Source organism: Paenibacillus anseongensis (assembly GCF_009757995.1).
Lineage (GTDB): Bacteria > Bacillota > Bacilli > Paenibacillales > NBRC-103111 > Paenibacillus_E > Paenibacillus_E chondroitinus.
The window spans coordinates 115,343-223,948 of sequence record NZ_WSEM01000033.1 but is presented as its reverse complement, the minus strand read 5'-3'; the positions used below and the strand labels follow the sequence as shown (position 1 = coordinate 223,948).

General features: G+C 45.5%; 106 protein-coding genes and 1 pseudogene (1 of these 107 running past the window's edge). 13 read left to right on the top strand and 94 right to left on the bottom strand.

Annotated features, from left to right (window positions below; genetic code table 11):
- Positions 1-289 precede the first annotated feature (289 nt).
- Positions 290-706, top strand: coding sequence for an ester cyclase (locus tag GON05_RS31215; RefSeq protein WP_157324883.1), 417 nt, complete (start codon positions 290-292; stop codon positions 704-706).
- Between the two features lie 103 nt (positions 707-809).
- Here GON05_RS31215 and GON05_RS31210 read toward each other — a convergent pair whose 3' ends face one another.
- From GON05_RS31210 to GON05_RS31155, 12 genes are all read right to left on the bottom strand, one after another.
- Entirely contained in the window at positions 810-1,862 is a 1,053-nt protein-coding gene (locus GON05_RS31210; protein ID WP_157324820.1) for an alpha/beta fold hydrolase, read from the bottom strand.
- A 157-nt stretch (positions 1,863-2,019) separates the two neighbouring features.
- Complete coding sequence (locus GON05_RS31205; protein ID WP_157324818.1) at positions 2,020-3,186, bottom strand: iron-containing alcohol dehydrogenase; 1,167 nt, start codon at positions 3,184-3,186, stop codon at positions 2,020-2,022.
- A gap of 225 nt (positions 3,187-3,411) precedes the next feature.
- Entirely contained in the window at positions 3,412-3,711 is a 300-nt protein-coding gene (locus GON05_RS31200; RefSeq protein WP_157324881.1) for an ArsR/SmtB family transcription factor, read from the bottom strand.
- 58 nt (positions 3,712-3,769) lie between these two features.
- A complete protein-coding gene (locus GON05_RS31195; RefSeq protein WP_157324816.1) occupies positions 3,770-4,732 on the bottom strand; it encodes an alpha/beta hydrolase in 963 nt (320 codons plus the stop codon).
- Positions 4,733-4,851: 119 nt separating this feature from the next.
- Positions 4,852-5,061: a YezD family protein gene (locus tag GON05_RS31190; protein WP_157324814.1), complete on the bottom strand. Its 210-nt coding sequence runs from the start codon at positions 5,059-5,061 to the stop codon at positions 4,852-4,854.
- 22 nt (positions 5,062-5,083) lie between these two features.
- On the bottom strand, positions 5,084-5,914 hold the full coding sequence (locus tag GON05_RS31185) for an alpha/beta hydrolase family protein (RefSeq protein ID WP_157324812.1): 831 nt from the start codon (positions 5,912-5,914) through the stop codon (positions 5,084-5,086).
- Between the two features lie 185 nt (positions 5,915-6,099).
- A complete protein-coding gene (locus GON05_RS31180) occupies positions 6,100-6,519 on the bottom strand; it encodes a DUF4395 domain-containing protein (protein WP_157324810.1) in 420 nt (139 codons plus the stop codon).
- Positions 6,520-6,530: 11 nt separating this feature from the next.
- Positions 6,531-7,550 (bottom strand): ABC transporter substrate-binding protein, encoded by a 1,020-nt coding sequence (locus GON05_RS31175; protein ID WP_157324808.1) that lies wholly within the window; start codon positions 7,548-7,550, stop codon positions 6,531-6,533.
- 45 nt (positions 7,551-7,595) lie between these two features.
- Positions 7,596-7,934, bottom strand: coding sequence for a 4Fe-4S dicluster domain-containing protein (locus tag GON05_RS31170; RefSeq protein WP_157324807.1), 339 nt, complete (start codon positions 7,932-7,934; stop codon positions 7,596-7,598).
- Positions 7,934-9,544 (bottom strand): FAD-dependent oxidoreductase, encoded by a 1,611-nt coding sequence (locus tag GON05_RS31165; protein ID WP_157324805.1) that lies wholly within the window; start codon positions 9,542-9,544, stop codon positions 7,934-7,936. Before GON05_RS31165 ends, GON05_RS31170 begins: the two co-directional genes overlap by 1 nt.
- A gap of 38 nt (positions 9,545-9,582) precedes the next feature.
- Positions 9,583-10,350, bottom strand: a complete 768-nt coding sequence (locus GON05_RS31160; protein ID WP_157324803.1) for an ATP-binding cassette domain-containing protein — start codon at positions 10,348-10,350, stop codon at positions 9,583-9,585.
- A gap of 16 nt (positions 10,351-10,366) precedes the next feature.
- A complete protein-coding gene (locus tag GON05_RS31155; RefSeq protein ID WP_157324801.1) occupies positions 10,367-11,158 on the bottom strand; it encodes an ABC transporter permease subunit in 792 nt (263 codons plus the stop codon).
- Positions 11,159-11,574: 416 nt separating this feature from the next.
- Between GON05_RS31155 and cysT the strand changes: the two genes are divergently transcribed.
- From cysT to GON05_RS31135, 4 genes are read left to right on the top strand one after another with little or no spacing between them, the layout of a single operon-like run.
- Positions 11,575-12,381, top strand: coding sequence for a sulfate ABC transporter permease subunit CysT (gene cysT / locus GON05_RS31150; RefSeq protein ID WP_246069225.1), 807 nt, complete (start codon positions 11,575-11,577; stop codon positions 12,379-12,381).
- Complete coding sequence (locus GON05_RS31145; RefSeq protein WP_157324799.1) at positions 12,378-13,184, top strand: sulfate ABC transporter permease subunit; 807 nt, start codon at positions 12,378-12,380, stop codon at positions 13,182-13,184. Before cysT ends, GON05_RS31145 begins: the two co-directional genes overlap by 4 nt.
- A 13-nt stretch (positions 13,185-13,197) precedes the next feature.
- Entirely contained in the window at positions 13,198-14,283 is a 1,086-nt protein-coding gene (locus GON05_RS31140) for an ABC transporter ATP-binding protein (protein ID WP_157324797.1), read from the top strand.
- 36 nt (positions 14,284-14,319) lie between these two features.
- The gene (locus GON05_RS31135; RefSeq protein ID WP_157324795.1) at positions 14,320-15,426 is read left to right on the top strand and encodes a sulfate ABC transporter substrate-binding protein; all 1,107 of its coding nucleotides are present in this window, start codon (positions 14,320-14,322) and stop codon (positions 15,424-15,426) included.
- Between the two features lie 69 nt (positions 15,427-15,495).
- On the opposite strand, the gene GON05_RS31130 is transcribed toward GON05_RS31135, so the two are convergent.
- From GON05_RS31130 to GON05_RS31075, 12 genes are all read right to left on the bottom strand, one after another.
- A complete protein-coding gene (locus tag GON05_RS31130; RefSeq protein ID WP_127456533.1) occupies positions 15,496-16,290 on the bottom strand; it encodes a TIGR00266 family protein in 795 nt (264 codons plus the stop codon).
- A 77-nt stretch (positions 16,291-16,367) separates the two neighbouring features.
- The gene (locus GON05_RS31125) at positions 16,368-16,646 is read right to left on the bottom strand and encodes a hypothetical protein (protein ID WP_157324793.1); all 279 of its coding nucleotides are present in this window, start codon (positions 16,644-16,646) and stop codon (positions 16,368-16,370) included.
- 64 nt (positions 16,647-16,710) lie between these two features.
- Positions 16,711-17,193: an acyl-CoA thioesterase gene (locus GON05_RS31120; protein ID WP_157324791.1), complete on the bottom strand. Its 483-nt coding sequence runs from the start codon at positions 17,191-17,193 to the stop codon at positions 16,711-16,713.
- A gap of 36 nt (positions 17,194-17,229) precedes the next feature.
- Positions 17,230-18,408, bottom strand: coding sequence for a formate-dependent phosphoribosylglycinamide formyltransferase (gene purT, locus GON05_RS31115; RefSeq protein WP_157324789.1), 1,179 nt, complete (start codon positions 18,406-18,408; stop codon positions 17,230-17,232).
- Positions 18,409-18,562: 154 nt separating this feature from the next.
- A complete protein-coding gene (locus GON05_RS31110) occupies positions 18,563-20,458 on the bottom strand; it encodes a nitric oxide reductase activation protein NorD (RefSeq protein ID WP_246239599.1) in 1,896 nt (631 codons plus the stop codon).
- A gap of 24 nt (positions 20,459-20,482) precedes the next feature.
- Positions 20,483-21,364 (bottom strand): ATP-binding protein, encoded by an 882-nt coding sequence (locus GON05_RS31105; protein WP_157324785.1) that lies wholly within the window; start codon positions 21,362-21,364, stop codon positions 20,483-20,485.
- Positions 21,365-21,437: 73 nt separating this feature from the next.
- A complete protein-coding gene (locus tag GON05_RS31100) occupies positions 21,438-21,671 on the bottom strand; it encodes a hypothetical protein (protein WP_157324783.1) in 234 nt (77 codons plus the stop codon).
- Between the two features lie 136 nt (positions 21,672-21,807).
- The gene (locus GON05_RS31095) at positions 21,808-22,515 is read right to left on the bottom strand and encodes a hypothetical protein (RefSeq protein WP_157324782.1); all 708 of its coding nucleotides are present in this window, start codon (positions 22,513-22,515) and stop codon (positions 21,808-21,810) included.
- A gap of 22 nt (positions 22,516-22,537) precedes the next feature.
- Positions 22,538-22,693, bottom strand: coding sequence for a hypothetical protein (locus GON05_RS31090; RefSeq protein WP_157324780.1), 156 nt, complete (start codon positions 22,691-22,693; stop codon positions 22,538-22,540).
- A gap of 125 nt (positions 22,694-22,818) precedes the next feature.
- Positions 22,819-23,304 carry a hypothetical protein gene (locus tag GON05_RS31085; protein ID WP_157324778.1) on the bottom strand — a complete coding sequence of 162 codons (486 nt, stop codon included), beginning with the start codon at positions 23,302-23,304 and terminating at the stop codon, positions 22,819-22,821.
- A gap of 62 nt (positions 23,305-23,366) precedes the next feature.
- Positions 23,367-24,002 carry a trimeric intracellular cation channel family protein gene (locus tag GON05_RS31080; protein WP_181646366.1) on the bottom strand — a complete coding sequence of 212 codons (636 nt, stop codon included), beginning with the start codon at positions 24,000-24,002 and terminating at the stop codon, positions 23,367-23,369.
- A 16-nt stretch (positions 24,003-24,018) separates the two neighbouring features.
- Positions 24,019-25,095: a Gfo/Idh/MocA family protein gene (locus tag GON05_RS31075; RefSeq protein WP_157324776.1), complete on the bottom strand. Its 1,077-nt coding sequence runs from the start codon at positions 25,093-25,095 to the stop codon at positions 24,019-24,021.
- 291 nt (positions 25,096-25,386) lie between these two features.
- On the opposite strand from GON05_RS31075, the gene GON05_RS31070 reads away from it, so the two are divergent.
- Positions 25,387-25,608: a hypothetical protein gene (locus GON05_RS31070; protein WP_127451768.1), complete on the top strand. Its 222-nt coding sequence runs from the start codon at positions 25,387-25,389 to the stop codon at positions 25,606-25,608.
- On the opposite strand, the gene kapB is transcribed toward GON05_RS31070, so the two are convergent.
- Genes kapB through GON05_RS31055 form a run of 3 tightly spaced genes read right to left on the bottom strand, consistent with a single transcriptional unit; the run spans position 25,605 to position 26,850 of the window.
- The gene (gene kapB / locus GON05_RS31065; RefSeq protein WP_246239597.1) at positions 25,605-25,994 is read right to left on the bottom strand and encodes a kinase-associated lipoprotein KapB; all 390 of its coding nucleotides are present in this window, start codon (positions 25,992-25,994) and stop codon (positions 25,605-25,607) included. The two genes, GON05_RS31070 and kapB, sit on opposite strands and share 4 nt — an antisense overlap.
- Before the next feature lie 18 nt (positions 25,995-26,012).
- Positions 26,013-26,330, bottom strand: coding sequence for a thioredoxin family protein (locus GON05_RS31060; protein WP_157324772.1), 318 nt, complete (start codon positions 26,328-26,330; stop codon positions 26,013-26,015).
- A 1-nt stretch (position 26,331) separates the two neighbouring features.
- Entirely contained in the window at positions 26,332-26,850 is a 519-nt protein-coding gene (locus GON05_RS31055) for a hypothetical protein (RefSeq protein ID WP_127451762.1), read from the bottom strand.
- Between the two features lie 73 nt (positions 26,851-26,923).
- Here GON05_RS31055 and GON05_RS31050 point away from each other — a divergent pair, with 73 nt between their 5' ends.
- Complete coding sequence (locus GON05_RS31050) at positions 26,924-27,136, top strand: hypothetical protein (protein WP_145655009.1); 213 nt, start codon at positions 26,924-26,926, stop codon at positions 27,134-27,136.
- A 57-nt stretch (positions 27,137-27,193) separates the two neighbouring features.
- Here GON05_RS31050 and GON05_RS31045 read toward each other — a convergent pair whose 3' ends face one another.
- The 25 genes from GON05_RS31045 to GON05_RS30925 form a co-directional block, all read right to left on the bottom strand.
- Positions 27,194-28,807, bottom strand: coding sequence for an ABC-F family ATP-binding cassette domain-containing protein (locus GON05_RS31045; protein ID WP_157324770.1), 1,614 nt, complete (start codon positions 28,805-28,807; stop codon positions 27,194-27,196).
- A gap of 37 nt (positions 28,808-28,844) precedes the next feature.
- The gene (locus GON05_RS31040) at positions 28,845-30,803 is read right to left on the bottom strand and encodes an ABC-F family ATP-binding cassette domain-containing protein (RefSeq protein WP_157324768.1); all 1,959 of its coding nucleotides are present in this window, start codon (positions 30,801-30,803) and stop codon (positions 28,845-28,847) included.
- Positions 30,800-31,822 (bottom strand): M42 family metallopeptidase, encoded by a 1,023-nt coding sequence (locus GON05_RS31035; protein WP_157324879.1) that lies wholly within the window; start codon positions 31,820-31,822, stop codon positions 30,800-30,802. The genes GON05_RS31040 and GON05_RS31035 overlap by 4 nt, the downstream gene beginning before the upstream one ends.
- Before the next feature lie 181 nt (positions 31,823-32,003).
- Complete coding sequence (locus tag GON05_RS31030; protein WP_127451752.1) at positions 32,004-32,294, bottom strand: Dabb family protein; 291 nt, start codon at positions 32,292-32,294, stop codon at positions 32,004-32,006.
- 20 nt (positions 32,295-32,314) lie between these two features.
- A complete protein-coding gene (locus GON05_RS31025; RefSeq protein WP_127451750.1) occupies positions 32,315-33,877 on the bottom strand; it encodes an ABC-F family ATP-binding cassette domain-containing protein in 1,563 nt (520 codons plus the stop codon).
- 95 nt (positions 33,878-33,972) lie between these two features.
- Positions 33,973-35,394 (bottom strand): DUF6382 domain-containing protein, encoded by a 1,422-nt coding sequence (locus tag GON05_RS31020; protein ID WP_157324767.1) that lies wholly within the window; start codon positions 35,392-35,394, stop codon positions 33,973-33,975.
- A 14-nt stretch (positions 35,395-35,408) separates the two neighbouring features.
- Positions 35,409-35,897, bottom strand: a complete 489-nt coding sequence (locus GON05_RS31015) for an A24 family peptidase (RefSeq protein WP_157324765.1) — start codon at positions 35,895-35,897, stop codon at positions 35,409-35,411.
- Between the two features lie 52 nt (positions 35,898-35,949).
- Complete coding sequence (locus tag GON05_RS31010) at positions 35,950-36,606, bottom strand: TadE/TadG family type IV pilus assembly protein (RefSeq protein WP_157324763.1); 657 nt, start codon at positions 36,604-36,606, stop codon at positions 35,950-35,952.
- Positions 36,607-36,623: 17 nt separating this feature from the next.
- Positions 36,624-38,906 (bottom strand): TadE/TadG family type IV pilus assembly protein, encoded by a 2,283-nt coding sequence (locus tag GON05_RS31005; protein ID WP_157324762.1) that lies wholly within the window; start codon positions 38,904-38,906, stop codon positions 36,624-36,626.
- Positions 38,907-38,920: 14 nt separating this feature from the next.
- Positions 38,921-39,958 (bottom strand): TadE/TadG family type IV pilus assembly protein, encoded by a 1,038-nt coding sequence (locus tag GON05_RS31000; protein ID WP_157324760.1) that lies wholly within the window; start codon positions 39,956-39,958, stop codon positions 38,921-38,923.
- Positions 39,924-40,151, bottom strand: a complete 228-nt coding sequence (locus tag GON05_RS30995) for a Flp1 family type IVb pilin (RefSeq protein ID WP_157324758.1) — start codon at positions 40,149-40,151, stop codon at positions 39,924-39,926. Before GON05_RS30995 ends, GON05_RS31000 begins: the two co-directional genes overlap by 35 nt.
- A gap of 15 nt (positions 40,152-40,166) precedes the next feature.
- The gene (locus GON05_RS30990; RefSeq protein ID WP_157324757.1) at positions 40,167-41,003 is read right to left on the bottom strand and encodes a type II secretion system F family protein; all 837 of its coding nucleotides are present in this window, start codon (positions 41,001-41,003) and stop codon (positions 40,167-40,169) included.
- Between the two features lie 31 nt (positions 41,004-41,034).
- Positions 41,035-41,925, bottom strand: a complete 891-nt coding sequence (locus GON05_RS30985; RefSeq protein WP_157324756.1) for a type II secretion system F family protein — start codon at positions 41,923-41,925, stop codon at positions 41,035-41,037.
- The gene (locus tag GON05_RS30980; RefSeq protein WP_181646363.1) at positions 41,922-43,184 is read right to left on the bottom strand and encodes a TadA family conjugal transfer-associated ATPase; all 1,263 of its coding nucleotides are present in this window, start codon (positions 43,182-43,184) and stop codon (positions 41,922-41,924) included. Before GON05_RS30980 ends, GON05_RS30985 begins: the two co-directional genes overlap by 4 nt.
- Positions 43,181-44,299, bottom strand: a complete 1,119-nt coding sequence (locus tag GON05_RS30975; protein WP_157324754.1) for a P-loop NTPase family protein — start codon at positions 44,297-44,299, stop codon at positions 43,181-43,183. Before GON05_RS30975 ends, GON05_RS30980 begins: the two co-directional genes overlap by 4 nt.
- 269 nt (positions 44,300-44,568) lie before the next feature.
- Positions 44,569-45,081, bottom strand: a complete 513-nt coding sequence (locus GON05_RS30970) for an acyl-CoA thioesterase (RefSeq protein WP_157324752.1) — start codon at positions 45,079-45,081, stop codon at positions 44,569-44,571.
- 87 nt (positions 45,082-45,168) lie between these two features.
- Positions 45,169-46,767, bottom strand: a complete 1,599-nt coding sequence (locus GON05_RS30965) for a serine/threonine-protein kinase (RefSeq protein ID WP_181646362.1) — start codon at positions 46,765-46,767, stop codon at positions 45,169-45,171.
- A gap of 136 nt (positions 46,768-46,903) precedes the next feature.
- Complete coding sequence (locus GON05_RS30960) at positions 46,904-47,941, bottom strand: SAM-dependent methyltransferase (protein WP_157324749.1); 1,038 nt, start codon at positions 47,939-47,941, stop codon at positions 46,904-46,906.
- Between the two features lie 20 nt (positions 47,942-47,961).
- Positions 47,962-48,729: an ABC transporter ATP-binding protein gene (locus GON05_RS30955; protein WP_157324747.1), complete on the bottom strand. Its 768-nt coding sequence runs from the start codon at positions 48,727-48,729 to the stop codon at positions 47,962-47,964.
- A gap of 22 nt (positions 48,730-48,751) precedes the next feature.
- Positions 48,752-49,105: a cyclic-phosphate processing receiver domain-containing protein gene (locus tag GON05_RS30950; RefSeq protein ID WP_127451723.1), complete on the bottom strand. Its 354-nt coding sequence runs from the start codon at positions 49,103-49,105 to the stop codon at positions 48,752-48,754.
- Between the two features lie 36 nt (positions 49,106-49,141).
- Positions 49,142-49,978 (bottom strand): deoxyribonuclease IV, encoded by an 837-nt coding sequence (locus tag GON05_RS30945; RefSeq protein ID WP_157324746.1) that lies wholly within the window; start codon positions 49,976-49,978, stop codon positions 49,142-49,144.
- A gap of 15 nt (positions 49,979-49,993) precedes the next feature.
- Positions 49,994-50,803, bottom strand: coding sequence for an Fpg/Nei family DNA glycosylase (locus GON05_RS30940; protein ID WP_157324744.1), 810 nt, complete (start codon positions 50,801-50,803; stop codon positions 49,994-49,996).
- A 72-nt stretch (positions 50,804-50,875) separates the two neighbouring features.
- Positions 50,876-52,282: a ribonuclease H-like domain-containing protein gene (locus GON05_RS30935; RefSeq protein WP_157324742.1), complete on the bottom strand. Its 1,407-nt coding sequence runs from the start codon at positions 52,280-52,282 to the stop codon at positions 50,876-50,878.
- Between the two features lie 62 nt (positions 52,283-52,344).
- Positions 52,345-54,594 (bottom strand): DEAD/DEAH box helicase, encoded by a 2,250-nt coding sequence (locus GON05_RS30930; RefSeq protein WP_157324740.1) that lies wholly within the window; start codon positions 54,592-54,594, stop codon positions 52,345-52,347.
- Positions 54,595-54,729: 135 nt separating this feature from the next.
- The gene (locus GON05_RS30925; RefSeq protein ID WP_246068986.1) at positions 54,730-54,945 is read right to left on the bottom strand and encodes a hypothetical protein; all 216 of its coding nucleotides are present in this window, start codon (positions 54,943-54,945) and stop codon (positions 54,730-54,732) included.
- A 155-nt stretch (positions 54,946-55,100) separates the two neighbouring features.
- On the opposite strand from GON05_RS30925, the gene GON05_RS30920 reads away from it, so the two are divergent.
- Positions 55,101-55,703 carry a nitroreductase family protein gene (locus GON05_RS30920; protein WP_157324731.1) on the top strand — a complete coding sequence of 201 codons (603 nt, stop codon included), beginning with the start codon at positions 55,101-55,103 and terminating at the stop codon, positions 55,701-55,703.
- An 86-nt stretch (positions 55,704-55,789) separates the two neighbouring features.
- Here the strand turns inward: GON05_RS30920 and pilO are convergent, their stop codons facing one another.
- The 8 genes and pseudogenes from pilO to GON05_RS30885 form a co-directional block, all read right to left on the bottom strand.
- Positions 55,790-56,395, bottom strand: coding sequence for a type 4a pilus biogenesis protein PilO (pilO, locus tag GON05_RS30915; protein ID WP_157324729.1), 606 nt, complete (start codon positions 56,393-56,395; stop codon positions 55,790-55,792).
- Positions 56,379-57,992 carry a pilus assembly protein PilM gene (gene pilM / locus GON05_RS30910; protein WP_157324728.1) on the bottom strand — a complete coding sequence of 538 codons (1,614 nt, stop codon included), beginning with the start codon at positions 57,990-57,992 and terminating at the stop codon, positions 56,379-56,381. The genes pilO and pilM overlap by 17 nt, the downstream gene beginning before the upstream one ends.
- Before the next feature lie 15 nt (positions 57,993-58,007).
- Complete coding sequence (locus GON05_RS39980) at positions 58,008-58,493, bottom strand: prepilin peptidase (protein WP_338114248.1); 486 nt, start codon at positions 58,491-58,493, stop codon at positions 58,008-58,010.
- 54 nt (positions 58,494-58,547) lie between these two features.
- Positions 58,548-58,766: pseudogene (locus GON05_RS39975) on the bottom strand (prepilin peptidase); the annotation flags it as partial.
- A 76-nt stretch (positions 58,767-58,842) separates the two neighbouring features.
- On the bottom strand, positions 58,843-59,307 hold the full coding sequence (locus tag GON05_RS30900; protein ID WP_157324724.1) for a type II secretion system protein: 465 nt from the start codon (positions 59,305-59,307) through the stop codon (positions 58,843-58,845).
- A gap of 22 nt (positions 59,308-59,329) precedes the next feature.
- Positions 59,330-60,538 carry a type II secretion system F family protein gene (locus GON05_RS30895; RefSeq protein WP_157324722.1) on the bottom strand — a complete coding sequence of 403 codons (1,209 nt, stop codon included), beginning with the start codon at positions 60,536-60,538 and terminating at the stop codon, positions 59,330-59,332.
- Positions 60,538-61,590 (bottom strand): type IV pilus twitching motility protein PilT, encoded by a 1,053-nt coding sequence (locus GON05_RS30890; protein WP_157324721.1) that lies wholly within the window; start codon positions 61,588-61,590, stop codon positions 60,538-60,540. The genes GON05_RS30895 and GON05_RS30890 overlap by 1 nt, the downstream gene beginning before the upstream one ends.
- Positions 61,591-61,610: 20 nt before the next feature.
- Positions 61,611-63,275, bottom strand: coding sequence for a GspE/PulE family protein (locus tag GON05_RS30885; protein WP_157324719.1), 1,665 nt, complete (start codon positions 63,273-63,275; stop codon positions 61,611-61,613).
- 364 nt (positions 63,276-63,639) lie between these two features.
- Between GON05_RS30885 and GON05_RS30880 the strand changes: the two genes are divergently transcribed.
- Positions 63,640-69,216, top strand: coding sequence for an Ig-like domain-containing protein (locus GON05_RS30880; RefSeq protein WP_157324717.1), 5,577 nt, complete (start codon positions 63,640-63,642; stop codon positions 69,214-69,216).
- Between the two features lie 55 nt (positions 69,217-69,271).
- On the opposite strand, the gene GON05_RS30875 is transcribed toward GON05_RS30880, so the two are convergent.
- The 10 genes from GON05_RS30875 to metH all read right to left on the bottom strand — a co-directional run bounded on the left by GON05_RS30875 (position 69,272) and on the right by metH (position 81,189).
- Positions 69,272-71,155, bottom strand: coding sequence for a hypothetical protein (locus tag GON05_RS30875; protein WP_157324715.1), 1,884 nt, complete (start codon positions 71,153-71,155; stop codon positions 69,272-69,274).
- A gap of 11 nt (positions 71,156-71,166) precedes the next feature.
- Positions 71,167-71,715 (bottom strand): PulJ/GspJ family protein, encoded by a 549-nt coding sequence (locus tag GON05_RS30870; RefSeq protein ID WP_157324713.1) that lies wholly within the window; start codon positions 71,713-71,715, stop codon positions 71,167-71,169.
- Positions 71,699-72,262, bottom strand: a complete 564-nt coding sequence (locus GON05_RS30865; protein ID WP_157324712.1) for a type IV pilus modification PilV family protein — start codon at positions 72,260-72,262, stop codon at positions 71,699-71,701. The genes GON05_RS30870 and GON05_RS30865 overlap by 17 nt, the downstream gene beginning before the upstream one ends.
- Before the next feature lie 212 nt (positions 72,263-72,474).
- The gene (locus GON05_RS30860; protein ID WP_157324710.1) at positions 72,475-73,470 is read right to left on the bottom strand and encodes a metal-dependent hydrolase; all 996 of its coding nucleotides are present in this window, start codon (positions 73,468-73,470) and stop codon (positions 72,475-72,477) included.
- 32 nt (positions 73,471-73,502) lie between these two features.
- The gene (locus tag GON05_RS30855) at positions 73,503-74,450 is read right to left on the bottom strand and encodes a lysophospholipid acyltransferase family protein (protein ID WP_157324709.1); all 948 of its coding nucleotides are present in this window, start codon (positions 74,448-74,450) and stop codon (positions 73,503-73,505) included.
- Positions 74,451-74,466: 16 nt separating this feature from the next.
- The gene (locus tag GON05_RS30850) at positions 74,467-75,237 is read right to left on the bottom strand and encodes a GNAT family N-acetyltransferase (protein WP_157324707.1); all 771 of its coding nucleotides are present in this window, start codon (positions 75,235-75,237) and stop codon (positions 74,467-74,469) included.
- Between the two features lie 160 nt (positions 75,238-75,397).
- Positions 75,398-76,087, bottom strand: coding sequence for an LrgB family protein (locus tag GON05_RS30845; RefSeq protein ID WP_127451683.1), 690 nt, complete (start codon positions 76,085-76,087; stop codon positions 75,398-75,400).
- Complete coding sequence (locus GON05_RS30840) at positions 76,077-76,460, bottom strand: CidA/LrgA family protein (RefSeq protein ID WP_246239595.1); 384 nt, start codon at positions 76,458-76,460, stop codon at positions 76,077-76,079. Before GON05_RS30840 ends, GON05_RS30845 begins: the two co-directional genes overlap by 11 nt.
- A gap of 252 nt (positions 76,461-76,712) precedes the next feature.
- Positions 76,713-77,642, bottom strand: a complete 930-nt coding sequence (gene rnz / locus GON05_RS30835; protein WP_181646361.1) for a ribonuclease Z — start codon at positions 77,640-77,642, stop codon at positions 76,713-76,715.
- A gap of 109 nt (positions 77,643-77,751) precedes the next feature.
- A complete protein-coding gene (gene metH, locus GON05_RS30830; protein WP_157324705.1) occupies positions 77,752-81,189 on the bottom strand; it encodes a methionine synthase in 3,438 nt (1,145 codons plus the stop codon).
- Between the two features lie 217 nt (positions 81,190-81,406).
- Here metH and GON05_RS30825 point away from each other — a divergent pair, with 217 nt between their 5' ends.
- A complete protein-coding gene (locus GON05_RS30825; RefSeq protein ID WP_157324703.1) occupies positions 81,407-81,946 on the top strand; it encodes a 1,2-dihydroxy-3-keto-5-methylthiopentene dioxygenase in 540 nt (179 codons plus the stop codon).
- A 76-nt stretch (positions 81,947-82,022) separates the two neighbouring features.
- Here GON05_RS30825 and GON05_RS30820 read toward each other — a convergent pair whose 3' ends face one another.
- The 3 genes from GON05_RS30820 to GON05_RS39495 all read right to left on the bottom strand — a co-directional run bounded on the left by GON05_RS30820 (position 82,023) and on the right by GON05_RS39495 (position 83,567).
- Entirely contained in the window at positions 82,023-82,814 is a 792-nt protein-coding gene (locus GON05_RS30820; RefSeq protein ID WP_157324870.1) for an HAD family hydrolase, read from the bottom strand.
- A 43-nt stretch (positions 82,815-82,857) separates the two neighbouring features.
- Positions 82,858-83,040, bottom strand: coding sequence for a DUF896 domain-containing protein (locus GON05_RS30815; RefSeq protein WP_157324701.1), 183 nt, complete (start codon positions 83,038-83,040; stop codon positions 82,858-82,860).
- 140 nt (positions 83,041-83,180) lie between these two features.
- Positions 83,181-83,567, bottom strand: a complete 387-nt coding sequence (locus tag GON05_RS39495) for a LysM peptidoglycan-binding domain-containing protein (protein WP_246239593.1) — start codon at positions 83,565-83,567, stop codon at positions 83,181-83,183.
- A 153-nt stretch (positions 83,568-83,720) separates the two neighbouring features.
- On the opposite strand from GON05_RS39495, the gene lexA reads away from it, so the two are divergent.
- Entirely contained in the window at positions 83,721-84,338 is a 618-nt protein-coding gene (gene lexA, locus GON05_RS30805; protein WP_127451671.1) for a transcriptional repressor LexA, read from the top strand.
- Positions 84,339-84,655: 317 nt separating this feature from the next.
- On the opposite strand, the gene GON05_RS30800 is transcribed toward lexA, so the two are convergent.
- The 13 genes from GON05_RS30800 to GON05_RS30740 form a co-directional block, all read right to left on the bottom strand.
- Positions 84,656-85,894, bottom strand: coding sequence for an aminopeptidase (locus GON05_RS30800; RefSeq protein ID WP_157324699.1), 1,239 nt, complete (start codon positions 85,892-85,894; stop codon positions 84,656-84,658).
- Between the two features lie 97 nt (positions 85,895-85,991).
- Positions 85,992-87,332 (bottom strand): type I glutamate--ammonia ligase, encoded by a 1,341-nt coding sequence (gene glnA / locus GON05_RS30795; RefSeq protein ID WP_309491814.1) that lies wholly within the window; start codon positions 87,330-87,332, stop codon positions 85,992-85,994.
- A gap of 38 nt (positions 87,333-87,370) precedes the next feature.
- Positions 87,371-87,781: a MerR family transcriptional regulator gene (locus tag GON05_RS30790; RefSeq protein ID WP_127451665.1), complete on the bottom strand. Its 411-nt coding sequence runs from the start codon at positions 87,779-87,781 to the stop codon at positions 87,371-87,373.
- A 96-nt stretch (positions 87,782-87,877) separates the two neighbouring features.
- Positions 87,878-89,098, bottom strand: coding sequence for a methionine gamma-lyase family protein (locus tag GON05_RS30785; protein WP_397369852.1), 1,221 nt, complete (start codon positions 89,096-89,098; stop codon positions 87,878-87,880).
- 32 nt (positions 89,099-89,130) lie between these two features.
- Positions 89,131-90,459 carry a GTPase HflX gene (gene hflX, locus GON05_RS30780; RefSeq protein ID WP_157324696.1) on the bottom strand — a complete coding sequence of 443 codons (1,329 nt, stop codon included), beginning with the start codon at positions 90,457-90,459 and terminating at the stop codon, positions 89,131-89,133.
- A gap of 184 nt (positions 90,460-90,643) precedes the next feature.
- A complete protein-coding gene (gene efeB / locus GON05_RS30775; RefSeq protein WP_157324694.1) occupies positions 90,644-91,915 on the bottom strand; it encodes an iron uptake transporter deferrochelatase/peroxidase subunit in 1,272 nt (423 codons plus the stop codon).
- A 23-nt stretch (positions 91,916-91,938) separates the two neighbouring features.
- Complete coding sequence (locus GON05_RS30770; RefSeq protein WP_157324693.1) at positions 91,939-93,099, bottom strand: EfeM/EfeO family lipoprotein; 1,161 nt, start codon at positions 93,097-93,099, stop codon at positions 91,939-91,941.
- Between the two features lie 28 nt (positions 93,100-93,127).
- Entirely contained in the window at positions 93,128-94,609 is a 1,482-nt protein-coding gene (locus tag GON05_RS30765; RefSeq protein WP_157324692.1) for an FTR1 family iron permease, read from the bottom strand.
- Positions 94,610-94,780: 171 nt separating this feature from the next.
- Positions 94,781-95,749, bottom strand: a complete 969-nt coding sequence (locus GON05_RS30760; protein ID WP_127451653.1) for an AAA family ATPase — start codon at positions 95,747-95,749, stop codon at positions 94,781-94,783.
- Between the two features lie 137 nt (positions 95,750-95,886).
- On the bottom strand, positions 95,887-96,189 hold the full coding sequence (locus tag GON05_RS30755) for an antibiotic biosynthesis monooxygenase family protein (protein ID WP_157324691.1): 303 nt from the start codon (positions 96,187-96,189) through the stop codon (positions 95,887-95,889).
- A 26-nt stretch (positions 96,190-96,215) separates the two neighbouring features.
- The gene (locus GON05_RS30750; protein WP_157324688.1) at positions 96,216-96,842 is read right to left on the bottom strand and encodes a histidine phosphatase family protein; all 627 of its coding nucleotides are present in this window, start codon (positions 96,840-96,842) and stop codon (positions 96,216-96,218) included.
- A 36-nt stretch (positions 96,843-96,878) separates the two neighbouring features.
- Positions 96,879-97,880 (bottom strand): lipoate--protein ligase, encoded by a 1,002-nt coding sequence (locus GON05_RS30745; protein WP_157324686.1) that lies wholly within the window; start codon positions 97,878-97,880, stop codon positions 96,879-96,881.
- 16 nt (positions 97,881-97,896) lie between these two features.
- Positions 97,897-98,424 (bottom strand): GNAT family N-acetyltransferase, encoded by a 528-nt coding sequence (locus tag GON05_RS30740; protein ID WP_157324684.1) that lies wholly within the window; start codon positions 98,422-98,424, stop codon positions 97,897-97,899.
- 109 nt (positions 98,425-98,533) lie between these two features.
- Here GON05_RS30740 and GON05_RS30735 point away from each other — a divergent pair, with 109 nt between their 5' ends.
- A complete protein-coding gene (locus GON05_RS30735; protein ID WP_157324683.1) occupies positions 98,534-99,334 on the top strand; it encodes a GNAT family N-acetyltransferase in 801 nt (266 codons plus the stop codon).
- 38 nt (positions 99,335-99,372) lie between these two features.
- Entirely contained in the window at positions 99,373-100,242 is an 870-nt protein-coding gene (locus tag GON05_RS30730; protein WP_127451641.1) for an SDR family oxidoreductase, read from the top strand.
- Between the two features lie 88 nt (positions 100,243-100,330).
- Here the strand turns inward: GON05_RS30730 and GON05_RS30725 are convergent, their stop codons facing one another.
- The 8 genes from GON05_RS30725 to mutL all read right to left on the bottom strand — a co-directional run.
- Positions 100,331-101,038 (bottom strand): YdcF family protein, encoded by a 708-nt coding sequence (locus GON05_RS30725; protein WP_246239592.1) that lies wholly within the window; start codon positions 101,036-101,038, stop codon positions 100,331-100,333.
- Positions 101,010-101,702, bottom strand: coding sequence for an alpha/beta hydrolase (locus GON05_RS30720; protein WP_181646359.1), 693 nt, complete (start codon positions 101,700-101,702; stop codon positions 101,010-101,012). The genes GON05_RS30725 and GON05_RS30720 overlap by 29 nt, the downstream gene beginning before the upstream one ends.
- Positions 101,703-101,756: 54 nt before the next feature.
- Positions 101,757-102,473 (bottom strand): peptidylprolyl isomerase, encoded by a 717-nt coding sequence (locus GON05_RS30715; protein WP_157324681.1) that lies wholly within the window; start codon positions 102,471-102,473, stop codon positions 101,757-101,759.
- A gap of 47 nt (positions 102,474-102,520) precedes the next feature.
- On the bottom strand, positions 102,521-105,118 hold the full coding sequence (locus GON05_RS30710; RefSeq protein ID WP_157324680.1) for a PBP1A family penicillin-binding protein: 2,598 nt from the start codon (positions 105,116-105,118) through the stop codon (positions 102,521-102,523).
- Between the two features lie 143 nt (positions 105,119-105,261).
- Positions 105,262-105,501 carry an RNA chaperone Hfq gene (gene hfq, locus GON05_RS30705; RefSeq protein ID WP_127451633.1) on the bottom strand — a complete coding sequence of 80 codons (240 nt, stop codon included), beginning with the start codon at positions 105,499-105,501 and terminating at the stop codon, positions 105,262-105,264.
- Between the two features lie 66 nt (positions 105,502-105,567).
- Positions 105,568-106,536 (bottom strand): tRNA (adenosine(37)-N6)-dimethylallyltransferase MiaA, encoded by a 969-nt coding sequence (gene miaA / locus GON05_RS30700; protein WP_181646358.1) that lies wholly within the window; start codon positions 106,534-106,536, stop codon positions 105,568-105,570.
- Positions 106,530-107,306, bottom strand: coding sequence for a class I SAM-dependent methyltransferase (locus GON05_RS30695; protein ID WP_181646357.1), 777 nt, complete (start codon positions 107,304-107,306; stop codon positions 106,530-106,532). The genes miaA and GON05_RS30695 overlap by 7 nt, the downstream gene beginning before the upstream one ends.
- Before the next feature lie 4 nt (positions 107,307-107,310).
- Positions 107,311-108,606 carry the 3' portion of a DNA mismatch repair endonuclease MutL gene (mutL, locus tag GON05_RS30690; RefSeq protein WP_157324678.1) on the bottom strand. 726 nt of this gene lie beyond the right edge of the window, so 1,296 of the gene's 2,022 nt are visible here — the last part of the coding sequence; the start codon falls outside the window, past its right edge; it ends in the stop codon at positions 107,311-107,313.

Below are 108,606 nucleotides of genomic sequence, written 5' to 3'. Positions count from 1 at the left end.
TTATTTAATAGTACCTCATTTCCCTAGGTACTCTCCAATTCAATTAGGGGGCTTAACAGATCTTAGGGAACTGTGATCCGCTAATTCCCCCTTTCGGGGTGGATTAGCAGGTCCCCAGGGCAAATAGAGCCCTGCAGTCCCACTAGATCTCTCGTTTGGCTGTTTTAGCCTGAATAGCGCCCTTTAGTTCCTTTTTGTGGTTCGCCGAACAAACTCTTTTCTTGAAATTTTGATGTTATTCCAGTAAACTCATCGTACATTCCAGATGTTAGGAGTTCTCATCATGTCCATGACCCCAACCGAAGTTGTTCAACATTTTTTTGCGAAAGCTCGCTCTGGTATACAACCTGATGCCGCTCATGATTACATGGCTGAGCACGTGCTGGCTCATCAAATGACGGGAGAAAACGAAACGACCGTTCACCGCACACCGGCCAATTATGCGGATCACGTCAGGGAGATGATTGCCGCTTACGGTGATTTCCAGCTCGAAATTCAAGAAATGATCGCGCAAAATGATCGTGTCTACGTACGCTGGAAGCAAACCGGCACACATATCGGCGAGGTAGACGGATTTGCGCCCACAGGCAAAGCAATCATCGAGATTGCAAGCGCTGTTTATCGCATCGAAAACGAACGAATCGTCGAATACTGGATTCAAATCGACCGCGAAGGCATCCGTTTGCAGCTTCAGCGAAATGCTTGACCCCCTCTTATTTCAACGCTTACAAAATCAAAAAAACACATTGCCCTTTTTTTATTGGGACGCGATGTGTTTTTGCATATCAATCCACGTATTTACTAACCGCTTAGCGAAAAAACTCCTTAAACTGTTTAATGACTTCTTCAGGCTGCTCTTCTGCAATCCAATGTCCGGTTTTTTTAAGTTCCACCACTTTCGGATTCCTTGTATTTTCCTTTAGGAAAGGACCCAGATCGCTAATGCCCGTTGAACCATAGATACCCAAGACCGGCATAGATAATTTTTTATATGTGTTGAAATCGTCGATATCCTGGCGAAATGTACGAAACCAATCATTAGCTGCGCGAAGTGCATCAGGTTTTGCATAGGCATCGAGATAGATCGCTTTTTCTTGTGGGGTAAGAGCAGGTTTGTCGTAGGATAAATAATCGTAAGCCCAATTGTAGGCTATGTCTAGATTTTTACCATGCAGTAATTGTTCCGGCAAATTGGGTACAGCGTTAAACGCCCACCACCACGGAAATTTTACACGGGCTGGATTACTCTCATTGTACGAGCCAGATGGTGCCACGAGCGGTAACTTCAGCATGTTGTTGTCTGGATGTGAAATGTCAAGCATGGCTAGTTTTTTTGTGGCTTGCGGGTAATTGGCTGCGAAAGCATAAGCAACCGTGGACCCGATATCATGCCCTGCAATATAAATATTCTTATAGCCCAGCTCGTTCATCAATGCATAAATATCGGACGCCATCGTTTTCTTGTCATAGCCGGTTGTAGGCTTGTCGGAACTTCCCATTCCTCGAATATCGATGGAATAAACATGATAATGCTTAGCTAACTCAGGCATTATTTTGCGATATTCATACCACGTTTCGGGCCATCCTGGCAGCAGAAATAGCGGTTCGCCTTTGCCGCCTTCAACATAGTGAAGTTTGATTCCATTGACCGTTTTAGTTGCATTCTGAAAACCCGGGAGCGTTTTAACTAATTCTTCGTCCTGATTATCATTACTGCCCGATTCCGAAGTGACAGAAATAAATGTCGGTCCTGTTGCCGTTGCGACATTTTGCTTGTAGGTTGCCAAGCTTACGGGGAGAAGTATTAGCGCTACGGTCAGCAGCCTCGCTATCTTTCGAGCCTTAAATTTATTTCCTGACATCTCAATTCCTCCATAGACTTCATCATTTCGCCATCAGCAGTTAAGTTTCCCTAGCCCAATAACCCATATACGTCACGGAAAACTTCATTAAGCTAATCGCCATATGAATTCTTAATAAAAGGGCTGCCTCTTATTGAGACAGCCCATTTTGACTACATTATAAAGAATTTCTCAAAATCTTTCTGACATCTTCTTTTGAAAGAGAGACATAACTCCCTATTTGATCGGCGAGCATAGACCTTTCTGTCATCAGTTCAATTTCCTTGTCATCGATGCCATAGTCCGACAGCTTCGTAGGCGCTCCAATGGATTCCCAAAATTTCTTGAGAGACTGGATCGCTTCCTCTGCTAATTGGGCATCGGTTTTTCCTGTTGGATCCAGATCGAATACACGAATACCCAACTGTGCGACTTTCTCTGGACGTACGGCCGCGACATGTTCCATCCAGTGCGGGGCAATGATCGCAATCCCCCCGCCATGTGGGATGTCATGGACAGCTGATACGGCATGTTCGATTAGATGAGTCGACCAATCCGGACTGACACCCATTGCAGTTAGCCCGTTTAAAGCCAGTGTTCCGTTTAATAACATGATTTCGCGATATTCGTAATTGTTCAGATCGTTCACTAGCTTAGGCGCGGTCTCGATAACAGTGCGAAGAATCGCTTCACCAATTCTTTCTTGAAGAGGTGCATTGCTCGAACCATGAAAATATTGTTCGAAGACATGTGACATAATATCAACACTGCCGTATACCGTTTGATCCCGAGGTACAGACAATGTAAGCTCTGGATCTAAAACACTGAATCTTGGAAGCACATGATTAGAGTTAAAAAATGCTTTCGTATTCGTTTCCCAATTCGTAATGACGGAATTTCCGTTCATTTCTGATCCCGTTCCCGCTATCGTTATAACGGTGCCAATCGGTACGGAATTAGAAGGGGCACTCACCTTACTAGTTACGATATCCCATACGTCGCCATCGTATGGCACACCCGCGGCAATCGCTTTAGCGCCATCAATGACGCTGCCGCCGCCCACTGCAAGAATAAAATCAAGCTCATTTTCTCTTATGAGGTTAATCCCTCTTTGCACGGTTGTTAGTCGTGGATTCGGTTCAACCCCTCCAAGCTCAATAACAAATGAGCCTATTTCCTTCAGTTCATTGATAACTTTATCGTACAATCCAATTTTTATTATGCTTCCTCCACCATACACTAGCAAGATGCGTTTGCCGTAAGCAGGAATTTCTTTTTTCAGGCTGCTGATTTGACCTTTTCCAAACAAAAGCTTAGTCGGGTTTTGAAATTCAAAGTTTTGCATATTCGTTATTCCTCTCTCCATTGAGATTATATTTTTTGATCAAGTCATTCAAAGATTGTGCCAAATGTGTTGAAATGCACATCACCTCCTTCAATAAATATTTATATATTTCAAATTATCAATATGATAAAATAAAAAAATTTATAATTTGCAAATTATCAATATGTTTACTTTAAGAAAAATTGAATTCTAAGAATGAATTCAATTTTCTATATATCGATGAGATTATTTATGAAGAAAACGACCAATCTCATTAATCGCATCTTCATTCCTTCTATAGTAAGTCCATTTCCCTAAACGTGTCGCATGCACCAGTCCTGCTCTTTGAAGCATTGAGAGGTATTGCGAAGCTGTAGATTGATTCATCTTTAATTTTTCAGTTATTTGACTCACACATACCCCAACTGTAAGAAGATCAGCCCCTTCCTGGGGTGAAAAATGGGTTGTTGGATCTTTCAGCCATTCTAAAATTTGAATACGCGCTTCATTGGATAGTGCCTTAAAAATCTCAATTGAATTGTTCATGTCACCCATTATATATTGCAACTTTGTAATATGTCAAATCATTAATTTTAACTGCATTTTACGATCCCCCACGACCTCTACCAACCTGCTCATCCAGCCACGCTGCCAAATCCACCATTACTTCCTCACGGTTCGTTTCATTCAACATCTCATGCCGCCCGCCTGGATAAAGCTTGCTGCTGACGCTCTGGAGCCCGAGCTTCTCATACATCCTTATGAGCTTCCGCACCCCTTTCCCATGTCCACCAACTGGATCTTCTTCACCGGAAAAAATATAGATCGGTATTTCCTTCGGTATCCGCTGCACATGTGCTGGACGATGAATTTCTTTCAGTCCCCTGAAAAAATCTCTAAAAAATCCTGAAGTAAACACGACACCACAGTAAGGATCAGCCACGTATTTATCCACTTCCGCCGAATCAGTGCTTAACCAATCGAAAGACGTACGATTAGGAGTGAATTTCTTATTATATGCACCAAAAGACAACCCCGTCAGCAGCGAACTCCGATGATGATCTCCCCGAATGGCTGCTTCGCAAGAAGCTAACGCGATTCCGGCGTTAAGAGCGACGCCCTCACTACCATTAGAGCCTGATAATATGATTCCTTGTACTTGGTTGGGATGTTGCGTGAGGTAAGTACCCATGTAATATTGTGTCAAAAAGGAGCCCATGCTGTGCCCCATCACGAATACGGGGAGCTCCTCCTGATGCCGTTGCCGAATTTGCCCTGTCAGTTGGCCCATATTTCCCGCCATCCGCCGAAAGCTGTCTTTCACAAACTTGCCAACGGCATCCGGCGATCCGGCAGTTCGCCCATGTCCCAAATGATCGTTCGCATACACGGCATACCCGCTTTTCGTCAACCTCTCGGCCAGTCTCTCGTATCGTTCAGCCGTTTCGGTCATTCCGTGTGCAATCTGCACAAGCCCTTTCATTGTAACCGTTTCCTCAGGTAGCCATTCATGCACATAATGATTCACATTTTGATCATCCCGCCAAATAAAGTGCTGTTTGCGCATATCATCTGCGTCCCCCTTCCCCTGCAATTGCTTATATTCTCTTCAGTATACTGCTCTTTGCACATGAAAACAGCCCCTTTCCGAAGAAAGCGGGCTGTTCGATAAAATACATATAATAGCTAAACTTTACTCGTTTGTTTGACTGATTTCACTGCTTGCAGCTGCGATTGTGCTTGCGAAGGTGTGTCAAATCGTTTTCTCTCTGTTTTATCGATTTGCGCAATTTTACCGTCGTGTACCACAATTTGTACCGATCCGTATTCTAACCCATTCAACATTTGCTTAATTCTGTCCACCCAAACGTCATCTAACTCTAGTGGCTTCGCCATCACATTTTCCTCCGCTTCTTAATCAGATCGTCCAATCATTCCAATCGTTTTTCTGTTTCTGAATGAAGGATAGCCAATTGCTTGTTTTCTCTAATAGTTCTTTGGTCGCTCCGGAAGTCGAATACGTATGATCGGCCTGATAGACCAGATCCAGATCGCACTGCCCTTCATTGCGCAGCCAGAACATCTTTTGATATAAAGGGGCATAATCAACTGGGATAACTTCATCCGCTGTTCCGTGTATGACGAGTACATCGCCATTAAATTTGCGCAGTTGTTCAAACGGCTGGTGTTGCGCAAGTGTATCAAAGAATCGGCTGGTAAGTGAATATCCATGATGATCGATGGCGCCGCCGAGTGGTAATTTCTCATATTCATTTCTGCCAACAATTCGAACGATATCATTATGCGGATGAGCTACTGCCGACCATAGTACGAGAGTTTTAACACGGGAATCTTTCGCCGCTGTCAGAACCGCTGTAGCACCGCCCAAGCTATGTCCAACCAATATCACGCGGCTCAAATCGACGCAATCAATTGTTAATGCATAGTCAATCACTCTGCGCGTTTGATCAATGAGAACGTCCAGTCCGCCTGCACCATAATCCCCTGTGCTGTCACCGCAGCCGCCATAATCAAACCGCAAGACCAAATAGCCTTTTGAGCTAAACTCACGTGCTGCCTTCACAAATAACCGATCCACCCCGATCCGGCTGCCGATGAATCCATGACAGATGATAATCAACGGCCAGCGCTGACAATCAGCTTTTGCAGCTCCTGTTTGATTCGTTGGGTAATGCAGTGTAGCCGACAATTCAATGTCGTCGCTTTGTATAGTGATGGCATGCTCCATGATGTTTACTCCCTTTCGTATAATTCCGATAAGATTAGTATGAATTAGTTATATACCAATATTAGCATCCACGTACGAGGGTGTCAATCCTGTTTTTAACAAAATTTCGGTAAAACATGGGTTGATTTGAAAAGACCCTCACTAAAGTTATCTCCAAGTGAGAGTCTTTCCATATTTGGCATGCATTAACCACGTTTCATTCGTTGTCTGCTCACAAATTGCTTGTACTGGAAGTAAATCGTGCAGCCTACACAATAACCGAGCAATGCCGCACCGGCGGCCAAAAGCAAGCCTACCGCAAAGAGATAACCCACCAAAGACCAACCCACTGCGAATGCTAAGGAGGATGTGGAAAGAAATAGGACAGCCAAAGCATTGTTAAACTTGGTCAACTCAAGTGCTTGCGTTTCTGTTCGATTTTCCGGAAAAAGCCTCTTTAAGACTTTGATGAACAGGTTCCACTTCGCTCCTCCAGCTAATCCAAGTACCTGTATAGCCCACAGTATAGCGACTAACCAAGGCCACTGAAACACTATCGCCAGTAGAACAAAGACAACAATTCCTGTTTGATTCGCCTTCACAAGGGAAAGCGGGACTTCTCTCATTTGCGTCACTCCTAATTCGCCAACCAATCCTTAATCGCGTAATCTTTCTTCGCCAAGCCTTGATCGACCAAAAATTTCTTCGTTTCTTCAATCAGTTTCAGTCCGTCAGGTTGCGCTGCCTCTACCGGCCATTGCTCAATTTTGAAAGATGCTTTCACAACATCCAATGGATAACCTGATGCTTCCGCATAAAATTTGAAATACTCTTCGTTGTTCTCACGAATTTCTTTGACCGCTCTGGTGCGCAGATCATTCCACAGCTTAGGGAATTGCGGGTTTTTGGCCAGATAATCCTCCGTCACCACGGTCAAGCTAGAGCCTTGCAAAAGCGGATGACTGGCAGCTTCGTCGATCGCCACATAGCCTTTCTTCAGCAATAAGGGTCCAAAACCAGTCGGGTACGCATAGGCGGCAATATCCCCACGAGATAAGGCAGCTTCTGCATCAGCAGGCAATAAGTGCAGGATTTTCACATCCTTATCAAGCCCCTTCTCTTTCAAAAGGCTAGTTAAATAACGACTCATATATGAACCTTGTGAAGTTGCGACTTTTTTACCTTTGAGATCATCCAACGACTTGGAACCGTCCGCTTTCGCAACCAGCCAGGCATTCATATTCACTTGCGTGACGTTGATTAACCGCGTCTTCAGACCTGCCGCTTTCCCGTTGATCGCCGGCGTGTCGCCATAGATGCCAACATCAAGCGTCCCTGCCGAGATAGCCTCATTTAAGTTGGGCCCGTTAGGAAATGTGAAGTATTTGAACTCTTTAACCCCATATTTCTTTAACTCACTTTCTAAGTATCCTTTGGATTGCGCCCAACCTTCAGGCCCGGTAATCGTCTTGTTATTATTTGCTGAAATAAATCCGATTCGCAGTGTTTCAGGAAGCGAAATTTTTGCGTCTGATGTCGCATTGGAGGCTGCCGGAGCCACGGTTTTCTCTGTTTTAGCCCCGCAAGCCGCTAATAAAAAGGTAAATAAAGTTAAAATGAGTGCAAGGTTGATTACCTTCACAGTGCTCTGTTTCATATGTCTTGACCCCCTGATTGGTAAATGAAATAAATGATAAACCGATTAATGCGATGCATGCATACGTTGGAAAATGATGTACGAACCGTCGGAAGAGGCCGTAGAAACTCTGCCCTTGCCCCAGCCCACGTTCTGTTTGTAGCTGCCCATTAAGCCATCTTGAACTAATTCGCTCTCGTCCACCTTTGTCTTCTCTTCTGCCACCGGAGATACATATAAGGCATCAGTCGGGCAATATAATTCGCACATAAAGCAGCTTTGGCAATCCGATTGTCTGGCAATGACAGGAATCTCTCCCTGAACCGCCTCAAACACATTCGTTGGGCATACGGAAACGCACTGGTTGCAGCTTATGCAGCGATCTTTACTTAATAGTTCTATCATTAGACAACAGCCTCCTTAATCACCTTTGGCTGGGCACCATCTACCAATGGCTTCGCCCATGTTTTATCCAAACCGCCGCTCTTAATGCGGTATTTTTGATTTTCATCGATACGCGGGAAATCTTCCCGCCGATGCATGCCTCGGGTTTCTTTGCGTTCCAGTCCGCTGGTATACATCCATCTTGCTGTGGCTGTCATGGCTGCCGCTTCGCGAACCCGAACAATATTGCCTTCACTTGCTTGAATCCCTTGTTTTAATTCATGCCACAGATTATCCAATCGCCCTAAAGAGCTCTGCAAACCTTCCCCTGTGCGGAACCAGTTACGGTCATATGGGAATACCTCATCTTGAACCGCTTTGATAATTTCTTGCGTGTCAATTGCCCCGGCTCTCGTCGTTGCGACTTTGGGAACGCCGCTTGCTTCTGACAAACCTTTGGCCTTGCGATCCGCAGCACCTACGCCTACTGTAAGCGCATATTTCGCTGCAGCTTCACCTGAGAAATAGCCCGAAGACATCGCCCATGCCGCATTGTGACTGCCACCGCCGGTAAATCCGCCGCAAATCAGCTCTCTCGTCGCGGCATCTCCCGCCGCATAAAGGCCCGGCACTTCCGTCGCGCACGTTTCATCGATAATATGAATGCCGCCGGTTCCCCGCACAGTCCCTTCAAATCTCAGCGTCACGGGAAACTTCTGTGTGAACGGGTCGATACCCAAGCGATCGAAGGACAAAAAGAAATTGGGCTGAGCTTGCCGCATCGCCTTCTTGACAATATCATCGGCTTTATCGATTCGGGCAAAAACGGGTTGTGTCAACAGCGTTTTGGCAATGACCGAACGCCCTCTCTGCGAACCAGCCCCTTCGATTACGGTGCCATCTTCATAGTAAAACGTTGCCCAAGTGTAGAAAGCTGATTTGGTTACCGGAGAAAATGCCGGGGCTAACGAGTACGCCGTGGAGAACTCCATGCCGGAAAGGCTGGCTCCTGCTTCTGCGGCAAGCAAGTACCCGTCGCCGGTTAATACATTCGTGCCCAGCGCTTTACTCAGGAACGCGCAGCCTCCGGTTGCAATAACGACCGATGCAGCATCAACGCGCCATGTATCTTTGGTTTGATTGTTTACTCCTGTCGCTCCTGCCACACCATGCTCATCTGCGAGCAGCTCCAGCGCAGGACTATGGTCGAGAATGCGGACACCCGCTTTCTGCACCTGTCTGCGCATTAAACGCATATACTCTGGTCCTTGCAGACTTTTCCGATGTGAAGTACCTGCTTCGTCCAGTGGGAAGGGGTATCCCCAAGCTGCAATTTGATTCGTGTTGCTATAAGTTTGATCCAATACCCTCTTCATCCAGCCGCGATCCGCGAGATATCCGCCCAGCGCCTCTCTGCTCTTCATCGCAGCTTCCCGTTCTTCGGCTGTTGGATTGACATACCACAACCCTGTTCCCGACGGAGCTGTTGCACCGCTCGTTCCGCAATATCCTTTATCGACAAGGATGACCTTTGCTCCTTCTTTGGCAGCTGTAATCGCCGCCCATGCTCCGGAAGGCCCGCCACCGATAATGAGTACATCCGCCTGTAATTGCAAATCATATTGAGCCATCTTATAAGCCCTCCCTTATTTCCTCATTCTCAAATTCCCTATATGGAAAAAGCTTCTGCAGCTGTTTTCGCTGTCTCATACGGTTGTTTCACAAGCAATCGATCCAAAATAACCTTCTCAAAATAAGCAAAACCGCTATCGTGCTCTCTAGGTCTGGCAAGCGATATCTTCAAATCAAGCCCAATCTTCCCGTCTTCAATCACAATGACTCTGTCCGCCAATGCTACGGCTTCACTTACGTCATGTGTGACCAGCAAGACAGTAAATTGCTTCTCCAGCCATAGTTTCTCAATGAGCTGCTGCATCTCGATGCGAGTTAACGCATCCAAAGCGCCTAGCGGCTCATCTAAAAGCAGCAGCCTAGGATTACCGGCAAGCGCCCTCGCAAGCGCCACTCTTTGCCGTTGACCCCCAGACAGCACAGCCGGCCAGTCGTCCTTCTTATGTTCTAGGCCAACTTGCTGCAGCGCTTTAAAAGCAATTTCCTTGTCACCGGATTTAATGCCAATCCGAACATTATCGATATTCTTTTTCCAAGGAAGAAGCCGATGTTCTTGAAAAAGTACACGCGTATCTTGGTGTACGCCTTGAATGCCTTGAGCATCCAGCAGAATGGCTCCGCTCGTCGCTTCATCCAAGCCTGCAATAAGGCGAAGCAGCGTGCTTTTTCCGCATCCACTACGGCCCACAATCGCAACAAACTCTCCTTGTTTAATGTTTAAATCGATACCTGAGAGCACTCGTGTTGCGCCAAATGATTTGTTCACGTTACGAATATGAAGCTGAGTACCGCCAACCTTACTCATAAGAATCCCCCTCCTTCTAAGATTTCTGAATATAATTGTGATGCCATTTTAACCAACGATTTTCGAAAAACTTGGCAATCAAATCCGAAAGCTTCCCTAATACGGCGTACAAAATTACACATAACACGACGACATCCATCTGCATAAACTCTCTGGCGTGCGTTGCCATATAACCGATACCGGAATCAGCCGCTATTGTTTCAGCAACGATCAGGCTTAACCACATAATCCCCAAGGAGAAGCGGATACCGAGGAGGATGTTCGCCAGCGCTCCGGGTAAAATCACCTTCGTAAATAGTGAGAACCCCCTGAGCCCATACACTTTCCCCATTTCGATTAAACCCGGATCAACGGAGCGGATGCCATGAAATGTATTCAAGTAGATGGGAAAAGCAACACCGAGAGAAACCAGAAATAATTTGGAAGTCTCGCCAATGCCAAACCACATAATGACTAGCGGAATCATCGCAAGATGCGGGATCGTTCGAACCATTTGTACCGAAGAATCAATATATCTTTCCGCGATAGGAAATATCCCGTTAAGCAATCCAATGACAAAAGCAATGCTGCCGCCAATTATAAAGCCCAAAAACGCCCGCTTCGTGCTGACCGCTACATATTCAAAAATAGTGCCGTCCTTAATTACACTGTACAAGGCTTTCACGACTTCCCAAGGTGTCGGTAGAATACGTTCCGATAACCAACCCGTTAAGCCGAGCACCTGCCACAGCAGCAAGATGAGTATCGGTATGACCCAGGGCTGCCAAACCTTGGATTGCGCAAGTGGTGCTGTTCGATTCGCTAGCATGTGAATCCCTCTTTCTTTTCATAAAGTGAAAAGGCGTTTGAAAACAAAAAGACTCCCTGTTCCTGCTTGTAAAATACGAAGCAAGGACGGGAGTCTCCAGTCATCTGGTCGACTTTTTCCGATAACTAATAATTCATATTGTTTTACTCGGATATTGATTGATGCCTATGTTACCATCGCCTATTTGCTTCGTCAATGCTTTTTTCAGAGGCTAGTCCAACTGATGAACCCATTTCCGTATCCTTTCATCTAATGTCAAACATAGATCCTTGTACCTTTGTGTCATTTATAATTTTTTTTGAATAAATCCATAAATATCGGAAATAGGTATATTGACAAATTCGACCACACGCTGTTATAGTCAATTTAAATATTCCGAGTAAAGCACTATGATTAATATTAATGGGTGGTGTAATGTGATTAACAAGGTGTTTAAAGCTACGGTTCGATCTGTGCTTATTGGCTATCTGATTGTGCTACTGCTCATCCCGATTGGCTCCATCTATTTCAAAGGTTTTTCCTTGGGTTGGGAGCCCTTTTGGCAAGAAGTAACAGGACCACTAGCCTGGAAGTCCATTCTACTAACAGTCAAACTCAGTATTGTATCAACAGTTATTCAAGCTATAGTAGGCACCATCATCGCTTATGTTCTTGTAAGATATACATTCCGAGGCAAGAGCATTCTGAACAGTATGGTCGACCTTCCCTTCTCATTGCCAACTTCAGTGGCTGGTCTCATGTTCCTAACTTTGCTTGGACCCTCTAGTCCGCTGGGCGTCTGGCTCGATCACGCCGGCATTAAGCTACTCTACAATCAGACAGCTATTGTGATTGGCTTGGTCTTCGTTACCTTCCCATTCGTCATTCGAACCGTCCAACCTTTGCTAGAACAAATTGATCCCGCTGAAGAACAAGCCAGCTTCACACTCGGCGCCAGCAGGTTCTATACCTTCTGCCGAATTGTTTTTCCAGCTATTGTTCCGGGTATTCTTGCCGGCAGCATGCTTGCCTTTTCTCGATCACTAGCCGAGTTTGGCGCCATTTCACTGATTTCCGGAAATTTACCGGGGAAAACGATGGTGGCTTCGGTCTATATATACGGTGAGACGCAGAACTATAATCCCGAAGGCGCAGCCGCTATTTCTCTTGTGCTCCTTACATTGTCGCTCCTCATTCTATGGATCATCAATGTATTGACACGCGGAAAGGGGCGCCTGGCATGAGAAAAATTTTAATCAGCATTTCGTTTCTTGTCATTTTTCTATTAATTATGCTGCCGTTCCTGGGCATTACCTTTGGCGCCTTTGAAGAAGGTCCACAAGCCTTTATCAACGCACTTGTAAGACCTGAAGCTCTGCACGCTTTGAAAATCTCTTTTATCATCGTCCTTATCGTTACTATTCTTAATACAATTGTTGGTGTTTACGTTTCTCTTGAAATCGTTAGAGGTTCCTGGATCTCCCGCTGGTTGAAACCCGTCATTAATGCGCTGATTGATTTACCTTTTGCCGTATCACCGGTTATCGTCGGTTTAATGGTCATCTTGATTTTCGGGCCAAATACGGCACTGGGCGCATTCTTTGAAGATCATAACATGAAAATTGTGTACGCTATTCCCGGTATGATTCTTGCTACGATGTTCATTACATTTCCTCTAATGGTTCGTGAAGTCGTTCCCTTACTTGAAGAAATCGGAACCCAATCCGAAGAAGCTTCAGCTACGCTTGGCGCTGGTCCATGGCGTACCTTCTTTCAAATCACATGGCCAGGTATTCGTTGGGGCGTCGTTTACGGTCTCATTTTAACCATTGCAAGATCGCTTGGTGAATTCGGCTCTATCTTAGTTGTCTCAGGCAATATCATCAACCAAACGCAGACAGCTACCACACTCGTGTATCAGGATGCCGAGCAGTTCCAGCTTGTTGCAGCGAACAGTGTCGCATTTGTGCTAGGACTCATCTCGATTACTATTTTGTTAACACTTGAATGGTTAAAACGAAGAAGCGAAAAAGTAAGCAGTCATTAAGGAGGAACCCTGTATGCATATCGAAGTTAAAAATTTAAATAAAAATTTCGGATCCTTTCATGCCATTAAAGATGTTAATTTCAGCATAACGAAAGGGCATCTCGTTGGTTTGATCGGTCCCAGCGGCGGCGGTAAAACGTCCATTCTGCGCATGTTGTCCGGCCTCGAGAGCCCGACGACAGGTGACATTTATTTCGACGGGAAGCTTGCTACACATCTGCCTGTTCAAGAAAGAGGAATTGGCTTCGTTTTTCAAAGCTATGCCCTTTTTAAACATATGACCGTGTTTGACAATGTCGCTTACGGCCTCAAAGTTCTCAAAAAGCCGAAGGAATTCATTCATGACCGAGTGACCTATCTGCTGAATTTAATGGGGCTTGCCGGCAATGAGCGCAAATACCCTCATCAGCTTTCCGGTGGACAGCGCCAACGGGTTGCTTTCGCCAGAGCATTGGCTCCAGAACCTCAACTGCTGCTGCTGGATGAACCTTTTGCCGCTATCGACGCCAAAATTCGTAAAGAACTGCGCCTCTGGCTGCGTAACCTGATCGATGAATTTAAAGTCACGACCCTCTTCGTTACGCATGACCAAGATGAAGCCATCGAAGTTGCTGATGAAATCATTCTCGTCCAAGGCGGGAAAATCGAGCAGCAAGGCAGTCCTTGGGAAATTTATACGAAACCGGCATCCTCATTCGTGGCGTCTTTCATCGGTGAATCTAATGTGATCTCACAATATACGCCTCTAGTCGGGTTCCCTTACTTAGATGAGATCCAGCAGGACGGCAAATGGCTGCCGGGTGTGAACGTGTTGATTCGACCGGAAGCTATTGAGGTTCGCCCTCATGACGTGAGCCATCTGGCAACCGCTGGAGAGAAAGGGAAAGTGACGCATGTCCACTTCCGCGGGGATTCCTGGTATCTAGAAATCGATACTGGCGCCATTAAGCTATTCGCATATCAATCCGTAAAAGAAAAAATTTATCAACCAGGCGATGACGTGAATATTTTGATCCATCAAATTTCCGTCTTCACCAAAACCGAGAATATTGTCATTGAAAATCAGGCTAAACAAGATCCGCTGCCTGTTTTTATATAAAAAAATAAGCTTACACATGAAGGGGAGTTGTAAACCATGAAAAAATTCAAATCACTAGGTCTTGTCACTGCTGCGTTATTCACTGCAAGTATCGCGCTTACGGCATGCGGCACAGGTACAAAATCGGCCAGCACACCCGCTCCATCTGCCGCGGCAACAGCTGCAGCTACAACAGCGGCAAGCTCTGCACCTAAAGCTGAAAAAGTAACGATCACAATTGGCGCTTATTCCATTCTTAAAGATTCATTTGACGTCATTTTACCGAAATTTAAAGAAGAGTGGAAAAAGAAAACCGGCCAAACCGTAGAATTCCAAGAATCCTATGTGGCATCCGGTTCGCAAGCTACCGCGATTATCCAAGGTTTTGAAGCGGATATCGCCCCTCTTTCCCTTGAAGGTGACATCCAAAAAATCGTAGAAAAAGGCTTGATCACGCACGACTGGAAAAACAACCCTTATAAAGGCAACATTACTGCTTCGATCGCAGCAATCGGAGTTCGTGAAGGCAATCCAAAAGGCATCAAAGACTGGACTGACTTAACAAAACCAGGCGTGGAAGTGTTGATCCCGAATCCAAGCACGTCCGGCGGAGCCAAATGGGACATTAACGCCATTTATGGGGCTGGATTGAAAACTTCCGAAGCGGCTGGCAAAAAAGATCCTGCGTTCGCCAAGGATTATTTGGCCAAAGTCTACAAAAACATCAAAGTGCTTGATAAAAGCGGCGCCGATTCCCTTGCGACCTTCGACAAAGGCGTAGGCGATGCCATCGTCACTTATGAAAATGAGCTCATTTCCCGGATTCAATCCGGTAAAAAATATGTAGAAGTAATCCCGCAGTACACGACGACGATTGAAAACCCAGTTGCACTCATTGATAAAAACGTAGATAAACACGGAAACCGTGAAGCGGTTCAAGCATTCCTCGAATACCTATGGAGCCCTGATGCTCAAAAAGTATTTGCTGATAAAGGCTTCCGCTCCGTACTTCCTGAAGTTGCTAAGCAGTATGAGAAAAACTACACTACACCTGCCGGCGTATTCAATATCGAATATCTTGGCGGTTGGGATAAAGTCAACAAAGAATTGTATGGTAAAGGCGCAATCTGGGAAACAATCCTCGCAGAAGGCGGAGCCAAGTAAAACAGTTACAAAAAAGCCCGGAGCGAGTGTCAGATTCGCTGCCGGGCTTCTTTGTGCGGACGAATGAACTTATCTTCCGTCCCCATCCAATAAATTGCCTAAACCGCCTAAGATACTTCCCTCTTCTTTCCTGCCGCCTGGTCTTGATGCCGCTGCCATCCGATCTGCCAGCCTGCTGAATGGCAAAGATTGAATCCATACACGCCCAGGACCTCGAAGCGTTGCGAAGAATAAGCCTTCACCGCCAAATAGCGCTGTTTTCACGCCCTTCACCATCTCGATGTCATAATCCACATCTTGCGTCATGGCAACCAAACAGCCCGTATCTACGCGAATGACTTCACCTGGACGAAGCACACGCTCGCAAATCGAACCGCCAGCATGAACGAAGGCCAAGCCATCGCCTTCAATTTTCTGCATAATAAAGCCTTCGCCGCCGAAGAAACCAGCCCCCAGCTTACGCTGAAACGCAATACCAACAGAAACGCCTTTCGCTGCGCAAAGGAAGGAATCTTTTTGACAGATGAGTCGTCCCCCCAGCATCGACAAGTCCATCGGAATAATTTTACCGGGATATGGCGCTGCAAAACTAACTTGCTCTTTCCCGCCACGGCTTTGGTTCGTGAACACGGTCATAAATAAGCTTTCGCCGGTTAATAACCGTTTGCCCGCTCCCAGAAGCTTGCCCATGAATCCTTTATTATCGCTGCTGCCGTCACCAAAAATCGTCTCCATCTGGATGTTCTGATCCATCATCATCATGCTGCCAGCTTCCGCCACAACGCTTTCACCCGGGTCGAGCTCAATTTCTACGTACTGCATTTCATTGCCTAAAATACGATAATCAATTTCATGTGCATTCATTGTGAGATTACCTCCGAATAGTTTAAGTTGAAAATAAAACCGATTTATTTCTAATACGCTGTTGGAGATGACAGGTTTCAAGGGTTTCTTATTTTCTTCGTTACATAGCTCCCCGAGAAATAGGTAACGACACCAATCACCATGATGATGATAACTTCAGCCACCACTTCAACAGGTGCAGCTTTAACCCCAAAAGCAACTTGATGACTTCCGAAGGTATCAATCGCAGAATACGAATCAAGGATGTCCGGCACGTATTTCCAAGTGAGATAGACGCCCATCAGCATTTGAAAAGCATAGTACACAATAACTAAAATAATGGCGAAGATCAAAGATCGAAATATCTTTCTTTTCATGAATAGCTCCTATAAAAAAAGCAGACCCCGTAAGGGATCTGCTCGATGTGGAAGTCAATGTCGACTACAGTTGTAAATTTCGCTCCTCTTTCCGCAGCTTGCGTGCGGCATACCGCATCTCAGCCGTTTCGAAAAGTCGTTTCTCCTCTTCCGTCTCGGGGATAATGCCCGGAACCGCAACAGGCTGGCCATACTCATCCAGAGCGACGAAAGTTAAATAGGAATTGGCTGTGCGTTTTTTTTCGCCGGTCAACAGGTTTTCCGATTCAATTTTCACGAATACTTCCATGGAGCTCCGGTGCGTCCAGGTGACGAATGCCTCTAGTTGAATAGCCTCACCAAGTTTAACAGGCGCATAAAAGTCCAAGCTGTCGCTTGAAGCGGTGACAACCCCCCTGCGCGAATGACGCATGGAGGCGATTGTTGCAACTTTGTCGATGTACTGCATCACACGTCCGCCAAACACGGTATTGTGATAATTGGTGTCAGCAGGCAAAATAATTTCGGTCAACACGGTTCGGGAGAGTCTTGCTGGTTTAGCTTCCATGTCGTTTCCTCCTGATGGCTGATCATGTATGATTTCTTATTCGTAGTTTAGTTTAAGCTTGCCTGCGGCTTGCTTTGCCAGACTGCGCGCTTCCTCAACAGATTCCCCGCTGCTGAGCGCAACTGCCATACGGCGGCCGACTTTCGTCTCCGGCTTGCCAAAGACGCGAACTTGCGTATTCGGAACGGACAACGCTTCTTCTAGCCCGCTGATTGTATATTCCACTTGCTCGCGATCTGCCTTGAGCGTGTAGCTTGCCCCTGGCGTTAATAGACGAATGCCCGTAATCGGCAATCCAAGAATCGCTCTCGCGTGCAGAGCAAATTCGCTCAAATCCTGTGTCGCCATGGTAACCATCCCCGTGTCATGCGGACGAGGCGATACCTCACTGAAGTACACGCCATCTTTAGTCAAAAATAGCTCAACGCCATAGAGGCCGTAGCCGCCAAGTGCGTCTGTAATCGTTTTGGCCATATGCTGCGCATCAAGAATTTGCTGCTCCGTCATGGCGTGCGGCTGCCAGGATTCGATGTAGTCCCCGTCTTTTTGGATGTGGCCGATGGGCTCACAATAGGTCGTTCCGGAGACAGAGCGAACAGTTAGCAGCGTGATTTCAGACTCAAAATGAATGAATTCTTCAACAATGACGCGAGCGTTCTTAGCACGTCCGCCCTCCATGGCAATGTTCCACGATTGTTCCACATTTTCAGGCGTGCGGCACACACTTTGACCTTTACCGGAGGAACTCATGATCGGCTTAATAACGCAAGGCGTCCCGATTTCCGCAACAGCAGCATGCAGCTCTTCAAGGCTGTTGGCAAAAGCATACTTGGCTGTTCTCAGTTCCAACGTTTCGGAGGCAAGACGGCGAATGCCTTCCCGGTCCATCGTTAATCGAGAGGCAGTTGCTGTTGGGATTACCCGGTAACCTTCTTTCTCAAGTTCTACAAGCTCAGGTGTAGCAATGGCTTCAATTTCAGGTACGATTAGATCCGGCCGCTCTTGCTCGATCAAAGCCCTAAGCTGCTCCCCGTCTAACATATTGATCACATGGCTGCGATGCGCGACTTGCATAGCCGGAGCATGCGCGTAACGATCCACGGCAATGGTCTCAATCCCCAGGCGCTGTGCTTCGATGACAACTTCCTTCCCGAGCTCTCCTGATCCCAGCAACATGATTTTCTTCGCTTTGTTTGATAATGGTGCACCGTACATGAAATGATTTCCCCCTTAATGTTTTCCAAACGGAAGTAAACTTATAACAGCAAATGGATATGTATGTAAATAAACATAACAAGAATGGCATAAACAGGGTAATTAGCCAGTTATCCTGCGCAAATACCCTGATCTATTGTAAAGGATTTCGACATTAAAAGATAGATTTCAGCAAAAGTTTGCGTAAAATCGGCACGAGCTGCTCGGTTAACTCCTCCACACGTGGCACAACTATGCTGCTTCTCCCATACATATTGCGCATCGCAGCCCGTTCGGTTTCGTGAACGGTACCTCCGCTCGCCAAAAAGATGGAAATGACCTCGATCCCCAGCCTCCGTGCTCGCATTACAGCTTCGTAGGTATCCAAAATGCCTACGTCATTATAATTCGCTGCGGACGGTTCTCCATCCGAGAATACCAAGAGGATGCGCTGCCGCTCAGCACGCCGCAGCAAGCGCTCTGTCATGCAGCGGATCGCGAAGCCGTCGCGATTGTCCTGCTGCGGCTCGAGCTGCATGAGAGCCGCACCGCTGCCAGGAGCGAGGGAGGAGCTGAAGTCCACGGCAACCTGGAACAGGTTGGGCGCTTCATGCTCCGTCACGCGGTCCGCATCCTCCCAGAATCCCACGATTTCGTGGGGGATTCGCAAGGACTGGAGGGTCTCGTGGAATAATACGAGTCCCAGTTTGGTTTCGTCCATTTTGTCGTACATGGACGCGGAGCAGTCGACAAGCAGCGCGAATGCGGCGTCGAGCTGCGGGATCGGCGCGCGCTTCTTATAGAAGAGGCGCGGCATCTCTTGTGTGAAGGCTCGCGTCAGCCGCTTATCGAGCCGCCCGAACAGCCGATCGCCGCGCGGGGCTATCCGCTTCTGCTCCAGCGTGCGCCGAATCGCACGCTGCAAGGGCTTCGCGAGCGGCGCTGCGCGCTCGCTCAGGCGCCTGAAGGCGGCCTCCTGCGCAGCAGTTGGCCGCTCAGGCGCCAGCCAAGTCGCCGTCGCGAACGCGGCGACTGCGCCCTCTCCGTGCCCCGCGGCAGCGGGCACGGGAGCCTGTCCGCGCCGCTCGCCGGAGGCGGCGCCGGTGCGCTGGGCGCGCAGCGAGCGCCCCTGGGCGATGGCGAGCGCCTGATCGGCCGCGTCGCCCTCGCGCGGCGCAGAACCGAGCGCGGCGGTGCGTGAGCCGCGCTCCAGCTCAAACCGCAGCAGCCCCGGGCTGCGGTCGCTGCTTTCGCGGTGCCAGGTCGGCAGGCGCTCCTGGCCCGGCAATTGACGCTCCCCGTCCTGCTCGGGGAGCACATCATCGTTGGCGAGCCGCTTAGCGCGCTTCAGCTCGCCTTGATACCCCGCGGGCAGCGGCTCCGCCACGCCGCCCCCCGGCTGCATCCAGAAATACGCGGAACTCGCATCTCTATCCAGCCAATAAGATAGCGCGTCCATCATTTCCTCACAGCCAGCAGCTACTTGGGCCGTATGTTCGGCTTCCTCGATGCCTTCTAAAATCGGATATAACGATGTGAGCCGCGCATTCAAACCCACGCTTTCCGCAGCGCTCCACTCCGCTCCGGTAAACCAGCCGTAAATCAATAAAAGGACGGCATCGGCCAGTTCGCCTTTACTCAAATGCGCACGCAATTTATGACCAAAATAAGCTCCATAAATACGATGCCGCACAGCGAATACTCGCGTCGTCCCGGGTCTGCGCGCACGGCAAATACGCTCCAAACGCATATCCTCACACAAGGCAAAAAGCGAGTTTGCCAGCTTGGGGAGGGATGCTTGTTGACTACCCTTAAGGTAGGACTTTACAACCTCTGCGCTGGTAAACCATGCTGTTCCAATGCCTCGGAGGTACACATCGCTTTTCATCCCCGCAGCTTTATCCAATGGCGGATAATCCCACCAGAACTGGCTAACGGTCATACGAGCCGAGTTTTCTTCATAATCAGCGTGAAAGGCGGCTTCCACCTCAAGCTCCTTGCGTTTTGTGAACATGCGGGCTAAATCCACTAACTGCATTTGCAGATTAGCGTCGATTTTATCCTCAAGCATACTTATTTTTCCTACAAACATGGCTTAAAATAACGTTTCAGCCGCATTGATCACAGCCGCACGTTCCCTTTCATCCTCCAATTTGTCGGCAATTGCTCTCGCCACTGCTCGCATCGGCGGAATATAAGCCGTAAGATCACAAGCATCGAGCAATGCTCGGATCGACCCCGCTTCATCAGGCAGCTGCCCCATCTCGATTAAGGTTAACAAATCAGCCGATAGCTGCACATAAGTTCTCAATTGCTTGTCGTCACGCAAAACAGACTTGCTTTTCAAAAGCTTGTACAACGCTTCCCCTTGCAAATAAGGAATATCTACGGTCACAAACCTGTTTTTCAATGCTTCGTTCAATGGCACGGTTCCCATATAGCCTTCATTAATCGCAGCAACCACTCTGAAATCAGGGTGAGCGGTGATAACTTCCCCAGTGAATGGATTCGTAATCGATCTCCGATAATCCAGAACACCATTGATGAGTGACAAGGTCTCCGGTTTTGCCATATTAATTTCGTCTATGTATAGAAAATGTCCCTTCGTCATCGCTTTCATGATCGGTCCAGGAATGAAAACAATCTCTGAACGGCCTTGCTCGTCATGGGACAACGTTTTGAACCCGAGTAAAGCTTCGGCATCCAAATCCGTTGAACAGTTTACGGCGTGCATCGGTTGATTAAAAATCGCCGAAACATGCTCGGCAAGCTTCGTTTTTCCCGAACCTGTCGGGCCTTTGAGCAGGACATTTTTACCCAAGAAAAGCGCAATAACACTATCGATCAGAATATCTTCCCTAGGCGCCTCAAAGGCAGCTGCCCCGATTAATTTCGCATCCTCTGCGGTCGCGTTCGTCTGTGCTCTCTTTTGTTCCAGCTGCTCACGGATATCTTGCGGTATAGCTTCTGTTAACATATTCGCTAATGTTCCTCTCCTGATTCCTTTGTTCTCTTACTATTTATCAGGAAAGCTAACGTTGTCAAGCCTTTCAAGGCAGCCACGGTTGTTCGATAACCGAATATGAGTAGAATGCCATCGCTTCTCCACATTTGGGGCAGATTGGCTTGGATGGCAACTCGTTATACAGCTGCGCCAATGCATAAGAGGTTTCCCCATTAATGGCTTGGATGACATCATCGGGATGTACATAGTCACATTGGCGTGAACTGCAGTAAGCTCGAACTTTAAATTTATTGCTCATTTTTAAATGTTGACGTGTCATGCCGATCAATCACAGTCTTCTGCCCAATCATCGTCATACTCCTTTTTTTCTAATTCGTGGACCATCCGGAAACTATGACAAAACCCTCAGCAGGAAGCTGAGGGAGATGAGTGAAGCTTTCGCAAATGGTCTTATTTTAAGGCAGCGTGTTTCTTTGGCCCGTAGAGTAGCTTGGGAAAGCATACTGGATCATAGTGTTAAATTCGTTGAGATACGTATCCATATGTTTGTTGTTTTGCTGCTGAGCATCATAATACATCATGCGGTTCACGAAATGCGGGTTCGTAGAAATGAAAATATTTGCTTCCGGATAAATCCGTGTGAGCAAACTCCTGATGGCGCTAGCGCTTTCTGCTGGCAAAGGCTTGGCCGAGAGCCAATCCATCTGAGCTCCGGCTCCTGAACCGAACAACCCAGCCCCGGTTTCCGGGTCGTTTGTTTTACTAAGCATTTTCATGCCGTCATTATCGGCACCCATGGCTTGCATCCCGCCCATATCTACCGCAATATAAATGTTGTTATCCGTAAATGCAACAGCTGTGTTCCCGAGGTGAGCCGCTTGAATAATGCTATCTGCCAAATCACGGTTCATCGTCAAATGTGTATTTGTGTGCGCTTTAACGTTATCAAGCGTAGATCGCTGCATCGAAGGCAGCGGGGATTGATTAACACTTTTAGCGCCCAGTGAAGAATTCTCATTGTTCCTGAGACTCGTATCCCATGAGCCCGCATTCGGATTTGAGGAACTTGCTCCTGCATGATTGTTCGGACTTGCGGCGGTGCAGCCAGCGGCTGTGCTTACTAACACGATCGAAAGTGTAAGTTGGATCAACGTTTTTTTCATCTAAAAGCTCCCCCTTCTTTCTTTATTTCTTGCTGATGTCCTTCGTTTCCGGTGTGTAAGCAATTAAGGAGATCTCATACCCCAATTGCTCTCTCATCCGGGATTCAAGCCTGCGTAGATCTTCCAACAGATCTTCATGTGCCCCTAGATTAGCGAATTGATATGACTCTATACTCATCATTTCACCCTCCTTCCTGAAAAATAACGATTAGCTTTAATATGGTCATTTATCCCCTTTTTTACTAAATAATAAAAAAAGCCCGCCTCCAATTGATTCATTGGCAAGCAGGCTTTAACAACATCCTAATCTTCTTTTTTACGAGTTTCGTCCAATTCTTCGAGCAATTTTCGAACCGCATCCGGATCAGCCGAACCGTTTTCTTTAAAAGCTCTCAGCTTGTTTAGCAAATCCGCAGCGATAGCTTCGTCCTCTGACTGCTCAGCTTCATGCGTGGGGTCGAACCAGATGTAGAAACCTTCCGGGCCATTGCGCAGAAAAGCTTTACGCCAAAACTCCGGATACGCATAACCCTGCTCTCCAAAAATCATTCCGAGCACATCATCGCTGTCAATCGGCAGCAAATAATGAAACGACTCCGGCTCTCCGGTATTTGTGAAATCGCGGTGCATGTAAGCATAATGGAGATAATGCTCACCCGTTTCTGAATCTTTGGATACTTCATACAGATCCAATTCTGTCTGAAGCAATTCTTTTACAGGAACAATGCGTGCTGCCATCGTTTCAGCGGAAATCTTTTGATGGTGAAGGAATGATGCTTCCTGTTCCATTTTTAATCACCTCTTTCCTCATCTTGATTTTTTAAAATTTATCCAGGTATTTAGCGGTTAAGCTATGAGTCTGATCTACGTGTTGATGCCGCGATTGCATTGCGCAAAGAACGTTTTGGCAGCTTCCATTTATAAAATACGGATAACATTCTCAAAATGACGATAAGTGCAAAAAGCACGGATATCTGCCAAGCACCTTGCGACCAGCCCAAACCAACCAATGCACCGGCCAGCATGCCCCATACGGCATAGATTTCGTCCTTCAGTACAAGCGGCTTACGGCCAGCCAGTACGTCCCGGACCATTCCACCGCCAATCCCCGTTAATACGGCTGCTACGATGACAGCACTTAAAGGATGCCCCATATTCGTTGCATAGAACGCACCTTGAATGGAGAAGGCTGCCAAACCGATAGCATCAAAGAAAGCTTCCCACGTCTTCCACACCCGAATGTATTTGACAGGCATCAAGAAAACTAAAGTCATAGCAAATAAGGCGATTTGAAAATATAACCCTTGCTCCCATAGCAAAACGACGGGTTTGCCAATTAGCAAATTTCGAATGACACCGCCGCCGAATGCCGTTACGAGCCCAAGAACATAGACCCCTAGAATATCATATTCCTCTTCCATCGCAACAATCGCTCCACTGACTGCGAAAGCGATCGTCCCGATGATGCTAAATAACTCCCAATTCACTTGCTGCAGCCCCTGTCTACTCGATGTCCCAATTCAATTTAACTTCATTGCCGGTTTGTGAGGATTGGTAAATCGCATCTAGAATTAAATTATTCGTATAACCTGTCATCACAGAGGTAATTGGTTGTTGACCGCTTTCGATACACGATAGGAAATGTCTCAGCATACGCACACGAGGTCCTTCGTCCAGCTCAGGCACAGTCAGATCCACATCCGCTTCGCGGTCAAACATTTCTGCAAGAAGCTTACCTTTATTGCCGCGAATCGAAGCGCCTCCTTCGGAACCAAGCAGCTGCACGTAAGGCTGGCTATCCGTTTCGATGAGCGCAGCCCAGCTGACATCAAGCGATAGGGTTGCACCATTATCGAGCTTAATCAACGCTGTAGCCAAATCTTCTACATCATATTGCCCTTCCCAGTTCGGTGTCCCCCAAGAGCCGATCCCTTTTTTGCGCGGACCAAATTCCGCATAGGTTGCCCCATAAACCGAAACCGGTTTTGGATTCCCCATCAAATAGAGGGATAGATCTAACATATGTACACCTAGATCAATTAACGGACCGCCGCCCGATTTCCCCATCTGTGTAAACCAGGTTCCCCAGCCCGGAATCCCTTTACGTCTCATCCAGCCTGCTTTGGCATGATAAATATGGCCTAGTGCGCCTTTATCAACCTGTTGTTTGACGGCCTGTGAAAGAACCTCCCACCGCAGCTGGTGTGGGATCATCAACACTTTGCCTGCCTTGCGCTCTGCTTCTACAATTTGTCTAGCCGATTCGAGATTAAGCGCCATAGGCTTCTCCAGCATGACATGTTTACCTGCTTCTAGCGCTTGAATGGCTAAAGGCGCATGCCACTCATTGGATACAGCAATAACAACCGCATCAATGCTTGGATCAGCGAGAAGCTTGTCCGAACTTTCATATACCTTCTCAATGTTATACTGCTTAGCTCTGGCCTCTGCGAGTGGTAAGTACACATCCGTTACCGCGGCAATTTCTGCCTCCGGCACTTTTTTTATCACTTCCATATGTACATTTCCGATGTTTCCGGAACCGATAATCCCGATTCTGATTGGTTTTCCTGCTGTCATCTAAATCCCCCCAAAAACATGTTTGATTACAATCTTTCTTATTATAATTGTGCTTATCTTTCCCCGCAACCGCCAATCTATCGCTCAGTTGAATCAAATGCAGACGGGTATCCCGATTAATTTCAAAAGATTCTTTGGGAACTAGCCCTCTCTCGCTATTCTTTACATATAATAAGATGCTAAAACTTTTTTAATAGTTTGTCTCACACATACTTAACATTTGAAATGTATCCTAAATATGTAGACCAGCTGGTACTTTTTCCAGATGGAAGACGTGAAGGAGGGCTTAACATGCAAGCAGTTACCATTAAATTCAAAAACAAATCCATTCCCGTGCTTAATTTCACACATCGCAGTTCACATATGGAATTGTTGTCCAGTAAGCTGAAGGAGTTTGAACTTCATTTCGAATTTCGCCGCAAATTAAAAATGATCTCGCTCATCGAGATCATTGGTGATGTCGCTATTTTCAAGTATAACGACGGAACAAAATTGTATTTAGAAGTTTCTTAATTCGACTTTGGGAAATATTCTTGCTGCAATTGACTAAGCTCCTGAAGAGAGCGCCTAGCCCATGCTTCCATTTCCGACAGCTTAGAGATTTGAGCCATTAGCGCTCTCTCCAGTGATACTTGATATTCGGGAATAGCGCCCGCATAGGAACGTATCGTTGAAATTGGCATTAAAGCAATCTCCTGGAACGATAACGCCCGTCTTTGATGAAAAAAAGCAACGTTTGGGTCCATTGGATTATGCAAGTCCCCTTGAGTTGGATGTTCTTTTACAGCCAAGATGCGCACTGCCGCTTTCATTGTACTCGACATTTCCACTATTTCACCATAATAAACCCCAGTCTTATACTCAGCAATGACGTGATCTCCTATTTGAAAGCTGCTCATTCTTATCATCTCCTATAGTTATTTGCTGCTCAGTGGCAGCAGTTTGCGATATAGCTCATCCACCGATTGCATGCGGTAAATCAATTGTTTGTCATGTCCCTGTTCAAAAATAGCAATGCACGGCACGCTGGTCACTTGCCATTCACGGCTAATTTGCGGCAGAAAATTAATATTGCTTTTATAAAGCGGCAAAGAAGGCTGCATGGTCATAATGATCTCCAGCATACGTTCAGTCACTTTGCAGGTTCCACAAAACGGCGTGTACAAAAATACAGAAAAGGACTCCTCCTGCCTGTTAACGATCTCCAACAATTCCTGTTGAGACAGTTCCTTCATGCTAACCTCCTCGTTCATCTAACCAAGCCAAACTGTCAGCCGCATAACCGATCAGATGGGGGAAATCATCCAAATGGCTTTCATCGATTTTTCTGCCGAATGAAAGTGTAATTTGATTATGATAAACCAACGGAAAAATGCCGTATTTGTAAGAAAGAAGTTGTGTGATTTGTGGACGATGCTCCCAGATGAGGCCTAACTGCTCTTCGATATGCTTACATTCCATTTCCGGGTTCTTAACCTTCGTGAAAAGCTTAATCGTAAGCGTACATCCCGGTTTAGCTGTAGGATTCTCTAAAATTTCAGCAGCCAAATCGCTTAAATGAACATGCAAATTGATTTCAGCTTTGCTCGGCTTGTCGATCTTTCTTGCAAATTCAATCGCATACGTTCGGGACATGGAAGACAGATCCACAAGATCTTCCCGGCGTGTGATAATAATTTTGCCATCCAAATCCAAGTCGTAGACGGCTCCTTCCAAAACAACCTTAATGTTGTCATAGATCGTTGGGTCAAACATCGTTCACACCTTCTTTCATCTTTTGTTTGATTCGATTATACTATTAACATATCACGGTAAAGAAGGTGTTTCTATGTCAGACAAGCCACAAGATCAGCTGGAAGAACAACAGGGTCCTAAGAAAGTAAGCCTAGCCGATGCCATCAAACAAAAGTTAGCTCAGAAGAAAGCGGATCAAGCCGCAGCACGTGCAAACCCTAAACAAGCAGGCAATACCAACCAAAGTGCCAAAAGTCAAATGACGAAAAAAGTAAATAATCAACGCCGTCGTACTGGCGGAAGCTAGAGCTATGTAGGTAAAAGCGCCCTGAGAGTCAAACATCAGGGCGCTTTTCATTTGTTCTTATGCGTATTGAGCTTCGCGCAATTTTTTCACATCTTCACTTTCCAGGTATTCATCATACGTAAGCATTTTATCGATGAATCCTTTTGGTGTAATTTCCATGACGCGATTTGCGATCGTTTGAATGAACTGATGGTCATGGGAAACGAACAACATCGTGCCGTCGAAATCAACAAGGCCGTTATTAAGCGCTGTGATGGATTCCAGATCCAAGTGGTTCGTAGGCTCATCAAGAATGAGAACATTGGCACCGCTTAGCATCATTTTGGAGAACATGCAGCGTACTTTTTCTCCCCCGGAAAGAACGTTAGCTTTTTTCAAAGCTTCTTCACCAGAGAACAACATACGTCCTAAGAAACCACGAAGGAATGACTCGTCTGGGTCTTTGGAATACTGGCGAAGCCAATCCACCAAGTTTAATTCGGAATTGAAATATTCTTGACTATCTTTTGGGAAATACGCTTGTGAAGTTGTAACTCCCCATGTGTACGTGCCCGAGTCTGCTTCCATCTCACCCATGAGGATTTTGAAAAGCGTCGTTTTGGCGATACCATCCGGACCAACAAACGCAACTTTATCCCCTTTGTTAAGCGTGAACGTGATATTATCCAAAACTTTAACGCCATCAATCGTTTTGGAAATACTTTCAACAGCAAGCAGCTGCTTCCCAGCTTCACGCTCACCTTTGAAGTGAATGAACGGATATTTACGGCTGGAAGGACGAATATCTTCAAGAGTAAGCTTCTCAAGTTGTTTTTTACGGGAAGTTGCTTGCTTGGATTTGGATGCATTCGCACTAAATCGAGCGATAAAAGCTTCCAATTCTTTACGTTTTTCTTCTGTTTTCTTATTAGCATCTCTTGTAAGTCTCAGAGCCAATTGGCTGGATTCATACCACCAATCATAGTTACCCACGTACATTTGAATTTTACCAAAATCAATATCCGCAATGTGTGTACATACTTGGTTCAGGAAATGACGATCATGGGATACAACGATAACGGTGCCTTCAAAACGTGCTAGGAAGTTCTCCAGCCATTTAATCGACTCTAAGTTCAAATGGTTGGTAGGCTCATCGAGCAGCAAAATGTTCGGATTGCCGAACAACGCTTGCGCCAAGAGTACACGAACCTTCTCGTTACCGTCGAGGTCTTTCATCTTCGTATCATGCAAGGAAGTTGGGATGCCCAGACCAATTAGTAGTTCTGCCGCATCGGATTCCGCCTGCCAACCGTCCAGATCCTGGAACTCACCTTCGAGTTCAGCAGCTCTCATACCATCTTCTTCAGAGAAATCCGCTTTTGCATAGAGCGCATCCTTCTCTTCCATGATTTTGAACAAACGAGCATGCCCCATCACAACGGTTTTCAAAACTTCGATTTCGTCAAACTCGTAATGGTTTTGTTTTAGAACAGCCATTCTTTCCCCTGGAGTGATCGATACTTCGCCTGTGTTCGGCTCAATTTCACCAGAGAGAATTTTTAGAAATGTGGATTTTCCTGCACCGTTCGCGCCGATCAGACCATAACAGTTACCTGGAGTAAATTTAATATTAGCGTCTTCGAAAAGGGCTCTTTTGCCGTAACGAAGCGTTACGTTATTAACATTAATCATGTGGAATACTTACCTGCCTTTATTATAGTTTCTTCTATCATAACTTATTTCGCTCTATTTCTTCTACCAACTCGGATAAATAAGTCCATCTTTCCATTGCTGCTTCCAAATCGGCCGTTGTTTGCTGCTCCTGCTCATACAAATCGCGAACACGGTCAAAGTCGCTGCCAGCCGCTTCAATCTGCTGTTTCAAGCTTGTCGCCTTGTCTTCCAAAGCCGCAATCGTCCCCTCGATTTCATCCCATTCCTTCTGTTCTTTGAAAGTCAGTTTCTTAGGACGGTTTGTATTGGCTGAGCCGCTGGAAGCTGCTGATTGATTGACCGCTGTTTTGCTAGAGCCAGTATTGCTACTTGCTTGACGCGCCAATTCTTTGTGTGCCTGCTCCGCTTCTTCTTGCTCTTGCTTCTCCTCCAAATAGTCGGAGTAGTTGCCAATGTAAGGCTCGATTCCTCCCTGGCCATCAAAAGCAAACAGATGCGTAACCGTGCGATCCAAAAAGTACCGATCATGGGACACGGTAATAACCGCCCCTGGGAAATGATCCAGATAATCTTCCAGTATGGTCAATGTTTGGATGTCCAAATCGTTCGTCGGCTCATCGAGGAGCAGAACATTCGGTTCTCCCATAAGCGTACGCAGCAAATATAGTCTGCGGCGCTCGCCGCCTGATAGCTTCCCAATAGGCGACCACTGCAGTGTAGGGGAGAACAGGAAGCGCTCAAGCATTTGCGACGCGGGTATTGTCTCGCCGTCAGACGTGCGAACTAATTCAGCTGCTTCCTTGATGTAGTCGATGACGCGCATCTTTTCATCCATCTCGACCGTTTCTTGCGTGTAATACGCGAGTTTCACGGTTTGGCCGGTCTCGATCGTCCCGCTGTCGGGCTGAATACGCCCGGCGAGCATGTTCAGCAGCGTAGATTTGCCGCTGCCGTTAGGGCCAATGATGCCGAGGCGATCCTTCGGCATCACGATGTAGCTGAAGCCGCTCAGCAGCGTCTTCCCGCCTGGGAAAGCTTTGGTGACGGCTTCCAGCTCCATCACCTTTTTGCCAAGGCGGCTGCCAGCCAGCGCCATGTCCAGCTTGTCAGCGGGACCATCCACCTTGGTGTCCCGCAGCTCTTCGGCGCGCTGCACGCGCGCCTTCTGCTTCGTCGTGCGCGCTTTCGCGCCGCGACGGAGCCAAGCCAACTCGCGGCGCATGAGATTCTGCCGCTTATCTTCGCTGGCGGCTTCGGATTCCATCCGCTCCGCTTTTTTCTCGAGGAACGCCTCATAGTTGCCCTCGTAGCTGTAGATCTTGCCCCGGTCCAGTTCCAGGATGCGGTTCGTCACCCGCTCCAGGAAGTACCGGTCATGGGTAACGAGCAGCAATGCGCCGCGCCACTTGCCGAGGAATTCCTCGAGCCAGATTGCGGTCTCGTTGTCGATATGGTTCGTCGGCTCATCCAGGATGAGCAGATCGGCGGGTTGGATCAGAACGCGCGCCATAGCGACGCGTTTGCGCTGCCCGCCGGACAGCAGGCCGACGGGTTTGTCGAACTCGCTGATGCCCAGCTTCATCAGCACGGTTTTGGCCAAGGTGCTGGCTTCCCACGCACCTTGTTCATCCATGCGCGACTGGGCTGTGAACAGCCGCGCCTGCTTTTTCTCGCTGGAGGCATCAAGCTCCAGCTCAGCCAGGGCCAGCTCATAGTCGCGCAGCGTCTTCATGAGCGGCGTGTCGCCGTGGAATACTTGCTCAAGCACGGTGGAGTTCGGATCGAACTCCGGGTTCTGCGGCAAGTATTCCACTCGGAAATGGTTCGCGTGCACGAGTTTGCCGCGATCCGCTGTTTCCAGTCCCGCCAGCAGCTTCAGCAGCGTGGACTTGCCTGTGCCGTTCACGCCAATGAGACCGATGCGCTGCTTCTCGTTCACCGTGAACGTGATGTCATCGAACAAAACCTTGTCGCCATAGGTTTTGGTAATATTAACTGCACTCAAAATGTTCATGCTTCCACTGGCTCCATGACATAGGCTGCAAGAAGCGCTGCTGTGTTAACTACAGCATCCATATGCGTCCTCTCCATGCTGTGTGACGCATGAACGCCAGGACCTATCAGCGCGGCGCGAATATCGCGTCCGCCTCTGAGAGCGGCCGAAGCGTCTGAGCCATACCTTGGATAAATATCAACGGCGTAGCCGATTTCCAGCTTCTCGGAAAGCTCAATCATTTTGGAAGTCATTTGATAGTCATAAGGACCTGACGAATCCTTCGCGCAAATAGAAACATCACGTTCGCTACCGCTCAAGTCATCGCCAAGCGCACCCATATCTACGGCAATCAAATCCGTAATATCTTCCGGAATAAAAGATGACCCATGCCCAACCTCTTCATAATTGGAGAAAAACAGTTTTATCGTGAAGAGCGGCTGCAGCCCTTCTTCTTTGATAAGTCTTAGCAAACCGAATAACGAAGCTACACTTGCTTTATCATCCAAATGACGAGATTTCACGAGGCCATTTTCCTTCACTTGTACACGCGGATCGAACGAAATGTAATCTCCAACCCGGATTCCAAGATCCTGAACTTCTTTTTTGGACTTTACAAGCTCATCAATGCGCACTTCCATATGAGCTTCATCGCGTTTGAACTCTCTGGCATCTTCATATACGTGTACAGATGGTCTTGAAGTGAGAATTGTCCCATCATACACGCGTTCGTCGCGTGTATGAATTTGAACATATTCATTCTCAATAGCGCCCATCATGAATCCGCCCAATGAAGTGATCTTAAGCGTGCCGTTCTCTTTAATAGAACGAACCATAGCACCAAGGGTATCCACATGCGCAGAAATACCAATAACCCGGTCATTACGGACACCCGGAACCGTCACAATACCGCAGCCCTTATTCGTATATGTAAGCTCATAACCAAGCTTATTCACTTCTTGTTCGACCTTTTTCATAATGTGGTGCGTGTAACCAGTCGGACTTGGCGTACGCAGCAGCATCTCGAGCACTTCCGTCATATAAGCTTTATTTAATTTGGATTTCACTCGGGATTCCTCCCTTTTCTATAAAATATGAAGATACCTGTAAACACACAAAAAACAGTGCAGCCTAGGAATTTTAGCTGCGCTAGCGGCATAAGCCGCAATGCTAACCCCTTCTAAGGATACTACACTGTTCCCTTATGTTTTTCAAACCCGATTAGCTTACAAAATCAACACAAATGGAAGTCCCATCAAGTACTGTCTTCATATGGGCCTTCACACCTTCATGAATAGGGTGCGTGTCATATGTTTTTAAATCTTCAACGGAATCGAATTTTGTAATCAATGCAATATCATACGAACGCTCCAAATGAAGAATATCCGTCCCTACTTCAATATGGCGCAACACCGGAATTTTCCCTTCCATGTTCGTAAGAACTGCTTTCGTTACTTCCACCGCTTCAGGACTACGATCTTTGAGCTTAAAAAACACAACATGAGTTAACATGGACATTTCCTCCTAATTGGTTAATTCGTGACTTTTGCTTTGGCCGACCATTCTTCCACATTCCAAACTCTGGTTACCCAACCTTCATAAAATTCCGGTTCGTGGCAAACAAGCAAAACGGTTCCTTTATAAGCGATCAAAGCTCTTTGAAGTTCTTCTTTGGCCACAACGTCCAAATGGTTGGTAGGCTCATCGAACAACAGCCAGTTGCTTTCCCTCATCAGCAGTTTACAAAGCCTGACTTTGGCTTGCTCTCCCCCGCTGAGCATGCTCATGGCACGCGTGATGTGCTCATTTTTCAAACCGCATCTTGCCAGAGCGCCTCTGACTTCATTCTGATTCATCGAAGAAAACTCATTCCAAACATCGTCAATCGGCGTCATATTGGGCGCTTTAACCTCTTGCTCAAAGTAAGCCGGGCTTAAGTAATCGCCTTGATACGTTTTGCCGCTGAAAGGTTCAATTTTCCCTAGAATCGTTTTGAGCAGTGTAGATTTCCCCACACCGTTGCAGCCAACGATCGCAATTTTCTCGCCGCGTTCAATCGTCACATTCATTTTCGGTAAAAGCGGTCGGTCATACCCGATTTCCAAATTCTCCGCCTCAAATACGATTCTACCACTTGTACGAGATTCCTTAAATATGAACGTTGGTTTCATCGCAGTTTCCGGCTTTTCGATTCGATCCACTTTCTCCAACTGCTTTTGACGGCTTTTGGCACGCGTAGAGGTCGAAGCCCTGGCTTTATTGCGAGCAATAAAGTCTTCCTGTTTTTTGATGTACTCCTGCTGCTTCTCATAGGCATCGATATGTTGCGATTTGTTCATTTCCGCCATATCCAGGAATTTCTCATAATTCGCAGTATAACGAGTCAGCTTCGTAAATTCCAAGTGATAGATTACGTTAACGACTTCATTCATGAATTCCGTATCATGTGAAATCAGCATAAACGCAAAAGGATAATCTTTGAGATAGTTTTTCAACCACTCAATGTGTTCGACGTCCAAATAGTTCGTAGGCTCGTCTAACAGCAGCACCGTTGGTTTCTCCAAAAGTAGCTTAGCCAAAAGAACTTTGGTCCGCTGCCCACCGCTTAACGATGTTACATCACGGTCTAAACCAATGACGTTAAGGCCAAGTCCGTTTGCCATCTCTTCGATTTTGACATCCAGCAAGTAGAAACCGCCGATTTCCAGACGCTCCTGGATCTCACCCATTTGTTCAAGAAGAACTTCCAGTTCTTCCGGCGAAGCATCCGCCATCTTTTCCGTAATGGCCATCATCGCTCTCTCTTCTTCAAAAAGAGGTAGGAAAGCATCGCGTAAAATATCACGAATCGTTTTGCCTGGCGTTAGTACCGAGTGCTGATCCAAATACCCGTAATGAACTCTTGGCGTCCATTCTACTTTCCCTGTGTCTTTCAATAATTTTCCGGTCAATATATTCATTAATGTGGATTTTCCCACACCATTTGCTCCAACTATGCCGACGCGCTCGCCTGCCAGTAGACGGAAGGAAACATTTTTAAACAACGTTCGATCCCCGAAACTGTGGCTCAAATCTTCTATCGTCAAAAGACTCATTTTAAAAATCTAAACTCCTGTCTGTTAAAAAATCGCACATACTCGTGACTTCTTATTATACCACTGCTAGAGCTAGACAGGAAATAGTTAAATTTTCAATGTCGAAATATCAAGGTTTGGCACACAATTTGAATCTCGTCGCCATCTTTTAGCAAGTAAGATTGATAGGTAACTATCGTTTCTCCATTGAGAGAAGTTCCATTCGTGGAGCCTGTATCCTTCAGTGCATAACCCTTTTCACATTTTGTTATCTCAGCATGGATTCTGGAAACACCCGCTTCTTCCAAGACATAATCCGCTTTTAAATTCGCATCTCCTCGGCCGATCGTGAAATGATCGCTAAAGATTGGCACTGATTTCGGCATACCTTGAATTTGCACTTCGAGCCTTGGCCCTTCCGGCTTAAGGTTTCCTAGAAAAACGGTTGCATTCCTAGCGTTGTTTTGAATTAATGTTGTATGCATATGTAAGTTTTGATAATGACTTTGAATATCGGGCGATTCAACTTTAGATACCGTAACTGCTTCTTTCTTATTTTCAAAATGGTTCTCCGGTTTATCGGAAAAGAGCGGCACCTGCTTTTCATCGGCACTTCTGTACCGCGGCAGCCCAAAAAATTTTAATACAAACCATACATCTGCTAATAAAATAGTCATTCCTGCTGACAGGTGCAGCGAACTAGTTGAGGGAGAAGATACATAATGCTGCCAGAGAAAAGCCATTACGAGTATGATACCAATAAGGACTATGAATTGCGTTCTCTGTGTGATTGGATAAAAAGCGGCAGTTTGACTATTGTTTATTTCTTGTTGCACATCCGCTATTGGCGTATTTATCGGCGACTCAACAATCGAATCCGTTGTGTTGATCATCTTTACGTTATGTTTCCAGACCGGCTTTGGCAGCCCCTCTTGAACCGGAGGTTGCGGATCCATAAGTTTCAACAGGTTCATTTTGAGATTTTGGAGACTTTGCGGCGTACTTGACGATGTATCAGATTCTAACCAACTGTCTATATCTTCCCTTATTTTGTCATTCAACTTCGAATTAATCTGCCTCATTAAATCCTTTAATGCATTATATACAGAGTATTCCTTCATACCTTGTTCCATTGGCACATATGTCAAAAATACATCGGACCAGTCACTGCCAATAAAGATGAAATTATCTTTCAACACAAATCCCGTCTCATGCAGCATATAGTTTTTACTTTCATCTATAGCACAAACAATGGCGTACATAAGCTTGGCGAATTGAATTTTGGTAAGCTCTTCAACTTTAAGAACCTGAGCAAGCATTCTCTTAGCTGTTATGCTGTAAAGCAGGCTTACTCGATGATCGATCTCCTGGATTTCAAGCGGAAGCATGTTTGGTATCGTGTTAGCCTCAAGCATCTTAATTTGCAAAGTTGAAAGAGCTTCAACGGTCAAACCTTCCCCACCATCTTTAAAAAGACGCATACAATGGCCATGTTGATATACAAATTCATATCGCAGTCCGAATAATTCCTCTGTCACAGGCCCACCTCATCTTAAATAGAGTAATACCAGGTCATTGCGACGGCTGGCATAACGGCATACATAAACGGAAACTTGATATTGGCATCACGTTTCATCCCCTTTACGATGTTCAGATCATGCAGCACGATAATTGAAAAAAGCCATTTCAATATCTTCTGCCCCGTGGCTGCCATTTGTTTGTGCATCAGTAGTAAGACAAGACCTATTAATGCGGCGCAGAGTATGGAATACAGCATTAATTGAAAAACAAAACTAAAGCCCATCATAGCTCCTATAGCGGTAAACAGCTTTACATCTCCTGCTCCAAGAGCACCTATAAGATAGAGTAGGAACATCGCGAAAAGTGCACTCCCTGCCCCTATAAGCGAGAAAGCTAATCCGTTCAGTCCGCTTATCGACACATTCAACATGATTCCAGCAACCGCTCCGATAATGGTTAATTTGTTGGGGATCACCGCTTTCCGTACATCAGTAACAAAAGCAATCGTAATGAAAATCAATAGTAAATATTGAATGCAAAATCCTCCTCTATCAGAGACGGCGATTAAGCACCTACCATGCTCGTTCAAATGCCCTTTTTTTCAAAATAATCGTTTGACTTAAAAACGGGATCGGTAAGCGATACGAAATCTCCGCCTCAATTCCAAAATAAGCATCTCCATCGTTATACAAGCTTGGAAGAGTCACAGAAACAACTTTAAAGTTGGTTTTCTGTACGATTGAATCATCGCAAAAAGCGTAAACAATCGGAGTAAACGCGGCATGTAAGCGGGATTTAACTTGCTGCTCGAACAGTTCATCTTTCCCTTCTGTCAGTAACTCTTCGCCTTGCAGCCGTTTCTCTTTCTCCCATTTAACTAATTCGAGCAGCGGTTGAGGAATATATGCGGCATACTCATCTGCTAAGTTTTCCGTGTTTGACACTTGTTCTCGTGCAGATTGTACATGACCGATGGCTGAATTTATGATTTCTACTGGTCCACTCTGCTCAAATTTCACTTTAGCTTCTTGCACGAGAAGTCTTACGGGATACAACTGGCCAGCAATCGATTTCGTTGCTTCAGACACACCGGCTTGCAGCGCCATTTCCAGGCATGCGATTTGAATACAAATGACAAGGCCAACAACAAAGGCAAGGAAAAAAGGCAGTATTAAAGCGGCCTCCAATACGATACCTCCCTTTTGTTCACTGTAAAACTTGTGCAGCATAATGCCCCTCCCAACGTTCAATACGCTACTGCAGCTGAGCTAGAAAATTGACATCGATTCCCTGTCACTTTGCAGCCTAATAACCCGCTCCCATCCAGCAGTTTCATGATTTGAGGAATAAACCACAGTTTAATATCACTTGAGGCGTTACCCTGCAAATATGTCGTAGCTTGCATTAAATCCCTTCCGGTTTCAAGCTCTATGAGTGCCTGCATTCTAGCCATTTGCTTCGTGTTATTGCTATGTATGAGCATAAAGACCCGTAAATAATCCTTATAAGTCAAACTTAAGGCGGGGGCTGCTATTTTTGCGGATAACTCTACGGCTTCTCCATTCACCAGCTTTGTCATGTCTTGGAAAGCCAAAACGGCCCCTTCTGCTGCTGCTGCCAGAAGTACCAACAGCGGAGAGCCAATATTAAGCAGCTCTTTTTTAGGATCGAGCAGAGCCTCAACGGTTCGAATTGCCAGGCGAAAAGAAAACATTTCCGCATACGCCGATGAGATATTCGCTGAACAGGAGGAGAAGCCATATAGTAAATATTCTACCTCTTGGTTTGCTAATACGTGTTTTCTCGGGTCTGCTCGATCACTTAAGACTTTGGGACTGCCTGTTTGATCTTTTTCCAAACCAATCGTCCGGTAATTAAATTTAGTAAGCGCATATTCATTCACATATAGCTCGTTACGCATAACCTCCGCCGCATTGTTGAAGGCTGCAAGCATATCCATTGCTTTAAAGCTAACCGGCTCAGATTTCTCTAGATCGTACGCAACTTCGCTGCCGATAGTGGCTTCCTGCGCATTAGCCTCCCGATATTTCTGGTAGAAACCTTTGCTGGATGAAGATGATTGTGAACCAGTACCTTGAAGACGATCATAAAGTTCATCGTCACTACTCTGAGCATTCACTAAGCTGCATCCGCCGATCGATTGCTTCGCTTGATTCAAAATCATTTGAATTTTACTTTTTTGCTGCTGTTTATTCGTTGAGATCGCACTGTTTTGTTCCATTCTCGTTCTCTCTAATACGCTTTGCTTGTTATAAAATTCTTGCGATTCCGTCCAATAAGCATCATTAGCTTGATTGGCTTTGTTTGTATTTTCAGCCGTATAAAGTTGCACGGAGTCAACTACCTCTTGAAAAGCAGAAAATAAGGCTGTAATGCTTGCAACAGCTGTCTGGTACTTATAGAAGTATTCATCGCCCAGCACAGGAACACTTTGAAAAACCTCGTTCGCACTAGTCCCCTCTGTATTAGGTCGTGAAGTAATCCCATTAAGCTTCGTGCGAATTTCATCGTTTTGCTGCTTTGCCGTACGTAATGCTGGCTCAATCGCCTGCTGCAGCAGCCCAATTTCTTTGGTATTGGCCAGAGCCTCGAGCTTTGTAGTCGCAAGGAGAGCCACATATTTAATAATTAATTGCAGCAAATTTTTAAGATCATTCAGCTTTTGAGATAGTAGCTGAGCTTGAGTTCCTAATGCCTGACGGGATTCCAAAATAGCCTGCATGCCCGCCACACCGCCCGAACCTGCTCGGCTGATCGCCGCAATGGACATATCCAAGTCTCTTATCGATGCCTGAACAGATTGCAGCTGATTTTCTACTTGAACGATTTCATTTCGTACCTCATCTGCAGTATGGATGCCAATTTGGGAGGCTAAACTGTCCAGTTCCGCGATACGGGTTTGATAGTTACTATGAAATAGGCTCGTTTTGCGATAAAGCTCTTCACTGCTCTGCCAAGCTTCATCCAACTGCTTTTCTCTTTGATCAATAAGCTTCTCTAACTCAGCAGCCTCCTTAGAGAATTGGCTTCCAAACTGAAAGGGAGCTTTCGTCCCTGTTTTGCGAAATTTATCCGTAATTTCCAGCGTGAACTCGATTGGCGCCTTGATTTTCATATCCTCCAACAATTGACGCTCAAAAATTTCATGACTGGCTAATGCATAAACAGGTGTCACACGATCTCCATGATCGATAGGTTTAGTATCCACATAATGAAAAGCGCCTGTCGAAACTTGACTTGACAAATTATTAGCAAAAACGGTTCGAAAAACTTCCTCTGATTGCTCTTGTGAGATCCCCAGCCCATATAAGCCCATCGCTTGAAGCTTTGTATCAAAAGATGACATCACTGAGCGCGCAGCGGCCTTGACCGCTGATTCGGTCTCTTTTTCCGCCAATTTAATTCTGGCAAAATCAATGAGTACCGCTTGAAATAAAAAGATCGGCACAATGATTAGAATCAGATAGACGGAAACGGCCCCTCTTTCTGATCGAACGAATCTCTTCAAAAACTCCCCCCATTCTAATTATGAATAACAACGACAATCCCTTTCCGCTCGAGCTCTTTCCGAAAAGCATTGGAGGGCATACCTTTGCCGCCGGCATCTTTTTTAAAGAAATGCCATACGACACTCTTCACTTGTGTGCCCTGTTGGATAAGCTCGAGATCCTTAGGAAGCTGCTCCATTCGAAGCTGAGCCTCTGTCAAACTATAAAAAGCTTGATGGCCAATCCCGCGAGCATCCAACGCATCGACTGTTCTGCTTTTACCAGACTCTGTCGTCAAAACCACCTCAGTGCCATTAACCAAAGATCGCAAATACGCCGCGGCCTGCCGCTCTGATTTTATCGTTATACTCGGACCTGACAAATCACCTTGTGCAGGTTCAACAAGTGCCTCTCGCGCTTTTTGAGGAGTAATCCGGTCCTTGATCGTTTTAAAATACGTCCGTGTAATATCCGTTAATCGGATAAGCTCAACCGGCTCTACCACGTGCGAGACAGCTGTTCCGCCTGTTTGATTAGCCCTAAACCATTTGCTCATAACAGGCGAGAAATGAAATGGTTTTTGGAGTTTCACCTCGACTTGTTGGTCTAAAATAAAATTTGAAAACTTAGCTGATCCCGTAACACCTTGAGGCAGCAATTCAGACGCTTTAGCCAGCTTTCTCTCGACGAGATCGCCAGCAGTTCCTGATGGAAGCGCAATCTCAGATGATTCGTTCGACACCAGTCTTCCGAATAAATCGGATACGTGGTTTTGTGTAAGTCGAAAGTAAAGTCCATCCGTCTCCGAAGGGTTAAAGTTGCCTGTCACTATATCTTTGTGGCTGTTATCCCAAGTAAAAGCTAACCGTTCAGCTGCTGTTCTAGCGATTTGTTGAAGGTACACTTTTTGATAAGCGTATAAGCTAACGAAAAGGACAGTAATTGTACAAAATAAGATGAGTGGTAAAACTAGGGACGCTTCTAATGTAAAGCTTCCCTGTTCTCCATCTCTAAAGTGTTGTCTGCGGTTATGACGGCTATGGCGCACAGCTAGTTGTTGGACTTGGCGCACAAGGAGCCACCTTACTATTGTCTTTTAGGTCAGAATTGGCATCCCCAATCAGCTTTTGAAACCACGAGACTATCCACTTTCTGAAGATAATTGCTATGGCAACAAGCACAGCAACAATCAATAAAATCTCTAAAGTACCGAGTCCATCTTCCTCTTTCCAAAATGATTTCAACCCTTCCATCATGCTTCTCATCGTTTCTTACCTCCATTATTTCATCATCAGTAATGCCGGCATGGCCACAATTACCATCACCACTACAAAAATAAGCACCATGGGAAAAACCAGCTTAGAGGAGGCTTCCTCTCCTAACGTTCGCGCAACCGATTTTCTGCGCTGCCAAAGCTCCAGGGATAGCGAATGAAGCGCCGCTACGAAATCACTTCCTCCACGTTTATAGTTGAGCATCATAGCTGAAGTAAACAAAGACACCTCATGCAGTGCGCAGCGTTTACCAAAGTCTTCCATCACTTTCGAAAAAGAAACGTTCATCTCCAATTCATGAACAGCTCGCGCAAGTTCTATGTATAGCGGTGATTGCGCTTTATGAGGTCTAACCTCGACGCAGCGAATCCATGCGCGATTGACGGTTTCACCTGCATTAACCAGCAGCACGATTGTGCTTAATACTTCAGGCAATTCCATGATCATTAAAAGTTGTTTTTTTCTAATTTTCACATCCAAATCGCGCACCATGAGCATTGGAAGAACTATCGCAACGATGAAACCAAAACACAAGAGTGATGCATCGCCCCCTGCGAGCGCCGAGAAAAGAGTGACAATCACAACACATAGCAAACTCATCGAAATGATCTCCGCATAAAACCATTTACTCCCATATGCAGATAAACTTCTGCCATATAATTTAATTAAATTATGGTGGATTTTGGACGTGAAATCAGGTAACTTTTCCATCAAACGCAGCTGATCAACGATTAAATAACTGCAAGGAAATAGTAATTTAATCCGAAAGGGATAGGGGTAAGCGGTAATGATATCTGCATATCGTTTGCGCCCCCACAGCAGCAAAATGAGAATTGCCAACATTTCAGATATGAGCAAATAATTGATCCACATGCTACACCTTAATATTCATAATTTTTTGAGTGATCACATAACATCCGCCCAGCAAGAGCAGGCTCGCACTCATGATGAGGGTCCCGCTCCCTGAATAAAGCGGCTGCATATACTCCGGTGATGAAAAGGCAAGCACGGCAACAATGACAATGGGAGCAAACAATAACACCCTCGACTCAAACCGTTTCTGTGCAATCATGACGTTGATATCCTGCGTGATTTCAAGTTTTTCTCCAATGACTGTTGCTGTACGCTTCATGACCTCTACCAAATTTCCGCCTGTACGCTTACAGGTAAGGAAGACGTCTGTGAAGCTGATGACATCTTCTAAATGACTGCGATCCGCCAAATGCTTTAGCGCAGCCTCTATGGGTTCGCCGTTCTCAACCTTTCGGCATATAACGCTGAATTCAGTAACAATTAAACAATCAGGGTCAGGATAAAGCAGCTTTAAGTCTTCCAATGCCTCTTGAAAAGCACTTTCAATGGATTTGCCGACGGCCATGGAAGAGGATAAACAGCTTAGCGCTTGTTTGAATTGAACAAACAATTTATTTTTGCGTAACTGGATTAATTGTTGTTTGCGAATGCGGGGAAAGATCAGTCCGACTGTTGAAAAAGCGGCAGCAAGAACGAAGCTTTTATAGAAAATATAACCTACAACAAAAGCAGGCAAGGCGAGCATTAGGATGGCGCTCAATTTTTCACGAGGAGTCAATTGATAGCAATTGTAATCAACTAGTGTGAGAACGGAATGGCGTTGGGGGTGGTGCAGATCTCGAGTTTTAGACTTCTTCTCAGCAGGTTCGGTGCTTTGCCGGCGTCTCTCCATGAATAACAGGATTATCCAACTGATTGTTCCTGTCAGGATTATAAGTAAAATAATTTTCATTCAGTTCCACACTCTTCCTTTCTGTGTGAAAACCAAGTTGGCAACCTTTTGCCAGCCATACGTATTTTGTGCATGCTTTGGAGTGGATTGCCTGTATACACAAGCTCCCCGGTTACCTTAGCGTCTGTCACTTCCCCTCTTTCCTCGAATAAAAACAACGGGTGGAGATGAACTTCACCATCCTTCATTCCAATGACTTCATGAATTTCAGTCACCTTTCGGGTTCGATCACGAGTTCGGCTGATATGAACCATCACGTCAAGTGCCGAAGCAATCTGCTTACGGATAACCTCAATCGGCAGGGAGGCGCCACTTAGCACCATGGTTTCAAGTCTGCTCAGCATATCTACTGAGGTGTTACTATGCCCTGTACTTAAGCTTCCATCATGCCCAGTGTTCATCGCAGCTAACATATCTAACGCTTCAGCACCTCGAACTTCCCCAACAATAATTCGATTAGGCCGCATCCGGAGCGAGGCGCGAATTAAATCCCGAATGGTAATTTCACCCTTGCCTTCTGTATTGGCGTTTCTGGTTTCCATTCTGACCAGGTTGGGTACGGTTTGTATCTGAAGTTCTGCCGAATCTTCAATCGTAATAATACGTTCATGTGCGGGTATCCAGCTGCTTAACGCATTAAGAAAAGTTGTTTTTCCAGAACCTGTACCACCTCCGATAAAAATGTTATATCCGGACTCAACCAGCACCTGAAGTACTTCTGCAGCCTCCGTAGAGATGCTCCCCATCTGAATCAGATCTTCCATCAGCAGCGGTTTCTCAGGAAATTTACGAATTGTCAGCGTTGGCCCACTCAAAGAGGCTGGCGGTAGCACAATATTAACCCTCGAACCATCCTGCAGCCGAGCATCGACAATTGGTGTTGATTGATTAACGATCCTATTCACTTTAGACACAATCATCTGGATGAGATCCTCAAGCTTCTCCGCACTTTCTAAAGAGTATGCATATCGCTCAACGGCTCCTCTCCGCTCGAAAAATATATCTTCATGCCCATTCACCATAATCTCAGTAACAGTGGGGTCATCGATAAGCGGCTGGAGGATGTCCAAACCTCGAAATGAGTCAAACATACGCTTGACTGAAGCGTGTATTTCGTTCGATGTCCATTTTCCCTCCGATGATGCAAGAAAAATTGCTTCTTCAATAAGCTCCATCAACTTGGCATCACTGACTGTGCTTGAAAGATCAATCTTTTCTTTAATCTGCTGCTTCAACGTTACGAATTGACTTTGTTTCAAGAAGCTACAGCCCCTTCAGCTCTTGAAGCAGCATTTCCTTTGATGATACAAAGAGTTGCAGCCATCTCATAGGCTTGTTCCGAGAATAAACTGGATGCCCACATCTGCTCTGGGGATCTAATACTTTTCCACTCCGGGATATAAGGAAGGTTAAAAGCAATATCACGGCCAAGCTCCGAAAAATCGTTCGTCTGCATGCCAGTATACTTATTCATTACAAAATGAACGTTGTGCATCGCTCCCAATTGCTTATACAATACCTTCGTTTTATAAACATCATTCAGATCATCTCGAACCAGCCAAATGATATGATCACTGACTTCCAGCCCTTTTACGATTCGAGGATGCACGGAAGCTTCTAGATCAATAATGATGTATTCATATTCATTTAATGAAATAAGTGCGTCTATGAGAATTCGAATCTGTTCTCCGCTTATTTCTTGCATTTCCCTGATCTGATCATTGGGCGACAAATAGTCAATTCGCAATTGCTGGTCAACTGACTTCAGTAATTGCAGCTTAGGCCCGAGTAATTCAGGCGAACTTTTCAAGTAGTATATTAATTGTGAAAAACGCCCTGTTTCACCCTTCAGCCAAAGTGAAGTTGAACTAACGGACTCCAGGCTTAAATAAAAAACTCGCTCCCCTCGAAAAGAAAGCTGTTTGGCCAGATGAATAGCCGTCATGGTCTTACCACTATTTCCACTTGAGCTATAGACGGAGATGACACTGGTTTTATTAGTCCCGAGACTGCTCCTCTCCTCATTCAGCTTTTCGGCATAGAAAGCCTGAAGTCGTGTAAGCAAATGGTGCAAAGATTGAAACCGGTACAAAAATGGAACCTTCGTTTCTGCATCCAATGAGTTCGTTATCGTTTCGCTTAAAATCATCTTATGGAGGTTGGTTCTCCGATCTAGAAGTAGACGATAATATGTCTCCGACACCAACAACACGCCTACAGCCTGCTTGGCCTCAAGAACTTCCAAGACCAATTCTGCTTTCGAAAAAAGCTTCACCTGCATGCGTTCTCCGAACTCGGAAGCGCGTATATAGGACGCCAGTCGCTGCGCATATTCCTCGTCATCATCTAATACATAAAGTTGAAATTTTTTCATCCAGTCGCCCTCCTATATGCTCTAAAATCAAGAGAATTGGCTGTATATGCCACTGCCGATTAATACAAGACCAACCACCCCAAGTACGATCGCCAGGCGAATCGCAGTAGCAGCTTTCAAAGCATCATCCTCCCATCCTCCTTCTTCTTGAAGGAAAAACAAAAAAAGCACGCGCCGATTTCAGAGATGATCTCCAAAACCAGCGGTGCTTCCGCTCGTCCAACAATTTATCCAAATTGTACCACATTTTACCGAAAAATCAATCCCTTTTATTCCCACGGATATTTCATCGTGAAAAATCCAGCAAGCCTTTTACTTTCACCTCTGCGGATACGTCTCATCTCTGCACGCTGCGGCGCCGATTCATGCAGCTTCGTCTCTTCTTCCGTTTCCGGAATCACATGAGGCACCTCGACCGGTATCTTATTGTCATCTAACGCAACAAAAGTCAGGAAGGAAGTCGCGGCAATTTTTCTTTCTCCGGTTTTCAAATCCTCTGTAACGACTTTCACAAAAACCTCCATCGAGCTTTTCCCTGTCCAAGTCACAAATGATTCCAAACAGACAGAATCCGAAGTGTGGATCGGATACAAAAAGTCAACCGAATCAGTTGATGCTGTTACAACGGATCTCCGGCAATGTTTATGTGCAGCAATCGAAGCAATGTCATCAATGTAGGACATCAGCTTTCCGCCAAACAGCGTGTTGTGATTATTCACATCTGTGGGAAAAATGCGTGATGTTTTGAAACATCTGGATTCTCTGGCAAATCGTTTTTCCATAACTAACTGCCCCTTTGCATTCAAGCTTGTTTAATCATGCAATATCATAGCATATTTCTCATCTGTTTGGTCAAAATTGGCTATAACTTATCGATTGCTAATCTTTTTTAATTTTGAGAATAAGGAATTTTTCTCCCTCTTGCCTTCGTTAACAAGTAAACGACTCTCTGGTAGGAGCTCTTTCAGGAGTGGTGACAAAGCCGTCATTAACTGTTCTAACACTTCGGGGCGATCCTGGATGCACTCCCCTTTCCAAACTGCACGCATGACTTCCCCTCTAGGGAGCTCCGGCATCGTGCACAACGGAGAGGCTGGGAGCGAAGCCATCCATTCCTTATGAAAGTGATTTTGCATATTTCCATTAGCAATATAGTGTACTTTTTTCCCACGTTGCTGATAGGAATTAAACCGTTCGAAATTAGCACGTGAGCTAGGCCGATTGCATTTACCCGGGGAAGCATCAAGAACTACGATAATATCATCTGCACTATGGCAGAGTTCCTGAACGGAAGGGTGCTCCCATTGAGTCGATATGTCCCATAGAACGATTGGCTTTTTGATCATATGTAGAAGCTTAAATGAGTCTGCTGGCTGCCATTCTTCATGAAATCCGTCTGGATGAGTTGGGAACCATGTTGAATGCCCTTTATCCCAAGGAGAAGAAGAAGCTAAACTCTGATCTTGCACTCTCATTGATTGAGCTGCAAAATTGTAGTTCTTAGGGGCTTTCAGATCTCCGTATAAAAGCATGTACAGATCAGGTTCGATGGTCGGTTGTTCTACAAGCGCGTTAGGAATGTAGAGGGCGTTTAAAATTCTAGCTAGTGTAACTGCCAGAAATGTCGATCCTACGCCAGCAAATAGGCCTCCGACTACAATTAATTTATCCTGTTGCGGTATTCGATTGGAATGTTTTTGATAATCCGTTGTGTGTGCGGAATCGGGGTATATGGAACGAAGTCTCATCTTCACTTCCATGGCGGATTGACAGCGGTTCTGAGGATTCTCTTGCAGGAGTAGCCGTATTGTTGAAATAAGTGTTTCGGGGAGTTCAGGGTTTAATTGATCTAAAGACTTGTTGGTGAGATAGGCATACTGACCACCCGTTAATAAGTAGTAAAGCATGGCACCAAGTGAATATAAATCAGAACGCACATCGGTTTGTAAACCCATAAATTGCTCCGGAGCAGCAAAGCCGATCGTCCCCATTTGCATGGTATCGTTCTGTTTGCCTTGTGTGAAATGTCTCGCAACGCCAAAATCAATTAACCGGACTTGCGATTGCTCATTCAACATGATATTGGAGGGCTTGAGATCCCGGTAAATAATCGGGCGAGGTTGGAATGTATGCAAATAATGGAGGATATCACATAATTGAAAAGCGATCTGGACGACTTTGGCCATGGGTAGTTCTCGCCTTTTTTCTTCAAATAAATCTTGAAGCGTAGGGCCTTGAATATAATCCATAATCAAAAAACCTGTTCCATCTTCCATTGTCAAATAATCAACCAACTGCGGCAGTTGGGGATGATGAAGCCTTGCGAGCATCTCCGCTTCTTCCAGGAAGGATGCCCCGTCTTGTTCAATTGGCAGGACTTCCTTAACAGCCCACATCTTTCCTTTGAGCTTTTGATCTTCTGCTAAGTAAACCTCACTCATCCCTCCTTGCCCTAGCAAAGATTCCATGTGGTATCTTCCACCGATACAAGTTCCAATCCAATTCTTCTTATGGCTTACGATAAAAAAGCCCCCTTCATCAAGTAATATTTACATTGATTATAAAAGGGGCTCAGATAAAAATCTACATTATTTTCCAAAAGTACTACATCTTTTGCAAATAAAGCGTCAATTCCTCCCGATTGTGAAACAGCTGTTTCGCTTTAAGCAGAAAAAGAGATGGCTCTAGTATTCGTAGAATATCGCGAACCGTTTGAAACGGTTTTTTATGCATCAGTTTTACCGTAATAATCGCCGTGCCGCCACTTTGTAAAGAATACAACAAATCTGCGACCAAACGCCCCATTTGACGGGGATCCCAACTCATGTCACAAACAAGCAGGTCAAACTCTTGATCCCGAAGCTTCACATCGCTTGCATTTTTCTTGTAAATCTTGAGATTAGGGTTGCCAAGGAGTCTTGGACTCATTGCTGCAGGGTCAATGGCCGTAACCTTCAAGCCGCGCTCTAATAACAACGAGGTCCAACCACCTGGTGCAGCCCCGATATCAAGAGCCGTTCTTGCGACACTAAAATCAATGCCAAATCGCTGCTCCGCTTCCAAAAGCTTGAATTTAGCACGTGAAATTTGATCCTGTTCCTTCATAAAACGAATGGCGCCGCCTGACCAATCCGATAAATTATCGGCTGGCTTGGATATCCCTACAAACAGATTTTTCGCATGAATGTAGATGGATATAATTTGGTCAGCATAGCGAACCACTGGTTCAGCATGAACTTCCGAAACAAGGATTTCATCTAATGCAGCCTTGACCGCAAAGGGGGCGTAGGGAACATCAGCGCGTTCTTCTTTACGCACTTGGATGGCTATTTTTTCGCCGGAGTGAACAAGCCCTTCTGCATGTGCGTTTTTTAACCATCCTTTGAGATGTTCAAGATCCGCTTCAGTTCCTGTAATCTCCCATTGCTGAAAAACAGGCTGAATATGTCTAAGAAAAATTGGTTCTTGCTCTTTCATTTGTGTTACTGCATCTTCCGTACCTGATGGCACTTCGAATAAAAAAACTTCAGTTGGCACAAGTAAGGTGAACTTGGTCAGCGGAAATAACTTACGGATTTCATCCTGCGCGTACTGCGCAAACCCGTGATTCGAAGAACCAATGTATGTCGTAATTTGTGTCATAGCCGCATCCTTTATCTTCTTTAATCCAAAACCTTAATCCACGGTCGATCCTGAAACCATTCCAATTCAATATCCACGTCAAAAGCTTTACGGATATTTCCCGGCGTCAGCACCTCTTTCTTTGGCCCAGCAGCAATTAATTCCCCTTGTTCGATGATGGCAACATGCGTAATTAACGGAATAATTTCTTCAATATGATGCGTCACATAGACGACAGTAATATCCTGCTTGCTAAGTTCATTCACATCTCTTAAAAAGCGTTCTCTCTCGTATAAATCCAGGCCAGCAGCAGGTTCATCCAAAACCAAAAGGGAAGGTTTCATCATCAAGGACCTGGCAAGCATCACTTTCTTCCGTTCACCTTGCGACAAACTGCCTAATGTTTGATGAGCCAAATGACGAATTCGTACCCGCTCCAGCATAACCATGGCACGATCCAAAACTTCCTGCGGGATCTCTTGATAAAATCTGAGATAGGCATACTCGCCGGTAGCAACAACTTCAATAACAGGATCGCTTAGATTTAGTTTTTCCATAAGCGACTGTGAGATATAACCAATTCTCTTACGAACTTCTCTCACATCGCATTGGCCATATCGGTTTCCTAACACGTCTACGGTTCCCCGACTCGGGAATTCGTAACCGTTCATCATCTCGAGCAATGTTGTTTTGCCTGACCCGTTACGACCTAACAATACCCAGTGTTCACCTGGTTGAATATGTACATTCACATCATTTAAAATATGTCGTTCGCCTCGAATAAAATGAATATGCGATAAATGAATCATATCAGGCTACATTCCTTTCTTATTACACTTCACTTTTGTATATTCCCTGTGCAATTTGCAGCAGCAACTCGTCCGGAACACGGTGAGCGTAGATGCTCGTTCCATCAGGTTTGGCCGTATAAAGCTTCTGATACATGGCCGTACAGGCTGCCTGGCTGGAGGTATGAATATAAATTTGTCGCGGGAATTTCCGCTTCTGGACGAGCCAAATCACAACATCCATGCCTGTCTGCTCGGTAGACCAGCCCATATCATGATCCAGCGATAAAATATCGATGTCACATTCTTCGAGCAGCAGCAAACACTCCTGTATATTTCTAGCTAGCGTAAACCCTTGGGGACAAGGACGCAGATCATCTAAGTATACATGAATCATCGCTGGATTTCCTTCCCTTCCTGTTCCTACGGATCGTCAGTCAGCGTTACTGAATAAAGTTTTCACGAGAGCAATTTCCTCAGAATGAGTGCCATTGCTCCCTTTTCCCGTTTCGAGAACAACCGGAATATGTCTTAAAAACGCTGAAGACAGCATCTGTCTAAAATTATCAAGACCGATATATCCCGTTCCAATATTCGCATGACGATCTCTGCGCGAGCCATAAGGATGAAGGGAATCATTCAGATGAACAGCTTTCAAATGGGGGAAATAATCAAGCATTTCTCCTCTAGCTTCCAGCTCACCCCATCCATGGCTCGTCCATAAACCGCTGGCAAAAGCATGGCACGTATCCAAACAAAAGCCAATTTTCTCCGGGCGCTGACACAGTTTCCGCACCTGAGCCATCTCTTCCAATGTAAGACCAAGCTGTGAGCCTTCACCGGCTTGATTCTCGAGCAAAATGAAAGACGCCCCCTCATAGCCTTGAGTGGCGCTATTCAAACATTGTATTATATTTTTATAACCTTGTAACGGGTCTTTTCCAACATATTTGCCAAAATGCACCACGAGGCCGACAGATCCGCATGCTTCCGTAATCTCAAGCCCGTTCTTTATCAAACTCACCATTAAATCGCGCTCAGCAGCATCTGCCGCCGGATTCAACGGGTAAGGCGCATGCCCAATAGACAACATATCATGCTCTCGGCAAAATTCCGCACACCACGTAGCTTCCCGCACATTTACTATTTTCGTTGATAGACTTCTCGGATTCATCGGGAAATATTGAAAAGCTTTAGCCCCCATCGCTAGCGCCGTTTTGGCTGCTCCACTATATCCGCCCCTTGTACTCACATGGGCACCAACGTACATAACCCCTCAGCCCCTTCACGATTGACAGTTCGCACAATAAAAGCATTTGCGACTAGAAATTTCTGTCTTCAATAGTGGATGACCACAACGTAAGCAGGGCTCGCCTTCACGGTCATATACACGGCATTTCGCGTCAAATTGTCCCGTCAAACGATCTCCAACAAATAAAGGTTCATCGATATAGCCGCCATACTGAATGGCTTCGAGAAGAACAGTGCGCATCGCTTGAAATAACCGATTTTGCTCCTCATTTGTTAAGGATGACAGCTTACGCAGGGGCAAAATACTTGCAATAAAGCAAATCTCATCCGAGTAACAGTTCCCGATTCCTGATAAAAAGGATTGATCAACTAGCGTCACTTTCAGATTGCCATTTTTACCTTTGAGTAGACTTTGAAATCGGTTCAATGTAAAACCAGGATCCAAAGGTTCAGGACCTAATTTACTTAAAACCTTCTCAACCTCAGGTATCGTATGCATGTGTAGATAGCCTAACCGCAAACCAATGAAGTATAAGTGCTGCGAGCCAAAATGGATCACGACCTGCGATGTTCGATCCGGTTTCTCCTCTTCCGTCCCATAGAACATCCAGCCCCCAAGCATTAAATGAAGCAGTAATACTTCACCCGAGCCTAAAAGAAACAGCAAATGCTTCGCTCTGCGCTCGATTCGAACAATTTGATTACCGGTTAGCTTCTGGATAAAGCGATCCGGATCCACATTCAAGGATTTGGGACGCGTGACTTCCGCCCCTGTAATTGGCGAGTTCTGGATAAGTCTCGTTAACTGCTGACGATATGTCTCCATCTCCGGTAGCTCGGGCATAACATATTCTCCTTGCCTTTTTCTACCTTGTATAACCAATTGATAGGGAAAGTAAACGGCAGCGGGCAAGACTTAGATTAATCCCTCGCTTGCGTACATCGGCTTCATCTTGCGAGTTTTAGGCTTCGACTGAAAACCTTCCTGAGGCACCAAATTCTCGATTTTCCTCACTTTATTTTTCAAACGGCTGATACGCTTCTCTAGAGCTTCCTCTATCTCATTTTGCTTCCGGTCGCCACGGTGCAGGGAGCGCCTGCGCCATAGTTTGGCCCATGCTTCCTCTGCGTAAAAAATGGCCTGCGCCAAATTTCGCTCCCGATGCTCATAATACATGGCTAACTCCAAATAAGGCTCAAGTTGCAGCGAAAGGCTTGCATTCTTGATATGAATCCAACGTTTCCAGAGATCAACAGCCCGGGAATATTCACCTTTTTTCTTATAAAAGCCAGCTAGCTGGAGAATCACCGACTCATGTTCGGTTGAATTTGCAGGTTTCGGGTCATTCATTAATCTCGAAAATAAATCTTGAAAGAACGTCTCTGCACGTTCCGAACGGTCCATTTTATCCAACCAAAGACCCGTGCGAAACAGCTCTTCTAATTCGATATCAGCGTAGTGTGCGGTATTCTCCACCACCCCGGCCTCAGCCTCAGCGTTCGTAGAAGATACTGCCGGCTCTAGTTCTCCGCTTAGCAGCTTGGAAAAATGAATGGCAAGGGCTGCTAATGTTACAATATCATGCTCATTATGAACGAACACACCTTGCAGAACAGATGGATTTTTCTCTGCCAAGTACTGAAAATAAAGGGTAGGCGCCATTGAGCCGGGCACATCGTCCACACGCTCAAAACCAAGTCGACTCTCTTCAACCTTGCTCAGACGGCAGGAGGGCAGCGTATTCCGCCATAAACTCCTAGAAGGATATAGAAAATCGAGCTGCAGAAGATTCGAATCATCGAGCGTAAGCCGATTGAGCACATAGCGATTCTTCAAGATTGGCCAATCGAAAGTCCGGCCATTGTAGGACACAATATGGGTAAAGCGGTCGAGCAGCTCTTGCAAATACACAAGCATGGCCTGCTCTTCCGCTGGATTGCGTATCAAAAGCTGTTCCACCGTGAATAGCTCGCCGGTGTAATAGCCGATGCCGACCATGAACGGCACGTTGCCCGCACCGACACCGAGTCCCGTCGTCTCGGTGTCAAAGAAAAGCAGCGCGTCATGCCGGACGGCAGCGCCGCGGTCGTGAAAGCAGACAAGCTGCTGCGCGCAATCGGCCAGCTCCCGCAGCCGATATTTGCCGTGCACGCTGTCTGTGCCGTACACCCGGCGCCGCATGACGAACGAGCCAGCCGGGCTCGTCTCGATATGGGCGCCGAGCTGCGCCCATTCGTCGTCGGCCGCAGGCACGGACGGCGGAGCGGCCTGTGCCGCCCCGGGTCCACGCAGGCGGCCGAGCTTTTCGCGGAGCCCGCTCATCGGGCACCGCCATCCAGCGTTTTCAGACGGGTTTTACTGAACATGGGTACAAAACCATACATCTATAATCCCTCCAGTATTCGAAGGGATTTTTTCTTAGCATCCATCCCCTCTATTTCGGTTCCAATACATGACGGGCAGCCATCGTCACACGGACATTTTCGAATCAGACTCCTGGCTGCTTCTTTTATCTCATCAAAACGTTGAAATACGTCTTCCGCTAATCCAATCCCGCCTGGGTAATGGTCGTAAATAAAAATTGTTGGTAGCTGGGAGTGTTCAGCCCGGATTTGAGAAATTACGTGTATGTCGCTGCGATCACACATTACGTGAATGGGTACGATATGCCTAATCACGTTGGAAATTCCCATTAATATCTGTTCCAACGTTTTCGTTTCTACAGTTGGGTCTACTTCTTTTATTTCAATCCAGGTCGCGCTGGTATGAAGTTCTTCTTCTGGAAGTTTGATAGGCCCGTATCCAATATTCTCAAAACTGGTTAAACGGATTTTCTTAAACATGGTTGCCATAACATTTATCGCAGTGTCGCCGAAATTTATAGAAGTTGTTTGCCTTTTGGCTATACGGTCAATAGATAAAACTTTCAGCTTTACGGCCAAGTTCGCATCTGTGTAATACTCTACGTCTACTTCGCGTACATACGCCTTTTTGTGTTCCCAGTCCAGCTTTTCGACTTGAAACTGAGTACCTTCATGCAAATAAATCGCTTCGTCATGTAAAAGAGTCATAGCGCTAAATCTGTCCATCTCACCGATAATTTTTACGTTCGCTACGTCCGATTGGTCAACAATTACTACGTTTTCCTGAGCGGCAGATCGTAAGCTTACTTCGTGTGCCGGAAACGATTGACTAGCCCAATAAAATGAATCGGCAGCCTGAGTAAGTACTCTCTCTTCTACCAAATATTCCAGTATATCGGTAATCTCTAACGGCCCGAATTCCTCCCCTATTTTTACTGGAAGTTCATACGCAGCGCATCGTAAATGGTCTACGAGGATCAGCAAATTTTCAGGGTTAATTCTGGCAGACTCTGGGGAACGTTCGAAAAAGTATTCCGGGTTCTGGACTACGTATTGGTCAATCGGTGTATTGCTGGCTACCATAATAACCAGGGCTTCACCGTGTCGCCTTCCAGCCCGACCCGCTTGCTGCCAGGTGCTGGCGACGCTTCCGGGATATCCGGACATAATACAAACTTGCAGCTGGCCTATGTCTACGCCTAATTCCAGTGCATTGGTACTTACTACGCCCAGGATTTCCCCGTTACGTAACCCTCGTTCAATTTCCCGACGCTGGCTTGGCAAATAGCCGCCCCGGTATCCTCTTATGGTTTTCGTCCCTAGTTCGTTTTTAACCAGTTCCTGTAAATGACTTAATATGAGTTCCACCCTAACGCGGCTGCGGGCAAAAACGATCGTTTGTACTTTATTTGATAAAAATTCTTTCGCCAGCTGGTTTACTTCTACCGTCGCGCTTTTCCGTAGGTTCAGTGGCTTGTTAACAATAGGCGGGTTATAAAATACGAAATGCTTACGGCCCCTGGGTGCGCCATTGTCGTTTATTAGCCGCATAGGTTTACCTGTAAGCTGTTCAGCCAATTCCTTCGGGTTTGCTATCGTCGCCGATGTACAGATAAACAGCGGATTGCTGCCGTAAAATTTGCAGATACGCAGCAGCCTGCGTATTACGTTGGCTACATGGCTGCCGAAGACGCCCCGGTATGTATGTAGTTCATCAATAACGATATATTTTAAATTGCTAAATAGGCTTACCCATTTCGTATGATGAGGCAGGATGGCCGAATGCAGCATGTCGGGATTCGTAATAACGATATGGCCTACGTTCTTTACAATCTGCCGAATAGCCGGGGACGTGTCGCCGTCGTAGGTAAAGCTTTTTATATCAATTCCCATTTCGTTAATTATTTCGTTTAGTTCGCTTTTTTGATCTTGTGCCAAAGCCTTCGTAGGGAAAAGGTAAAGCGCCCTGCTGGCGTCGTCTTCAGCGATAGCCTGTAGAACAGGGAGGTTATAGCAAAGCGTTTTACCTGAAGCCGTTGGGGTTACAGCAACTACATTTTCACCCTGTCGGATAGTCTCGTACGCTGTTGCTTGGTGACTGTATAGTTGTTCGATTCCCCTTTTCGTCAGGGCGCCCTTGATGCGTTCGTCCACGCTTTCAGGCATAGGCCGGGTCTTCGCTTCTATGGGTTCGACTTCGTGCCAATTAATTATATTTTCATTTGCTCTTAAATTTTGTATTAGTTGTGTAAGATTCTTCTTTCGAAGCAAGGTTAACCCCTCCCTTATAGAACGACTGTTCCCCTTATTATAAACGTCTACAGCAAAATAAAAAAGCCCCAGGAATTGGGGCTAATGAATCGTAAGGCTATCTCTGATTTTAATCCAATGACTACGTTCGTATGTCTACATGAGATCCGATGAATCATCGTAATCATACCGAATCCCTTCGTGATCAGCTCTCGCAACTGGGGCATTAACTTGAAAGGCTTGGCTAGCACTTTCTTGCATTTTCAACAATACTTCCTGATAATCTCTAGAACGGTGCTCTTCCAAATCATGTTTCATCGCAGTTCTCAAAGCTCTTTCAATGATCACAACATCATGACTAGTAAAATTCACGGTTCCTCGCACCTCTCTCGGTACTTTATTTCTCAACTTCTAGCTTTGCCATAATAGGGTAAACACATACTGAGCACCGTTATTTTCAAAAACTCGTATTGTACGAAGAAATCAGGTAAAATCAGGAAGAGTATATAAATAAGGAGGAATTCATCATGACAACATCTTTACCCGTCGAAGTCGAATCCAATCGCCAACCGGATCACGAAATCAATCCGCAATTCCTGACCCGTTGGTCACCTCGCTCATTCACAAAGCAAGAGGTTACCGAAGATGTACTCCTTAGCTTGTTTGAAGCGGCACGCTGGGCGCCGTCCGGCAGTAATATACAACCATGGCGGTTCATCGTTGCCCGTACGGAAGAGCAGCTAGCCAAGTTTCACAGCTTTATAGCCCCTGCTAACCGCGAATGGTGTGAGAAAGCACCTGTTCTTGCTTTAGTGATTTCCTATACCAAGGCGTCCAACGGGAATACCTCCCCGAGTCACGCTTTCGATGCAGGAGCAGCATGGGGTTACCTTGCACTAGAAGCTAACAATCAAGGATTAATCACACATGCCATGGGTGGCTTTGATCATAATCAAGCGCGTGAAACGCTTCAAATTCCTGAGGATTATCAAACGCATGCCGTGATTGCGATTGGTTACCGCGGTCCTGTTGAAGCTTTGCCTGAACGCTTTCAAGAGCGTGAAGCTCCTTCTACTCGTCGTCCCGTTAACGAATTGCTATTTGAAGGGACTTTTGGCCAAACACTGTAAATTTGAAAAAAATAACCGCCAGGGAAGTGCCCCTGGCGGTCCCCTCAAGGGAACTGAAGTCCGTTAATTTGAAAGTATTGTGCTAACTAATAAGGAAGTTCGACTTTATCGACTCTTGATTTGTAGGACGGATCAAAATAAGCCGTGAACGTTAGATTTACAGTCAGTTTTCGCGATGTATCCTTAGGCAAATTTCCGAAGTTTACCGTATCCACACGAATTAATCGAGGTAAAGCTTGCAGTTGTGTGATGGCATCCGTAATTTCATTAAATGTCCCGCCAACGGAAGTCGTCACTCTGACTTCCCCAACATTCGGATACGGATTTTTAGTGTTCGCATCTGTCTGTTGCGTTTGCGTGCTCTTGTCACTCACCGCATAGGAAATCGAGTTGAAATTAACTTTTGAGCTCGTTTTAATCTGATTTAAATCAAGCGTTAGCTGCTCCGTATTATCCCATAATGGAAGAGCGGCTTGAATGTCTTTTAACGACGGACCTACATCCTCTTTCTTCTCACTTAACTTCTTCGTTAGAATCTGTATTTGCTTTTCCACGAGTACCATTTCGTTTTCTTGCGCTTTGATTTTATTGGTAGAAGGCAGTTGTATGAAATAATAGAAAGCAAAAAGACCTAAAAACAACAGAACCGCGAGAAATAGAAAAAGAGACTTCGCATTATTTTTGTTGGACATTCGTAGCCTCCTCTCCTTTCGCTTCTCCAGCCCCCTTAGTTCCCGCATCTTTTGCAGCTGTGGCTTTTTTGAACGCTATTGAGTAATTAACTGTATATTGCTTAGCCGTAGTGGTTATCGGGTTATTCGCAACAGGGTTCGTTGGGTCAGTTGGAGTTTGTGTATTAGCACTCACCGCTGCATTCGTAGTCCCAATTGTCGTCTCGGTAATTGACTGTAGATTGGCATTTTCGCCAAAAGACAACTTGCGCAGGTCAAATAAATAGCGGGCCGAATCCTCCATCTTCGCGAAAACGACAATTAAAGACATCTGCGATTCCGATGAATAGGAAATGGTGCTGATTTGAGCATCTACCGGCAACGGTTTCTTGATATCTCCGATCATTGCGACAACATCTTTTCGGTTCGCCCTCGTCATTGTAATAAACGCCGCTGGATCCCCCTGAGTTGCAGGTTTTGAAGTTAATTTTGCCTCCGCAGCTGATTTTTGAGCATTGAGGGCAGTTAGTCTTGACGCGTTTTGAGCTGATATTTTCTGATTATCCAAATAATTTGTACCTATCAATACGGCACAGGCAACCCACACCATCATGCCCAAAATGGCTAATACAAACTTGATTTTCGTCTCCGTTTTCCGATGCGGCAGCAAGTTGATTTGCGTTTTTTGCTTGGAAAATAAAGCGACCCCGATTGCAACACGATACGCATTAGCGCTAAAATCTTTTGACCGTCCGCTCGCATATAAATCAAAATCGACCTTCTCCACCTTCAGCTCAGAAAGAGCCTGCTCAAGCTCCAAATGCAGCTGATCTCTACTTTGATTCGCACCCGTCACGATAATATGAGAAATTCGGCTTTTTCCCTCTTGAATACTGTATTGATAAAAGCTCAGCATCCTGGAGATTTCAGCAATAATTTCCCCCGTCTGATCGGGTGTTAGTTCATCATCAACAGCTGTATCGTGTTCAAAAAGACTAATCGTTCGCATAAAAATGGGATTGCCATTTTGCAGCATGTACACTTCCAGCGTGCCACGATCTAAGGAAACCAACATGGATTCCTCAAAAAACTCCTCCTGCTGCGACGATATCGCCCTGACTAAAGCAGTGGCAGAAATCTCTGCCGCTTTCACGTGCACTCCGGCATCCTCGAACACTTTTACATAGCTCATAATCAGCTTTTTTGGAGCTGCAAACACTAGAACCAGCGTGCTCTCATCGTCTTGGCTTACCTTAATGTAATCGTAGACAGGGTCCTCAAAAGGCAGACGTAACGCAGTTTCCACTTCAAGCTCTACAAGCTGACGCAGCTCTTGCGGCTTAATGCTTGGAATTCGCATTTTACGAATGATAATTTGCGATGTCGGAATGGCTATGGTCGCTGAAGCGCCCCTCAGCTTTTCTGCTTTTACCCATTGTTTAACCTGAAGGCTCAGAGATTCCGAATTGACAATTTGATCTTCAACAATAATCCCTGACGGGATGGGAAGAAATCCGCTCGATCCAACTTCCCACGACTTTTTCTTTTTGACAGTGACATACCGGACTCCCGTTTGATCTACCGTAATCCCGATTCGCTTAGTACCAAAGCCGAACATATTAATCACACCCTGCTATCCGAGTAATGTTAGGTAAGCTTTTATCATATCCGATCCATAACCGTATGAAATCATAATGCCCAACGCCAATGACGGGCCAAATGGTATCGGTTGTTTTCTCTTGGTGATTTTTAGCAGAAGCAGCAACCCACCTATCAGACTGCCAATCATACATGCCAAAACAAATGCGACCATTATATGAGGTAAGCCCAGGACTGCACCACAGACTACAAGGAGTTTGGCATCCCCCATTCCCATACCGCCGCGCGAAAGAACTGCGATTAACACGATAATACCGCCCCCGATCACAGCGCCTAGTACGTAACTCCACCAAGCCTGATCTCCAGGAAAAATGAATCTTAAAACTATGAAAATAGGAAAGAAAACTATCAATATTTTATTAGGAATAAGCATATAAGATAGATCTGAAACCGTGATGATAACTAAAAGACTTACCAATGTTAAAGCGACCAACGATTCTCCTGTGATGCCAACGTGCACGTAAACCCATAAGAATAACAACCCTGTTGCAAGCTCCCCTATGGGATATAGAACGGAAACTCTTGTTTGACAGTGCCTGCATTTGCCTCTGGAAAAAAGATAGCTGATCACCGGAATGAGATCCCTGGATGTCAGTTTTGTCCCGCATTTCGGGCAGGCCGATGGCGGGTTGATGACCGATTGTTTGGCCGGCACTCGCAGCGCAACTACGTTGAAGAAAGATCCGAGTACAAGACCGATTATGAAGATGTAGATTGCGATGAGGAGTGTCATGTGTTTGGGTCGCTTTCTTTGATTTTAAAAAAGGAATCGGAATGGACCGATTCCTTTTTTACATAAATTATAAAAATTAATTAGATTCAGAAGGGTAGTCTGTTGTAGCTGCTGACAATGTACCTTTACCTGAAATTACATCTGTAACTGGGCTAATTGTGTAACTGTCAACTTTTGTAGTTATTACAATACCTGTTAGAACGTTATCTGTATACTCAAGTTTACCTGCAGTAATCGGATCTTTGGTGCTTGGCAAAACTAAACCAGGTTCTAAAAATTTATTTCCAACTAAGTCAGTTAAAACCTTTACAGTAGCTGGAGGTGTTCCACCTTTTTCAGTAGTAATATAGAGTCTTGATGCTTCATAAACCTGATGGAAAAAAGCAGCATCTGCATCGTTTTTTGACTTATTAATCACACCCAAAATATAAGGAACAGCAATAGCCGCAATAACAGCCAAAATAACAATTACAGCTAGCAACTCAATCAATGTAAATCCCTTTTCTTCTTTTTTAAGACGCTTCATCATTTTAAATAACATAATGTCTACCTCCAATAATTTTTTAACCTAAATTTGAATACATACTAAACATCGGCAGCATAATTGCGGCAACAATTGATCCTACTAATCCCGATAATAAAACTAGCAATAGCGGCTCTAACAGCGACTTTAAGCGATCCACGGTATTTTCAACGTCCATCTCATAGAAATCCGCCACTTTTTCGAGCATCTGATCAAGTGCACCCGTTTCTTCTCCAATGGAAATCATCTGAGTGACCAACGGAGGAAATACCCAGGACTGCTTAAGCGGTTCAGACAACGGGTTACCCTGCCGTAACGAGTCCGCCGATTTTTTTATAAAACTACCAATAACCTTGTTACCAACTACTTCTTCTACGATTGCAAGCGACTGAAGAACTGGAACCGCACTTGAATACAACGAGGATAGCGTTCGAGTCATTAAGGCAATTGAACCTTTTTGCTTCAACTTACCAAAAATAGGTATTCGTAGCTTTATATAATCGATCCCATATGCACCTGCTTCAAACCTTTTTGCCACTTGGTAAACAGTAATTATGGCAAGCACCCCAACTAACCAAAACAACCACTGATGTTGAATACTATTACTTAATTTCAATACAACTCTAGTAATCAAAGGAAGTTCAGCATGCAATGACTCGAATGTGGTTACAAACTGGGGAACAACAGATTTTAGAAGGTAAATTACCGCAACAATCGACAATCCACCAACGGTTGCCGGATAAGTCATCGCCGACTTAATCTTCTCCCGAGTCACATGCTCCTTCTCAAAAAACTTTGCAAGTCGCTCCAACGTTCCTTCCAAGTCACCCGTCTCTTCCCCAGCGCGAACCATGTTGACAAACATTGGCGGGAAAATCTTTTTATGCTCCGAGATCGAGCTGGAGAATGAAACACCCTTCGAAATATTCGAAGCAACCTGCAAGAGTGCCTTACGAAGAGGCTTGCTCTCAGTTTGTGAAGCCAAAATCGACGTTGCTTCCACGATATTGACCCCGGCCCTGATTAACGTCGCAAATTGCCGGCAATACACGATAAAATGAATCGTTTTTACCGGATTGCCGATGTAGATTTCCGTTTTGAGGGCTTTGAACTGTTCTTCTTTTACAGAGAGAACGATATATCCCTTTTTGCGGAGCTCCTCGACTGCAGTTGATTTATCAGTGGCGGAAATTTTGCCTTTTACCTGTTTACCGCTGCTGCCTCTTACCTCATACAGGAACTCTGACATTACATCACACCACCCTCAGCAAGATAAGCTCTCGCTGCGATGGGATCAATAAGTCCTTGTTGCATTTGTTCCTTTATCGACACGTCTAGCGTATGCATGCCTAAGCTGCGTCCGGTTTGCATGACACTCTTGATCTGATGAATTTTCTCCGAACGAATAAGATTGCCTACAGCCGGTGTATTGATCATGATTTCCGTAGCGCATGTTCGTCCTTGGCCACCAGGCTTGGGAAACAACCGCTGTGAGATGACTCCAACCAAAACTGCTGCCAGCTGCACGCGAATCTGCCCTTGCTGATGCGCCGGGAAAGCATCGATGATGCGATCAATCGTTTGTGGCGCGTCTGTTGTATGCAAGGTTGCAAAGACCAAATGTCCCGTTTCAGCTGCCGTAACGGCTGCTGAGATCGTTTCAAGATCACGCATCTCACCAACAAGAATAACATCGGGGTCTTGGCGCAAAGCCGCTCTTAAACCATTTGAGAAAGACTTCGTATCACTACCTACTTCTCTTTGGTCAATAATCGATGAAGAATGCGTATGAAGAAACTCGATCGGGTCTTCCAACGTTACAATATGCTTCTTCTCGGTTCGATTAATGTAATCGATCATAGCTGCCAATGTGGAAGATTTGCCACTTCCCGTTGGTCCTGTCACTAAGACAAGTCCTTGTGGTTTCAACGCTAATGTACTAATCACACTAGGTAACTGGAGCTGTTCCAGAGACGGAATCTTTGTTGGAATCGTTCGAATGGCGACGCTGACGCGTCCTCTTTGACGATAGGCATTAATCCTGTACCGTGAACATCCTTCAAGCTCATACGAAAAATCCAGCTCTCCAGCATGATCAAATCGATCTATTTGGTCAGCATTCAAAAGAGCCTCTGCCATGGAGCGAGTATCATCTGCATGCAGCGTTTCGTTCCCAACTTGCTGTAATGTGCCGTGAACGCGAATGATTGGCGGCGAACCTACAGAGAGATGCAAGTCAGATGCCTTAGACTCATGGGCAATCCTCAATAAATTTACGATCCGCTCTAACGAATTTGACATTTCCCACACCTCCTTTCTCGTTAATAAGCAACGGTCTCTCTGATAACTTCTTGCAATGTCGTAATTCCTTGTCGTACTTTCTGAATCCCGTCATCCATCAGTTGAATCAGACCATGCTCTACTGCAGCATCTCGCATTTCCTGAACAGATGCTTTGTTGCTAATCAACTGGCGCATTGTATCGTTCACGACGAGAATCTCGTGGATGGCTAACCTCCCGCGATATCCGGTACGATTACAGTTGCCGCAGCCATTGCCTTTGTGAAGCTTTTCGGCATGTATTCCTCTGCTATTCATGAAGATCCGTTCTTGCTCTGAAGGTGTATACACCACTTTGCATTCGTGACATATTCTACGAACAAGCCTTTGGGCAACAACACCGATTAGGGACGAAGCAATCAAATACGGTTCTATCCCCATATCCCGAAACCGAGTTATCGTACTCACGGAATCATTGGTATGCAGGGTTGACAGTACAAGGTGACCCGTTAAAGATGCACGAATTGCAATTTCTGCTGTCTCGGAGTCCCTGATCTCACCAACCATGACGATATTCGGATCCTGCCGTAAAATGGAGCGAAGTCCTGCTGCAAAATTGAGGCCAATCGTCGGATTCACATGCACTTGATTGATACCTTCCAATTGGTACTCTACAGGATCTTCAATCGTAATAATGTTGGCATTCTCTTGATTTAAATGACTTAGTGCAGAGTAAAGCGTCGTTGTTTTCCCGCTTCCAGTAGGACCTGTGATAAGCAGAATCCCATAAGGCTGCTCAATCATTTCACGAAAAACACCCATATTACGCTCCCCGAACCCTAGCTGTTCAATAGGCTTAACGCCGGTTGATAAGTCTAGAATCCGTAAAACGATTTTCTCACCATGAATGGTAGGAAGAGAGGATACACGAATATCTACATGCTTATAATCTACTTGCATTTTGATTCTACCGTCTTGTGGCAATCTTCGTTCGGCGATGTTCAATTTAGCCATAATTTTCAAACGCGCTGTTATAAAACCTTGCATCTGCTTTGGAATGACACGTTCAGTTCTTAAATGACCGTCAACCCGGTAACGAATAACCAGATTCGTCTCACCTGGGTCAACGTGAATATCCGAAACTTTTAACTGAACCGCTTGCTGTATCATTTGATTAACCAACCGTACGATTGGAGAATCTTCATCCGTAATTTCGGTTTCCTTGATATCTTCGGTTGTTGGCATATCTGTCATCATTTGACTCATTGAATCCTGAAGTCCATAGTGACGGGCAATGGCACGCTGCAACTCATCTCTGCTCGTAATTGCCGGTTCTATGCGATACCCTGTACTCATTCTCATCTCTTCAATTGCAAAGTAATCCAAAGGATCCGCCATAGCCACCATGAGTTTCCCGCCCTCTTTGTGAAGAGGAATGGCCTGGTAGCGTCTTGCCATGCTTTCAGGGATGATTTTCGTTATTTCAGGATCAATCTGATATTTAAACAAGCTGACATGAGGAATGCCGAGTTGAAACTCCAGAACCTCAATCAATTGCTGCTCTGTAATATATCCTTGCGTAATCAGCAGGTCCCCAAGCTTCTGTTTTGTTTTACTTTGTTCCTTAAGTGCCTCTTGGAGCTGAGTTTCTGAAATAATCCCGCTCTCTACTAGCAAATCACCCAATCTTTTCCTAACAAGAGCCATTTCCTTATCAACTCCATTACTGATTTCGCCCAAGAAAATAATAGGACTAAATACCTAATTTAAGCAAGATAAAAATCATTATACAACATCAGAGTACATTTTAGAATAATTTTCTTATATATTTGCGTCTAATTACCCAATTTTATAGTTCTAAACTACCTGTAATAATACAATTCGCTCCCTATCTCGGATAATCCTCTTTTAAAAAATTATTAAAATTCTGTAATTTTCGTCAACTTTCTTATGTTTTCCTAAAATATTTTCGATATCATATACACAAACTGTATATTTTTAGGACCGAAAAGTAGTAAAATAGTCTCATATAAGATTTACTATATGAAAGTCTACGGGAGGAGAGAAATGTATGTTTTCAGCCATACAAAAAAAGATCAGTTTTCTACTGATCACATCCATGGCCATATCATGGTTCGGGTTCACAGGTCTTCCGAGCCAAACAGTTCTAGCAGCTGCCGGAGACACGGTAACCGTAGCACTGAAATCTGTCAATAACAGTAAGTATATAACGACAGATACGAGTAACAGTTCTTCACTTTATGCGAATAAGACGAATCCATGGGTATCCGATTTGTTTGATTTAGTTGACCAAGGGGAAGGCATCTACGCTTTAAAATCAAGAGCGAATTCCAAATATGTGACTGTTGGGTCTAATAGAACGGATACGCTAAAAGCTTCATCACAAACAATTACCGACAATCAGAAGTTCAGGATGATACCAAATTCTGACTCCACGGTATCATTCAAACCTGTAGGTAACCTTAAAGATTACTTTGTCAGTTTAGAAGATGATAGCAGTAACGAAATAAATGCAGAGCAAAGCAATTCCACGTCTACACTTACAAAATTTCAAATTTCCTATTTCGATCTCACCAAACCATTGAAGATACTTGAGATTAAAGATTTGGAGAAATCTTCCAACGAGAAAACACTTACTTCAGATTTAAAAGATAAACTAGGTACAAATACTGATTTTCAGCTAGAAACAATTAGCATAAAAAAATTCGTTGCTCTCCGCGATGAATTAGATGGTAAATACGATGCCATTTACTTCGGAAAAAGTTTATTTAATCCCACCTCAGAGACTGGAAGCAACCACGATACTCGTTTCCTTGAGAATGACATTACATCTCTCAAAGCAACAGAAATTACAGACAAATACATAAATAAAGGATTGCCCGTTATTGTCTATAGCGACTCGTCCAAGAAACGTGGTGCTTTGTACCAAGGATACTTAAACAGCAATGGCATCCATACTAAGTCCAATGGTAATTTATACAATTTGTTTAATCCCTACAATACAACAACACCTAAAAGTAATGTGATTTTTGTAAATGACACGGATATTGGTAGTTCATCTGCCTTTATTGCGAAAACAAACTTACTTGTAAATGCCAATGTTCGCCCTCAACTCAGTCTGACAAGCAAACCAACTGACTACACAGTAAGCTCAAATCGTGATATTAAGTATAAAGCTGGCGACACTTTAACTTATACCTTTAATGTCTCTAATGTTAGAAACATCGGTCAGCGCAATTTGGTAGCTAATTTATATTTAGGTGTCGACAGCGTCTTAAAATTCGATGCTTCCAATTTAGTACAAACGGTTCCAGTAACTTCCCTTACCAATAATACAATTAGCTTTACACTTCCAAAAGGTTACTCAGGGCTTTACTACTGGCGTCTAGAGCTCGTCGATCAAACCAGCACTGGCAAGCTGAAAGATTCGGCTGCAGGCGTTTTCCGTTATAAAGACCAGTCGCCAACCATTAAGGTATTGCAAGTTATTCCTAACTCGCAGTCGACTAGTAAGACCAGCAGCCTACTTTTAGAGTCAAACTTAAAACAAAATTATTTACATTCTGACGATTATGATATCAACATCACAGTCATTGACTTCAATACGTTTAACTCTACAGAATACAAAACTTTAAATAGCAAATACGATATGTTGATCTTCGGTTTTAACGATTCATACAACGGAACTGCAGACATTTCTTCAACAGCTGCTGCTGCAGTTAAATCATTTATCGCTACAGGGCAAGGCGTTATGTTCACCCACGATACCGTCTATCAAGGGAATCAAACATGGATCACTAATTTCCAAGCGGATACAGGGCAAGTCGGTCCAATGACGAATATGGGTCTCAATGCCCCTAACACATCAACGTCAACTGTAAAAATAAATGAAGGTTTGCTGACCGAATTCCCTTTCTTTATAAGCGAAATGACACCATCCGTGGCAACAACGCACGATCAATATTTTAGGCTGGATCTAAACGATCCCAAGGTTATTCCTTGGTACAACATCAATGGAAGTCCTCGTGACGTGGAAGATAGCTGGAATCATTATTACACCTACTCCAAAGGGAATGTCACCTACTCAGGTACAGGGCATAATTTCGTAAACACAACCAAAAACAGCTCTTTTCCAGATTGGGAACAAAGACTGTTCGTAAACACGATGTACAGGGCTTTCATCGGTTCAAATCATAAGCCCACTTTAGATCTCATATCTCCAGCAGCTTTCAACGAATCTTTAAAGAATTACATCTCAGCGAACAGTTCAATTTCTGTAAGTTTCAAACCCGACGATTTGGACTTAAATGATAAAAAAGTGACCTCATCCATTACTTTTACTTACAAAGACGCTTCAGGTAATAATCAATCTGTCAAAGTTCTAACAGATACGGAGACAAATAAAGGTGAGACGATCACCAAAACGTTCCCTAATCCTCTAGCTGCAAGCGGCGGAGATTTGACGATCTCAGTCTCAACCAAAGACGCCGCAGGCGCTCTTGAAACAAAGGAAGTTGCCGTCAAAGTCATTACCTCTACTGGTTTAACGCCAGATCGTACGGTATCAGCTGAAAAAATTGAAGTGAATAGTCTTGTGACTGTGAATTACATCATTAATCCAACAGCAAAACCTTACAGTGCAGCTACGAACCTTGAAGATTTAAAAATTACAGGCTTGCATTATAAGGAAACATTCCCAGCGAACTTGGAACTTGTTACAATTCCAACAGGTTTCACAAAAACAGGCTCTTTAACAAGCGGCTTTACCCTTCAAGGTGATATCGACGAAATTCCATACCGCAGAGAAGGCAATCAATTTGTAGCTAGCAGTTCCACGTTCACCGTCGTTGTTAAACCAACGAAAGCGGGAGACTACTCTTTATCTAATGCTAACCTGCAATACAAGGATTTTGCTTCAGCAAATCAAAATGTTCTCTTTTCGAATAAGGTCATAACCGCTTTTACGAAATTAACTTCCTTGACGTTGGATAACCTCACAATTGCAAAAGGTGATACTTCCAAACTGATTCCAAAGGTAATGCCTAGTGATGCTACCTACCAGAAAAATGAAGATTTCACTTGGACAACGGATGCTGCATCCATCGTTACGGTCAATGCAAGTGGTGAAATTCGAGGTGTCAGTGCTGGAACTGCAAAAATAACGGCTGTCGCGAAAGATGGAAGCGGACTTACCGCCACCTCCGTGGTTTCTGTCATCCAACCAGGCTTGAATATCACAGGTCCGACGGAAGTGGCCGTTGGTGCAGACATATCATTGCAAGCAGCACTGGTAACCGTGAATGAGAACGTAACTTCAGTCAGATGGAGTTCTTCAAATTCCAGCAAAGCGAACTTCACGGTAAGCGATAAATTTACTGGCATCTTACATGGTGTACAAAAAGGCACCGTGACTGTAACAGCTACCGTTGTAACAGATAAAGGAAATACTTATTCCAAAGATTACACAGTAAAAATATTCATACCTTTAACATCAATTAATGTAGGGAGCGCTAGTATTCGCGTTGGCGAAACCATCAAATTAAATTCAAACTATACACCGTCCGATGCTGATAATCCCAACTTGACCTGGAGCACAGACCGGTCCGATCTGGTTACCGTAGACAGTTCAGGGAACATTACAGGCGTAGCTGAAGGAACAGCGAAAGTTATCATTAATTCCACAGACGGATCCAACCTGACAGCCAACGCGACCGTTACCGTAGTTAAACCTTCTTTGACGGTTATTGGACCAACATCGGTAAATATTGGAGAGAAGATCACGTTAGAAGCTATTTTCTCAACAATTAATGAAACTGTAGCATCCATTTCTTGGAGCTCACCCGATCAGGATAAAGCGAGCTTTGTAACAGATGGTGATTACAAGCGTGTATTAACTGGTGTTAAAGCGGGAGCTGTGAATGGCTCTGTTACGATTACAACAGATAAAGGAAGTACTTATTCCAAAAATTTCAGCGTTAACGTTACAGCGGTTCCAGTGACTTCTGTAAGAATAGACAATGCTACGATTCGTGTTAATCAATCTTATGTTCTAACACCAAATTTCGAGCCTACAAATGCAAGTATTAAAGTGCTTACATGGGAATCAAACAATCCAAACGTGGTCACAGTCGACTCTAACGGAAATACTCGAGGGGTAGCTGTTGGTACAACTACAATTAAAGCAACCACGACGGATGGCACGAATCTATCCGGCACAGCGACGATTACAGTCATTCAGCCATCAATTTCTGTTAACGGGCCTGATAAACTCTTTATTGGCGGTCAACCCATTACGCTTCAAGCTCTTCTAAGTTCAGTCAATGAAACACCTACTTATACGACTTGGAATGTTTCAGATGAGGATAAATTGAAAGCAGAATTCACCGGTTTAGATGGGAGTCCAACGAGAACTCTTACCGGAAAGCAGCCTGGGATTATTATCGGAACCGTACATATGGTCACTGATCAAAGGAGTTCCTACGATGCCAGCTTTAAAGTAACTGTCATTTCACTGCAACTAAATGATCAAACCGTTGACGTCGGCCAAAGCGGCAGCCTGTCACCATCCATTACACCTCCGTTAGAATTGAATTCGGAAGTTGTCTGGAAGTCAGCAAATGAGAATGTGTTGAAAGTAGATAACTCGGGGAATTATCAAGCTATATCCGAAGGATCGACACAAGTAACGATTATTTCGAAAATTGATCAAAGTGTCATTGCTTCTGCTACGATAACTGTTGCTCAACCTACTGTCGAATTTGATGGAGATAAAGTCGTAAATATCTCCGGAACAACAACACTTCGGACATGGTTGCGATCTTCACATCAGAAAGCGAAGACTTTCACATGGGCTTTGGATAACCCTAATCAATCTTTTGCAAATGTAACGAAATCTGCAGAAGATTCCAGAGTTTTTACAGGTAAAAATGTTGGCGTAGTAACAGGAACAGTCAGCATTGTGACGGATAAAGACATCACGTATAAGCAAAGCTTCAGCATCTCCGTCGAATCCTTAGCCATTGTCAGGATGATCGATGGTGTTGAGAGCAGCATCTCTGTTATTACAATGGACAAAGGTGAGTCCATCGTGCTGAAGGCTGCTTTGAATCCTTCAACAGCATTAAACAATGGATTTAAGTGGAGCTTAATCAGTGAACCTGGAGAAAATGGTGAGGCTGCCATTGTTGGCGATGACAACAAGCAAACTGTAACACTCATTGGGATTAAGAAAGGCACTATCCATTTCAAAGTAGACGTAGCTGGAGGCCCTGGCTTCCCTGCCAAAACAGCAGCCAAGGTTGTTGACGTGAGGCAAGACCTGACAAAGTTGGAGTTTCCTGATTCGACGATCACTTTGTATGCAAAAGGTACAACTGCTCAAAGAACGTTTGACTTACTCAAGTATCTAACCGTTACGCCAAACAAGTGGAAAAAAGAATGGATTAATGATTTAAATGGTCAATTAAAGTGGAAAAGCAGTAGTTCGACTATCGCTGATGTTGACTCCAATGGCCAGGTAACCGGCTTAAAGCAAGGATCAACAACCATTACCGTCACGAATAAAGACGATGAAACGGTGAAAGACGAAATTACGGTGAACGTCATCGAGTTTGACGACAGATACTAAAACGCTAAGAGGCTGCCCCAATCATATTGGGACAGCCTCTTTTTTATGATTTTCATTATTTAAACTCCGTCACTTGCTTTTTCTTCCCTACAGTCAAGCCTACCTTAGAAACACGTGGTAAACCAGCGTTCTGATTCTCAAAAATCTTACTGTTATAATCAATGATTAGACGCGACAGATTCTCCGAGTTAATTAGCGATTGATTTTCCATTTCAATGCTTTCTACTTGGCCTATAACATTCCCTCGAATAGCATTGACCGTTAGGTTACCTTTGGCAAAAAAACCGCCATATACCCAAAATACGGAGCCTACCCCATAGATCGTCGCATCACTGTCCGTATAGAAAAAAGCATTTAAAATTGGAGGATTATCTTCATGCGTCTTCTCCGGTTTGTTTCCAGCTGACTCCGAATTATACTTAAAAGGTTGCTTAATATCACGAAACGAATTGACACGATATATATCAATAGCACCTTTTGAAATAAGAACTAACTCTTTCTCCTCACCATCTGGATCCTTCAATCCTAAAATAGAAGCATCCACTATCTCTGTTTTGCCTAACGTATAGATGGTAGAATCCATATTAACAGTGTTATGTATAGATAAATTTCCTGTGACCAGTATATTAGCTCTTATGTCAAGTAGGCTCTTATCTGTACTCATATTATTAATCGTTAAATCACCATTTACGATGAACCAGCTGCTTTTATTTAAATTAAGAGGCTTGGGGTTTTTCACACTTTCTCTGTAAAGTAATTGACTGAATACCTCGCCGCCATCTATCGTTAAATTGCCATTATACATTATCGTATTCTCAAGTTCGGATGAAAACAAAGCCGTAAGATTTCTTTTCTTTTCCTCGTATGCGGCATACGCAGGAGCATTAGCAGGATCAGGCTCTACTTCATCCAGTGGATCAATAACCTCAATCAATGGACGCAAGTAGTTCGTCAGACTCTCTCGTGACAACAACGCCGTCTTCACGTTCGTTCTTTGGAAATCTGGATCTAACTTGTTTTTCCCGATGGCCTGAATCATTTTATCCACGAAGGCTTCGTTGACTTCAATCCCTGCGAATTTGCTCTGGTCCTTGACATGTATATTCGCCGGATCCGTGCTAGTCAGCACCTCTTTGATTGTTTTTACGCCCTCTCCCTCTTCTTCACTAATACTTTTATAACCACTATTGCTGTTGCCGACATTCACGAGTGTGTCACATTGCGGACTGGTTTGAGAAGATGTTGCGCTTACTGTTTCACAATAATAAGCATTTAACCCGTCCCCGGATGCATTCTTTTGAACGTAGGCGCTTCCCTCCAATTTCGGGAATTTCGTCGACTGATATAACGGCGTACCAAGGTACAAATATTCAGCTTCATTTTTGACCTTTAAAGCTTCTCCCGCATAAATATCCCCGATGATATAAGGCGATCCATTAATCAGCACAGTTCCTTCCGAACCCATCGCATATTTCAGTGAATCTGGAAACGTGTCCAAAAAAAGATCCTGGGTAAGTCGACGCGTGACATTATTCACAGTAGCTTCAGCATCAATCGTAATTTTATAATTCAGCGAGCTGTCCTCTTTTTTATTTTCTATGAATTCGATACGATGTATTTTCCCTCTGGCTGCACCAACATCTTGATCCAATAAAGTACTGGTCGCTCTCCCATTTAACTTCACTGTAATGTCATCCAACCTATTTTGAACTTCATCAATATTAACGCCATCCTGACTTTCAAAATCGGACATGATATAAGCAGCAGCCTCATTCAATGCCTTCTCAGCCAAATGCAGACTTTGAACATCCTTTTGCTTCGTCTCCGTTCTTGTTGCCCCACCTATGCTTGCACTCAACACAGCCAAACCTAATATCGAAAAAATAAGAACCATAAATAAAACTAACAGCAATGCTGAACCGCGTTCCTCGCGAAACATGCTACTCCTCCTTAGAAACCGAACTGGCTTTGCAGTTTAAGCTTGTGGTCTCTTCCTTTAGAAGTCTGACTTAATTCCAATGTGACATTAATAAGCCCGTTCGTACATCCATTTGTACAGCTGTTAATGTGAATCATAGAATCGCTCATAACTTGAGATTTTAATTCTATAGCACTACTGGCCGTTTTCTGATCGTTATAGATGTAAACTTTATGGTCCGTGTTATCAATAACGACATGACTAACTGAATCATGCACAACATTATTTTTATCTGTTGTTTTTATATGCATCAAAATGCCATTTTCCGTTTCACGGTTCGTGCTGAAATTCTCAACGGTTTCGGGGCCTTGTGTATAAAACTCACTCATAATCGCCGACATAATGATATCGCCTTCATCACGTAGGGAATTCTCGACAGTTACTCGATCATAAGCTTTGAAACCGAAATTAATCACCCCATAAATGGATCCAGCTATTAAAGAGAAAATGCTTAAAGCAGCAATGAGCTCGACCAGTGAGTAACCCTCTTGCTCTTTGATGCTGTTAACGAATCGACTCATTAGCAATATAGCCCTCCACAATGACAGGTTTATTTCTTCCGTTATTCACGTTGTTATCTTTGACACTCACTTCAACATGAATAGGCAGCAAATAATTCGCCATCCCTTTTTTGACAGGATCTTTTTCTAACTCTTCTGTTAATTTATCTTGATAAGACACAGATATTTGATATTCAATATCGTTCACTTTGGGATTAAGCACATCCCAGAGGAGCTTCATATTCGGGTTTAGAAATAAATTTTGCAAATCAGGTTTATCACAAATATTTCTAGTACAACCCTCAGACGAAATAACACTATTTTTTTGTATTTTCGTACTAGGATCAATAAAATAATTATGAATCGTTGCATAGTTCTGCTTCTCCATATAAAACAAAGCGTTCCTAGCCAAATTCACCATCACCGTCTTATTCTGATTCCCTTTGTTATACGACATCGCGTTTATGAAAAACGCCAGCATCGCCATGGAAGCCACAGACAATATGACCGTCGCAGCCAAAACCTCTATCAGCGTAAATCCCTCTTCACGGGGCTCTCTTCTACTCATCTCATGTGCTCCTAAGATTAATAATTTCAACCTGTCACGCATCTGCAAATATAGGACTTTTAATATAGGACTATTGTACCATATTTTCGACTCCGATCACTAATTTCCTGCATAAAAAATGACAATCAAAGCTCAATTTGTGTCTCTTTCCCGAAATGTCAAAAAAGCCTCACTCCCTTATAGGAGCAAGGCTTCTTAAGCTATTCTCGACCTTAGACATAGGGCGGATCCCACGCCTTTTTATCCCATCCCAACGTGTCGCTGACCACATTCATATCGCGATCCAGATGAACATTGACCCCAAAAGGCAGCTTGCGTTGATGCCAGAATCGGACATCTCGCCACTGCACTTCATAGCCGTCCGTTTTCTCAGTCCAGCACACATGAATGCGCTGCGCGAAGTGCAAGAAGGCACGGACGCCATCCGTTGCCAGGGTAGCTTGCACGATCGGATGTGACTGTTCCTGGTTATAGTCAATTTTGCTATATTCCACTTCCGTCACGACAGAACCATCCCGAATTTCGCCCAAGTAAAACCGCGTATCGCTTTCGATGACGAATTGCCAACGGAACCAACTGAGACTGGGGATGAGATGGCAGATCCCGTCTTCTAGATTCAGTTCCTTTTTCACCAATTTGACAAATCGTTTCCGCTGTTCGCTCCGAATGGCAATGTAAAAGAAAGTCGCCACGTAAATCAGCGCGAACATCTCCCCGATATGAAGCCCCCCGCTGCCGTGCCAAACAAATATCCAGATAAGGACGCCAACGGTATGCAGAACGAACAGGAAAGGCTCGTAAAGACAGAGGGTATCGAGATGATGCCATTTGGAAGAGAACGGGCGGAGACACTGCACGCCATATACGTTAAATAAGTCTAAGAACACATGAAAAACAACGGCCAACAAAGTCCACATATACAAGCTAAAGAAATGATCCCATACCCCAAAGACAGCTGCAAGAGGCAAACTGAGCACAATCGGCCAAATAAATAATGCCGGCAAGGAATGGGTAATTCCTCGATGAACACGCAAATAGTTCGTATACCCTTTGATTCTAGCGATCGTGTCAAAATCAGGGGCATGCGATCCAATGAGCGTTCCGGCCAGAATTGCATGGGTCAAATTCGGATCTTGCGATACGACAGGCTCCAAACAAGCAAGGCCTGCTAAGGTGACGCCGAACAATAAATGGCTTCCTGTGTCCATGTGTCAATCACCCATCCTTTGTCATATGTGTGCTATCCTACTTCAGATGATGTCGTTTGATCAGCATTTGTGACAGATGTTTCTTCCCAACGTTCATGCACATTGAACCAATAAAACCAAGAACCCGGCTGCTCCCGGATGACCCGCTCCATGAACCCATTCAACTGCAGGTTTACCTCGGCGCGTGCGATACGCCCGGATAGTTCATCTTGCAGTTCAAAAGGCGAACCAAAGATGAGCTTGTGGTTGAATCCGCGGATGCGATGCCCGTAGAATGGTACAATGGGTATTCGCAAATCATGAGCAAGCATTGCCGCACCTTCAGGCGTGCGAGTCAATCTCCCGAAGAAACGGGATAACGGAAAGGAAGCGCGCCAGAAGTCTCCTAGCAGAAAAACGACTCCACCGTTCTGCAAATGCTTTTTTAAAGTCCGATACAGCTCCAGAGGAGGAACGCTGTCATAATCCAGTCCCTTGCAGCCCATGGCAGCAAATTTCAGATAAAGCGGTCTAAGCTCCTGACTGCCTGCTGAAGCAACGGTCAGACAATCATATTTCCGGGTCAAATACCAGTAGTAGTAAAAAAAGTTGCCCATATGCGGCGTATAGACGATAAAACCCTTTCCGTTCGATCGGCTTTGAGCTTCTCGGAGGTTCTCTTCGCCCTGCACATCGAAATGATGCGTTTGCAATTTTAACAGTCGCTTAGATAAGAAAAGAATCTCAACAAGCGTAAACACAACATTTTCCATATAATTCTTGGAAGTCGCACGAATGGCTCGTTTCGGCATGTCATCAAGTAAATCGGCAATATTATGCTCCACACGTCTAACTAAGCTATTACGCAAAGCAGCATGACCGGCAAAAGAGATAAACGCACACACCGCATGCAAAACCCAAAGCGGAATGATTCGCAGCCTGTGTTCGATACGCGCCAGTTTCTGTTCATCTGAAGTTAGTTTGGCGATCCAATCATACAAAGCAAATCCTCCTTGCCTACGTTGTTAGAAAATGGCGTTTGTACCGTCTTGTAACCCGCTCTTTTTCCAAAATGATAAAAAAATCAACGGTCTCAAAAAGCTCATCATACGCCGGATCGCCGCCAATTTCAGCACCGAGCCATTGATAACCCTTCATGAGTGGGGGCAGCTTACGAAACACATCTTTCTCATTGCATTCAACTTCCAAACGAGCAAGCCCAGGTATCCGGTGGGTGGATAGCGGTTCGATACCGTATCGGTTAGTAATAACCTGTTTTTGAAGCAGCATCGTATAAATGAGATTTAAATCCTCTAAATTGCTCATATGTACACTAGCGCAGCCAATCAAATGAGTGTAATTTCGCTCCGTAATATAACCGGCAATGCCTTCCCATAAAAGCTGAATTGCTTTCCCGCCGCGATACTCCGGTGCAATGCAGCTGCGCCCCAGCTCCAGCGTCTGTTTTTTATACGCGGTATAAGCCGCTAAATTAAATTCGGTCTCAGAATAAAAGCCTATGCCTTGAAGGGCACGATCTCCTGGAAGCAGACGGTAAGTCCCTACAACCTGATCTGTGTCTAAATCTTTCACAATGAGATGATCACAGTACGCATCATAAGCGTCTTTTTCAAGACCTTCCTCATTGAGCATTCGCATGTTTTTCTCTTCTTCAACGAAAACCTGATACCTTAGTCTCATGGCCTGCTCAATTTCATCTGCGCTGCTTGCAAGCCTAACTGCTAGTTTGGCCTGCTGAGGCGCCGTATTCAGAAGGGGTCCACTCATCTTCTTCACGCCTTTCTACTGGATTCTCACTGTTCCATCGTAGCAGAGGTTTATTATGGTTTCGTTTTCGTATTGTAAAAAAATTGTAATGTTTGGAAAATGAAAATAAACCGCATTCGCCATTTAGACGAAATACGGTTTATCCTGTTCATTTACAAAGTCATTGGAGCCAGTAATAGATTGGTATGAATAAAATGGATGTCATGATGCCACAGATCGCCATGGATAGTCCGGCAAAGCCGCCCTGCTGCTCTGAATCTTTAACGACTTTCGCTGTCCCAATGCCATGTGCGGCCGTCCCTAAAGCAATCCCGATGGAGATGTCGTCTCTTATCTTCAGCCAATTCAACAATCGCGTGCCAAACATACTGCCAAACAAACCCGTCATCGTCGTCAGAACGGCCGTAAGCTCCGGTATCGCCCCTAACCGCGTAGCGATTTCAATCGAGATTGGCGAGCTAACCGACTTAGGCAACATACTAAGAATAATTGACTGGCTGCCGCCAAGGAGTCCAACAATAGCTGCGCTCGATGCTATGCCGGTGATGGATCCAGCGAGCACGCTAAGCATGACGCGTTTTAAATTGGACCGGATTAAGGATCTGTATTTATACAGCGGGACACCTAAAGCAACGGTTGCCGGTCCAAGAAGAAGAGTGAGAACATCTGCCCCTCTTTTAAAATCTTCAAAAGGAATTCGAAATCCAACTAAAATAAGAATAATAAGTCCTGTACATACAAAAAGCGGATGCATAAACCGCCATCGCTGATACATCACATTAGCGAACGCATAAATCAGAACACTTAATGATAAACCGAATAAGGGGTTCTGCAGCATATTACCCGCCATATTTTTCCCCTTCCTTACCTAGCTTGGAGGATACCCATCCCGTAACGATTAGAACGACTGCCGTTGCACCGATGATACCACCGACAATCGCAACCAGATTGGCGCCAATAATAGGCAGAAACAAGAGAATACCAACCGTATAGGGGATAAAAAAAAGCATCATATGCCTGGTCATCAGCGACGCGGCGTCTTCCACCCATTCAAGTTTAATCAGCTTAGCGAATAAAGCCGCTGTAAATAGCATGAGCCCGATCACGTTGCCAGGTAGCGGCAGGTGCAGGCCCATTTGGATCACATACCCTATGAAATTAAAAGCCAATAAAATTGCAAAACCAAGCATATTGTCTCCCTTTCCGCTCAAAAACCAGTTCATCCAGAATCTTTATAAGCATTTCTTATTTCCCTTAACATAACATAAAAAATCGAGGACATAAAGATAGAAAGCAGTATTTCTGCTGCTGGAATCCCCATTTATTCACCTCAGTCTACACACCTTTTGGATAGTGTATGAGCAAGAATTACGAAAATGACTTTTTCCGACGGATGGACACGACTAACCGGATAAAAAAAGAGACTATCCGTTCGGCCATCACTGACCTTCCGAAATAGTCCCATTCCATGCTCCCTAACCTTTTCGAGGCACATCAAAACTCCAAAAATCTTTGGCAATGTGGCTGTTGCTATGATGATGCTGCGCTTCTTGCAGCAGTTCCAGCACAGCGTCCCCTTGGTAGCGCGAACTAATATGCGTCATGATCAAAGCATTCGCTCCTGCTTCCTGCGCAATCCGTGCCGCATCCGTTGATGTCGCATGATCGAAAGAATAAGCTAGTTCCTGCTTATCCATGGCGAATGTAGCCTCATGTACAAGCACATCGGCGCCTCGTGCCAAAAGCTGTGCTCCACTGCAGTAGCGGGTATCGCCGAGAATGACGACGATGCGTCCGGGAATCGGCGCACCCAGGAAATCGGCGCCATGCAGCGTGCTCCCATCTTCAAGCTGAACCGTCTGCCCTTGCTTAAGCTTCCCGTAGATCGGCCCGGCAGGGATACCTAGCGCCGTCAGCTTATCCAACATCAGCTTCCCGGGTTGGTCCTTCTCGATGATCCGATAACCGAAACATTCGATGCGATGCTCCAAACGCGCAGTCTCCACCAAGAAGGTGTCATCTTCGAACAGGAGTCCCTCCTCTTCGATTTCCACAATCTTCAACGTATAAGTCAAATGCGCGCCGCTAACTTCAAGAGCCGTGTCAACGAATCGTTTGAGCCCTGGAGGACCAAACATCGTAAGCGGTGTATCGCCACCCAAATATGAGCGGCTGGTTAACAAGCCTGGCAATCCGTATAAATGATCTCCATGCAAATGTGTGATGAACAGCATCTCCGTACGTCCAAGTTTCACTGGAGAGTTCATAATTTGCTGTTGGGTGCCTTCACCACAGTCAAATAACCAATAGGTTCCCCGTTCATCCAGCAAGTTAAGAGCAATCGATGTGACATTGCGCTGCTTGGAAGGCATGCCTGCCCCTGTTCCCAAAAAATATAGTTCCACGTTCCAAAACCCCAATCTCTCTGAAAATCACTGTTGGTAACACGGAAAGCGAGGTCGCTGCTGAACATGGTGTTCGAGCAAGCTGCCTCGCTTTATGCCATAACTTTTCTTAGCCTACATTGAAATAACGCGCTTCTTTGTGGGCGAACACGATAGCCGATACCGACGCTTCCGGCTCCATCATGAATGACTCTGTCAGCTCAACGCCAATATCTTCCGGTTTCAGAAGATTAAACAGCTTGGCTTGATCTTCGAGATTCGGACATGCCGGATAACCAAATGAGAATCGTTGGCCAATGTATTTGGCACCGAATCTCTCCTGCATCGTCATATCGACACGATCCGCGATTCCCCATACATCCCTCATAATATGGTGGATACGCTCTGCAAAACCTTCCGCTACTTCCAGTGCAGTCGCTTGCAGCGCGTGAGATTTCAAGTAATCTCCTTTGTCGCGCCATTCCTTAGCCAGCTCATTAATATCATGCCCAGCTGTCACAAGCAAGAAGCCTACATAATCCATCTGACCGCTCTCTACGGACTTCAAATAGTCAGCAAGGCACAAATACGGCTCTTTATCCTGACGCGGGAATGTGAAGGTCTCAAGAACCTTGCTATGATCTTGTGGATCGTAGACAATAACATCATTTCCGCTGGATTGCGCCGGGAAGAAGCGGTACATACCATGCGCTTTAATGATCCCGTTATTTTGAGCCGCGTACAGAATGGAATCGACCGTATCTTTAAGCTGCATGGCCTTCGCATCCCGATCACTAAGCAGGGCTTCAACCTTCCCTTTGAGACCGAGATGATGGCCGAGCAGCATTTGCATATTCACATAAGGCATGAGATGGCTAATTGGGTAATCTCTCATGATATGACGTTCTGTATCTTGCGGCACTTGTACAGGCAAATCCTTGGATACAGCCGACGAACTCACGCGCGTAAGCTGCGGCAGTTTCTCTTCCTTCTTGCCTGTATCCATGACATCGGATTCCAGATTTTCTCTTAGTTCTTGGATGAGACGTTTACGCTGCTCAGGATCGCTTAACCGGTTGGCAATATCCAGACCGTCCATGGCATCCTTCGCGTAGAGAACAACACCTTCGTACTCCGGTTGAATACGCGTTTTGGTGAATTTCCGTGTCAGCGCGGCGCCACCAACCAGAATCGGCACATCTACACCTGCAGTACGCAAATCCTGAGCGGTAATAACCATCTGTTGAGCGGATTTTACCAATAGACCCGATAAACCAATTGCATCTGCGTTTTCTTTGCGTTGTGCATCAATAATTTGCTCAGGCGGTACTTTGATTCCAAGGTTTACAATTTTGTAGCCATTGTTCGACAAAATAATTTCGACCAAATTTTTACCGATATCATGCACATCACCTTTAACGGTTGCCAAAATAATTTTACCTTTGACAGCCGTTTCAGATTTCTCCATAAAAGGTTCCAAATAACTAACGGATGCTTTCATGACCTCAGCGCTTTGAAGTACTTCAGCAACAATCAATTCATTGCCATTGAAAAGGCGGCCTACTTCTTCCATCCCTCTCATAAGTGGTCCATTAATGACTTCAAGAGGCGAATAAGTTTGCAGTGCAATTTCCAAATCTGGAATTAACCCTTCCTTCGTACCTTCCACCACATAAGAACCAAGGCGCTCTTCCAAGGTCAGATTGGAGATCTTCTCCTTCTTCTCGACCTTCTTCTCACGGAAATGAGCGACAAATTTCGCCAAGGTGTCATCATTCGTATTGTAAATCAGTTCCTCAGCCAGTTGACGCTCTTCCTCTGAAATAGAGGCATAACGCTCCAACTTCTCTGTGTTCACAATCGCATAATCAAGACCGGCTTTCGTACAATGGTACAAATAAACCGAGTTCAACACTTCGCGTCCAGCATCCGGCAAACCGAATGAAATATTACTCAAACCAAGAATGGTTTTGGCTCTTGGGTATTTCTCTTTAATCAGCTTGATTCCCTCGATCGTTTCAACAGCAGAACCGATGTACTGCGGATCCCCAGAGCCGACAGGGAACATATTCGGATCAAAAATGATATCCTCCGGATTCATCCCGTATTTCTCGGTTAGCAGCTCATATGCTCTAGTTGCGACCTCAATTTTCGCTTCACGCGATACAGCCTGGCCTCGTTCATCAATGAGAATACAAACAACAGCTGCGCCATATCGATGAATAAGAGGTAAAATCCCGGCAAATTTCGATTCGCCATCCTCCAGGTTAATGGAGTTGATAATCGCTTTACCTTGCGAGTATTTAAGTCCCAACTCGATAATGTGATCATACGTGGAGTCAATCATCAAAGGCACCTTCACCTTTTTGACCACCTGCTGCATGAACTCTTCCACCGCGTAAGCCTCATCAATATCTGTATCCTGCAAGTTGATATCGATGATGTGTGCTCCGTTTTTCACTTGATTACGGGCAATTTCTGAACCTTCTTCAAATTTGCCTTCTTTAATCAAGCGTTTGAATTTACGCGATCCCGAAATATTCGTACGTTCACCGACCATGATGGGGCGGTTCTCAGGTTCGATAAATAAGGTTTCAATCCCCGAAACAGCGGGTAAATGTGTCCCATATTCCGTTCTAGGTTTATACTCGCTAAGTGTTTCTGCCATAGCACGAATGTGCTCAGGAGTTGTTCCACAGCATCCGCCGGCAATATTAAGCCAGCCCTGCTCGGCAAAACCGGCCATTTTCTTGGCCAAGGATTCCGGCGATTCATGATAATGACCATTCTCATCCGGCAATCCGGCGTTCGGATAACAGCTGATGGCGGTCTCCGCAATCCCCGCTAGCGTTCGAATGTGATCCCGCATGAACTCAGGGCCCGTAGCACAGTTCAATCCCATAGAAATAGGTTTCAAATGTTCAAGTGAAATATAGAAAGACTCGATATTCTGCCCGGCTAGCGTTGTACCCATTGGTTCAATCGTTCCCGAAATCATAATCGGCAGCTCGAAGCCTAACTTTTCGAAAGCTCTGCGAATCCCAATGCTTCCCGCTTTAACGTTCAGTGTATCTTGCGACGTTTCCAGAAGAATCGCATCGACCCCTGCTTCACATAAAGCTAAAGCTTGTTCATAGTAACTATCTTCCAATTGGTCGAACGTAACGCCACCTGTTACTGATAAGGTTTTGGTCGTTGGCCCCATAGCCCCTACGACATATCGCGGCCATTCCGGCGTTGAATATTTGTTCGCTGCCTCGATTGCCAGCTTGGCTGCAGCGAGATTCAACTCGCGATGACGGTCTTGCAAATCATATTCGGCAAGAACTACACTTGTCGTTCCGAACGTATTCGTTTCTATCATATCCGCGCCTGCGGCGAAATAAGCTTCATGAATCTTACGAATCACATCCGGGCGTGTTACGCATAGAATTTCATTACAGCCGTCTAAATCATCGCCTCCGAAATCTTCAGCTGTTAAATTCTCTTGCTGAATCATGGTACCCATGGCGCCATCGAGGATCATGATCTTTTTCTTTAGCTGTTCTTGAATCGGTGGTTTAGACATGAAATGACTCCCTTTCAACTTATCCTGAAGCGATAAATAATAAATAATCGACAAATTATGTTAAGATTTAGTGTAACAGAATACGGCTTCTATGAAAAGATTTTGAATTATCATAAAAACCTATAGGATTTATCGGGTAAACTTATGATCATGCATCGACAGCGCACACCATTTCCACTATAATACAAGTATATTTACTAAGAAAGAGGGATGCTGCATGGCACAAATTAGAATTCGCAATACGAATGAACGAATCGAAGGCGAAGAGCAAGTCAAAGCCTTCTTGGATAGCCAAGAAGTTGTATATGAACATTGGGATGCGAACAAGCTTCCTGAAGCACTGCGCGAGAAATTCGTACTGAATGATGAAGAAAAAGCTCAAATCATCAGCACGTATGAGCCGGAAATCCGTGATTTGGCGGCTAGACGCGGTTACGAAATCTGGGATGTAATCTCCCTTTCCGATGCTACACCGAATATTGAAGAACTGCTTAAGAAATTTGAGCAAGTTCATACACACACAGAAGATGAGATTCGCGCTATCGTTTCCGGTAAAGGGATCTTCATCATTAAATCCGAAGAACTTGGCTATTTCGATGTTGAACTTGAGCCAGGGGATGTCATTTCGGTTCCTGAGAACACGAACCACTTCTTTACACTGATGGATAATCGTCAAATCGTTGCCGTACGTCTTTTCATTGAAAAAGATGGATGGGTCGCTTATAACGTGGAAGATCCAGCTTTCATCAAAGCCTAATACTTTATCTTAGAAGAAAGCCCAACAGCGCAGGACATCTTGTCCAAACCGCCGTTGGGCTTTTCGTTATGCAGTATTAAGCATTAGCGATAATCGGTAAAACTTCCTCTAAACGCGATACCTCATTCGCAGGAACAATCTCATCTCCACTTTGTAGTCCATGATGATTGATCCAAATATTGCGCATACCTACACGTCCGGAACCAAGAATATCCGTCGTCAGTTTATCACCGATCATAATCCCTTCTTCCGCATGAATTCCCAGAAGTTCCAGCGCATGGTGGAAAATAGAAACATCCGGTTTACCCACTCCAAATTCCCCGGAAATGACAATATGATCGAAATAGGACGTAATAGCTGACACACCAGCTAATTTTTCTTTTTGAAGATCAGGTGATCCGTTTGTTAGGAGAAGCAGCTTGTACTTACCCTTCAATGCGTCCAGCACACGGAAAGTTTCTTCATAAACGTAGGGACGATTGCGTCGTTCAGCAGGAAAAAGCTCGCCCAGCTTGTACCCCAGCTCTGCATCTTCTACGCCTAACGCGCGAAGCCCGCGAGTCCACGCTTCCGTGCGATAACCTGGTGCTAGTGCCTCCAATTTGCGAAAATTCTCATTTTCACCTTGTGTGAAATTAGCCCAAAGCCCTTCAAATGGATTAATGCCAATCATTTTGGTGAATGGAAAAGGTTCATAGGATTCGTATAAAGCACGAGCTTCTTTACGAACAGCGGCTTCCAATTCTTCCGGATTCACTGCCGCGTGTTTCGCTGCTTCCGCGCAAGTTGCTTCAAAAGCTTCTTGTACACTGCGGTCATCCCACAAAAGCGTATCATCTAAATCAAAAAGTACAGCCTTCAACGTCATCATTCATTTCCCCTTTGAATGTTGTTTCTATGTGAAAAAGCAACTACTCTTCGTCCGTGAACTTGATGGAATCAAGTTGAACTTTAAGATTGCCTCGGAAAGCCTCAATATATTTTTTTCTCAATTCATTTCGTTCATCGATTTCCGCATCCGATAAGCCAACGGTTTTCGCTTTACGAGCAAGCTCATTAATGCGTTCGATGGTTTTGTCCATACTGTCACTCATAGTGATCCTCCAGTTCAAAAATTCAATATGACTATTACTTTGCCATCCCTCTAGTGGAATGTCAAGAAAACAGCAAAAAGAGGCATAGGAATAATTCCTGGCCTCTATTCGTCTATTTCCATTCTATAGGAAAGTAATGATTAAGGGAGCAATAAAACCTGTCCTTCTTTCAAGGCACTCGTAGTTAAATGATTTTTCGTCTTAATCTCATCTATATAAGAACGAATGTTCTCTCCGTCTTTCTTATGAGCAGTCGCAATACCCCAGAGCGTGTCCCCCTCTTGAATGACAACTTGCTCCTGGACAACTTTCTTAGTTTCAACGTGATTGGATACACTGCCCGTCGGCGAAGACGCCGCCGCATAAGCTTGTACCATGGCACCGAATGAGAACACAGTCCCCAGAATTAATGCAATAAAAAGAAATCGAATGATTGTTTTCGTATTACGTGATTTGGTTGCAATCCCTTTGGACGCGGCAGTTGATCTATGAGGCGTGCGTGAATTGGTAGTGTGTGAGTAGGCCATATACATGAATAATCATCCCCCAAACATTTGTTCTGTTTTTAGAATAACACGAACACATGTTTGAGTCAACGATTTATTCGAACTTATGTTTGTACGAACTCGGGTTCTATGTTATACTTTGGGTAATGATTCCCAGTATTGGAGTGATAACTATTGAGTAAGATTTCGCAGCGTCAACAAGCTATTTTAGAATACATTAAGAACGAAGTGAAAGATAAGGGTTACCCGCCTTCCGTACGCGAAATCGGCGAGGCTGTCGGACTAGCCTCCAGTTCAACCGTACATGGTCATTTGGAGCGTCTTGAGAAGAAAGGTTTGATTCGTCGTGATCCAACCAAACCTCGCGCTATCGAGATTCTTGGCTTAGACGGTGCCGAGACTCATTTCGCTGTTTCCGTTGCACGCGTACCACTCGTAGGTAAAGTTACCGCCGGTGTGCCAATTACGGCGACAGAGAACATCGAAGACTACTTCCCTCTTCCAGTCAGCATGGTCGGAGATAACAATGTGTTTATGCTTAGCGTCATGGGAGACAGTATGATCGAAGCCGGCATACATAACGGAGATTATGTCATCGTCAAGCAGCAGCAAACAGCGAACAATGGTGACATCGTTGTCGCGATGACGGAAGACGACGAAGCGACGGTCAAGCGTTTTTACAAAGAGAAGGATCATATCCGCCTTCAACCGGAAAACTCAGCTTTGAAGCCGATTCTACTGAAAAATGTTACGATTCTAGGCCGAGTCATCGGATTATTCCGCGATATGTAAGAATAAGAAGGACCGTCAGGTGGATCTGCCTGATGGTCCTTTTTAGGTGCGCGCGAATCCAGCTAAGGATCCACGAAACAGGATAAGGGAACTGTAGTACTCTATTTGGAGAAAAATAGCCATTGTAATCTCGAAGAGGAACTACAGGCCTTTATTTGACGTCCAACAATCGTCCTATCAGTGAAATCAACAAAATAGCGAACTGTAGATCCCCTTACCTAGTGGATAATGTGCTTCTTCTGGCAAATAAGGGACTATAGTTCCCCCTATAAAGACAAAAAACCGAAGGACAATTCGTCCCCCGGTTTTCTTACGAATCAAAATGCAAGCGCCCAATTCCCCTGACGGAAAATAGGCTCCAAACTACCATCCTGAAGCACACCGTCAATCTCAAGATCAGCCGTCCCGATCATGAAGTCCACGTGGATCAGACTTGTGTTCCCGCCTCTTACTTTCAGCTCCTCGTTGGATAAAGAAGCCCCATCCTTCATATTGATTGGATAACAGCTGCCCAAAGCAAGATGGCAGGAGGCATTTTCATCAATACCTGTATTATAAAAAATCCGTTTTAGATTGGATATCGGTGAATCATAGGGAACAAGCGCGACTTCGCCTAAATAACGAGCGCCTTCGTCCATTTCCAATAACCTGGTCAAATGCTCATGGCCGACCTCTGCCTTATAATCTACAACCTTGCCGTCTTCGAACTTGAACGAAAACTTATCGACCAATGCGCCATTCACATTCAGCGGCATGGTACTTGTTACCGTCCCGTTAACACCTGTCCGCTTGGGCATCGTAAATACTTCTTCCGTCGGCATATTCGCAACAAAGCGAATCCCGCTCGCGTTCGCTTTATCCCCACCAAGCCAAATGTGGCCATCTGGCAGCTCTACGCGCAGATCAGTCCCTGCAGCCCGGTACTGCAGCGCTGCATATTGTTTATCGTTCAGCACCTTGCGAACGCGCTTCAACTGCTCAATATGTGCACGCCATGCACTAACCGGATCGTTTTCATATACACGATTGAACCGAAAAATAGCGTCCCACATCGCATCCATCCGCTCTTCTTCAGGAAGATCCGCGTAAACTTTGGAAGCCCATGCAGTTGTCGGTGCTTTAATTAAGCACCAGCTGAACGTGCTCGTTCTTACGTATTTTTGATACTTAGAACGTGCTGTTGCCATCGCCTTGGAAGCTCTGGAAATCACACCAGGGTCAATACCGGCATACAAATCAGGATCTGGCACCTTAATATTCAGAAGTGCTCCGCCATTCTCAACAAAACGCTCCAACATATCCGTATACCACACCGGGTAGTAGTAGAGTGCATCATCATGAGCCGTTTCTAAGCGCGCACGCGTCAGGAAATCATCCTGCCAGTTCACCTGCACATAGTTCGCACCAGCCTCATAAGCTTTCTTAACAATTAGGCGCGTCAAGTCCAAGCATTCCATTGGTGACTCAATCATTAGGTCTTGACCTTTGGTCAAATTAACGCCAATTTTTACCACTAGTTCCGCATATTTCTCTAAGTTGACTAAAAAATTATCCATGAGTTCCTGCTCCTTCGCATGAAAAAGCCCATCAGTTCAGGACGTACCTGAATCATGACGGGCTATCTTATCTAATTTTCAAACATTGCTGATGATCTTAGTATAGGGATAGATATTGATCTCTCTCCCATTGGTGAACCTGGGTGCGATACATATCCCATTCGATTTCTTTGAGCTCATAGAAATGTGCTAAAGCATGTTCGCCAAGCGTATCACAAATCACATCATCGCGCAGCAGCTCGTCCAAAGCTTGTTTCAAGTTGAGTGGCAAGCTTGGGATGCCTTGGCTTTCTCTCTCTTCTTCCGTCATCACATAAATGTTGCGATCCGTTGGAGGAGGCAGCTGCATTTTGTTTTTGATGCCGTCCAGACCAGCTGCAAGCATAACAGCAAGCGCCAAGTATGGGTTCGCCGCTGGATCCGGATTACGAACTTCAACGCGCGTGCTTAACCCGCGGGAAGCCGGGATACGAATCATCGGACTACGGTTGCTCGCAGACCATGCGACGTAACAAGGTGCTTCGTAGCCAGGTACGAGACGTTTATAGGAGTTAACAGTCGGATTCGTAATCGCTGCAAAGGAACGGGCATGGCGAAGTACACCTGCCATATAATGTCTTGCAACATTACTTAAACCTAACTTGTCGGACTCATCGTAAAATGCGTTGGTTTCACCTTTGAATAAGGATTGGTGACAGTGCATACCTGAACCGTTCATGCCGAACAATGGCTTAGGCATAAAGGAAGCATGCAGACCATGCTGTCTGGCAACCGTTTTAACAACAAGTTTAAACGTTTGAATTTGATCAGCCGCTTTAATTGCATCCGCATATTTAAAGTCGATTTCGTGCTGACCAGGAGCTACTTCATGGTGAGATGCTTCAATCTCAAAGCCCATTTCTTCCAGCGTTAGCACGATATCGCGACGGCAGTTTTCACCAAGATCCATCGGAGCCAAGTCAAAGTATCCGCCTTGATCGTTCAGTTCAGTTGTCGGATTGCCTTTTTCATCGGTTTTGAACAAGAAAAACTCTGGTTCTGGACCAACATTCATCGCTGTGTAGCCCATTTCTTCCGCTTGCTTCAGCGCTGTTTTCAAAATAGCGCGAGGATCACCCGGGAATGGACGGCCATCCGGCAAGTAGATATCGCAGATCAAGCGAGCCACTTTGCTTTCCGTTACCCAAGGGAAGATCACCCATGTATCCAAATCCGGATACAGGTACATATCTGATTCTTCAATCCGCACATAACCTTCGATGGAAGAACCGTCAAACATCATTTTGTTGTCTAACGCTTTTTCAAGTTGGCTGAAAGGAATCTCAACGTTCTTGATACTTCCCATCAAGTCCGTAAATTGCAAGCGAATGAAGCGAACATTCTGTTCTTTAGCAATGCGCAAAATATCTTCTTTGGTATAGTTATTGTTGTAAGTCACGTTCATTCTCCTCTCATTTTACAAGCGCTTACGGAGTGTTATTTATAGAACCGGGAAAGCTGTCCTTGGATGAGGGAAACCTGATCCGGACGCTTGCCCCCGCCAATCAACTGCTGTTTAAGCATTTTGTGCAGTTGGGAGTCGGTTAGTTCCTTACGCTTAACTTCCGTATGCTCGTTCAAAATCGTAGCATCTTCCGAATCTTTATCGACTGGGATGAGCACCTGCTTGATCCCTGCGATGTTCACGCCTTTTTCAATCAAATCTTTAATTTCAAGTAGTCGTTCAACATCATTAAAGGAGTAGAGTCGTTGATTGCCGCCTGTTCTGGCTGGAATAATAAGCTCATGCTGCTCGTAATATCGAATTTGTCTTGCGGTTAGATCCGTCAGCTTCATGACGATCCCGATTGGGAATAACGCCATATTTCTACGTATTTCATCACTCATGCTAATCACTCCTGCAAAGTTAAGTAACTCTCCTATATTGTACCTAAGTAACAAAAACGTGTCAAGGAGTGTAAGGTTTGTTTACAGTCTTATTTTTCAAAGCAATCCCTTGTCTACCATATGTTGGATTGCCGTAAGCACCCCTAACTTACAATGTGAATAGGTAAGTCCTCCCTGCATATACGCGATGAACGGCTCGCGAATCGGAGCATCGGCGGACAGCTCCAGGCTGCCGCCCTGGATGAAGGTCCCGGCCGCCATAATGACGGGATGCTCATAGCCGGGCATATCCCACGGCTCAGGCACCACGTGCGAATCCACGGCAGCCGCTTTCTGGATGCCCTGCACGAACGTGATCAAATGATCCGCCGACGTGAAGCGAATCGCTTGGATTAAATCCGTCCGCTGCGCGTCCCAACGCGGATGGCTCTCGAAGCCTAGCTGTTCGAATACCGCACTTGCGAACACCGAGCCCTTAACCGCTTGCCCGACGAGATGCGGGGCAAGAAATAGCCCTTGAAACATGGCTCGCGTAGCACCGAGCATGGCACCAACCTCGCCCCCAATGCCAGGGGCGGTCAATCGATAGGCGGCGAGGTCCACGAGATCCTGCCGCCCGGCTATGTAGCCGCCAGATGGGGCTATGCCGCCTCCGGGGTTTTTGATCAGTGAGCCAGCCATGAGATCGACACCAACCTGTGTCGGCTCCTGCAGCTCGGTGAACTCCCCATAGCAATTATCGACGAAAACGATAAGATTAGGATTTACTTCTTTGACGAATCGGACCATCTCTCCGATTTGTTCGATTGTGAACGATGGCCGCCACGAGTAGCCGCGCGAGCGTTGGATACCGATCACCTTCGTGTTCGGCTGAATAGCAGCTGCGATAGCCGCCCAGTCGGGCGATCCGTCCTCCAGCAAGGCCACCTCATCATAGCCTATGCCGAAGTCCTGCAGCGAGCCTGTGCCGTCGCCAGGTTTGCCAATGACCTTATGCAAGGTGTCATAGGGCTTCCCTGTGATGTAAAGTAGATGTTCGCCTGGCCGAAGCACACCGAACAATGCAGTCCCAATCGTGTGGGTTCCTGACACGAAATGCGGACGAACTAACGCTGCCTCTGCCCCGAAGCTATCCGCATACACAAGATCGAGCACCTCTCTGCCGCGATCATTGTACCCATAACCGGTGGAGGAGGCGAAATGGTAATCACTTACTTTATGTTTCTGAAAAGCGCTGATCACTTTCCATTGATTCAGATCGATTGTTTTTTCAATGTGACGAAAAGCGCTTTCGACTTGGCGTTCAGCACTTTCCATCAACGACATGACTTTATCCCCAAATTGCATGATTAATAATTCTCTCCCTCGCTGTCCTCTTGCTGCCCTTGCTTCGCTTGCTGGTCATATGCAACCAGCTGATAAGCTACTTTTACATAATCATCTTTGTTCACACGGACTTTGAATATCATATCCTCGCCGTCCACATCCGTCTCAAGAACATCGCCGATTCGGTACATCAAAGAGATAACGTCTCCTTTATTAGCTGGAATGCGGAACTCTTTGCTCTCCCCCATCAGCTTCTCTTGAATAGCGATCCGCAGACGTTCCAAATCCGCTTGATCGAAAGCGCTGATCTTCAGAAACTCTCCTTCAGTCGTCAGCATTTCTCGCTCTTCCTGGGAACAAGCATCGATTTTATTGAAAATCGTAAGCTGTTCCTTCTGATGAGCACCAAGCTCCTGAAGCACCTCGCCTACGACGCGCATCTGTTCGTTGCGCATATCTGTAGAGCTGTCGACGACATGAAGAATGAGATCCGCTTCATTGGCCTCTTCCAAGGTAGCACGGAAAGAAGCTACAAGATCATGCGGCAGGTTTTGAATAAATCCTACGGTATCTGTAAGAACGATCTCTTTGCCGCTTGGCAGTTCCATCGTCCGTGATGTCGGATCTAAAGTAGCAAAAAGCTGATTCTCAATATAGACGTCTGCTTGCGTCAATTGTTTCAATAAGGTTGATTTACCGGCATTCGTATAGCCGACCAGGGCAACCTGAAACACACCGGTCTTTTTCCTGCGCTCCCGGTGCAGCGTACGATGTCGAACGACCTCTTCAAGCTGCGCCTTCAACTCGTCTATTCGCCCACGGATGTGCCGGCGATCTGTCTCCAGCTTGGACTCCCCGGGTCCTCTCGTACCAATACCGCCGCCCAGCCTGGAAAGGTTCTTCCCTTGGCCGGAAAGCCTTGGAAGCAAATAGCTGAGCTGTGCCAGCTCAACCTGGATAATACCTTCTCGCGTCTTCGCACGCTGCGCGAAAATATCAAGAATAAGCTGTGTGCGATCAATGATTTTGACGTCGAGAGCCGCTTCCAGATTACGGACTTGAGCCCCCGATAACTCTTGATCAAATATCGCCGTGTTGCCTCCCAGCTCTTCCAACATTGCTCTGAGCTCATCCACTTTCCCTTTACCAATGAACCATTTGCTATCCTTCGTCTCTTTGTTTTGCGTCATCGTTTCCAAAACCTGCACACCGGCGGTTTCAGCCAGTTTCACGAGCTCCTGCAGCGAATACTCGGCAATCGCTTCATTACGCTTCTGCTTCTGTGTGACCAGACTTACAAGCACAGCACGGTCATCGATTTCTTTTTCAACCATATGTGAAGTTGTTTTCATAAGTGATTGTTCTCCTTTACCTTGCACTTTCACGATTGAAATCCACTTAAATCGGCAGATTCCTTCATCATTGTGTAGGAAATGCTTGGGAAAGTCAATTTACTGTGAAGGAAAATTCAATTATAGCTATGATAATCAAAAAAAACCGAAAGGCACGTGGCCTTCCGGTATCTTTCCACAAATGTTACGCAAATAAACTTTGGCCTAAGTAGGAGCCTTTCGAAGGAACCCCGGGAAGCACGGCGAAATAACCGCCGCCTGTCGTATCCGTATAAGCTAGCATTTGATCGGGAAGCTTCGGATTCGTCAACCTTTTCTGGATCGATTCAAACTGCGTCTGAGTGTTCCGATTGAAACATACGAACAGCAGACCCGCGCTTAACCGTCCAACACTGTCTAGGTTCTCCATGAAATTATAGCCTCTTCGCAAAATACGTTCACGTTCCGAATTCTCGCCTGTGCGCGGATTCGAAAGGCGAATGTGGGAATCTAGTGGTGTAAACTTGCCTGAAGCATCTCCTTGGAAATTAGGCTGATCCATTTCCTTTTGGCCATCCAGCGGTGCCCCGGAAACTTTTTGACGACCTATAATGTCCTCTTGAGCAGCGTACGTTTGTTGATCCCAAGTTTCAATTCGCATTTGAATGCGGCGCACGACCATGTAAGTTCCGCCGGCAAACCAGGAGGCACCATCAGCGCTATCTGCCCAAACGTTATTTTTCATAAATGTGTCATCATTCAAAGCCGGATTATTCGTGCCGTCCTTGAAACCGAACAGATTTCGCTTAGTACCTTGCGCCTTCACGCCTAACTGACCGGTTTGCTGCCAGCGCAAATGGGCAACGCCACGTGCAGCCTTGGCTAAATTCCGAATCGCATGAAAACAAACCATCGGATCGTCCGAGCAAGCCTGAATCAAAATATCGCCATGGGTTAATTGATCCTGCAAGGAGTCTTTATGAAAGATCGGCATCTCCGTTAAACCGGAAGGTTTACGTGAACGAAGTCCGAAACGATCGACACCTTCCCTTTCGAAAAGTGAGGCACCTACCGCGAAAGTAATCGTCAATTTCCCCGTATCTAATCCTATCTGCTCACCTGTATCCGTTGGAGGAAATTTGGCCTCTTGAGGCTCGGCTGCCAGCGGTTTACCTGCCATTAGCGTAGCCGCCATTTCCGTCCAATGCTGCAGGAGCTCTTTAAGCTCCTGCACATTCTCAGTCGTAACATCGAAAGCCGCCACATTGGCAAAGTTCTGAGCAGGCGTCACGACACCCGTTTGATGAGTGCCATAGAAAGAGATCGTTTCACTCTCAACATTGGCTTTGTTGGCATTCGCCTCTGCCGCATTAGGAACCGCTCCTTGCGCTTTCCCCAGCAAATCACCGAGCACGATTCCCGCTGCTCCAGCCGCAGTCATCCCCAAAAAAGCTCTGCGATTCATTTTATCCGCCATTGCCGCTTCTCCTCTCCGCTCGTTTATTTACTTAACGTTCCCGGCATTTTCACTAGAGGCTCTGCCAAAGCCTCCAATTTATTTTTCAAATCAACTTGTTTGGCTTGATCAAGTTTTCCAAAATCGTTCCACGTTGGTCCAACTGGCGACAGTGTGTTCATCGTATCTATGACAGCTGCCAAGCTTTTTGAAATTTTCTCATCTAAGGCTGCATCTTTCTTCTTCAGTTCACCTTTGACAAGATCATAAATCGCCTGGGCGCCTTCAACATTCGCTCGGATAACAGGCACGGTAGCCCCGCTCCAGCGCTCTTCTTCACCAGTAATTTTACTAGACTGCGCTTCCTCCATCAGTTCCCCAACACCAGCGATAAAGTCAGAAGGTTCGATTGTTGTCGCTGCGATTGCCTGCTGCATTTTCTTGCCATCTTCCAGTAAGCGGGCAGAGAATGGTTCAGCATCTTTTACATTCTTTTTCACAAAAAGCAAGTGCTCAATTCGGTGATACCCTGTAAATGCCGGATCTTTTTCGTTCTTGAAATCATCCACACGAGCATCCATCACGCCGTCCAACTCGCTGAACGTCTCGATAATAGGTTCAATTCTTTCATACGGCATACGGGACTGTCCATAAGCTTCCTGCGCTTTTTTCAGATCGCCGCTTTTCACTGCTGTATCAAGCTGTTCCAATAGGCTGACAAGTTGTTTCCCTTGATCTTGTACATATTTATTATAAGCTTTCGCTGCTTCTTGAAGCTCTTTGGAAGCCTCGATGACATCTTTATTGACGGCACCTTTATTCTCCGTAAAAGCTGTCGTTAACTCCGCCATCGCTGCTTTTGCGTTCGTGTTGAGTGCTGTTAATGTCGGATAATCCAACTTGTCTTGTTTCAAACCGGCTTCCAAAGGAATCAAAAATTTCTCCACTTTAAAATAGAGCTCCGGGAATTTCGGTTTCACTTCATCCTCAAAGCTGGCCCATTGATCTTCCAATTGCGTTGACAGCTTCTTCGCATCTTTAATTTTATTGGCATCTAATTGGCCTTTTAGTTGATCAATGCTTGTTAGGAGCGCAGCGGAACCTTCTTTAAAAGGCACTTTCGTAACTTCCGCTGTTTCCGTTTTTCCGCAGCCTGCGAGTACTAGCGTTGTTGCTGCCGCTAAAATAATAAGTTTCTTTTTCATGAATGAGTGCCCCTTTTCGATTAAAAAATTATTTATAGACCGTACGATTCTTGTTTTGAATCAGTTTCAGACGTTCCCAGATGACGGTGAACAATGCCGCTATGAGAAGAATAAATTGTGGAATCGCACTCTCTAATGTCGGATAAAGAGCAACGAAATCCCAACTAGGCAGCCAAGATGCCGTCGTAGCTGGCAGATAACCGGCTAGCTGCAAACCGTGGACGCCCATACCGGCAAACTTGAAGCACAGATAAAATACGAAAAAGCTTGAAACTAGGAAGAAAGGCCGCATCGGAATACGCAAGCCGACTTTTAAAATAAGGAAGGCCACAATAATCAGAATGACTACACCAATGGCGATGCCGCTGACCAAAGAGGTCAATGAAATCGAGGATGCCATTCCGATCATGAAGAGAACCGTCTCCGTGCCTTCGCGGAATACTGCCAGGAAAGCCAGCAAGCTTAATGAAACCAAGCTCCCTGTCGCTAGCGCTTTGACGCTCTGATCTCTTATGTACTTCTGCCAGTTCGAAATGCTTGACTTGCTGTGCAACCAATAACTCATATATAGCAGCATAACCGCAGCGAAAATGCCGGTACATCCAGCAATTAAAAAGTTGTTATTGCCAAAAGCGCTAGCTGAGAACAGCTGCTGAACGACGATGCCAAGAGCGATACTTACCAATAGTCCGCCGAGCACCCCGTACCAAATCCATTGTTTTTTATCACTATGACCCGATTTATTTAGAAACCCGAGCAGGGCAATAACGACTAGCAGAGCTTCTAGCCCTTCTCGCAGCAATATCGTCGTTGCATCCAACATGGTGTATCTGGTTTTGGCAGCTAACGGATTCAGATCTGCATGCATACGTGCAATCGTTGCTGAAGCTTCATTAACTTGAGCAGGCGACGCAGACAGCTGTGCATAGGCTGTGACCATGTCTCTTTCCATGGATGTATAAACAGCGGAAGACTGTGTAAGAACAATCCCCTCAATCTGCAGCCAAGAATCTCGAAGCATTTGAATACTGGCCGAAGCCCCTTCCACATCGTTCTCTTTTAACTGTCCGGCTGCTTTGTCCAAAAGTGCGACCAGATCAGCAACCGATACTTGGCCTTCGCCCTTTGAAGCTTGACCAAAAGCATCCAAATTCCCTTCGATAAAGTTCTTATTTAGCGTGTGAAGCTCTTTCAAGCCCGTTAGAAGCTTTTGCTCATCGATGGGCTGCTTTACCGTTTGAAAGGACACTTCACCCATCGCCTGCTCAATCTTCTGATAAGCTGCAAGCGAACGTTCCTTCACGCCACCTTCATAAGACAACCAGTTCATTTGAAACGTATCGAACAGTTTGGAAGCCTCTTCCACCTTCCCGCTCTCTGCAGCTTGGATAGCACGCACAATACTCTCGTCTTCTTTCGCGAGGTCATCCTCTGCTTTAGCGAAAACGGAAAAGGGGACCGTTAAAAATAAGACCAATGCGATCCAGCTAGCAATAAACATTTTAGGCATGATAGCAAAAGCCCTCCTTGGCCAATCAATCACCAATCCGGTTAAGACTGATAATCATTATCAAGATCTAATTACTCTGTCTATTTTACTCCGTTCTTTCAACCTGTCAATTCATTTCAACAAGAAAAAAAGCCATTTAACTTAAAAAAAGTTAAATGGCTTTCCAAATGTTCATTTAAATTTCATATCTTCGGGCCGTATCGACATTAATTCCGATTTGGAAGGAGCATTCACATATTGACTGAGCAGCCTCACCGCTTGATGCCTCATCGCTTTCTCCAGAATATTGCGAACATATCTTGCATTGCTAAAAGCCCGCCAAGTCGCTGCTTTCTCCTCCATCAAATGCTGTTTAAGTTTCATTACCGTTTGTGGCATAAGCACATATTCACGATCTTTGGCCATAAGTTCCGTAATTTGAATTAATTGTTCAATGGGATAATCTTCAAAATCAATTTGAATCGGGAACCTGGAAGGCAGCCCGGGATTCGTAGCAAGGAATTGCTCCATCTCGTCGCTATAGCCGGCGAGAATCAGAATAAAGTCATTTTTTTTATCCTCCATACCTTTGACCAGCGCGTCGATCGATTCCTTCCCGAAGTCTTTATCCCCTCCGCGCGCCAAGCTGTAGGCTTCATCGATGAACAGGATCCCGCCCATCGCCTTTTTCATCAATTCCCTCGTCTTCAGAGCTGTATGTCCAATGTATTCACCTACGAGATCTGCCCGTTCCACTTCAATAAAGTGCCCCTTGCTCAATACACCCATTGCGTGAAACATGCGTCCCATCAACCGGGCCACCGTCGTTTTCCCCGTTCCGGGACTCCCTTTGAAAATCATATGGTACACATGCGCATTGCTGATTAATCCGGCCTCTGCGCGGAATTGTGAAATTTGGAGCAGCGCATAGATTTCATGCACCAATTCTTTGACATTATCAAGACCTATCAATTGATTCAGCTCTTTAAAAATATCCGATAACGGACCCTCAAGCGGTGTCCTTTTTCCGGTTTGCTGCGGTTCTGTTTCGGCCTGCGGCGAAGCATGAAGCTGGTCGCCGGCGCCATCAACCGCTCGCCGCTGCTCTGGCTGCCGCAAGACGATGTTGATCTGTCTGGATGGCAAGCTCCGACCACTCATGAGGATCACCTCGTTTACAAGTTGGTTTCGATGGATGGTATCTATCCATCCTACGCGCATTCCTTGTTTTTTAGACCGATCATTAGAGCTTATACCAAGAGAAAAAGCCTCCGAGCCAAGTCGGAAGCTTTTCTGCTTTATTTGCCATAAGTTTGCGTCAGCGTGTAATGCTCTACTACCGGGAAAGGATCATAGAAATGATGCAGCAGCTTGCGCCATTCCTGGTACTCAGCTGAGCCTCGGAAGCCTACGGTATGGTCCTCAAGCTTCTCCCATTTCACCAGGAGCAGATATTTGTTCCCATCTTCGATACATGACTGCAGCTCATGGGATACATACCCTTTCATGGACGAAATAATGGATGATGCTTCGCGGAATGCTGCTTCGAATTCAGTATTTTTCCCGGCAATCACAGGTAAAATGGCTACTTCCAGAATCATTGTCGATTCCTCCTAATTGTTGAATGTTAGTACCCGAAGGCTTCGTCTTGAAAATGCGAAGTGTCTGCATGAAGACGGATATGCGGCTCGTTATTTACGATTTCAACTAGACTTAAACACGTTGGATGAAAATAGGGCGGATTCCAAAGCTCAGCAAGCCCTCTCCGCTCAAAATAAGCCATAATGACTTTCAGCGTGACGGTGTGTGATACCAGCACAATCGTCTGCCCCTCGTGTGCTGCAAGCAATTGTTCAAGTGCCGGGGTCACCCTTTTCTGCAGATCTGAATAGGTTTCGCCACGCGCTGGACGATACGCTTCCGGATTACGCCAGAAGGCATGGAAATTATCGGGGTCTAATCGCTCAATTTCATCGGAGATGCGCCCCTCCCAGTCGCCTAAATTCATTTCCAGCCATTCATCTGATGGCTGAATCGCCAGATCGCGATCCCCCTTGATAATACGTGCAGTTTGCAGCGTTCGACCGCTGGTGCTTGCAAACATAGCTTCAAAGGGAACATCTTTTAAAGCGTAGGACAACCATAAAGCTTGCTGCTCGCCTAAAGCAGATAGTGGTGAATCCATATGCCCTTGCATGCGCCGCTCCTCGTTCCAAAGCGTCTCCCCGTGCCGGATTAAATATAGTTTCGTCATTGCCGGATTTCCCTCCCCAGGATGAATCACAATTGCTTAAGTTAACATGAGTAGCGCAACGAAAGAGTCAAGCTCCAAAGCGCCAAAGTACCGCCGCATTTCAACGCCTTCCAACCGCTCTCGTACAGCCTTTTCTTCGTAACGGGAGCCGCGCAGCACTTCTTCCAGCTCAGCTACATCACTAGCGCCGAAGAAATCGCCATAAATTTTGATATCTTGAATTTGGCCTTCTTCTATTGCTAGCCGTACATCCAATTTCCCAACACCTTCGAAGCGCTTGGAGTTTTGGATCGTACTCTTCGGCGATTTGCCATAATTCCAATCCCAGTTCCCATAACGTTCTTCGGATATGCTGCGAATTTGGCGCCAATCTTCTTCCGTAAGCTTGTACGTCGGCACTTGCGACGCCTCCATCCCGAATATGGAAGCCAATAGCTTCAAACGGAATTCTTCAATCGTTAAAGGTGCATCCAGAAACTCAACGATGTTCGCAACTCTGCTGCGAATCGATTTAATGCCCTTGGATTGAATTTTATCAGGGCTAACTTTGAGCGCAGACACGACATTTTCTATCTCAGAGTTAAATAAAAGCGTGCCATGGCTGAACATCCGGCCTTTGGTTGCAAACTGCGCATTGCCTGAAATTTTACGTTCGCCTACCTGGATATCATTTCGTCCTGTTAATGCCGCCTCTACCCCGTGTTTGCGAAGGGCTTCTACGACAGGCTCCGTAAACTTTTGAAAATTGTGAAAAGAATTGCCGTCATCTTTGGTAATGAAGCTAAAATTCAAATTGCCTAAATCATGGTACACAGCACCGCCGCCGGATAGTCTGCGAACGACATGGAGGTTATGATCTTTTACATATTCCGGATTGATTTCTTCCAGCGTGTTTTGATTTTTGCCAATAATTATGGAGGGTTCGTTCATATAAAAAAGCAGGTAACTGTCCTGATCCGGCAAATGCCTTAACGCATATTCCTCTATCGCCAAGTTGATCCGTGGATCTGTTATTCCTTCGTTATCTATAAATCGCATGCATATGCTCCTTTAACTAGTAAGATAAATCGGACGTCATCGTTCGATTGAGTGTGGACATGCCCAAAGAACGATAGAAAGCGATGGCGCTCTCATTAAATTCCCATACATTAAGCTCAAGAGAGGAAGCCCCCTGGTCCCGCGCCCACTCTGCCGATGCTTGATAGAGCAGCGTTCCAACACCTTGCCGCTGAAACTCAGGTGATACCGCGAGTTCGTTCAAATAGGCGTAAGAGCGTGGCACCAGTGCCTCATAGGATGGGCTTTTTTTCATCTCCAGCATCGCCACACCCGCCACTTGCCCGCTTTTCTCAGCGACCCATATGACCTTGTTCACCTGATCGGAAAAGCTGCGGTACCAGCCCATGGCAACGACGCGATCCAATCTTGCAAAATACTTAGGCAGAGCAGCCGCGTGCTCCTCTTGGCCGAAACGGATGATGGCGTTGACTGCCTCATAATCTTCGGAACGCGCCCGTCGTATGATAAATTCCAAATTATCCACTCCTGTTGCCAGTTTGCAATAAACTTTCCGTTGTTTCATAGCTTACATCAATGGACTGTTTTTTTCCACTTTTGATATTGTATTTTTATGCATTAATATGTATATTTATTTAAAACTCTTCGAAACAATCGAAAGGAGTCTACGTTTGATGAACGATTCCATCACTTTTTACAACGAAATCGATATCATTGCTTCCAACACATGGCCTGCCGAAATTACCGCTTATATTGATAATTGGCAATTGCGAGCCACCCAAGGTGTCACGAAACGTGCCAACAGTGTGCTTGCCATCGGTGATTATCCGAAAACCGCCAATTGGCTGCCGCTTGTCGAACAATTTTATGCTGACAAAGGCCTTCCTGCCATTTTTCATATTAGCGACGCATCGCCTCCTGGGTTAGATGAGATGTTGGATTCACAGGGGTATGTCCATGAACTTCCATGTCTCATGATGTTTGCTAACGCTCAAGAAGCAGCCGCATTCGCACAGGAGAAACTTTTGTTAAAACCACCTTTGTCGATTACGACCGAATGGATAGGCGAAGTGGACGAAGAATGGTTGGATGCTTTTCTTGAGCTTGAACGTTACGACAAGACGCTCAAAGACTGCTACAAAGGAATATGTGATCGAATCTCCAAGACCAAAGGGTTTATAAAAATAAAAAAAGATGATCAAATTATCGCCGTCGCCACGGCTATTGTCGAAGGCGAATATGCCGGCTTTCTGAATGTGGTTGTAAGCGAGAAGGAGCGAGGCCAAGGTCTGAGTTATTATCTTCTGCAAGCCCTCTCATCTTGGAGTCTGGAGCATGGCGCAACCCAGCAATACTTGCAAGTTGTCGCCTCCAATACGACCGCTGTTTCGTTGTATGAAAAACTTGGTTACCAAACCAAGTATCGCTATCATTACCGAATGAAGTATGATTTGAGCCCCTTTGCATCATCCTAACTAAGAATTTGTTAAGGATATGAAAGGAGCTTACTTGCATGGCAACAGCTACTACGCCAAAACCTGTTTTTCCACCACAGCATCAAAATACACAACCTGGCATTGAGTCACAAATGAACCCGCGACCTGAGTTTGACAACGCTGCTTACAAAGCAGCCGGCAAGCTGAAGGATAAAGTCGCACTAATTACCGGAGGCGACAGCGGGATAGGCAGGGCAGTTGCGGTAGCCTTTGCCAAAGAAGGCGCCGACGTCGTGCTCGTCTACCTCAATGAACACGGAGATGCGGAAGAAACGCAGCGGCATGTAGAGAAGGCAGGTCGGAAGTGTCTCCATGTCGCAGGTGATGTTGGCGATGAGAACTTTTGCAAGAAAATTATCGAGCAAGCCGTTCAACAATTCGGGAAGCTCGATATTCTCGTGAATAATGCCGCCGAACAGCATCCGCAGCCAAGCATCGAGAATGTGACGTCCGAGCAACTCGAACGAACCTTTAGAACGAACATCTTCTCACAATTTTATTTAACCAAAGCTGCACTCCCCCATCTGAAATCGGGTAGCGCCATTATCAATACAGCTTCCATCACAGCTTATCATGGTCATGAGCAGTTAATCGACTATTCCGCCACGAAAGGCGCGATTGTTACTTTCACACGCTCCCTCTCCTTGCAGCTGAACGCCAAGGGCATTCGTGTGAACGCCGTCGCGCCGGGTCCAATCTGGACACCGTTGATTCCGTCTACTTTCACGGAGCAGGAAGTCGCGACCTTCGGCTCAACGACACCAATGAAGCGTGCGGGGCAGCCAAGTGAACTTGCTGCAAGCTACGTCTTCCTGGCCAGCGAGGATTCTTCCTATATGGCGGGTCAGGTGCTGCACGTGAATGGTGGAACTATTGTTAACGGCTAAAGAAAAAGAAGAACCGTCAGGGAAATCCATCTCCTGACGGTTCTTTTCGGTTTAACGAGCATCTCGGCGGAACTGGAGTCCACGCCACTTAGACGCTTACCTTGAGCAGCAGCTTGTCCCATATCCATTTCGTATAAGCAAGCGTTTCTCTAGCTTCATGATACGGCATGAACAGGACTTTGGAATCGATGGATGAAACGAGCGGTTCTTTCAATCCTACCGTTTCCGCAATATCAAGCGATCGCGAGCCATGATAAGAGTGCGTCACAATGATGGAGCTCACAAGGCCCTGCTCGTCCATAATTTGCTTGGAGAATAACAAATTCTCGTACGTACTTGTCGCCCGCGGTTCGATCAGAATGCTTTTGGCGGGCAGCCCCTTTTGGACTAAATAATTGCGCATACCCTCTGCTTCAGTCAGTTTAGAGCCATTATGATCCAAACCGCCGCTTACGATCAGTGTTTTGAACTTTCCTTGTTTATATAAGTTAACAGCTAAATCTAACCGTTCCTGAAGCCCAGGGCTTGGAATATCTTGACGCAGCGATGCTCCTAATACAATGCCGACGTCAACCTGCTTAGGCAAAACTTGGTCTGGAGCGACTTGCACCTTCCACTGTACGTAAATGATCCAAGCTACACCGAGAAGGAACAAAACGATAAATGTTCGGAACAAATAAGCTAGCCTTCTGCGAAATTTTGACTTTGGACCCGCTTTTGAAGATGGTTTCGCAGCTTTGCGCGGTTTTGAGGAAACCGTTCGTTGCTTATGGTTCATGTTTGATTTGGCTGTCATCCAGGTGCTCCTTATCCAAAAATGCGCTTACTTGCCGGAACAATGCAGCCGCATCATCGCTATGGCAAATGAGGTGGTTGGATCTCGGATGCCAATGGAGCTCACGTTGACCCTTGACTTTGCTATAAATGTAACGCGCACTTTGTGGATGAATCACTTGATCCTTCTCTGATTGTGCAATTAGCGTAGGAATGTTCACTTGACTCAGTTCGGGCTTTAATTTGTTAACTAGCCGCGCAAACTGCCAAGTTGCTCTCAGTGGTGTTGATTTGGCCTTGTCGAGCGAAATTTTCCGCTCATATTTCCATTCATCACGCATCACTTCAAGCATCCGCCCTGGACTTACATAAATGACTGCCGTATTTAATAAAATGAGCCTGCGAATCGGGTATCTCACGGATAAATACGCTGCCAGCAAACCACCCATCGAGAAGCCGACCATGTCAAATTCGCCGTATTCTTGCGTCATTTTCTCCGCTTGCTCTTCGGCAGCCCTCACCCAATCTTCCCAGCGGGATGTTTTCAGTTGGTTATTGGCATCCCCATTCCATGGGAGCTCCGGCACCTTACAAAGTTGACCGCGTTCACGCAAATGCCGAGCTAACGGCTCAACTTCATAAGGCCCACCTGTAAATCCGTGGAACAATAAACAGGGTTGTTTCACCCGGCATCCCTCCCGTCAAACTTTCAATAGTAATGTCAATACATGTAATTTATTCTATTTTTCCTTAATCGTGATGGAATTGATCGTTACCTTTTCTTTCGGTTTGCTTGGCGTAGCTTCTCCGCCCTTTTCTACAGGAGTGTCAGCAATTTTGGCTATTGTTGCCATACCTTCCTGCGTCACTTTCCCAAAAATCGTATAGTTCGGCATTTGGTTCAAGTTCGCGCAGTCATCGCCTGAGCAGATGAAAAACTGGCTGCCATTCGTATTGGGACCGGAATTCGCCATTGCGACTGTACCGAGCTCGTATTTGTGCGTGGTTTTGAGCTCATCCGCAAACTTGTAGCCAGGTCCGCCCATGCCCGTTCCTAGCGGATCTCCTGTTTGAATCATAAATGATTTGATAATACGATGAAACGTCACATTATTGTAGAAGCCCTCTTTGGATAAAAACACGAAATTGTTAACCGTTTTGGGAGCTTCCTTCGCATAAAGATCAATCGTGAACGAGCCTTTCGACGTCGTCACTTCCGCTTGATAGTTTTTATTTGTATCAATCGTCATATCCGGAGCTTTGCTCCATTGCTTTGTAGTTGAACCTGTCGCAGATGATGCGGCTGGCGAAGTGGAAGCTGCCGGCGCTGTAGCACCGCTTTTTGGCGTAGCCGTACCGCCAGTAGTTTCAGTTGGTTTATTGCCGCAGGCCGAAGCAAGCATCGTAAGTGCGATCAATGTGAGTGGCAATAGTTTCGCTGGTTTAAGCAGGTTCATTGTAAATTCCTCCGTCTAATCGTGGGTTTCACATTACTGATTTTTCATTACGGCGTTTTGGGAACAATGACTTGTTCGCCATCCGGCTTGCCATCCTTCGGTTTATCCGGAGTTCCATTCCCCGGCTTGGTTGGTGGCGTTGGTGTCGGACTTGGTCCATTGCTTGCGTTCGGGCTTGAACTCGGAGTTGGACTTGTACTTGGACTCGGGCTTCCACCTGGCTTGACCGTGTTACCCGGCGTTGGCGTAGGTGTAGGTTTCGTTCCTGGTGATTGCGTCGGATTTGTCGGGTCCGTTCCATTGCCCGGTGAAGGCGTAGGTGACACTCCTGGCGATGTCGACGGCTTCGTTCCGTCCGGAAGCGTGTCATCCTTAGGAACTTCAACGGAAGCCACATTCGACTTGGCGCCCTCGACATTCGTATCTGCACTGAACGGAACAACATAATACTGATACGTTTCCCCGCTGAATACCGAGGAATCATTCACAATTGGCGTAGGTGATTGGATGAGAAGTTTAGCATCCGTCTCCTTGGAACCTTTGCGGTACACATTATAACTCGTCTTCTCCCCAACCGGTGTCCATGTTAGTTTAACAGATTTCTTATCAATCTCATAAACAGCCGCTAGATCGGTAACTCCAGTAGGCGTCTCCGTTGGTGTCGGCACATTCGCAGGCTTAACGAAATTGGTGATAGGAACGCCATCCAGCGACTTCGACATGATCTCTTTGAAAATTGCCGCCGTGCCTCCGCTACCGACGGTCACGTAATGCTTCGAATCTACCTTATCAAAGCCTTCCCACACGGCCGCCGTCCACTCCGGCGTATAGCCAACGAACCAGACGTCACGGTCATACTGCTCGATACCTTTAATATCCAAACCGGTTGACCCTGTTTTACCTGCGACAGGACGATTGAATTTCGCTTTCGTACCTGTGCCGCCTGTTTCGACAACTCCTTGAAGAAGAAGGGTCATATAATAAGCGGTTTTCGGCTGAATCACTTGTTTCTTCTCCGCTTTATAGGCAGCAATTTCTTTCCCTTGAGCATCCGTTATGCGAAGAATCGCATGGGTTTTGTTGAGTGATCCTTGGTTTGCGAAGGCTGAATAGGCAGTTGCCATTTGCAGTGGTGAAACCCCATCCGTAAGACCTCCAAGGGCGATAGCCAAGTTTCTGTCTTTCGTCGGATTCAGCTGGATGCCCAGGTTTTTAGCAAAATTGATACCTGCACCTACGCCCATTTTATCTAGCAGCCAGACTGGAGCTAAGTTATACGACTTTTTCACGGCTTCAAGCATCGTGACTTGACCATGCGTTACACGGTCATAGTTGCGTGGCGAATACGTCCCATTCCCGAAGGAAGTTTGAGAATCATCCAAGATGGAATATGGCGTATAATCCCCGCTCTCTAGGGCAGGTCCGTATGCAGCGATTGGTTTAAAAGAAGAACCCGGCTGCCTTTTGGAATAAATACGGCTGAATCCACGCGATTTGTAATCACGACCGCCAATCATCGCCATCAAACCGCCTGTTTTGTTATCTACAATAACCATGGCGCTTTGAATTTTCTGTCCATCCGTTGCATCCTTCTGGAAAAAGGTCGGATTCGCGTAGGTTGTCTCCATGGTTTGTTGCGCCTTCGTATTCATCGTTGTGTAGATCCGGTAACCCTTCGTCAACAATTCATCTTCATCAATATCGTACATATCTTCCGCTTCATTCATCACGTAATCCACGTAGCTGGCATAATCCTTGGTGCTCGTAGCGGCCGCCGCAGGAGGTGTGTAATCCACAGCCGCTGCTTTCGCACGTTCAGCTTCTGTTATATAACCTTGATCTGCCATCAATTTGAGCACGACACCCCTTCGCTCCTTAGACAGATCCGGATTCGCTAACGGCGAGTATTTCGAAGGTGCCTTCGGCAAAGCGGCTAATGTAGCCATTTCCCATATTTCTAAGTCATTCAAATTGGACTTGCCAAAGTAAACCTTGGCTGCCGCTTTAATGCCATAAGCATTACTTCCAAAGAAAATGCGATTTAAATAACGCTCTAGAATTTCATCCTTGGTGTACTTTTCATCCAAAGCAAACGCAATGGACATCTCCGTTCCTTTACGGAACGCTGTTTTCTCTGAGCTGAGGAACACGTTTTTGGCTAACTGCTGGGTAATGGTGCTTCCGCCTTCAACGGCGCTCATATGAATAACGTCCTTGACCAGCGCTCGGCCAATCGCCCAGAAGTCTACACCGGAGTGCTGCTCAAAACGGCGATCTTCCGTCGCAATAAACGCCTGCTTCAATCGTTCCGGAACGTCTTTGATGTTCACGCTCTCCCGGTTCTCGCCTTTATAAATTTTGGCGATTTCCTTAGGCTGTGCATCTTTGCCTTCTTCCTGCGCATAAATAAGGGTTGATTCTGTCGTCGTCTCGATTTTATCGATATTCATTTCCAGAATCTTAAAGCCGTTCATAATAACGACAATATAAATAGCCATTGCACAAATGATTGCCAATATCGTTGCTATAATGGTACCTAAGATTAATTTGCGAAAATTAAACTTTTTCTTTTTAGGACCTTTCTTCTTGCCTTGTGGTTTCGTTTTGGTATTCGTTGTTGACTGTTTATTCGTAGGTCTCTCCAAATCCACCGACTCCCTCGTTGTACAATTCTTTATCTATTAACCAAGAAAAGAACAACCTTAAACAAGGTTGCTCCCACAAGTGTCTATTCGGTTAGACGGTTCAGTCCATTAAAAAGTTGCAAAACCAAACGAGTAAAGGAATATTATTCCGTTGTTTCCGTTGCAGCCATTAAAGAAACAGCGCGTTGCGGCGTGAACGTAGAAATGGCATGCTTGTACACCATTTGCTGACGGCCTTCGCTGTCAATGATAATCGTGAAATTGTCAAATGCGCGGATAAGCCCTCTGATTTGGAACCCATTCGTAAGATAGACGGTTACGGGAATGCTTTCTTTGCGAAGTTGATTTAAAAAGTTGTCCTGAATGTTAATGGATCGGTTCATCAGTAGGTCCCCCTTAATGGAATGAAACTATCGCCTGACGGCGCTATTTTCTAGTGGTCATATTTGTTAATTATATTCAATTTTATGTACAAACTTTCCTGCTAGTATATCACTAATCTTTTCGAAATGGTCAGAAAAATTTGCCGGCTCCGTTACATCCACCCAGTTGATATCTTTCATATGCCGGAACCAGGACAGCTGCCTCTTGGCAAAACGGCGCGTATCTCGCTTCAGCAGCGTCACAGCCGCATCAAGAGTGAGCTCGCCCTCCAAATAGCTGACGATTTCTTTGTAGCCGAGTGCTTGCATTGAAATGGCCTGCTTCGGACAACCTGCGGACAAAATCGACTGCACCTCGTCCACGAGTCCCTCTTGCATCATCTCGTCGATGCGCTCTTCAATGCGCTTATAGAGAAGCGCACGATCCATCGTCAGTCCAATGATACATAGTTCGTACGGGGACTCTTTTTTCTGGGCGGCCAAATGGGAAGTCATCGTCTCACCGGAGACATGATAGATTTCCATAGCCCGAATCACCCGTCTACGGTCATTTGCGTGCAGGCGATCTGCGCTTTCCGGATCAATTTCACGCAGCTTCAAGTGCAGGGCTTCGTCGCCATGCTGAATCGCGTAGGCCTCCTGCTCGAGACGGAACGCTTCATCCATACTGACATCTGTAAATTGATAGTTATAACAGACGGACTCAATATATAGGCCTGTACCGCCAACGATAAATGGAAGCTTTCCACGCGAGTGGATATCAAGGATTAATGCTTTCACACGTTCTTGAAATTCCGCTGCCGAAAAAGGGTAGGAAGGATCATGAATATCAATCAAATGATGCGGAACAAGGAGCTGTTCAGCTTCGCTCGCTTTAGCTGTTCCAATATCCATCCCCCGATAGACCTGCATGGAATCTCCGGAAATAATTTCGCACCCGAACTTCTGGGCAATTTCTAAACTAAGCTTGGTCTTGCCAACTGCCGTGGGACCAAGAAGCACGAGTAATTTCGGCTTGGCTGATGGGGCTAACACAGTCGAATCACTCCATACGTTGTTTTGGTCGTCGATCGTAATACATGCTCAAAACCAAGACGCGCAAATTCCTTGCTGTCTCTGTTTTCTTTGAGCACAATGCTTTTGCGTGCAACACGCTTGGCCTCTTCGATAGAATCCAGCGTGACGGCCTCATCGTTCGCATTCCTTCTAAGATGAGAAATCGCTTGGGATTCTTCGATGGGATTGCGAAACATCGGATCAAAGTATACAACATCCACGCTTTTTGCACTTAATTGTTGCAAATAGGCAAGATGATGTTGCTTGATGACCGATATGCGCCTCATGGCCTCGTTAAGCTCCGCAACCTCTGATTCGTAGAGCGCTAAGCCCTCTTGAATCAACATGGCCGGAATGGCTTCGCTTTCTACGGCAGTAACGCTTCCTTGCGCGCCGACAGCGAAGGAGAACACGATCGAATCTGACGCTAAACCTGCTGTACAATCCACAATAACATCGCCGCTTGCCGCACCTGAGGCTTCAACCAATAGGTCTATTTCACCTCTAAGCATACGCTTCACGCGAACGAGTGCCATACTGGGATGGAAAAAAGCTGCAGGATGGTCATCTTCATAGTACCTGATCTCTTCCCTGGTCACAAGCAGAAGGGCAGAATCCTTATTATTTTTCCTAAGATGTTCCAAAGAATACTTCCTTCGGGGGACGAATCGGCCGCCATAAGCCTCAGCCAATCGTCCTGCTTTGCTTACTACCTCAATCGAAGGATCAAAAGATGTCGTTACAATCACGGGGTTACATCACTCGCTTAAACATTTTTTCCAGTTCATAGGTCGTAAAACTAACTATAATAGGTCGTCCGTGCGGACATGTATACGGATTTCGGCAGCCCGCAAGACGGTCAATAAGGGTCTCCATCTCTAAGACACTAAGCCCTTGATTCGCTTTAATGGAGGCTTTGCAGGAACACATAATCGCTGCTTTCTCCCTCAGTTTGGCGATATCAACCGCCTTCTTCTCGCTAAGCACCCATTCGCACATTTCTTCGACGATGCCTTTTTCTTCCCCTGACGGGAACCAATGAGGATGAGCGCGAACCAGGAACGTATTGCCGCCAAAAGCTTCCATAAACACGCCGGCTTGTTCAAAAAGAGACAATCGATCCGCGAGAATCCCAGCCTCTGAAGGCGTAAACTCCAGTGTTATCGGAACGAGCAGTTCTTGGCTTGCCTCAGCAGGATTGCCAAAACGCTCATAATAATATTCATAATTAATCCGCTCATGTGCAGCATGCTGATCAATTAAGTACAGACCATCGCCATTTTGTGCAATCAAATAGGTGCCATGCATTTGGCCGATAGGCTCTAAACTTGGAAAAGCCGGCAGCTTCGGCTGTTCGCTCTCTTCATTCGAAGGCAGCAAATCCATGAAGGCTTCATTCGTGCGGCGCTGCTGCTGAATCGAAACTTGTCTTGGATTTGCGGCTGCCGACGAATATGAGCTGGCCGCCTGCGTTGATGAAGTCCTACTGGAATAGGACGGACTCGGGTTGGCTGTATGTCTCTGAACCTCCGCAGGAGGAGACCATGATTTAGGTTCTGCCTTTCTTACCGGCAAATCAAATGCCGGCTTCGGCAGCTCAGGTTTGTAAGCCGTCACGCTCTCTTTGATTTGAATCCGCGGAGCATCCGTTTCCGTCGGAGTTTCCATTGCTTTTGCAACACTAGGATTCGGTGCTGCTAACGGTTCAATCGTTCGCGTGAGATCGAGCTGCTCCTGAATATAGGCGCCCTTCGGGGCTGACGGCTTGCTTCCCGTAGGAATCAGTACCTGACGGCCGAATAATCGTTTGACCTCCGCCTCGATTAGAGCGGTCAACTCCGCTTCTTTGCTGAAGCGGACCTCAAGCTTGGATGGATGCACATTCACATCCACCAGGGCAGGGTCCATCCCGATTTGCAGCACAGCAACCGGGAAGCGGTTGATCGGCAGCAGGGTATGATACCCCTGCAGCAGCGCTTGATTCAGCGCGAAATTGCGGACGTATCGGCCATTCACAATGGTCGATATGCCGCCGCGATTCGCGCGCGT

Coding starts and splice junctions, on each gene's coding strand:
- GON05_RS31215 (WP_157324883.1), top strand. CDS start 290: ATGACCCCAACCGAAGTTGTTCAACATTTTTTTGCGAAAGCTCGCTCT.
- GON05_RS31210 (WP_157324820.1), bottom strand. CDS start 1,862: ATGTCAGGAAATAAATTTAAGGCTCGAAAGATAGCGAGGCTGCTGACC.
- GON05_RS31205 (WP_157324818.1), bottom strand. CDS start 3,186: ATGCAAAACTTTGAATTTCAAAACCCGACTAAGCTTTTGTTTGGAAAA.
- GON05_RS31200 (WP_157324881.1), bottom strand. CDS start 3,711: ATGAACAATTCAATTGAGATTTTTAAGGCACTATCCAATGAAGCGCGT.
- GON05_RS31195 (WP_157324816.1), bottom strand. CDS start 4,732: ATGCGCAAACAGCACTTTATTTGGCGGGATGATCAAAATGTGAATCAT.
- GON05_RS31190 (WP_157324814.1), bottom strand. CDS start 5,061: ATGGCGAAGCCACTAGAGTTAGATGACGTTTGGGTGGACAGAATTAAG.
- GON05_RS31185 (WP_157324812.1), bottom strand. CDS start 5,914: ATGGAGCATGCCATCACTATACAAAGCGACGACATTGAATTGTCGGCT.
- GON05_RS31180 (WP_157324810.1), bottom strand. CDS start 6,519: ATGAGAGAAGTCCCGCTTTCCCTTGTGAAGGCGAATCAAACAGGAATT.
- GON05_RS31175 (WP_157324808.1), bottom strand. CDS start 7,550: ATGAAACAGAGCACTGTGAAGGTAATCAACCTTGCACTCATTTTAACT.
- GON05_RS31170 (WP_157324807.1), bottom strand. CDS start 7,934: ATGATAGAACTATTAAGTAAAGATCGCTGCATAAGCTGCAACCAGTGC.
- GON05_RS31165 (WP_157324805.1), bottom strand. CDS start 9,544: ATGGCTCAATATGATTTGCAATTACAGGCGGATGTACTCATTATCGGT.
- GON05_RS31160 (WP_157324803.1), bottom strand. CDS start 10,350: ATGAGTAAGGTTGGCGGTACTCAGCTTCATATTCGTAACGTGAACAAA.
- GON05_RS31155 (WP_157324801.1), bottom strand. CDS start 11,158: ATGCTAGCGAATCGAACAGCACCACTTGCGCAATCCAAGGTTTGGCAG.
- GON05_RS31145 (WP_157324799.1), top strand. CDS start 12,378: ATGAGAAAAATTTTAATCAGCATTTCGTTTCTTGTCATTTTTCTATTA.
- GON05_RS31140 (WP_157324797.1), top strand. CDS start 13,198: ATGCATATCGAAGTTAAAAATTTAAATAAAAATTTCGGATCCTTTCAT.
- GON05_RS31135 (WP_157324795.1), top strand. CDS start 14,320: ATGAAAAAATTCAAATCACTAGGTCTTGTCACTGCTGCGTTATTCACT.
- GON05_RS31130 (WP_127456533.1), bottom strand. CDS start 16,290: ATGAATGCACATGAAATTGATTATCGTATTTTAGGCAATGAAATGCAG.
- GON05_RS31125 (WP_157324793.1), bottom strand. CDS start 16,646: ATGAAAAGAAAGATATTTCGATCTTTGATCTTCGCCATTATTTTAGTT.
- GON05_RS31120 (WP_157324791.1), bottom strand. CDS start 17,193: ATGGAAGCTAAACCAGCAAGACTCTCCCGAACCGTGTTGACCGAAATT.
- purT (WP_157324789.1), bottom strand. CDS start 18,408: ATGTACGGTGCACCATTATCAAACAAAGCGAAGAAAATCATGTTGCTG.
- GON05_RS31110 (WP_246239599.1), bottom strand. CDS start 20,458: ATGCTTGAGGATAAAATCGACGCTAATCTGCAAATGCAGTTAGTGGAT.
- GON05_RS31105 (WP_157324785.1), bottom strand. CDS start 21,364: ATGTTAACAGAAGCTATACCGCAAGATATCCGTGAGCAGCTGGAACAA.
- GON05_RS31100 (WP_157324783.1), bottom strand. CDS start 21,671: ATGACACGTCAACATTTAAAAATGAGCAATAAATTTAAAGTTCGAGCT.
- GON05_RS31095 (WP_157324782.1), bottom strand. CDS start 22,515: ATGAAAAAAACGTTGATCCAACTTACACTTTCGATCGTGTTAGTAAGC.
- GON05_RS31090 (WP_157324780.1), bottom strand. CDS start 22,693: ATGAGTATAGAGTCATATCAATTCGCTAATCTAGGGGCACATGAAGAT.
- GON05_RS31085 (WP_157324778.1), bottom strand. CDS start 23,304: ATGGAACAGGAAGCATCATTCCTTCACCATCAAAAGATTTCCGCTGAA.
- GON05_RS31075 (WP_157324776.1), bottom strand. CDS start 25,095: ATGACAGCAGGAAAACCAATCAGAATCGGGATTATCGGTTCCGGAAAC.
- GON05_RS31070 (WP_127451768.1), top strand. CDS start 25,387: ATGCAAGCAGTTACCATTAAATTCAAAAACAAATCCATTCCCGTGCTT.
- kapB (WP_246239597.1), bottom strand. CDS start 25,994: ATGAGCAGCTTTCAAATAGGAGATCACGTCATTGCTGAGTATAAGACT.
- GON05_RS31060 (WP_157324772.1), bottom strand. CDS start 26,330: ATGAAGGAACTGTCTCAACAGGAATTGTTGGAGATCGTTAACAGGCAG.
- GON05_RS31055 (WP_127451762.1), bottom strand. CDS start 26,850: ATGTTTGACCCAACGATCTATGACAACATTAAGGTTGTTTTGGAAGGA.
- GON05_RS31050 (WP_145655009.1), top strand. CDS start 26,924: ATGTCAGACAAGCCACAAGATCAGCTGGAAGAACAACAGGGTCCTAAG.
- GON05_RS31045 (WP_157324770.1), bottom strand. CDS start 28,807: ATGATTAATGTTAATAACGTAACGCTTCGTTACGGCAAAAGAGCCCTT.
- GON05_RS31040 (WP_157324768.1), bottom strand. CDS start 30,803: ATGAACATTTTGAGTGCAGTTAATATTACCAAAACCTATGGCGACAAG.
- GON05_RS31035 (WP_157324879.1), bottom strand. CDS start 31,822: ATGACGGAAGTGCTCGAGATGCTGCTGCGTACGCCAAGTCCGACTGGT.
- GON05_RS31030 (WP_127451752.1), bottom strand. CDS start 32,294: ATGTTAACTCATGTTGTGTTTTTTAAGCTCAAAGATCGTAGTCCTGAA.
- GON05_RS31025 (WP_127451750.1), bottom strand. CDS start 33,877: ATGAGTCTTTTGACGATAGAAGATTTGAGCCACAGTTTCGGGGATCGA.
- GON05_RS31010 (WP_157324763.1), bottom strand. CDS start 36,606: ATGCTGCACAAGTTTTACAGTGAACAAAAGGGAGGTATCGTATTGGAG.
- GON05_RS30995 (WP_157324758.1), bottom strand. CDS start 40,151: ATGAGAAGCATGATGGAAGGGTTGAAATCATTTTGGAAAGAGGAAGAT.
- GON05_RS30990 (WP_157324757.1), bottom strand. CDS start 41,003: ATGTTGGCAATTCTCATTTTGCTGCTGTGGGGGCGCAAACGATATGCA.
- GON05_RS30985 (WP_157324756.1), bottom strand. CDS start 41,925: ATGAAAATTATTTTACTTATAATCCTGACAGGAACAATCAGTTGGATA.
- GON05_RS30975 (WP_157324754.1), bottom strand. CDS start 44,299: ATGAAAAAATTTCAACTTTATGTATTAGATGATGACGAGGAATATGCG.
- GON05_RS30970 (WP_157324752.1), bottom strand. CDS start 45,081: ATGGAAAAACGATTTGCCAGAGAATCCAGATGTTTCAAAACATCACGC.
- GON05_RS30965 (WP_181646362.1), bottom strand. CDS start 46,767: ATGGAATCTTTGCTAGGGCAAGGAGGGATGAGTGAGGTTTACTTAGCA.
- GON05_RS30960 (WP_157324749.1), bottom strand. CDS start 47,941: ATGACACAAATTACGACATACATTGGTTCTTCGAATCACGGGTTTGCG.
- GON05_RS30955 (WP_157324747.1), bottom strand. CDS start 48,729: ATGATTCATTTATCGCATATTCATTTTATTCGAGGCGAACGACATATT.
- GON05_RS30950 (WP_127451723.1), bottom strand. CDS start 49,105: ATGATTCATGTATACTTAGATGATCTGCGTCCTTGTCCCCAAGGGTTT.
- GON05_RS30945 (WP_157324746.1), bottom strand. CDS start 49,978: ATGTACGTTGGTGCCCATGTGAGTACAAGGGGCGGATATAGTGGAGCA.
- GON05_RS30940 (WP_157324744.1), bottom strand. CDS start 50,803: ATGCCCGAGCTACCGGAGATGGAGACATATCGTCAGCAGTTAACGAGA.
- GON05_RS30935 (WP_157324742.1), bottom strand. CDS start 52,282: ATGAGCGGGCTCCGCGAAAAGCTCGGCCGCCTGCGTGGACCCGGGGCG.
- GON05_RS30920 (WP_157324731.1), top strand. CDS start 55,101: ATGACAACATCTTTACCCGTCGAAGTCGAATCCAATCGCCAACCGGAT.
- pilO (WP_157324729.1), bottom strand. CDS start 56,395: ATGTCCAACAAAAATAATGCGAAGTCTCTTTTTCTATTTCTCGCGGTT.
- pilM (WP_157324728.1), bottom strand. CDS start 57,992: ATGTTCGGCTTTGGTACTAAGCGAATCGGGATTACGGTAGATCAAACG.
- GON05_RS30900 (WP_157324724.1), bottom strand. CDS start 59,307: ATGTTATTTAAAATGATGAAGCGTCTTAAAAAAGAAGAAAAGGGATTT.
- GON05_RS30895 (WP_157324722.1), bottom strand. CDS start 60,538: ATGTCAGAGTTCCTGTATGAGGTAAGAGGCAGCAGCGGTAAACAGGTA.
- GON05_RS30890 (WP_157324721.1), bottom strand. CDS start 61,590: ATGTCAAATTCGTTAGAGCGGATCGTAAATTTATTGAGGATTGCCCAT.
- GON05_RS30885 (WP_157324719.1), bottom strand. CDS start 63,275: ATGGCTCTTGTTAGGAAAAGATTGGGTGATTTGCTAGTAGAGAGCGGG.
- GON05_RS30880 (WP_157324717.1), top strand. CDS start 63,640: ATGTTTTCAGCCATACAAAAAAAGATCAGTTTTCTACTGATCACATCC.
- GON05_RS30875 (WP_157324715.1), bottom strand. CDS start 71,155: ATGTTTCGCGAGGAACGCGGTTCAGCATTGCTGTTAGTTTTATTTATG.
- GON05_RS30870 (WP_157324713.1), bottom strand. CDS start 71,715: ATGAGTCGATTCGTTAACAGCATCAAAGAGCAAGAGGGTTACTCACTG.
- GON05_RS30865 (WP_157324712.1), bottom strand. CDS start 72,262: ATGAGTAGAAGAGAGCCCCGTGAAGAGGGATTTACGCTGATAGAGGTT.
- GON05_RS30860 (WP_157324710.1), bottom strand. CDS start 73,470: ATGGACACAGGAAGCCATTTATTGTTCGGCGTCACCTTAGCAGGCCTT.
- GON05_RS30850 (WP_157324707.1), bottom strand. CDS start 75,237: ATGAGTGGACCCCTTCTGAATACGGCGCCTCAGCAGGCCAAACTAGCA.
- GON05_RS30845 (WP_127451683.1), bottom strand. CDS start 76,087: ATGGCGGGTAATATGCTGCAGAACCCCTTATTCGGTTTATCATTAAGT.
- GON05_RS30840 (WP_246239595.1), bottom strand. CDS start 76,460: ATGAACTGGTTTTTGAGCGGAAAGGGAGACAATATGCTTGGTTTTGCA.
- metH (WP_157324705.1), bottom strand. CDS start 81,189: ATGTCTAAACCACCGATTCAAGAACAGCTAAAGAAAAAGATCATGATC.
- GON05_RS30825 (WP_157324703.1), top strand. CDS start 81,407: ATGGCACAAATTAGAATTCGCAATACGAATGAACGAATCGAAGGCGAA.
- GON05_RS30820 (WP_157324870.1), bottom strand. CDS start 82,814: ATGACGTTGAAGGCTGTACTTTTTGATTTAGATGATACGCTTTTGTGG.
- GON05_RS30815 (WP_157324701.1), bottom strand. CDS start 83,040: ATGAGTGACAGTATGGACAAAACCATCGAACGCATTAATGAGCTTGCT.
- GON05_RS39495 (WP_246239593.1), bottom strand. CDS start 83,567: ATGGCCTACTCACACACTACCAATTCACGCACGCCTCATAGATCAACT.
- GON05_RS30800 (WP_157324699.1), bottom strand. CDS start 85,894: ATGGATAATTTTTTAGTCAACTTAGAGAAATATGCGGAACTAGTGGTA.
- GON05_RS30790 (WP_127451665.1), bottom strand. CDS start 87,781: ATGAGTGATGAAATACGTAGAAATATGGCGTTATTCCCAATCGGGATC.
- GON05_RS30785 (WP_397369852.1), bottom strand. CDS start 89,098: ATGGAAAGTGCTGAACGCCAAGTCGAAAGCGCTTTTCGTCACATTGAA.
- hflX (WP_157324696.1), bottom strand. CDS start 90,459: ATGAAAACAACTTCACATATGGTTGAAAAAGAAATCGATGACCGTGCT.
- efeB (WP_157324694.1), bottom strand. CDS start 91,915: ATGGCGGATAAAATGAATCGCAGAGCTTTTTTGGGGATGACTGCGGCT.
- GON05_RS30770 (WP_157324693.1), bottom strand. CDS start 93,099: ATGAAAAAGAAACTTATTATTTTAGCGGCAGCAACAACGCTAGTACTC.
- GON05_RS30765 (WP_157324692.1), bottom strand. CDS start 94,609: ATGCCTAAAATGTTTATTGCTAGCTGGATCGCATTGGTCTTATTTTTA.
- GON05_RS30760 (WP_127451653.1), bottom strand. CDS start 95,749: ATGAGTGGTCGGAGCTTGCCATCCAGACAGATCAACATCGTCTTGCGG.
- GON05_RS30755 (WP_157324691.1), bottom strand. CDS start 96,189: ATGATTCTGGAAGTAGCCATTTTACCTGTGATTGCCGGGAAAAATACT.
- GON05_RS30750 (WP_157324688.1), bottom strand. CDS start 96,842: ATGACGAAACTATATTTAATCCGGCACGGGGAGACGCTTTGGAACGAG.
- GON05_RS30745 (WP_157324686.1), bottom strand. CDS start 97,880: ATGCGATTTATAGATAACGAAGGAATAACAGATCCACGGATCAACTTG.
- GON05_RS30740 (WP_157324684.1), bottom strand. CDS start 98,424: ATGAAACAACGGAAAGTTTATTGCAAACTGGCAACAGGAGTGGATAAT.
- GON05_RS30735 (WP_157324683.1), top strand. CDS start 98,534: ATGAACGATTCCATCACTTTTTACAACGAAATCGATATCATTGCTTCC.
- GON05_RS30730 (WP_127451641.1), top strand. CDS start 99,373: ATGGCAACAGCTACTACGCCAAAACCTGTTTTTCCACCACAGCATCAA.
- GON05_RS30725 (WP_246239592.1), bottom strand. CDS start 101,038: ATGACAGCCAAATCAAACATGAACCATAAGCAACGAACGGTTTCCTCA.
- GON05_RS30715 (WP_157324681.1), bottom strand. CDS start 102,473: ATGAACCTGCTTAAACCAGCGAAACTATTGCCACTCACATTGATCGCA.
- hfq (WP_127451633.1), bottom strand. CDS start 105,501: ATGAACCGATCCATTAACATTCAGGACAACTTTTTAAATCAACTTCGC.